General features: G+C 67.7%; 89 protein-coding genes and 1 tRNA gene (1 of these 90 running past the window's edge). 56 read left to right on the top strand and 34 right to left on the bottom strand.

Annotated elements, in window-relative coordinates; genetic code table 11:
• The 9 genes from gltB to MAY35_RS12590 all read left to right on the top strand — a co-directional run.
• Positions 1-3,387, top strand: the 3' portion of a protein-coding gene (gltB, locus tag MAY35_RS12630; RefSeq protein WP_238421637.1) for a glutamate synthase large subunit. The gene continues 1,185 nt to the left of window position 1, outside the view; only the last 3,387 of its 4,572 coding nucleotides appear in the window; the start codon falls outside the window, past its left edge; the stop codon is at positions 3,385-3,387.
• Positions 3,380-4,885, top strand: coding sequence for a glutamate synthase subunit beta (locus MAY35_RS12625; protein ID WP_238421636.1), 1,506 nt, complete (start codon positions 3,380-3,382; stop codon positions 4,883-4,885). Before gltB ends, MAY35_RS12625 begins: the two co-directional genes overlap by 8 nt.
• Positions 4,886-5,044: 159 nt before the next feature.
• Positions 5,045-6,469: a pyruvate kinase gene (pyk, locus tag MAY35_RS12620; protein WP_238421635.1), complete on the top strand. Its 1,425-nt coding sequence runs from the start codon at positions 5,045-5,047 to the stop codon at positions 6,467-6,469.
• 86 nt (positions 6,470-6,555) lie between these two features.
• A complete protein-coding gene (locus MAY35_RS12615; RefSeq protein WP_238421634.1) occupies positions 6,556-7,434 on the top strand; it encodes an acyl-CoA thioesterase II in 879 nt (292 codons plus the stop codon).
• A complete protein-coding gene (locus MAY35_RS12610; RefSeq protein ID WP_238421633.1) occupies positions 7,431-7,913 on the top strand; it encodes a hypothetical protein in 483 nt (160 codons plus the stop codon). The genes MAY35_RS12615 and MAY35_RS12610 overlap by 4 nt, the downstream gene beginning before the upstream one ends.
• Positions 7,914-8,104: 191 nt before the next feature.
• A complete protein-coding gene (locus MAY35_RS12605) occupies positions 8,105-10,090 on the top strand; it encodes an ABC transporter ATP-binding protein/permease (protein WP_238421632.1) in 1,986 nt (661 codons plus the stop codon).
• 106 nt (positions 10,091-10,196) lie between these two features.
• The gene (locus MAY35_RS12600; RefSeq protein ID WP_238421631.1) at positions 10,197-12,038 is read left to right on the top strand and encodes a long-chain fatty acid--CoA ligase; all 1,842 of its coding nucleotides are present in this window, start codon (positions 10,197-10,199) and stop codon (positions 12,036-12,038) included.
• Between the two features lie 53 nt (positions 12,039-12,091).
• A complete protein-coding gene (locus tag MAY35_RS12595; RefSeq protein WP_238421630.1) occupies positions 12,092-12,607 on the top strand; it encodes a DUF6325 family protein in 516 nt (171 codons plus the stop codon).
• A 46-nt stretch (positions 12,608-12,653) separates the two neighbouring features.
• Positions 12,654-12,980, top strand: coding sequence for an SHOCT domain-containing protein (locus MAY35_RS12590; RefSeq protein WP_238421629.1), 327 nt, complete (start codon positions 12,654-12,656; stop codon positions 12,978-12,980).
• A 451-nt stretch (positions 12,981-13,431) separates the two neighbouring features.
• Here the strand turns inward: MAY35_RS12590 and eutC are convergent, their stop codons facing one another.
• The 3 genes from eutC to MAY35_RS12575 all read right to left on the bottom strand — a co-directional run bounded on the left by eutC (position 13,432) and on the right by MAY35_RS12575 (position 16,355).
• Positions 13,432-14,217 (bottom strand): ethanolamine ammonia-lyase subunit EutC, encoded by a 786-nt coding sequence (eutC, locus tag MAY35_RS12585; RefSeq protein WP_238421628.1) that lies wholly within the window; start codon positions 14,215-14,217, stop codon positions 13,432-13,434.
• On the bottom strand, positions 14,214-15,623 hold the full coding sequence (locus MAY35_RS12580) for an ethanolamine ammonia-lyase subunit EutB (RefSeq protein ID WP_238421627.1): 1,410 nt from the start codon (positions 15,621-15,623) through the stop codon (positions 14,214-14,216). The genes eutC and MAY35_RS12580 overlap by 4 nt, the downstream gene beginning before the upstream one ends.
• A gap of 117 nt (positions 15,624-15,740) precedes the next feature.
• On the bottom strand, positions 15,741-16,355 hold the full coding sequence (locus MAY35_RS12575) for a TetR/AcrR family transcriptional regulator (RefSeq protein ID WP_238421626.1): 615 nt from the start codon (positions 16,353-16,355) through the stop codon (positions 15,741-15,743).
• A gap of 83 nt (positions 16,356-16,438) precedes the next feature.
• Here MAY35_RS12575 and MAY35_RS12570 point away from each other — a divergent pair, with 83 nt between their 5' ends.
• Entirely contained in the window at positions 16,439-17,329 is an 891-nt protein-coding gene (locus MAY35_RS12570) for an alpha/beta fold hydrolase (RefSeq protein WP_238421625.1), read from the top strand.
• A 20-nt stretch (positions 17,330-17,349) separates the two neighbouring features.
• Here the strand turns inward: MAY35_RS12570 and MAY35_RS12565 are convergent, their stop codons facing one another.
• Positions 17,350-17,571, bottom strand: a complete 222-nt coding sequence (locus tag MAY35_RS12565) for a dodecin (protein WP_238421688.1) — start codon at positions 17,569-17,571, stop codon at positions 17,350-17,352.
• A 93-nt stretch (positions 17,572-17,664) separates the two neighbouring features.
• On the opposite strand from MAY35_RS12565, the gene MAY35_RS12560 reads away from it, so the two are divergent.
• The gene (locus tag MAY35_RS12560) at positions 17,665-18,072 is read left to right on the top strand and encodes a YchJ family metal-binding protein (RefSeq protein ID WP_238421624.1); all 408 of its coding nucleotides are present in this window, start codon (positions 17,665-17,667) and stop codon (positions 18,070-18,072) included.
• 30 nt (positions 18,073-18,102) lie between these two features.
• On the opposite strand, the gene MAY35_RS12555 is transcribed toward MAY35_RS12560, so the two are convergent.
• From MAY35_RS12555 to MAY35_RS12525, 7 genes are all read right to left on the bottom strand, one after another.
• Complete coding sequence (locus MAY35_RS12555) at positions 18,103-19,035, bottom strand: antibiotic biosynthesis monooxygenase (protein ID WP_238421687.1); 933 nt, start codon at positions 19,033-19,035, stop codon at positions 18,103-18,105.
• Positions 19,036-19,111: 76 nt separating this feature from the next.
• The gene (locus tag MAY35_RS12550) at positions 19,112-20,509 is read right to left on the bottom strand and encodes an amidohydrolase family protein (RefSeq protein ID WP_238421623.1); all 1,398 of its coding nucleotides are present in this window, start codon (positions 20,507-20,509) and stop codon (positions 19,112-19,114) included.
• 22 nt (positions 20,510-20,531) lie between these two features.
• Positions 20,532-21,641, bottom strand: coding sequence for an MFS transporter (locus MAY35_RS12545; protein WP_238421622.1), 1,110 nt, complete (start codon positions 21,639-21,641; stop codon positions 20,532-20,534).
• A 10-nt stretch (positions 21,642-21,651) separates the two neighbouring features.
• Entirely contained in the window at positions 21,652-22,647 is a 996-nt protein-coding gene (locus MAY35_RS12540) for an antibiotic biosynthesis monooxygenase (RefSeq protein ID WP_238421621.1), read from the bottom strand.
• 34 nt (positions 22,648-22,681) lie between these two features.
• Positions 22,682-24,100, bottom strand: coding sequence for an FAD-binding oxidoreductase (locus tag MAY35_RS12535; RefSeq protein WP_238421620.1), 1,419 nt, complete (start codon positions 24,098-24,100; stop codon positions 22,682-22,684).
• Positions 24,101-24,271: 171 nt separating this feature from the next.
• Positions 24,272-24,904, bottom strand: a complete 633-nt coding sequence (locus MAY35_RS12530) for a DUF2461 domain-containing protein (RefSeq protein WP_238421619.1) — start codon at positions 24,902-24,904, stop codon at positions 24,272-24,274.
• The gene (locus MAY35_RS12525; protein WP_238421618.1) at positions 24,901-25,542 is read right to left on the bottom strand and encodes a CHAP domain-containing protein; all 642 of its coding nucleotides are present in this window, start codon (positions 25,540-25,542) and stop codon (positions 24,901-24,903) included. The genes MAY35_RS12530 and MAY35_RS12525 overlap by 4 nt, the downstream gene beginning before the upstream one ends.
• Positions 25,543-25,639: 97 nt before the next feature.
• On the opposite strand from MAY35_RS12525, the gene MAY35_RS12520 reads away from it, so the two are divergent.
• On the top strand, positions 25,640-27,145 hold the full coding sequence (locus MAY35_RS12520) for a phospholipase D-like domain-containing protein (RefSeq protein WP_374237950.1): 1,506 nt from the start codon (positions 25,640-25,642) through the stop codon (positions 27,143-27,145).
• 4 nt (positions 27,146-27,149) lie between these two features.
• Here MAY35_RS12520 and MAY35_RS12515 read toward each other — a convergent pair whose 3' ends face one another.
• The 6 genes from MAY35_RS12515 to MAY35_RS12490 all read right to left on the bottom strand — a co-directional run bounded on the left by MAY35_RS12515 (position 27,150) and on the right by MAY35_RS12490 (position 31,420).
• Positions 27,150-27,752, bottom strand: coding sequence for a TetR family transcriptional regulator (locus tag MAY35_RS12515; protein WP_238421616.1), 603 nt, complete (start codon positions 27,750-27,752; stop codon positions 27,150-27,152).
• Positions 27,749-28,951 (bottom strand): FAD-dependent oxidoreductase, encoded by a 1,203-nt coding sequence (locus tag MAY35_RS12510; RefSeq protein ID WP_238421615.1) that lies wholly within the window; start codon positions 28,949-28,951, stop codon positions 27,749-27,751. Before MAY35_RS12510 ends, MAY35_RS12515 begins: the two co-directional genes overlap by 4 nt.
• Positions 28,948-29,127: a rubredoxin gene (locus tag MAY35_RS12505; protein WP_010842361.1), complete on the bottom strand. Its 180-nt coding sequence runs from the start codon at positions 29,125-29,127 to the stop codon at positions 28,948-28,950. The genes MAY35_RS12510 and MAY35_RS12505 overlap by 4 nt, the downstream gene beginning before the upstream one ends.
• Positions 29,124-29,336 carry a rubredoxin gene (locus tag MAY35_RS12500; protein ID WP_238421614.1) on the bottom strand — a complete coding sequence of 71 codons (213 nt, stop codon included), beginning with the start codon at positions 29,334-29,336 and terminating at the stop codon, positions 29,124-29,126. Before MAY35_RS12500 ends, MAY35_RS12505 begins: the two co-directional genes overlap by 4 nt.
• Entirely contained in the window at positions 29,333-30,568 is a 1,236-nt protein-coding gene (locus MAY35_RS12495) for an alkane 1-monooxygenase (RefSeq protein WP_374237949.1), read from the bottom strand. The genes MAY35_RS12500 and MAY35_RS12495 overlap by 4 nt, the downstream gene beginning before the upstream one ends.
• Positions 30,569-30,820: 252 nt before the next feature.
• Entirely contained in the window at positions 30,821-31,420 is a 600-nt protein-coding gene (locus MAY35_RS12490; RefSeq protein ID WP_238421613.1) for a hypothetical protein, read from the bottom strand.
• A gap of 356 nt (positions 31,421-31,776) precedes the next feature.
• Between MAY35_RS12490 and MAY35_RS12485 the strand changes: the two genes are divergently transcribed.
• The 4 genes from MAY35_RS12485 (at position 31,777) to MAY35_RS12470 (ending at position 36,700) form a co-directional block, all read left to right on the top strand.
• Complete coding sequence (locus MAY35_RS12485; protein WP_238421612.1) at positions 31,777-33,387, top strand: aldehyde dehydrogenase (NADP(+)); 1,611 nt, start codon at positions 31,777-31,779, stop codon at positions 33,385-33,387.
• Positions 33,388-33,413: 26 nt separating this feature from the next.
• Complete coding sequence (locus tag MAY35_RS12480; RefSeq protein ID WP_238421611.1) at positions 33,414-34,346, top strand: 5-dehydro-4-deoxyglucarate dehydratase; 933 nt, start codon at positions 33,414-33,416, stop codon at positions 34,344-34,346.
• Between the two features lie 95 nt (positions 34,347-34,441).
• Entirely contained in the window at positions 34,442-35,719 is a 1,278-nt protein-coding gene (locus MAY35_RS12475) for a glucarate dehydratase family protein (RefSeq protein ID WP_238421685.1), read from the top strand.
• An 87-nt stretch (positions 35,720-35,806) separates the two neighbouring features.
• A complete protein-coding gene (locus tag MAY35_RS12470) occupies positions 35,807-36,700 on the top strand; it encodes a LysR substrate-binding domain-containing protein (protein ID WP_238421610.1) in 894 nt (297 codons plus the stop codon).
• Between the two features lie 171 nt (positions 36,701-36,871).
• Here MAY35_RS12470 and MAY35_RS12465 read toward each other — a convergent pair whose 3' ends face one another.
• Positions 36,872-37,267 (bottom strand): universal stress protein, encoded by a 396-nt coding sequence (locus tag MAY35_RS12465; RefSeq protein ID WP_238421609.1) that lies wholly within the window; start codon positions 37,265-37,267, stop codon positions 36,872-36,874.
• Positions 37,267-38,304, bottom strand: a complete 1,038-nt coding sequence (locus MAY35_RS12460; RefSeq protein ID WP_238421608.1) for a 2-hydroxyacid dehydrogenase — start codon at positions 38,302-38,304, stop codon at positions 37,267-37,269. The genes MAY35_RS12465 and MAY35_RS12460 overlap by 1 nt, the downstream gene beginning before the upstream one ends.
• A 369-nt stretch (positions 38,305-38,673) precedes the next feature.
• Here MAY35_RS12460 and MAY35_RS12455 point away from each other — a divergent pair, with 369 nt between their 5' ends.
• From MAY35_RS12455 to MAY35_RS12420, 8 genes are read left to right on the top strand one after another with little or no spacing between them, the layout of a single operon-like run.
• The gene (locus tag MAY35_RS12455; protein ID WP_238421607.1) at positions 38,674-40,248 is read left to right on the top strand and encodes an ABC transporter substrate-binding protein; all 1,575 of its coding nucleotides are present in this window, start codon (positions 38,674-38,676) and stop codon (positions 40,246-40,248) included.
• Between the two features lie 15 nt (positions 40,249-40,263).
• On the top strand, positions 40,264-41,190 hold the full coding sequence (locus MAY35_RS12450; RefSeq protein ID WP_238421606.1) for an ABC transporter permease: 927 nt from the start codon (positions 40,264-40,266) through the stop codon (positions 41,188-41,190).
• A gap of 25 nt (positions 41,191-41,215) precedes the next feature.
• Positions 41,216-42,214, top strand: coding sequence for an ABC transporter permease (locus MAY35_RS12445; RefSeq protein WP_238421605.1), 999 nt, complete (start codon positions 41,216-41,218; stop codon positions 42,212-42,214).
• Positions 42,211-43,230 (top strand): ABC transporter ATP-binding protein, encoded by a 1,020-nt coding sequence (locus MAY35_RS12440; RefSeq protein WP_238421604.1) that lies wholly within the window; start codon positions 42,211-42,213, stop codon positions 43,228-43,230. Before MAY35_RS12445 ends, MAY35_RS12440 begins: the two co-directional genes overlap by 4 nt.
• A complete protein-coding gene (locus MAY35_RS12435) occupies positions 43,223-44,302 on the top strand; it encodes an ABC transporter ATP-binding protein (RefSeq protein WP_238421603.1) in 1,080 nt (359 codons plus the stop codon). The genes MAY35_RS12440 and MAY35_RS12435 overlap by 8 nt, the downstream gene beginning before the upstream one ends.
• A gap of 7 nt (positions 44,303-44,309) precedes the next feature.
• Positions 44,310-45,029 (top strand): sulfite exporter TauE/SafE family protein, encoded by a 720-nt coding sequence (locus MAY35_RS12430; protein ID WP_374237948.1) that lies wholly within the window; start codon positions 44,310-44,312, stop codon positions 45,027-45,029.
• Between the two features lie 22 nt (positions 45,030-45,051).
• Positions 45,052-46,386 (top strand): enolase C-terminal domain-like protein, encoded by a 1,335-nt coding sequence (locus tag MAY35_RS12425; RefSeq protein ID WP_238421602.1) that lies wholly within the window; start codon positions 45,052-45,054, stop codon positions 46,384-46,386.
• A gap of 4 nt (positions 46,387-46,390) precedes the next feature.
• Entirely contained in the window at positions 46,391-47,392 is a 1,002-nt protein-coding gene (locus MAY35_RS12420) for a 2-hydroxyacid dehydrogenase (RefSeq protein ID WP_238421601.1), read from the top strand.
• 164 nt (positions 47,393-47,556) lie between these two features.
• On the opposite strand, the gene aqpZ is transcribed toward MAY35_RS12420, so the two are convergent.
• The 3 genes from aqpZ to MAY35_RS12405 form a co-directional block, all read right to left on the bottom strand.
• Positions 47,557-48,336 carry an aquaporin Z gene (aqpZ, locus tag MAY35_RS12415; RefSeq protein ID WP_238421600.1) on the bottom strand — a complete coding sequence of 260 codons (780 nt, stop codon included), beginning with the start codon at positions 48,334-48,336 and terminating at the stop codon, positions 47,557-47,559.
• A gap of 160 nt (positions 48,337-48,496) precedes the next feature.
• The gene (locus MAY35_RS12410) at positions 48,497-49,249 is read right to left on the bottom strand and encodes a pirin family protein (protein WP_238421599.1); all 753 of its coding nucleotides are present in this window, start codon (positions 49,247-49,249) and stop codon (positions 48,497-48,499) included.
• A gap of 122 nt (positions 49,250-49,371) precedes the next feature.
• Positions 49,372-50,160: an IclR family transcriptional regulator gene (locus MAY35_RS12405; RefSeq protein WP_238421598.1), complete on the bottom strand. Its 789-nt coding sequence runs from the start codon at positions 50,158-50,160 to the stop codon at positions 49,372-49,374.
• A gap of 263 nt (positions 50,161-50,423) precedes the next feature.
• Here MAY35_RS12405 and MAY35_RS12400 point away from each other — a divergent pair, with 263 nt between their 5' ends.
• The 14 genes from MAY35_RS12400 (at position 50,424) to MAY35_RS12335 (ending at position 65,900) form a co-directional block, all read left to right on the top strand.
• Positions 50,424-50,915 carry a hypothetical protein gene (locus MAY35_RS12400; protein ID WP_238421597.1) on the top strand — a complete coding sequence of 164 codons (492 nt, stop codon included), beginning with the start codon at positions 50,424-50,426 and terminating at the stop codon, positions 50,913-50,915.
• A complete protein-coding gene (locus tag MAY35_RS23375) occupies positions 50,912-52,459 on the top strand; it encodes an FGGY-family carbohydrate kinase (RefSeq protein ID WP_238421596.1) in 1,548 nt (515 codons plus the stop codon). Before MAY35_RS12400 ends, MAY35_RS23375 begins: the two co-directional genes overlap by 4 nt.
• Before the next feature lie 41 nt (positions 52,460-52,500).
• Positions 52,501-53,424: a phosphotriesterase gene (locus MAY35_RS12390; protein WP_238421595.1), complete on the top strand. Its 924-nt coding sequence runs from the start codon at positions 52,501-52,503 to the stop codon at positions 53,422-53,424.
• On the top strand, positions 53,421-54,107 hold the full coding sequence (locus MAY35_RS12385) for an HAD family hydrolase (RefSeq protein WP_238421594.1): 687 nt from the start codon (positions 53,421-53,423) through the stop codon (positions 54,105-54,107). The genes MAY35_RS12390 and MAY35_RS12385 overlap by 4 nt, the downstream gene beginning before the upstream one ends.
• A 140-nt stretch (positions 54,108-54,247) precedes the next feature.
• Positions 54,248-55,684, top strand: coding sequence for an MFS transporter (locus MAY35_RS12380; protein ID WP_238421593.1), 1,437 nt, complete (start codon positions 54,248-54,250; stop codon positions 55,682-55,684).
• Positions 55,681-56,478 carry an SDR family NAD(P)-dependent oxidoreductase gene (locus MAY35_RS12375; protein ID WP_238421592.1) on the top strand — a complete coding sequence of 266 codons (798 nt, stop codon included), beginning with the start codon at positions 55,681-55,683 and terminating at the stop codon, positions 56,476-56,478. The genes MAY35_RS12380 and MAY35_RS12375 overlap by 4 nt, the downstream gene beginning before the upstream one ends.
• Positions 56,479-56,481: 3 nt before the next feature.
• Positions 56,482-57,324 (top strand): transketolase, encoded by an 843-nt coding sequence (locus tag MAY35_RS12370; RefSeq protein WP_238421591.1) that lies wholly within the window; start codon positions 56,482-56,484, stop codon positions 57,322-57,324.
• Positions 57,317-58,306 (top strand): transketolase family protein, encoded by a 990-nt coding sequence (locus MAY35_RS12365; protein WP_238421590.1) that lies wholly within the window; start codon positions 57,317-57,319, stop codon positions 58,304-58,306. Before MAY35_RS12370 ends, MAY35_RS12365 begins: the two co-directional genes overlap by 8 nt.
• Positions 58,303-59,430, top strand: a complete 1,128-nt coding sequence (locus MAY35_RS12360; RefSeq protein WP_238421589.1) for a glycerol dehydrogenase — start codon at positions 58,303-58,305, stop codon at positions 59,428-59,430. The genes MAY35_RS12365 and MAY35_RS12360 overlap by 4 nt, the downstream gene beginning before the upstream one ends.
• A complete protein-coding gene (locus MAY35_RS12355; RefSeq protein WP_238421588.1) occupies positions 59,420-61,021 on the top strand; it encodes an AMP-binding protein in 1,602 nt (533 codons plus the stop codon). Before MAY35_RS12360 ends, MAY35_RS12355 begins: the two co-directional genes overlap by 11 nt.
• Before the next feature lie 113 nt (positions 61,022-61,134).
• Positions 61,135-62,277, top strand: a complete 1,143-nt coding sequence (locus tag MAY35_RS12350) for an acyl-CoA dehydrogenase family protein (RefSeq protein WP_004019893.1) — start codon at positions 61,135-61,137, stop codon at positions 62,275-62,277.
• A gap of 256 nt (positions 62,278-62,533) precedes the next feature.
• Complete coding sequence (locus MAY35_RS12345; protein WP_238421587.1) at positions 62,534-63,505, top strand: WcbI family polysaccharide biosynthesis putative acetyltransferase; 972 nt, start codon at positions 62,534-62,536, stop codon at positions 63,503-63,505.
• Entirely contained in the window at positions 63,502-64,512 is a 1,011-nt protein-coding gene (locus MAY35_RS12340) for a hypothetical protein (RefSeq protein WP_238421586.1), read from the top strand. The genes MAY35_RS12345 and MAY35_RS12340 overlap by 4 nt, the downstream gene beginning before the upstream one ends.
• Positions 64,509-65,900: a glycosyltransferase family 2 protein gene (locus MAY35_RS12335; RefSeq protein WP_238421585.1), complete on the top strand. Its 1,392-nt coding sequence runs from the start codon at positions 64,509-64,511 to the stop codon at positions 65,898-65,900. The genes MAY35_RS12340 and MAY35_RS12335 overlap by 4 nt, the downstream gene beginning before the upstream one ends.
• 53 nt (positions 65,901-65,953) lie before the next feature.
• On the opposite strand, the gene MAY35_RS12330 is transcribed toward MAY35_RS12335, so the two are convergent.
• Positions 65,954-66,030 (bottom strand) — tRNA-Leu (locus MAY35_RS12330).
• Between the two features lie 112 nt (positions 66,031-66,142).
• Between MAY35_RS12330 and MAY35_RS12325 the strand changes: the two genes are divergently transcribed.
• Together MAY35_RS12325 and MAY35_RS12320 are read left to right on the top strand one after the other, a co-directional pair.
• The gene (locus MAY35_RS12325; protein WP_238421584.1) at positions 66,143-66,766 is read left to right on the top strand and encodes an ANTAR domain-containing response regulator; all 624 of its coding nucleotides are present in this window, start codon (positions 66,143-66,145) and stop codon (positions 66,764-66,766) included.
• Positions 66,767-66,926: 160 nt separating this feature from the next.
• Entirely contained in the window at positions 66,927-68,291 is a 1,365-nt protein-coding gene (locus MAY35_RS12320; protein WP_238421583.1) for an ABC transporter substrate-binding protein, read from the top strand.
• Positions 68,292-68,403: 112 nt separating this feature from the next.
• On the opposite strand, the gene MAY35_RS12315 is transcribed toward MAY35_RS12320, so the two are convergent.
• From MAY35_RS12315 to MAY35_RS12300, 4 genes are read right to left on the bottom strand one after another with little or no spacing between them, the layout of a single operon-like run.
• Entirely contained in the window at positions 68,404-69,213 is an 810-nt protein-coding gene (locus tag MAY35_RS12315) for an ABC transporter ATP-binding protein (RefSeq protein WP_238421582.1), read from the bottom strand.
• Positions 69,210-70,316 (bottom strand): ABC transporter ATP-binding protein, encoded by a 1,107-nt coding sequence (locus MAY35_RS12310; RefSeq protein ID WP_238421581.1) that lies wholly within the window; start codon positions 70,314-70,316, stop codon positions 69,210-69,212. Before MAY35_RS12310 ends, MAY35_RS12315 begins: the two co-directional genes overlap by 4 nt.
• The gene (locus MAY35_RS12305; protein ID WP_238421580.1) at positions 70,309-71,298 is read right to left on the bottom strand and encodes a branched-chain amino acid ABC transporter permease; all 990 of its coding nucleotides are present in this window, start codon (positions 71,296-71,298) and stop codon (positions 70,309-70,311) included. The genes MAY35_RS12310 and MAY35_RS12305 overlap by 8 nt, the downstream gene beginning before the upstream one ends.
• A gap of 3 nt (positions 71,299-71,301) precedes the next feature.
• Complete coding sequence (locus tag MAY35_RS12300) at positions 71,302-72,555, bottom strand: branched-chain amino acid ABC transporter permease (protein WP_238421683.1); 1,254 nt, start codon at positions 72,553-72,555, stop codon at positions 71,302-71,304.
• Positions 72,556-72,817: 262 nt separating this feature from the next.
• Between MAY35_RS12300 and MAY35_RS12295 the strand changes: the two genes are divergently transcribed.
• The 6 genes from MAY35_RS12295 to MAY35_RS12270 all read left to right on the top strand — a co-directional run bounded on the left by MAY35_RS12295 (position 72,818) and on the right by MAY35_RS12270 (position 80,009).
• Entirely contained in the window at positions 72,818-73,387 is a 570-nt protein-coding gene (locus MAY35_RS12295; RefSeq protein ID WP_238421579.1) for a GNAT family N-acetyltransferase, read from the top strand.
• A gap of 31 nt (positions 73,388-73,418) precedes the next feature.
• Complete coding sequence (gene polA, locus MAY35_RS12290) at positions 73,419-76,199, top strand: DNA polymerase I (protein ID WP_238421578.1); 2,781 nt, start codon at positions 73,419-73,421, stop codon at positions 76,197-76,199.
• On the top strand, positions 76,199-77,290 hold the full coding sequence (locus MAY35_RS12285) for an isocitrate/isopropylmalate dehydrogenase family protein (protein ID WP_238421577.1): 1,092 nt from the start codon (positions 76,199-76,201) through the stop codon (positions 77,288-77,290). Before polA ends, MAY35_RS12285 begins: the two co-directional genes overlap by 1 nt.
• Before the next feature lie 76 nt (positions 77,291-77,366).
• A complete protein-coding gene (locus tag MAY35_RS12280; RefSeq protein WP_238421576.1) occupies positions 77,367-78,266 on the top strand; it encodes an ABC transporter substrate-binding protein in 900 nt (299 codons plus the stop codon).
• Between the two features lies 1 nt (position 78,267).
• Entirely contained in the window at positions 78,268-79,227 is a 960-nt protein-coding gene (locus tag MAY35_RS12275) for an amino acid ABC transporter permease (RefSeq protein ID WP_238421575.1), read from the top strand.
• A gap of 29 nt (positions 79,228-79,256) precedes the next feature.
• Complete coding sequence (locus tag MAY35_RS12270; RefSeq protein ID WP_238421682.1) at positions 79,257-80,009, top strand: amino acid ABC transporter ATP-binding protein; 753 nt, start codon at positions 79,257-79,259, stop codon at positions 80,007-80,009.
• Positions 80,010-80,018: 9 nt separating this feature from the next.
• Here MAY35_RS12270 and MAY35_RS12265 read toward each other — a convergent pair whose 3' ends face one another.
• The 3 genes from MAY35_RS12265 to MAY35_RS12255 form a co-directional block, all read right to left on the bottom strand.
• Complete coding sequence (locus MAY35_RS12265) at positions 80,019-80,882, bottom strand: class I SAM-dependent methyltransferase (RefSeq protein ID WP_238421574.1); 864 nt, start codon at positions 80,880-80,882, stop codon at positions 80,019-80,021.
• 43 nt (positions 80,883-80,925) lie between these two features.
• Positions 80,926-82,038, bottom strand: coding sequence for a trans-aconitate 2-methyltransferase (locus MAY35_RS12260; protein ID WP_238421573.1), 1,113 nt, complete (start codon positions 82,036-82,038; stop codon positions 80,926-80,928).
• Between the two features lie 141 nt (positions 82,039-82,179).
• A complete protein-coding gene (locus tag MAY35_RS12255; protein WP_238421572.1) occupies positions 82,180-82,725 on the bottom strand; it encodes a 2'-5' RNA ligase family protein in 546 nt (181 codons plus the stop codon).
• Between the two features lie 190 nt (positions 82,726-82,915).
• Between MAY35_RS12255 and rpsA the strand changes: the two genes are divergently transcribed.
• A complete protein-coding gene (gene rpsA / locus MAY35_RS12250) occupies positions 82,916-84,397 on the top strand; it encodes a 30S ribosomal protein S1 (RefSeq protein ID WP_238421571.1) in 1,482 nt (493 codons plus the stop codon).
• A 78-nt stretch (positions 84,398-84,475) separates the two neighbouring features.
• Here the strand turns inward: rpsA and MAY35_RS12245 are convergent, their stop codons facing one another.
• The gene (locus MAY35_RS12245; protein ID WP_238421570.1) at positions 84,476-85,057 is read right to left on the bottom strand and encodes an SWIM zinc finger family protein; all 582 of its coding nucleotides are present in this window, start codon (positions 85,055-85,057) and stop codon (positions 84,476-84,478) included.
• Positions 85,054-86,514: a DEAD/DEAH box helicase gene (locus MAY35_RS12240; RefSeq protein ID WP_238421569.1), complete on the bottom strand. Its 1,461-nt coding sequence runs from the start codon at positions 86,512-86,514 to the stop codon at positions 85,054-85,056. Before MAY35_RS12240 ends, MAY35_RS12245 begins: the two co-directional genes overlap by 4 nt.
• A 57-nt stretch (positions 86,515-86,571) precedes the next feature.
• Here MAY35_RS12240 and MAY35_RS12235 point away from each other — a divergent pair, with 57 nt between their 5' ends.
• The 5 genes from MAY35_RS12235 (at position 86,572) to MAY35_RS12215 (ending at position 90,567) form a co-directional block, all read left to right on the top strand.
• Complete coding sequence (locus MAY35_RS12235) at positions 86,572-86,763, top strand: hypothetical protein (RefSeq protein ID WP_238421568.1); 192 nt, start codon at positions 86,572-86,574, stop codon at positions 86,761-86,763.
• 118 nt (positions 86,764-86,881) lie between these two features.
• Positions 86,882-87,628: a TetR/AcrR family transcriptional regulator gene (locus MAY35_RS12230; RefSeq protein ID WP_238421567.1), complete on the top strand. Its 747-nt coding sequence runs from the start codon at positions 86,882-86,884 to the stop codon at positions 87,626-87,628.
• A 65-nt stretch (positions 87,629-87,693) separates the two neighbouring features.
• Positions 87,694-88,926: a zinc metallochaperone AztD gene (gene aztD, locus MAY35_RS12225; RefSeq protein WP_238421566.1), complete on the top strand. Its 1,233-nt coding sequence runs from the start codon at positions 87,694-87,696 to the stop codon at positions 88,924-88,926.
• 139 nt (positions 88,927-89,065) lie between these two features.
• Positions 89,066-89,962 (top strand): dephospho-CoA kinase, encoded by an 897-nt coding sequence (coaE, locus tag MAY35_RS12220; RefSeq protein ID WP_238421565.1) that lies wholly within the window; start codon positions 89,066-89,068, stop codon positions 89,960-89,962.
• A gap of 257 nt (positions 89,963-90,219) precedes the next feature.
• A complete protein-coding gene (locus tag MAY35_RS12215; RefSeq protein ID WP_238421564.1) occupies positions 90,220-90,567 on the top strand; it encodes a hypothetical protein in 348 nt (115 codons plus the stop codon).
• Positions 90,568-90,575: 8 nt separating this feature from the next.
• On the opposite strand, the gene MAY35_RS12210 is transcribed toward MAY35_RS12215, so the two are convergent.
• Entirely contained in the window at positions 90,576-91,172 is a 597-nt protein-coding gene (locus MAY35_RS12210; protein WP_238421563.1) for a DUF402 domain-containing protein, read from the bottom strand.
• 103 nt (positions 91,173-91,275) lie between these two features.
• Between MAY35_RS12210 and uvrB the strand changes: the two genes are divergently transcribed.
• Together uvrB and MAY35_RS12200 are read left to right on the top strand one after the other, a co-directional pair.
• Positions 91,276-93,432 (top strand): excinuclease ABC subunit UvrB, encoded by a 2,157-nt coding sequence (gene uvrB / locus MAY35_RS12205; RefSeq protein WP_238421562.1) that lies wholly within the window; start codon positions 91,276-91,278, stop codon positions 93,430-93,432.
• A 180-nt stretch (positions 93,433-93,612) separates the two neighbouring features.
• Complete coding sequence (locus MAY35_RS12200) at positions 93,613-94,056, top strand: universal stress protein (RefSeq protein ID WP_238421561.1); 444 nt, start codon at positions 93,613-93,615, stop codon at positions 94,054-94,056.
• 51 nt (positions 94,057-94,107) lie between these two features.
• On the opposite strand, the gene MAY35_RS12195 is transcribed toward MAY35_RS12200, so the two are convergent.
• Positions 94,108-95,010, bottom strand: coding sequence for a hydroxymethylglutaryl-CoA lyase (locus MAY35_RS12195; protein WP_238421560.1), 903 nt, complete (start codon positions 95,008-95,010; stop codon positions 94,108-94,110).
• 404 nt (positions 95,011-95,414) lie between these two features.
• On the opposite strand from MAY35_RS12195, the gene MAY35_RS12190 reads away from it, so the two are divergent.
• Both MAY35_RS12190 and MAY35_RS12185 read left to right on the top strand, forming a co-directional pair.
• The gene (locus tag MAY35_RS12190) at positions 95,415-103,607 is read left to right on the top strand and encodes an amino acid adenylation domain-containing protein (RefSeq protein WP_238421559.1); all 8,193 of its coding nucleotides are present in this window, start codon (positions 95,415-95,417) and stop codon (positions 103,605-103,607) included.
• On the top strand, positions 103,604-115,343 hold an 11,740-nt coding region (locus tag MAY35_RS12185; protein WP_238421558.1), incomplete at its 3' end, for a non-ribosomal peptide synthetase. The genes MAY35_RS12190 and MAY35_RS12185, both read left to right, overlap by 4 nt.

Genomic DNA, 115,343 nt, shown 5'->3' with positions numbered 1-115,343 from the left:
ATCCTCGCCTCGGAGGCGGGCGTCCTCGACGTTCCGGTGGACGAGGTCATCAGCAAGGGCCGGCTCGAACCGGGCCGGATGTTCCTCGTCGACACCGAACAGGGCCGGATCATCCCCGACGAGGAGATCAAGGGCGACCTGATGGGCGCCGAGGCCTACGACGAGTGGCTGCATGCCGGGCTCCTCGACATCGCGACGCTGCCCGACCGGCCGGTGTTCCAACCCAACCACGACACGGTCGTGCGGCGGCAGATCTCCTTCGGCTACACCGAGGAAGATCTCCGCGTCCTGCTCACGCCGATGGCGGCGTCGGGGTACGAACCCCTGGGTTCGATGGGCACCGACACCCCGGTCGCGGTGCTCTCGCAGCGGTCACGTCTGCTGTACGACTACTTCGTCGAACTCTTCGCCCAGGTGACCAACCCGCCGCTGGATGCGATCCGCGAGGAGATCGTGACCTCGATGGCCCGCGTGATGGGCCCGGAACAGAATCTGTTGCGGCCGAGTGCGGCGTCGTGCAGGCAGATCATGGTGCACTGGCCCGTCCTCGACAATGCCGAACTCGCGAAACTCGTGCACATCGACGACGACGGCGACAATCCGGGACTGTCGGCCAAGGTGCTGCGGGCGCTGTACGAGGTGTCGGAGGGTGGAGCGGGCCTTGCGGCAGCGCTCGAGGACCTGCGCAGGCGGGCCAGCCAGGCGATCGCCGAGGGCCACACCACGCTGGTGATCTCCGACCGGCTGACCGACTCCGATCACGCGCCCATCCCGTCGTTGCTCGCGACGTCGGCGGTGCATCACCACCTCGTACGGACCAAGGAGCGCACTCGCGTGGCGCTCGTGGTGGAGTCCGGAGATGCCCGCGAGGTCCATCACATCGCTACCCTCATCGGATTCGGTGCGGCAGCGGTCAATCCCTACCTGGCGCTCGAGACCATCGAAGATCTCATCGCCGAGGGCGAACTCACCGGGGTGACGCGGGCCAAGGCGATCCGCAACTACCTCGAGGCGCTCGGCAAGGGCGTGCTCAAGGTGATGAGCAAGATGGGCATCTCCACGATCAGCTCCTACACCGCGGCACAGGCTTTCGAGGCCGTCGGCCTGTCCTCGGAGGTCGTGCGCGAGTACTTCACACGTACGGTGTCCCGGATCGAGGGCGTCGGACTCGACGAATTGGCCGAAGAGGTGCGCATCCGCCACCACCGCGCCTTCCCGGAGAACCCCACCGAGCAGGTGTACCGCCGGCTCGAGGTGGGCGGGGAGTACCAGTACCGGCGCGAGGGCGAACTGCACCTCTTCACGCCGGAGACCATCTTCCTCCTGCAACACGCCACCAAGACCGGCCGGGCCGAGATCTTCCGGAAGTATTCCGACGAGGTCGACCGCCTGTCCCGCGAGGGTGGGACGCTCCGTGGTCTGTTCGACTTCGATCTGGGTGTGCGCGAACCGATTCCACTCGACGAGGTCGAACCCGCCGAGGAGATCATGAAGCGCTTCAACACCGGGGCGATGAGCTACGGCTCGATCTCGGCGGAGGCCCATGAGACGATCGCGATGGCGATGAACAGGATCGGTGGCCGCTCGAACTCGGGTGAGGGCGGGGAAGACGTCGAGCGTCTCTACGATCCGGAGCGGCGCAGTGCCGTCAAACAGGTCGCCTCGGGACGTTTCGGCGTGACCAGTGACTACCTGATCAACGCGACCGACATCCAGATCAAGATGGCTCAGGGCGCCAAACCCGGTGAGGGCGGCCAACTCCCCGCGTACAAGGTGTACCCGTGGATCGCCAAGACCCGGCATTCGACGCCGGGCGTCGCCCTGATCTCACCGCCCCCGCACCACGACATCTACTCGATCGAGGATCTGGCGCAACTGATCCACGACCTCAAGAACGCGAACTCGCAGGCCCGCATCCACGTCAAGCTCGTCAGCGCCGTCGGCGTGGGCACGGTCGCGACGGGGGTGTCCAAGGCCCATGCGGACGTCGTCCTCATCTCCGGACACGACGGTGGCACGGGGGCATCTCCGCTGACCTCGCTGAAACATGCCGGTACTCCCTGGGAGATCGGGCTGGCCGACGCTCAGCAGACCCTGATGCTCAACGGTTTACGTGACCGCATCACGGTGCAGTGCGACGGCGCGCTGCGCACCGGCCGGGATGTCATCACCGCGGCCCTGCTCGGTGCCGAGGAATACGGTTTCTCGACCGCTCCGCTGATCGTCGCGGGATGCATCATGATGCGGGTCTGCCATCTCGACACGTGCCCGGTCGGCGTCGCGACGCAGAATCCGCAACTGCGATCGCGGTTCACCGGCCAGGTCGACCACCTGGTCAACTTCTTCCGGTTCATCGCCGAGGATGTCCGAGAACATCTGGCGCAGTTGGGCTATCGCACGCTCGACGAGGCCATCGGTCAGTCCGACAGGCTGCACACCGACACAGCTGTGGCGCACTGGAAGTCGCGCGGTCTCGATCTCACTCCGATCTTCCGCAAAGTCGAGGGCAAGGGTCCGAGCCGCCGGGTGCGCGGGCAGGAGCACGGCCTGGAGCGGGCGCTCGACCAGACCATGATCCAGCTCGCCGAAGGCGCGCTCGAAGATGCCCATCCCGTGACCCTGGAACTCCCGGTCCGCAATGTGAACCGCACCGTGGGAACGCTCCTGGGCGCCGAGGTCACGCGGCGCTACGGGGCGGACGGGCTCGCCCCGGACACGATCACGGTGAAACTCACCGGGTCGGCGGGGCAGTCGCTGGGCGCTTTCCTGCCCCCGGGCGTGACGATCCGGCTCTCCGGCGACACCAACGACTACGTCGGCAAGGGACTGTGTGGCGGCACGATCGTGGTGGCACCGGACCCCGACTCGCTGTTCGTCGCCGAGGACCAGGTGATCGCGGGCAACACGATCCTCTACGGCGCGACATCGGGCGAGGTCTACCTGCGTGGCCGTGTCGGCGAGCGCTTCTCCGTGCGCAACTCGGGTGCGACCGCCGTCGTCGAGGGCGTGGGCGATCACGCCTGCGAGTACATGACCGGGGGTCGGGTCGTCGTCCTCGGACCCACCGGACGCAATCTCGCGGCCGGGATGTCGGGGGGCATCGCGTTCATCCACGACCTCGACCGCGAGAAGGTGAACATGGCCATGGTCAAACTGATGCGGCCTGATCCCGAAGACCTTGCCTGGCTCAGGCAGACCATCACCAGGCATACCGAGTTGACCGGTTCGGCGATCGGTGCGTCGATCCTCGCCGATTGGCCACGGCGGTGCCTGGCCTTCACCAAGGTCATGCCCACCGATTACAAGCGTGTCCTCGACGCGGCCCGCATGGCCGAGGCCGAGGGACGCGACGTCGACTCAGCGATCATGGAGGCAGCACGTGGCTGACCCGCGCGGATTCCTGGAAGTCCCGAAGAAGGAAGCGAAGTACCGTCCGGTCGCCGAACGCGTCCAAGACTGGGCCGATGTGTACGAACACTCCGACAATCCGATCAAGGTGCTCGACGAGGTGAGTACGCAGGCCCGTCGATGCATGGACTGCGGAATCCCGTTCTGCCACTCCGGAACCGCGGGTTGCCCCCTTGGCAACCTGATCCCGGAGTGGAACGACCTCGTGCGACGCGGTCGATGGGATGCGGCGAGCAGCCGGCTGCACGCCACCAACAATTTCCCGGAGTTCACCGGCATGGTGTGCCCGGCGCCGTGCGAGGCGGCCTGCGTGCTCTCGATCTCCGAGCAGGCGACCGGCGGCAGCGTGTCCATCAAACGCATCGAGAAGACCATCGCCTACGAATCGTGGGCCGAAGGAGTGATCGGTCCGGAGCCGCCGGAGTCCAAGACCGGCAAATCGGTCGGCGTCGTCGGATCGGGTCCGGCCGGACTCGCTGTGGCGCAACAGCTCACCCGCGCGGGGCACGATGTGACCGTGTACGAACGCGACGACCGACTCGGCGGGTTGCTGAGATACGGCATCCCCGAGTACAAACTGCAGAAATCCGACATCGATCGTCGGGTGGCGCAGATGCGCGCCGAGGGAACGACATTCGTGACCAACTGCGATGTGGGTACGGAACTGTCGGTCGCGGATCTGCAAGCCCGGCACGACGCCGTCGTGCTCGCCGTCGGGGCGATGGAGGCGCGCGACAATCCGGTTCCCGGCCGAGACCTGAACGGCGTCCACCTCGCCATGGAGCACCTCGTGCCCGCCAACCGCGAGTGCGAGGGCGACGGGCCGTCGCCGGTCACCGCGGCCGGCAAGCACGTCGTCATCATCGGCGGCGGAGACACCGGCGCCGACTGTCTGGGCACGGCTCACCGTCAGGGTGCGGCATCGGTCGTCCAGCTGGACTACAACCCGGAACTACCTGGTCAGCGCGATGACGGGCGGTCGCCGTGGCCCACGTGGCCGTTGGTGATGCGCAGCTCGAGTGCGCACGACGAGGGCGGTGAACGCCTGCACCAGGTGGCGGTGCAGCGCTTCGTCGGCGACGACGACGGGAACGTCGCCGCGCTGGTGCTCGCCGAGGTCGAGGTCACGCGCGGGGATGACGGTCGGCGGGAGATCACCCCGGTCGGCGAAGAGTTCGAGATCCCCTGCCAGCTCGCGTTGTTCGCCATCGGGTTCGCCGGCGTGCGCCGCGGCGAACTCCTCGATGATCTCGGGATCGAGCTCACTCCGCGTGGGGTGATCGGGTGCGGCAGTGACTGGCAGACCGACGCGCCCGGCGTGTTCGTGTGCGGTGATGCCCACCGCGGCGCCTCGCTGGTGGTGTGGGCGATCGCCGAGGGCCGGTCGACGGCGCGGGCCGTCGACGAGTTCTTGGTCGGCGAGTCCGATCTGCCCTCTCCCGTTCGCCCGGCAACGCTCCCGCTCACGGTGCGATGACCGGTCGGCGGACCGCCGAAATCTCGCGGCCACAACAAGTTAAGTAAATTTCATACCCGGCGGTAGCCCCCCTCCACCAGCAGTAACGTCGAATGGCCGCCCGGTGACAACTCATCTGCGACATGGAGATGGACGGTCGATGAGGACTAAGGTGTCCTTGTGACACGCCGAACCAAGATCGTCTGCACCCTCGGCCCGGCCACCGCAAGCGATGAGCGTCTGAAAGAGCTCGTCGAATGCGGCATGGACGTGGCCCGAATGAACTTCAGCCACGGCACGCATGAGGACCATGCGGCCGTCTATGCGCGCGTCCGCAAGGCCTCGGACGCCACGGAGAAGGCCGTGGGCGTCCTCGCCGACCTCCAGGGTCCCAAGATCCGACTCGGCCGTTTCGACGGTTGCGACGGCTCGACGGTCTGGGAGACCGGCGAAGAGGTCCGCATCACCGTCGATGACGTCAAGGGTGATCACGACCGCGTTTCCACCACCTACAAGCAACTCGCCGAGGACGCGAGCGCGGGCGACCGCCTGCTCGTCGACGACGGCAAGGTCGGACTCACCGTCTCGGCGGTCGAGGGCAACGACGTCATCTGCACCGTCACCGAGGGCGGGCCCGTGAGCAACAACAAGGGTCTGTCGTTGCCGGGTATGAGTGTCTCCGTGCCTGCGATGTCGGAGAAGGACGTCGCCGACCTGGAGTTCGCGCTGGGACTGGGTGTGGACATGGTCGCGCTGTCGTTCGTGCGCAGCCCGTCCGACATCGAACTCGTCCACGAGGTCATGGACCGTGTCGGGCGCCGGGTCCCGGTGATCGCGAAGCTCGAGAAGCCGGAGGCCATCGACAATCTCGAGGCCATCGTCCTCGCCTTCGACGCGATCATGGTCGCCCGTGGCGACCTCGGCGTCGAGCTGCCGCTCGAGGAGGTGCCGCTGGTGCAGAAGCGGGCGATCCAGATGGCACGCGAGAACGCCAAGCCGGTGATCGTGGCAACGCAGATGCTGGACTCGATGATCGAGAACTCGCGTCCGACGCGCGCGGAGGCCTCCGACGTCGCCAACGCGGTGCTCGACGGCGCGGATGCGGTGATGCTGTCCGGCGAGACCTCGGTCGGCAAGTATCCGCTGGAAACGGTGCGCACCATGGACCGCATCTGCCGCGCGGTCGAGAGCGGCCCGCGTGATGTGCCGCCGCTGTCACACGTGCCGCGCACCAAGCGCGGTGTCATCTCCTACGCGGCCCGTGACATCGGCGAACGCCTCGAGGTCAAGGCGCTGGTGGCCTTCACCCAGTCCGGGGACACCGTCCGACGCCTCGCCCGCCTGCACTCGCGGCTGCCACTGCTGGCGTTCACACCGACGCAGGCCGTGCGCAGCCAGCTGGCGCTGAGCTGGGGTACGGAGACGTTCATCGTCGACCATGTCGACACGACCGACCACATGATCGATCAGGTCGATCACCAGCTGTTGCGTATCGGCCGACTCGCCGAGGGCGACGTCGTGGTGATCGTCGCAGGCGCGCCGCCCGGCACCGTCGGTTCGACCAACCTGATCCACGTGCACCGCATCGGCGAACAGGACCACTGACGTTCGCTCCTCGCCGGGTATCCCCGGCGAGGACGTCGGTCGGGGCGGTGCGTACCGCCGCGCCGACCGGCCATAGGGTGTGGGGCATGACCGTGGACCAGGCCGGAGATCTCGGCAAGCTGCTCGCCCTGCTCGACGTCGAACGCCAGGACGAGAACCTGTTCATCGGGCACCATCCCGAGCAGGTGACCGCGCGCACGTTCGGTGGCCAGCTGCTCGGTCAGGGCGTCGTCGCCGCGGCTCGGACACTGAGTCGCGGCAACCCGCCGATCCACGCGCTGCACGCCCACTTCATCCGCGGCGGCGACGTCACCATCCCGATGGAGTATCACGTCGACCGGTTCCGCGACGGACGGTCGTTCGCCAACCGGCAGGTGACCGCGAAGCAGGGCGGCGAAGAGATCTTCACCATGCTGGTCGCATTCCAGGACAACACTGCGGGTCTCGAGCACGCAGTCGAGATCCCGCAGGTGCCTTACCCCGAGGAATTGCCCACTCTCGGTGAGCATTTCAAGGGTTACGAAGAGCGGATCGCGACGTTCGTCAATGCGCTGCATCCGATCGACATACGTTTCGCGAACGATCCGAGCTGGAAGGCGAAGGAATCGGGGGAGCGGCTCACCGACAACCGGGTCTGGATGAAGGCGGACGGCAGGATGCCCGACGACCCCGTGATGCACGTCGCCGCAATGTGTTACGCCTCCGACACCACTGTCCTCGACTCGATCATCACCACCCACGGACTGTCCTGGGGAATCGACAGGCTGTTCGCCGCGACCGTGAACCACTCGATGTGGTTCCACCGCGAATTCCGTTTCGACGACTGGTTGTTGTACGCCACCCGCTCGCCGGTGGCGACCGGTTCGAGGGGGATGGGTTCGGGGCGTTTCTGGATGCGGGACGGAACGCTCGCGACCTCGGTCGTGCAGGAGGCGTTGATCAAGTACTTCCCGCCCAAGAAGTGAGCGCGACGAACGGGCCCGAGATGTGGCTGGACCCCGGACCCCCGCTGCCGCGGCGGACGTGGCAGCGGCGCACACGGGTGCCGGTCATCGTCGTCACCTCGATCGCGATGGTCGTCTTCGCCGCCATCGTCGGCGCGGCCGTCATCGCCGGGCTCCTGGCGACCCCCACGTTCACCGCGAAGGGCGGCGTGGTCGCGGACTGCACGACGGAGGTCGCCGCGTTACCGGACGGCGGAACGCTTGCCCGTGGCGCTCCGGTCGTCCTCTACGACGCCGCCGGGGGACAGGCGGCCACGACAACGCTGTCGGTGTTCCTACGCGGCGACGACGGATGCCGGCTCACCTTCGAGGTCGACGACGTGGCGTACACCGACGCCGGTTATCTCCTCACCCTCGGAGATCCTGCGGGACCGCGGTTCTCGCAGTCGGTGTCGACAGCGGCCCTCGAACAGGGTGTTGTGTTGCGTCCGCTCGGCTGACCCGCCGGCGCCGGGAGCACGCGCCCGGGTGACATCGTCGCGGTTGTCCGGACACCGGATGAACGCCGGGTTAAACTTCGCCGGATCATCGTGGAGCTCCCGAAGCCGTTGTGCGGACCGGCTCCTCGGTCCGATCGACCCGAGTTTGTCGACCGTGATGTCCGGCCGGATGTCCGAGACGAGGAGTCCGCGTGGAGTACAGCATCGACTGGGGCAACGAGGTGTGGGCCAGTCTGAAGTGGTTGGCGATAGCCTTCGCGATCTCGGCCGTGGCCGTCCTCGTCATCGGTTTCCTGCTCATTCGGTTCAGTCGTTGGGGCAGGCCGATGTGGCGGGTCATCGGCGGGTTCTTCACCGGACGGGAGACGCGGGTAGCGGCATGGGGTCTGGCCATTGCGCTGACTGTGCTCGCCCTCTTCGGTGTCCGGGTTACCGTTCTTGTTTCGTATTGGAGCAACGACCTCTTCACCTCGCTGCAGACTGCCGGTGAGGGGCTGGCGGCAGGCGGGCCTCAAGGGGCTCAGATGTTGCAGATGGGCAAGGATGCCTTCTGGCATTCAATGGTCGTGTTCGGCATTCTCGCGGCCATTCATGTCATCCGCACGATGGTGGAGATCTACGTGGGTGCGGCGTTCGAGATCCGGCTTCGCTACTGGCTGACCGAGGGCGCCACCGCGGACTGGATGGCCGGGCGCGCCTTCTACCGAAACCGTTTTGTCGATCTGAGCAAGGGGTTGCTGCGCCGCAGACGGTTTCGCCGCTCCACACCCGAGACGAATCAGCGTGACGCCGACATTCATCCCGGCGTGGACAACCCGGACCAGCGCATCGAAGCCGACATCACCACGGTCGTGTCTTCTGGGTCTTCGCTGTTCTGGGGCGGGGGCGGGTCGTCGACCAACGGTGTGTTGCCGGCCTGTGCGTCGATTGTGTCGTTTGCGGTCGTGTTGTGGGACCTGTCGGGCCCCCTGACTCTGTTCGGTGTCGAGATCCCCCGGATGATGATGTGGCTGGTGCTGATCTACGTCTTGGTTGCGAGCGTCGTGGCGTTCGCCATCGGCCGCCCGTTGATCCGGTTGAACTTCTGGCGCGAGCGTCTCACCGCCAACTTCCGCTACGCACTCGTTCGTGTGCGCGATGGCGCCGAGAACGTCGCTTTCTACAGTGGTGAACGCGTCGAGCACAAGAACCTCATGACCAGATTCCGTGCAGTGGTTCAGAACTTCTGGCGGATCATCCACGTCCAACTGGCATTCGTCGGGTGGAACTTCAGCGTCACGCAGTTGTCCGTGGTCTTTCCGTACATCGTTCAGGCGCCGCGATTCTTCGACGGTCAGATCAAGCTCGGAGACGTGTCGCAAACCTCATCGGCGTTCGCTGAAATGCACGATGCTCTCTCGTTCTTCCGCAACGCCTACGACGACTTCACCGTCCTCCGTGCCTCCATCATCCGTCTCGACGGCCTCGCCGACGCCGATGCGCGGTCGCGGTCGTTGCCCGAGGTGAAGACCGTCGACCGCGACCGGGCGGTCGCGTTGTCCGATATCGACATCAAGACCCCCGACGGCGATGAGTTGATCCGGGCGCTCAACCTGTCGCTGAGTCCGGGGGCCGCCCTCGTCGTCAAGGGGCGTTCGGGCTCGGGCAAGACCACCCTGCTCCGCGGGCTGGCGGGTCTGTGGCCGTTCATCGACGGGGAATTCGCCCGGCCCCCGGGGGAGCACACGCTGTTCCTGTCGCAGATGCCCTACATCCCGCTGGGCGACCTGCGGACCGCCGTCGCATATCCGGCACTGCCGGACGACATCGGTGACGACGCCATCAAGGCCGCCCTGGAGAAAGTCTTCCTCCCGCACCTCGTCAACCGGCTCCACGACGAGGAGGACTGGGTCAAGGTTCTGTCACCGGGCGAGCAACAACGGGTCGCATTCGCCCGCATCCTGCTGACGCGGCCGCAAGCGGTCTTCATGGACGAGGCCACTTCAGCGGTCGACGAGGGTCTCGAGTTCTCGCTGTACTCCCTGATCCGCTCCGAGTTGCCGGACACCATCCTGGTGTCGGTCAGTCATCGGAGTTCCACCGATCAGCACCACACCGAAGTGCTCCAGCTGACGGGTGGCGGCGCATGGACCCTCGACCCGATCCAGGAGGGTCCTTCGCTGGACAAACAGTCGTGACCAGTTGATTTTGCCGGCCAATTACCTTCTGGGTGATCCGGCCGCGGCCCACCCCCGACGTCGCTATTGTGATGTGCAACACATCTCCCGGCTAGTCGAGGACGCGATGACCGCAACGGAACCGATCACTTTCCCCCATCAGACGGGTGTCGCGGTGGCGACGCTGCCTGCGGCATTCCAGCAGACGGTGACGGTGCGGCCTGATGCGGTCGCCCTCCGTACCGTCGGCGGCATCGAGGAGATCACCTGGGCGCAGTACGCCCGTCGGGTGGAGGCCATCGCGGGCGGACTCGCGGCGCTGGGTGTCTCTCGCGGCGACACCGTGGGGATCATGCTGACGAACCGTCCCGAGTTCCACCTCGTGGACACCGCCGCGCTGCACCTGGGCGCGATTCCCTTCTCGATCTACAACACGAGTTCGCCCGAGCAGGTCGAGTACCTGTTCGGCAATGCAGTCAACGCGGTGGTCGTCACCGAGCAGGTGTTCCTGCCCGTGATCTCCGCGGCCTCGACGGGGGTTGCGACCACGATCGTCGTCGACGGGGTGGCGACGGGGACGATCTCGCTCGCCGACGTCGAGCACATGCCACCACCGGAGGGCTTCGATTTCACCGCGTCGTGGCAGGCGGTCGACTCCCATGACCTCGCCACCCTCATCTACACATCAGGGACGACGGGTCCGCCGAAGGGCGTGGAGATCACCCACCGCAACATCGTCGCGGAGATGACAGCACTCGCCGAGATCGTCGAGGCCGGTTTCGATGATCGTGCGATCTCGTACCTGCCGGCCGCGCACATCGCCGACCGGGTGTCGTCCCATGCGGCGAACATGATGCGCGGTATCCAGATCACCACCGTGCCCGACCCACGTGAGATCGCGGCCGCGCTACCAGATGTGCACCCAACTTTCTTCTTCGGAGTGCCACGGGTCTGGCAGAAGATCCGTGCCGGCATCGAGGCGAAGCTCGCCGAAGAGTCGAGTCCGGTGAAGAAGGCGCTCGCCGGCTGGGCCTTTCGGACCGGGGCGTCGAGGGCACAGGCGCAGCTCGACGCCGCGGGGTCGGGTGGCCCGGGTTCCGGTGGTCTCGCGCACGGCCTCGCCGATCGTCTGGTCTTGCATAAGGTCCGTACGACGTTGGGTCTGGACCAGGTCTCGTTCGCCGGCTCCGGTGCGGCCGCGATCCCGCCCGAGGTGCTGAAGTTCTTCCTAGGCCTGGGGATTCCGGTCCTCGAGGTGTGGGGGATGTCGGAGACGACGGGCGTCTCGACGATGACGACCAATGACAACCTGCGGATCGGCACCGTCGGAAAACCGGTGCGCGGCATGGAAGTCCGGCTGGCCGACGACGGTGAACTCCTCGTCCGGGGCCCGGTCGTCATGCGTGGATACCGCGGCATGCCGGACAAGACCGCCGAGACGATCGACGCCGACGGCTGGCTGTCCACCGGTGACATCGCGACGATCGACGACGACGGCAACGTCACGATCGTCGACCGCAAGAAGGAACTCATGATCAATGAGTCCGGAAAGAACATGTCGCCGACCAACATCGAGAACGCGATGAAGGCGGCGTCGTCGCTGATCGGTCAGGTGGCCGCGATCGGGGACTCCAAACCCTATGTGTCGGCACTGGTGGTCCTCGACCCGGACGCCGCCGCTGCGCGGGCGAAGTCGCTTGACGTGTCGGGGGCGGACCTTGCCGAGTTGTCGTCGCATCCCCAGGTGGTGGAGGAGATCTCCATGGCCATCCGGGCGGGGAACAAGACGCTCTCGCGGGTCGAGCAGGTCAAGCGCTTCACCATCGTGCCCACCGCGTGGGACCCCGGGGGAGACGAGCTCACCCCGACGATGAAGCTGCGGCGCAAGCCGATCGAGACGAAGTACGCCGCCGAGATCGGCGAGCTGTACGAGGCGAGTCCCGGAGAGTCGGTCGTCGACCTGCGGTAGGGCCGAAAGCGCGGGAACGGATCGTTGAGAAACCAGCGACAGAGGAGTGAGCAATGGGAGAACAGGAACTCGCTGCCGACCGAACGGCGGACACGAGCAGCCAGGCGGCACCGCCCACGGATGCGGGAACGGACCGGGAACTCGGACCCATCGACTACATCGTGGTCGAGTGGGCCGGTAGACAGCCCACGGGTGAGGCGCTGCCGCATCTGATCGACCTGATCGACCGCGGAATCGTGCGGCTCATCGACATCGTCTTCATCACCAAGGACGCTGACGGGACGGTCGCCCGCCTCGAGATCGATTCGCTCGGAGTGGACTTCGCGATCTTCGACGGAGCATCGACCTCGTTGCTCGACGACGCCGACCTCGCGGAGGCGGCCGGGGTGATCGATCCGGGATCCAGTGCCGCCGTGCTGATATGGGAGAACACCTGGGCCGCACCGTTCGCCACGGCGGTACGCAACAACGGTGGACGGCTCGTGGCGTCGGGGCGGATACCGGCCGAAGCGCTGCTCGCGCAACTCGATGCGGTCGACGAGGTGACGATTCCCGCATCGACGGCTTAGCACCACGACTGCCGATGACCGAATCCGATACCCGAAAGGACGCACCATGCCAGGACTTCTCCGTGGCGTCGCACGTACCGCCGTCATCTCCGGCACAGCGACGGCGGTGAGCAACCGCGTGTCACGACGCCAGGCGAACCGATGGGCACAGCAAGGCGGCTCGGCGCAGAATCCGCAGCAACAGCAGTACGCCCAGCCGCAATACGCCCAGCCCCAGTACACCGAAGCTCCGCAGCAGGCGCCCCCGCAGCCACCCGCGCCCAGCCCGACGGACACCATCTCGGCGCTGAAGGAACTCGGTGCGCTCTACCAGCAGGGCATTCTCACCGAAGCCGAGTTCGCCGCACAGAAGGCCAAGATCCTCGGGACCTGATCGAGACCCGCGCGGTCGAAGTGCGGAGCGCCGCAAGCCACTCCGAAACCCGCGTCCGCATACGCGCTGGTTGGGAGTTGTTGCGCTGGTTGTAACCAGCGCAGCTGAACCGAACCAGCGCTTTCGTGTGGGCCTCAGAGCTGTTTGCGGTCCACGGTGCAGACGTTGAGGCCGGAGCGGAGCGCCGCCGCCACCCACGCGAATTTCTCATCCACCTCACGACGCGGGAAGGGCATATTGCCCTCGCGCTCCGCTGAGATGGACGAGATTTCGCTGGCGGCCGCCGGTCACTGGTCCCTGCGAGGTGATGACCGCCGCGGTGCCGGTTCGACGTTGCCGACCCTCACGCGGTGCGGCCGTACAGAAGCGCTAGCTGACATCCATCTGCGCTAGTTGCAGCTAGCGCCGCTGACCCAAACCAGCGCTTCTGGCCGACGCACCGTCGAGCAGCTCACGACCCAGGCGACAGCGCCTGCGGATCGTCGCCCGACAGGTCCTTCAGCGCGACCCCGGATCGTCCGAGCCGTCGGGCGCCATCGATGAGTGCGGCGGTGGTCCGCGCGGCGGTCTCGTAGTGCAGGCCGTCGGGCGGGTGGATGTTGGAGATGCAGTTCCGGTCGGAGTCGGCGCGTCCCGGCCGAGGGAGGTGCGTGAGGTAGATGCCCAGACTGTCGGCGACCGAGAGCCCGGGTCGCTCACCGATGATCACGATGAGGGTGGTGACGCCGAGGGCCTCGCCGATGTGATCGCCGAGGGCGACGCGTGCCTCGGTCGCGATGACCGGCGGTGCGATGGAGTAGCGGCCGTCGAACTGACGCAGCAGAGCTGCGACGAGGCCGTGGCCGTGGTCGGCGAGTGCCCGCGGCGACAGTCCGTCGGCCATCACGATCCCGATCTCGGTGTCGGCGCGCGGGACCTGCGAGAGGTCGTCGGGCATCCGGCCCAGATCCGGCCGGCGCAGGTACTCGCTGCGTGTCGTCGCGCGACTGGTGACCACGATCGGCGCGTCGAGATCGAGTTCGCCGATGCCACGGGCGAACCCGTCGACGTCGAGGGGTTCGTGCACGGCATCGCGCGCGATCGCATGGGCGGTCTGGAATTCGAGGACCCGCCGTGACGGAAGGGAATTGCCCGTGCGGCCGAGTCCGATACGGGCCTGGGTGGTCCGGCGCAGGTCGGCCCACGGGTCGGGTTGCCGACCCTCGTCATCGGCAGATGTGGGCCGGTCCGCCGTCATCGTCCGGCCGTCAGCGACATCAGGGGAGACTCGCCGGGATCCACGGGCAGGATTCGACCGTCGCCATCGGTCATGCCGAGTCGGGCGAGCCAGGACTCGAACTCGGGGGCGGGCCGAAGGCCAAGTGCCTCACGGACATAGAGCGCGTCGTGGAACGACAGGCTCTGATAGCCGAGCATCACGTCATCCGCCCCGGGCACGGCGATGACGAACGCAGCCCCGGCGACGCCGAGCAACGTGAGGAGCGTGTCCATGTCGTCCTGATCGGCTTCGGCATGGTTGGTGTAGCAGACGTCGACGCCCATCGGCAGCCCGAGCAGCTTGCCGCAGAAGTGATCTTCGAGTCCGGCGCGGATGATCTCTTTGCCGTCGTAGAGGTATTCGGGACCGATGAACCCGACGACGGTGTTGATCAGCAACGGATTCAGCTCCCGCGCCACCGCGTATGCACGGGTCTCCAGAGTCTGCTGGTCGACCGGTTTGCCGCCGACCCCGAGGTGCGCGCCGGCCGAGAGTGCCGATCCCTGACCGGTTTCCAGGTACATCACGTTGTCGCCCACGGTCCCGCGACGCAGGGACCGGCAGGCCTCGTCGGCGTCGCGCAACATCTCCAGCGTCACCCCGAACCCGTTGTTGGCGCCCTCGGTGCCCGCTATCGACTGGAACACCAGGTCGACGGGCACACCCTGCTCGATGAGCTCGACGGTGGTCGTGACGTGCGACAACACGCACGACTGCATCGGGATCTCGAAACGCTGCCGGATGTCGTCGAGCATGTGGAGCAGGTCCGCGGTCGCCCGCGGTGAGTCCGACGCCGGGTTGATCCCGATGACCGCGTCGCCACATCCCATCAGGAGCCCGTCGAGGGTGGCCGCGGCGATACCCCGGGGATCGTCGGTGGGGTGGTTGGGTTGGAGGCGCGTGGCGATCCGGCCGGGCAGCCCGATGGTGGTGCGGAAGGCCGACGTCACCCTCGCCGCGGCGGCCACCAGGATCAGGTCCTGGTTCCGCATGATCTTCGACGCTGCTGCGACCATCTCCGGCGTCAGTCCGGGGGCGATCCGGGAGAGCCGGTCGGCGGCGTCGGCGCGTGGGGCGATCTCCAACAGCCAGTCCCGGAACCCGCCGACAGTCAGGTGGGCGATCTCGGCGAACGCGCTGCGGTCGTGCGTGTCGACGATCAACCGGGTGACATCGTCGGATTCATAGGGAACCAGCGGCTCCTCGAGAAACCGGGTCAAGGGGACGTCGCCGAGTTGCCAAGCGGCAGCGGCGCGTTCGGCGTCGGAGTGCGCAGCACAACCGGCCAGCTCGTCACCGGACCGACGGGGGGTCGCCTTCGCCATGAGTTCGACGAGGCCGTCGAACTCATGGGTGGTGCCGGCGATCGTCTGGGTGTACCTCACCGGTCGTCCCGGCGGGGAAGGGGAACGGGATGGTCGGGCGTCATGGTCCCCGAAGTCTAGGTTCGGTGCCGAGGAGGCGCACGGCGAACGCGAGCGACGACGCGACGGACCGCGGGGTCAGGCAGGGGCGGCGGTGTCGGAGCGGGTATTCGCCGCCGCCGCGGTCAGTTGGCGGGCGAAGGCGCCCATCGCGCGGCCGCCAGCGAGGATCGGGGCCGTCGACCGCTGCGTGCGCGCGAGAATGAAGGCGCCTTCGAGGGATGCCACGACTGCCAGCATCAGCGCGTGAGCGTCCGCGTCGGGCAGCCCTCGTGCTCGATACAACGCCGAACCCTGCTCCACCCACCCGTCGATGACCTCCGCGGCGATCGTCCGCAGCTCCGGCTCGGTGTCGGCGACCTCCCCCGCGACAGTCCCCACCGGACACATGTTGAGCCACCCGCTGTCGGCGATGGTCTCCGACGCCGAGACGAACGCCGCCTCGATTCCCTCCGCGATGTCGTCGTAGGGGGCGAGCAGCATTCCGACGAGTTCTCCGTACGCCGCACCGGATCGTCGCAGCGCGGCGGCCGCGACGTCGCGCTTGCCCCCGCTGAAGTGGTGGTAGATGGAGCCGATGGGTGCGCCGGCTGCGTCCACCACTTGTTTGATCCCCGTTGCGGCATAGCCCTGTCTGCGCAGCAGTTCGGTCATCGCCACCACGATGCGTTCGTCCGTCTTCACCCTGGCCATTCTAGAGCATCTGTTCTAGAGTGATCGTTCTAGACGGCGTTCATCCTTCCGCCGACTCGCGCGTCCACCAGAGGAGACCGGCCATGACACACGACCACGAGGCCATCAGCGAGACGCGGTCGACGACCATGAAACGGATCGCCACATCCGCGGGAATCATCGAGTACGCCGACGAGGGCGCCGGCCCGCCCGTCGTGTTCCTGCACGGCCTGCTGATGGATCACGAGGTCTGGGATGCGGTGATTCCGTTACTGCCCAGTCGATTCCGATACATCAGACCCGTTCTACCGCTCGGATCCCACCGCATTCCGCTGCACGACGATGCCGACCTGTCCATGGACGGCATGGTGGGCCTCGTCGCCGAGATCCTCGACACGCTCGACCTCGACGACGTGACACTCGTCCATTCGGACTGGGGTGGTGCACTGTTCCTGACCGCGCTCGGGCTCGACCGGCGAGTCGGCCGGATGATCGTGCTCCCGTGTGAGGCCTTCGACAACTTCCCGCCGGGCCTACCGGGCAAGATGGCCACGCTCGCCGTACGCCTGCCCGGCGGGATAGCCCTGGCCGCGCGGCAGCTACGCATCGGTTGGCTGCGCCGACTGCCACTGCTGTGGGGTTGGATGGTCAACGGTCCGGTCGACCCGGCTCAGATGCGGCGCTGGACCGATCCGGTGCTCACGGATTCGCGGATCCGGCGCGACGTGACCAAGTATGTGACGACGGATTTCGATGGCGCCGAACTCATCCGGCGTACCGAGGCGCTGGCCGATTTCGACGGCGATGCGCTCGTGCTGTGGGCACCGGACAATCGCGTGATGCCACCAGCCCACGGTCTCAGGCTGGCCGACCTGTTGCCGCGTGGACGTTACGTCCCCATGCCGGGCGCGGCGGTACTGCCCATGCTCGACGACCCGCAGGCGGTCGCCACCGCGATCGGCGCGTTCCTCACGACCGCGAGAACCGAGTCGTGAGGAACCCGCCGGGGTGATCGCTAGGTGGCGTCGGAACCCTCGAGTTTGAAACCGACCTTCAGCGTGACCTGGAAATGTGCGATCTGGCCGTTCTCGATGTGGCCGCGGGTCTCGGTCACCTCGAACCAGTCGAGGTGGTTGACGGTCTGGGCTGCACGCGCGATCGCATTCCGAATGGCGTCGTCGGTGCCGGAGTCCGAGGACCCGACTACTTCGATGACTCGATACACATTGTCCGACAAGGGGATCGCTCCAATCATGAAACCTGCGGGCGGGGGTGCGGTGGCCGGCACACGCAGCCGACCGCTCCTCCTGTCTACCCCTAAGATCGACAGGTGACCAGTGAATCGGTAAACCGAGATGCCTCCGAGAGATGCCCGTGTCTGTCGGGTCTCGTTCTCGGCGACTGCTGCGGACCCGTCCTCGCCGGTGAGCGTGCCGCGCCCACCGCCGAGGCTTTGATGCGGTCGCGTTTCACCGCTTTCGCGCTCGGCGATCGCAACCATCTGCTCGCGAGCTGGCACCCCGACACCCGCCCTGCCGTGCTGGAACTCGACCCGTCGATGCGCTGGTACCGCCTCGACATCGAGTCGAGCGCCGCCGGTTCCCCCTTCGATGTCGAGGGCGAGGTGACCTTCACGGCGTACTACCGGCGAGGCGCAGAACGCGGATCTCTGCACGAGCGCAGCCGGTTCGCGCGACGTGATCGCCGCTGGGTCTATGTCGACGGGGTGGTCGACTGACTCCGCGGACGGCACAGGCCGGCATACGGCTCACGCGTCGGCGTAGTCCCAGAACTGCAGCCACGTGACATTGGCGAACACCGCCAGGCACAGCAGGTAGAGAAGCAGGACGGTGCCGGCTCCCGCCACGTTGCTGCGCCAGTTGCTTCCGTCGACCGGGTCGAGCCATCGCCGGAACGGCCGCGACGCCCACGGCATCAACCACCACTGCATGAGGGTGACGCTGACGACCTGACTCATCCACAGGGCGAGCCACGGCTGCGCGCCGACGCGGTCGAGTGTCGGACCGAGGAAACGCGAGAGTGTCATCACCGTCGGGTAGAGCACGAGCAGGACCATCATCGCCGACTTCCAGTTCGGCGTCTGCAGAATCCGGCCGCGGTCGGTGCGCACGGTCGTGCCGAACGCCGTGGTGCTCGCCATCGCCTCGAAGTCGTGCGTCAGGCTCGATCGCAATCCGGCGAGCGCCTCGCTGCGTCGACCCGACGACACCCAGGCGGCGAGCTGCCGCTCCGTGCGGAACCGCAACACCGATAACGAGGTAACGCGTTGCTCGTCGACGAACAGCGCGGTGCCCTCGTAACCGCCGAAGCCGCTCGCCGCATCGGTCAGCACGTGCTGCGCGGCAACGAAATCGCCGACCGCGCCCGCCACGATGTCGTGACGGAACGCGCCGACACCCGGCGGTGGCGATCGGCCGTCGACGAGCTCGATCACGGGTGCCGCCGGCAGCCAGCCGTGCGCCCGGCCCGCTTCGAGCGCCGCGGCGTGGCCTGCACTGTCCAGCCACCGGTCCAGCGCTTCCTCGTCGACGAACGTGGCCGCGACCGCCGGGTCGAAATGGCCGTCGGCGACCGCCGAGACCGCGGCTCCCAGACAACCTTCGGAGTCGGTGGCCGACGTCGCCAGGGTCGTCGCCCAACCGGCGAAGTCGCCGTCGGGTCGGGTGTGGAACACCGACACGGCGATGATCGCGGTGTCGGTGGTGTCGTGGGTGGTGACGATCGTGATGTCCTGGGTGTGGGGTGTCCGGCGCCGATCAGACGGTGACCCGACGCCCCTGCACGTAGACCTCTGCGATGGACGATTCACGCAGGCCCATCAGCAGCCCGAACAGGGTCTGGTCGCGGGCGAGATCGGGATCGTCGGAACGCACGGCGTTGTCCAGCGTGGACTTCAGCGCGTCCACGGGTTCGACGACGAGGAAGTCGGCTTCCTTGCCCTGGTCGAAGTTGCCGAAGCGGTTCTCCATGTCAAGGGCGCGCGCCCCGCCGACGGTTCCGATGAACAGCATCTCGGCCGGGTGCATCGACACCCCTGCGTCCCCCGGTTCGGTGATGTGCTGTTTGAACGCGTCGCCGAGGACGCGTGGGATCAACCACTCGTCGCCCCCGCCGAAATCGGTTCCGGCGGAGATGTTCACGCCGGCCGCGACGGTGCGTTTCCACGGCATCGTGCCCGACCCGAGGAACAACTGCGACACCGGACAGTGGGAGATGGAGGTGCCGGTCTCGGCCATGCGTGCGAGCTCAGCGTCCTGACAGTGCACCGAATGCGCGAGGATGGTCCGCCTCCCGAGCAGGCTCTTGCCGCCGACCTGCGAGCCGGGCAGGAACTTGCCGTCGTAGGTGTCGAGGTAGGAGTCGACCTGGTAGACCTCCTTGGTGGTGTCGATCTCGCCGGTGCCGGGACGGTTGTTCTCGTTCAGATGGGTATGAACGTAGACGCCCTGGTCGCGGTACTCGTCGTAGAGCTCGCCGAGGTTCTTCAGCGTCTCGGTGGTCACCGACAACGAGAACCGCGGAACGATCGCGACGTGGAGCAGTGCTGTGCGGTGGTCGCCGGTGTCGGCGGCGTGCCACTTGTCGATCTCGGCGCGGGTGAGACGGATCGCATCTTCTTCTGAGGTCAGCAACGGCTTGGCGGTGTCGCCGCCGACCGTCTGGATACCCCGGCCGGCCACGATGCGCAGCCCCGCCTTCTTGGTCTCGGAGAACAAGGAGTCCTGGGCGTGGGGGAAGGCGGAGCCGAACACCATCATCGCCGTCGTCCCCGCGGCGACTCGACGTCGCGTGAATTCGACGGCCGCGGCCTGGGCGAAGTCGGGGTCGGCGAACTTGGATTCGGACGGGAAGATGCACAGGTTGAGCCACTCGAGCAATTGACCGCCGCCGTAGGAGTCGCCGGCGTAGGTCTGTGGGAAGTGGATGTGGGTGTCGACGAATCCCGGGATGAGGTATCCGCCCGGGTGCTCGTGGACCTCTGCTGAAGCGAACTCGGCCGGGAGATCGGCTTTCTCGCCGGCGAACTTGACAGTGCCGTCCTCGCCGACGACCAGAGCGCCGTCGGGGATGGACACCAGGGCGTCGACCGCCTCCGTGATCGCGGGACTCCCGGCCAGGTGGAAGATGTGCCCATAGTGGACGGTGTCGGTCATCGGTGCTCCTCGGTTGGTGTGCTTACGGTAGGTGTGTGCGCTGGGTCGCTGCGCTCGTGGCGGGAAAGACGTTGTGGGTCAGCCGTTGTCGGAACGCCCGGAGTGGTCGGTTGATCGGTCCGTCGCCGGCCAGATGTCGCCCACGCGAGGAGCACGACTCCGGTGAGCCCACAACCGGCGTAGAGCCAACCCAGCGGGGCCGGTGACGTCTCGGGGAGCACGCCCACCAGGGTGAGGGCCACCGAGACGATGAGATACGACGCCGCGGTGGCGATCCCACCGACCAGGCCGAGATTCCTGGTGAACAGGCCCAAGGCGAGGCCGTACATCTGCGGGCAGAGGACACCGCACCCACACACAGGGCGATCAGACCATACGCGGCAGGCGTGAATCCCAGTGTGGACTGGTAGAGGAACGGGCCCGCGACGCCGAAGGCGAGCTGAGCCGCCGCCATCAACCCGAAGACGACGACGAAGCAGGCGAAGACGGGGTGAGTGACGATCGTCACCGAGGTCCGCGACGTAGCGCGCACATCGACGGGGACACGGTCGGCCGGGGAGAGCGTCTCCGGCAGCGCCATCACGACCACGACGCCCAAGAGGAGGGTCATCGCCGCGATCAGGACGAAGATGAGTCGCCAGGTCAGGAACTGGGTGAGCACGCCGCCGACAGCCGGCGCGATGACCGGGGCGAGACCCCATGCGGCACCCAGCAATCCGGCGACCGAGGTCAGCTTCTTGCCGCGAAAGCAATCGGCGGCAACGGCATAACTCAAGACCATGCACGCGCATGCGCCCAATCCCTGCACGAAGCGGGCACCGAGCAGCATCGGCACCGCGGTCGCGGTCGCACAGCCGAGGCTGGCGACGATGACCACGCCGATGCAGACCGTCAGCACCCGCTTGCGTCCCCAGGTGTCGGCGAGCACGCCGACGGGGATGAAACCCACTGCGAGGCCGAGCATGTAGGCGGTGACGGAGGCCTGCACAGCCGTCGAGGTGGACGAGAGGTCCGTCACCATGTCGGGCATGGCCGGCGTGTAGATGTCCAGAGGGATCTGGCTCAGCGGGACCACGCACAGCAGGATGCCCACGATTCGGCCGGAGCGAGGTCCGTCTGCACCCGCGGTCACGGCGACATACTCACGGGAGAGTCCAGAACTGGACCGTGATCAGATAGAAGACCGCGACCCAGGCCGCATTCAACGCGATGATGAACAACGTGCCCCGGATGTTGGTCCGCGTGTGCGGCGCAGGCGTTCTCGGTTGCAGCCACCATCCGAGGAGACGGTTCACGTAATAGGGCATCGTGAGGTAGCTCATCGCGAAGCTGGACAATAGATTCCCGATCAGCATGCCCAGCCACAGCGGCATGCCGAGAGGCGCGGTCATCAGGGTGAGGAACACGACCGTGGGATAGAGGCCGACCCAGACCGCCACAGACGTCTTGAGGTTGGACGGCGGTGGTGCGTCGTCGTCGCCGTGCGAGAACCAGTTGCCGAAGGAGTGGTCGATCCGGCGCAGCGTGAAGTCGCCGAAGTCCTCGGCCTCGGCCAGGAGCCGGGCACGCTCACCGGATGTCAGCCAGGAGTCGAGGTGCTCGGCGGTGTCGAAACGGTAGGAGATGGTCCACTCCTCCTGGACGCCGGGGATCGGCCGGAACAGTTCGGTCCCCCGGAAGCCGGGGAAGCGGTGTTCGGCGTCGTCGACCTGTCGTTGCCACGCCAGGAAGTCGTCGACTCTGGACTCGTCGACGCGGTGGGTGACCACCACGGTCACCAGGGTCTCCGGCTCGGCGGTGCCCGGCGCGAGCACCTGGGCGGTGGCCGGGCCGTCGAAGAGGTGTGCGCCCTCGTCGACGAGGTCGAGTCGGACGGCGCTGTTGAGCCAGTCCTGCAGGTGGCCGACCGAGTCGAACCCGTAGATGGCGGTCCAGTCCGGCTGGCTGGGATCGGGAGACCGCAGCTTCGATCCGACGAACCCGGGGAATCCGGCCGCGGCGGCCTCGATCTTCCCGAACCACTCGCGGTAGCGATCGTCCATACCCGCGTGGACACGCTGACCGATGATGAGCGTCGCGGCTCCTTCGGGGGCTCCGGCCTGCCGCCCGGAGTCGGGGCGGGAGATCTCGTTGGTCATGGGTCCTCCGGGGTGGGGTGGGGCGGGATGGCGGTCAGAGCGGAGAAACCCCCAGCACCCGTCCCGGGTCGATGCGGTCCCGCAGTCCTCGGAGTCGCGCGAGATTCCCGCCGAACGCCGCTTCGGTCTCCCGTTCGGTCTCGGTGAACCCGGGCCGGAGCTCGACGCTGTAGACCCCGATGGAGTCCGCCGCGAGAATGTCGAGGGTGTCGCGGGCCCAGGCCGCGCACCGATCGGTGTCGGCGGCGTCGGACCAGATGGCGTTCAATGGCACATTCCACTCGGCTCCGCGGCCCCAGAACGACGTGGCCGCGTCGTCGACGTCGGCGAGGGCGCCGCCGGTGTGCTGGAAGTCGATCCGGCACGCGCTTGTCGGTGCGGCAGCGATCGCGCGTCGGAGCCCGTCGGCGACGCCGGCGCCCGGCGTCGAGCCGACGAAGACCGACTTGCCGAAGAAATGTCCTCGCTCCGAGAGGGTTTCGGACCCGGGCGGGGAGATCGCCTGCGGGTCGGCGCCATCGGGCCCGGGGAGCGCGAATTCCGGCAGCCCGCTCAGATAACGTCCCGCGGTTCGTGATCGGAACCGAGGCGGGCGCGCCGAGCCCGCCACCACCGCCTCGGTCGCCTCGCGTGCCTCGGCGAGATCGACCTCCCGGGCGCCCCGGCACGCCGTGTAGACGAGGAGCGCGGGCTCGTCGGTGTCGTCGGTGAATCCCAGCACCGCGCCCATCGTCGAATGTCGGGGGAGCGTCGGGGCGATCGCGAAGTAGTCGTCCAACGCATCGAGTTCCACGACCGCCCGGTCGACGTGCATCGGCCCCTGCGGCACGGTACGCAGGACGGCGGAGGTCACGACCCCGAAACTCGGTGCACATCCGCGCACCGCCCACCACAGGTCGGCGTCGGCACCGGTGCTGTCCTCGTGGAGGCTGACCACCTCACCATCGGGCCGGACCAACTCGACCGCGACGAGATGATCCAGGGTGAGTCCGACGCTGCGGGTGAGGTATCCGACTCCACCCCGGGTGGCCAGCCCGAAACCGGCCAGACCGACGATGCCCACCGGGATCACCCGCCCGGTGTCGGCCAGCGTGTCGAGCACCGCGCCGACGGTGGCGCCGCCCTGCACCCGGACGGTGCCGTCGCGGATGTCGTCGACACCGGTCAGATGCACCGAGAGATCCAGCAGCACGGCGGCATCGTCGACGCAGTTGGAGCTGAGTCCGCCCCCGCGGACGGTGACGCGACCGCCGGCGGATGACACGACGCGCATCGTCGTGGCCACGTCCGACACGGTCCGCGGATGGACCACGCAGGGCGGGTTGCGGCGCGCGGCGTCGGGAAAGAAGATGCGGGACAGCGACTCCCGAAAACCGGCAGATCCGGGTGGATGCACGCGTCCCGGTATGGCTGCGTCGAGCTCCGCGGCGATGCCGTCGGGAGAGGTCGTCATCGGCTGTCCGCCCGGTGCTCGTGATCGTCTGGGATGCGCGGGTTGTCTCTGTGCTAGGCGCCGCCGAGGCGGTCGGCGACCAGTATCACCCCGCTTCGGACACATGCGCGCGCCAAACCGGAGAACTCGTCGTGAATTCGCCTCCCGCGGACTCGCCGCGAAGGTGCGTCGTCAGGCGCCGGTGCGCAGCGCGACCCAGTCGACGAAGGGCACCGCCGCCCGCCAGTCCCGGCGTACGCGCTCCACGAGATCCGGGGAATGGATGATCCCGTCGAATCCGTAGTCACGGCTCACCGACAGCGACCGGTGGCGCAGCAACGCGATGCGCGGGTGGTCGATGGGGTATCCGCGCGGCGCGGTCTTGAGCCGGTCGCCGCCGACCTCGAAGCCGCCGGCGGTGAGCCCGTCGAGGAGACGTTCGAGCTCGGGTCCGTGCATGTCGTGGTCGATGGCCCTGCGCAGTTCGGTGAGACGGGCCGGCGACGCCTCGTAGAACCCGGCGCCGACACGGACCCCGGGCGCGCCGATCTGCACGTAGTACCCGGTCGCCGGTCCGACGGCGACGAACGCGCCCTGATGCGTCTTGTACGGCGTCTTGTCCTTCGAGAAGCGGACGTCGCGGTGGGGCCGGAAGATCTTCGCCGGACCGAACTCGTCCGCGAGCGCGTCGGTGAGTGCGCGCATCGGTTCCGCGACGGCCGTGCGATAGATCTCCTTGTGGTCCTCCCAGAACGACTTCGAGTTGTCGATCTCGAGATCGTCGTAGAAGTCGAGGGCGGCCTCCGGGAACCCCTCGAACGTCATGCTCGCTCGCCCCCTGCGAGTCTGCCGAAACCGACGACACCGCCGTCGGATGCCCACTCGAGTGCGTGTATCCGGATCTTGCCCATCTCGTTCCCGCCGACGGTGATGGCGGTCCTGCCGTCGACCGCGACCACGATGTTGGTGTGCTGGCCGAATCCCGAGGAGCGGTCGTACAGGACGACGTCGCCGACGTGCGGGTCGTGGTGGCCGACGGGCTCGAACCGGTCGTGGGCCTCGTAGAACTCCTGGAGCGTGTACACCCCTGGGATCCGCCAGCTTCCCGAGTGGAGGTTGACCAGCGGGAGGCCGGCCTCCCGCATGATCCAGCTGACGAAGTTCGCGCACCACGCCTCGTCGACGCCTTCGGAATAGAAGGTGCCCGGATGTTGCGCACCGTGCTGCTGTCGTACGAGATCGACGATGCGCAGCTGGTCCGGTGTGAGCGATGCCGGGTCGGCCTGCGGGAACTCCGCGGTGTCCCACGGAAGCCACCGTTCCGGCACGACCTGCCAGGCGACGACGCCCGCGATGAGGACCGCAGCGAGGAATGCTGCGACGATCGCCGGCGCGCGACGTCGACGCCGCGCCGGGACGACCCGCTCGGCGCCGGCCGGGGAATCGGGGACAGGTGCGCTCACCTCGACGAGTGTAGGCATCGACCACGCGCGGCAGGCGGTGCGTGAATCGGTGGCGCCCCGCCTTGGCACAATGGGACGCCGGTCGAGGACAGGCCGGATGCGAGAGGAAGTAATCAGGGTGGACGAGTCAGCTCACGAACCGATACTGCGTGCAGGGGACACGTGCCGGGAGATCGCGACCGCAGGCCGCGTGGCATGCATCGTCGACGCTGCGGACTACTTCCTGCACGCGAAGTCGGCGCTGCTCCAGGCGAGGCGTCGGGTCGTGCTCATCGGATGGGATGTGGACACCCGCATCAGCCTCGATCCGCGGAGTCCGCACGACGAGGTCCCCGACGAACTCGGCAACTTCCTGCGCTGGCTCATCGACAACCGTCCCGAACTGGAGATCCACGTCCTGCGGTGGAGCGTCGGCGCGTTCACCGGCATCCTGCGCGGCGTGGCGCCCCCCTTCGTCCAGGACCTGCTGTCCGGGCGTCGCCTGCACTACCGGATCGACGCTGCGCATCCCGTGTCGGCGGCACATCATCAGAAGATCGCGGTGATCGACGACCAGTTCGCGTTCTGCGGCGGCATCGACATGACGGTCGACCGGTGGGACACCTCGGAGCATCTCTCCCACAACGAATTCCGACGTGACCCCGATGGCCGACCGCACGGGCCCTGGCACGATGTCACGGTCGCGCTCGACGGTGACGCCGCAAGGGTGGTCGCGGGTGTCGCCCACGATCGGTGGGAGGCGGCCACCGGCGAACAGCTGGCGCCGCTGGTCGACACCGATGGGCCCGACATCTGGCCCGAAGACCTGGACGTGACCTTCACCGACTGCGAGGTCGCGGTCGCACGGACGGTCCCGCACTACGACGCCCGGCCGCAGGTGGAGGAGATCCGCCTGCTTTACCGCGCCGCCTTCGCCGCGGCCCGACGGACGATCTACATAGAGAGTCAGTACCTGGCTGCGCGGGAGATCGCCGAGGCACTCGCCGACCGGCTCGCCGAACCGGACGGTCCCGAGATCGTCGTCGTGCTGCCGCGTCACTCGGACAGTCGCGTGGAACGTCTCGCCATGGACGGTGCCCGCCACAAACTCCTGCAGTTGCTCTGGCGGGCGGATGTGCACGGTCGGTTCCGCGCCTTCTACCCCGTCACCTCAGACGGTGATCCCATCTATGTGCACGCGAAGGTCCTGATCGTCGACGACGTCCTGCTGCGCATCGGCTCGTCGAACCTCAACAACCGTTCGCTGGGCTTCGACAGCGAATGCGACGTGGCCATCGAGGCGAACCCTTCGGATGACGGTGACCGCGTCCTGCGCGAGACGATCACCTCGATGCGCACTCGGCTGCTCGCCGAGCACCTCGATGTCACGGCCGAGACCTTCGACGCGGCCGTGACGGAGAAGCGATCGCTCGTCGCGGCCATAGACGCATTGGTGGGCCCCGGCCGGACGCTGGAGAAGTTCGACCGCGAATCCATCGACGACGAGCGGTCGATCATCGCCGAGAACGAACTCGTCGACCCCGAAGACGCGCGGACGGGAACCATGGAACGCGTGTATCGCGCGGTGATCCGACGCGGGACGCGAAGTCTGTTGCGCCGCTGAGCCCTCAGCCTCGGATGCGCGCCGCCTCGATGGCGGGGGCGATGATCTCGGCGAGGTCGGACGCGACATCGCGGTCGCCCTCGGGTGGCATGGCAATGTAGCTCAGGGCCATCCGCGTGATCGCTCGCGAGATCCGCAGGACGTCCGAGTCGGGCATCGAGAGCCACGACGATTCGCGGAATGCGTCGGACAGCCGATCGGCTGCCGTGGTGATGATCGGCGCGGCGTCGGTGGTGATCAGCTTCATCAGATCGGGTTTGGCCTCGCCCGACAGCAGCGAGGCGATGAGCGGGTCCGAGGCGACGCCGGCGAAGAACTCGCTGAACCCCGTCTGAAGGGCGCCCGTCACGTCCTCGACGTGGGCGGCGATCGAATCGGTGATGTGGCCGGCGAATCGTCCCGCCAGACGGACCGCGTATCCCTGGGCGAGTCCGTACCTGGACCCGAACTCGTTGTAGACCGTCTGACGACTCACCCCGGTGGCGGCGGCCACGTCGGACATCCGCACGGCCGCCCAGTCCCGGTCGAGCAACAGATCATGCAATCCGTCGAGCAGTGAATTCCGCAGCAGAGCTTTGCTGTCGAGCGCATAGTTGCGGGTGGTCATGCCCCGATGCCGACCGGTCGGAGCGTGGCCTCGATCTCGTCCCGGATCTGCCGGGCCGGGCCACCGCGCCCCATGCAGACCGCGCCGACGAGCCGGTCTTCGTCGAAACACCGTGCCGTGGTGCATGATCCGTCGGCATCGAGGACCACTCTGGCGCCGGCCGCGGGCCAGCCGACGATCTGGACATTCGTGCCGTACTGCATCGTCCAGGCGAGTGGCACCCGGGGCGCCGGGGTGCCGGACGAGGCCGATCCCAGGTCGGTGGAGATGGTCATGGCGACCAGTCTGCCGTGTTCGGTCGCAGTGAGCCACTGCTCGGCCCGCATGGGGGCACCTGTCAACGGGTGGGGCCGGGCCGCGACGTCGCCCGCGGCATAGATCCCCGACATCGAGGTGCGCAGGGCATCGTCGACCAGAATGCCCGCACGATCCAGCGCCAGGCCCGCGGATTCCGCCAGCGCGACTTCGGGTTCCATCCCGATGGCGCTGATGACCGTGCCGGCCAGTCGCGTGCCGTCGGCGAGGGTGACTCCGCCGGCGTCCGCGGACGCGATCTGCGCGGATGTGTGGATGTGCACTCCGTGCTCGCGATGAAGGGAGATCAGGTCATCGGCGATCACGGCCGGGACGACGCGGGACAGCAACGACGGCGCGGCCTCGACGATGGACACACGCGTGCCGTCGCCGGCGGAGGCGATGGCCGCGGCGATCTCGGTGCCGATGAGGCCGCCGCCCACGATCACGACCGGACCCTCGTCGAGTGCTGCCCGGATCCGGTCGACGTCGGCGCGGGAACGGAGCGACGTCAGCGCCGACGTCGCGCCGGGAAGCCGTCGGGCCCTTCCGCCGGTGGCGAGGACGAGGGCGTCGTAGGCGACGTCGGACTCATCCGCGAGTCGCACGCGGCGCGCTCGGGGATCGACGTCGACGACCCTCGTCGAGGTGACGATGTCGATTCCGCGGTCGGTCCAGTACGCCGGTGGCCGCAAGGTGATCCCGGCGTCGGACAGGTCACCGTCGACGATCCCCTTGCTCAACGCCGTGCGGCGGTAGGGGAGATGGGGCTCCTCGCCGAACACGATGATCGCACCGTCGAAACCGTTGGTGCGCAGGGATTCTGCTGCGGTTATGCCGGCAACTCCGGTCCCGACGATCACCACCGATGCCGCGGCGGGCATCCCCGTCGGCGAAGCGGTCACGGCCGGGCCACCTCGATCATCTCGAAGTCGGCCTTCGCGGCGCCGCAATCGGGACAGCTCCAGTCGTCCGGGATGTCGGCCCAGCGGGTACCGGGTTCGATGCCGTCCTCGGGCCACCCGAGTTCCTCGTCGTACTCGAAACCGCACACCTCGCAACGGAACAGTTTGAAGTTCATCGGACTGCCACTCCTTCGCCGGGATCATTCGGCCCGCTCGCTTCGCTCCCGGCGCCGAGAAAGTCGATCTTTTCGCGAACCCCACAGTCGGGGCAGGGCCAGTCGTCGGGGATGTCGGCCCAGGCGGTGCCGGGCGCAAAGCCCTCACGGGGAGCGCCGGCGGCCTCGTCGTAGACGTAGTCGCACACTGGACAGCGGTAGGTGCTCATCGGGACGAGACCCCGTGCTCGGCGAGGACGCGCTCCCGACGGTGCGGTGCGATGTTGATGCGTTCGACCTCGCCCTCGTAGTGGTCGAGCACCCGCTTGTCCATGACCCGTCGCCAGATCGGCGGGAAGTAGGCGAGCGTGATCATGCTCGCGTACCCGCTCGGGAGGTTCGGCGCACCGTCGAAACTGCGGAGCGTCTGATACCGGCGGGTCGGATTCGCATGGTGATCACTGTGGCGCTGGAGGTGGTACAGGAAGATGTTCGTGCAGATGTGGTCGGAGTTCCAGCTGTGCTCGGGCGTGCAGCGCTCATAGCGTCCGGACTTGGTCTTGCCGCGCAGCAGCCCGTAGTGCTCGAGGTAGTTGACGGTCTCGAGCAGTGAGAACCCGTAGACGGCCTGCACGACCAGGAACGGGAGGACCTCCCAGCCGAAGACGGCCGCGAGCGCGCCCCACAGCACGATCGACATCGCCCAGGCATTGAGGACGTCGTTGCTCGGATGCCAGAACGGCTTCCCGGCCCGATCGAGACGCTTGCGTTCCAGTTCGACCGACGACGTCAGGCTGCCCCAGACGCTGCGCGGCAGGAACCGCCAAAACGACTCACCGAAGCGCGAACTGGCCGGATCCTCCGGGGTCGCGACTCGGACATGATGACCGCGGTTGTGCTCGATGTAGAAGTGGCCGTAAAACGTCTGTGCGAGTGTGATCTTGGACAGCCACCGCTCGAGATCGTCCTTCTTGTGGCCGAGTTCGTGCGCGGTGTTGATGCCGATCCCGCCCATGACGCCGATGGACAGCGCCAGGCCGATCTTCGAGGCGAGTCCGAGTCCGCCGTCGAGGCCGAGCCAGCTGAGATCGTCTGCGGTCCACAGGTAACACGCGGTGACGAGACTGGCGATCTGGAACGGGATGTAGATGTAGGTGCAGTAGCGGTAGTACTTGTCGTTCTCGAGTTGTTCCATCAGTTCCTCGGGTGGGTTCGAACCGTCCGGCCCGAAGAACACGTCGAGGATGGGCAGCAAGACGTACACCAGCATCGGGCCGATCCACCACCACACCGGTGACACCGTGTCGAGGCCGTGCCCGATCGCGTTGAACGTGGCGACCAGACCCATGGCCAGGAAGATCGATGTCGGCGGGATGAGACCGAGAAGCCACAGGTGGCGTTTCTTGTCTTTCCATTCGACCGCCGGCATACCCGCGGCGGATTCGGTCGGTGCGGTACCCAAGGCGCGCTCCTGTCTCGAGATGGCTGTGATGTACAGCACTGGACATTAACCGAGACAATGTCCGTTGTCTAGACATATTACGCAATTTGTAAAGCGGCCTCGTCGGCGTCGGTCGGCGAGCGCTCCCCGTATCTGGTGGCCGCATCCGCTCGTCGACGACGTTCACGCAAAGAATCCCCAACTCCGACAACGGAGTTGGGGATTCGTCGACAGGAGCCGCGCCCCTGATGGAGGCGCCCGGTGACGTCGGGTCTACGGCGTGTTGATCCAGTCGAGGATCGACTGCCCCGCGCGGGGGTCGCCGTTGTTGATGCCGATGACCGCGCCGATGGCAGCGCCGACGCCCGCACCCCAGACGCAACCGACGATGACGATGCACCCGATGATCAGCCCGGCGAGTGCGCCGATGGCGGTGGTGACGTTGCCGCCGCGGTTCCAGCCGTTGGTGATGTGCCAGATCATGCTCTGATATGCGCGATCCTTCTTCGCCGAAGCCGGACGAACGCCGGCCGCGATGGCTGCGCGTGCCGCAGGGGAGAGGACCGGTGTGAACGTCGCCTGGGTGCGGTCGGCAGAGACCTGTGCGCGCAGCGGGACCGCAGCGCCCTGGAATGGCAGCACGAGCCCGATGCGTTCGATGGTCCGGCCCTGTGAGTCGACGACCCGGAGTTCTTGTTCGCCTGCGACGAACGTCGCGTTGCGCAGCTGGGACGTGATGGAGGTCCCGTCGGCGGATGCGCTCGAGTGGTGGGAGGGGACCGCGGGTGCGGGGGCACCGTGGGCGGTGCCGAAGGAGACGGTGAGTGCCGAGATGGCCAGGGCCATGACGGCCAGGAGGCGAATGCGCTTCATCGGTTCTGGATTCCGCTTTCGTCGAGGAGGTGGTGTACCCGGTCCGACGCCTGACGGCCCGCCGTGGCTCGGCGATCGCGAGGTATGTCGGGTTCGGCGCAATGATTGTCGCATCGCCGATACGGGGTCGCGTGGGGTCGGGGTCGGCAATGGTCCGGATAGATGACGTTCGATGTCGCGGCGAGGCAGGCACCATAGCTGCATCGATGCCGACTCTGAATCGACGACGTGACTATTTGACTTGGACATGAATGAATGTCCGGTCTTACCGTCGGAGCATGGCCGAGGTCACAGCGGGAACTCACCGCCGTGGATCTCCCATCGACCCCCAGACATCGACCCACGGACGGAAGACGATGACCATTGCGCAAGAGCCGGCACCGCTGACGACACAGGACCTGACCGGTGAGATGATCATCGCCGGTGTTCGAGTGGCCGGTTCAGGGGATGCCGTACACGCCATCGACCCCAGCACCGGTCAGCGACTGCTCCCCGCATACGCGCACGGTTCGGCTGCCGACGTCGATGCGGCCGCCGCGGCGGCGGCAGAGGCGTTCGGACCCTACCGGGCGACGACGTCGGAGCAGCGAGCACTTTTCCTGTCGGCGGTCGCCGACAAGCTGGACGCGGCCCGCGACGTGCTCGTCGAGCGCGCGGTCGCCGAGACAGGCCTGCCGGCCGCACGGATCACCGGGGAGGTCGGCCGCACATCCGGACAGCTCCGGCTGTTCGCGTCGGTTCTCCGTGAGGGAAGCTGGAACGGAGCGCGCATCGACCCCGCCCGCCCCGAGCGCACCCCGCTTCCGCGCGCGGACATCCGTCAGCGGAAGGTTCCGCTGGGGCCCGTGGCGGTCTTCGGCGCCAGCAACTTTCCCCTCGCGTTCTCGGTCGCCGGTGGCGACACCGCCTCGGCCCTCGCAGCCGGATGCCCGGTGGTCGTCAAGGCGCATGACGCTCACCCCGGGACGTCAGAACTGGTCGGCCGGGCCATCACCGAGGCGATCGCCGAGACCGGCATGCCCGCGGGAACGTTCTCGATGCTGTACGGGCGCGGTCCCGACCTCGGCGTCGCCCTGGTCACCGACCCCCGGATCAAGGCCGTCGGCTTCACCGGTTCGCGGTCGGGCGGAACCGCCCTCGTCCGCGCCGCGGCGGCGCGCCCGGAACCGATCCCGGTCTACGCCGAGATGAGTTCGATCAACCCCGTGTACCCGCTCGCCGGGGCGCTGAGCGCCGATGCGCCGGGACTCGGCCGTGCCTTCGTCGGATCGCTGACCATGGGATCGGGACAGTTCTGCACCAATCCCGGTCTCGTCATCGCGGTCGACGGGCCCGATCTCGATGCGTTCGTCGCAGCCGCGTCCGAAGCGATCGGCGCGAGTGAACCCACCCCCATGCTCACCCCCGGGATCGCGGCCAACTACGCAGCAGCGGTCGACGAGTTCACCGGCACCGCAGAGGTTCTCGCCCGGGCCGACGAGACTCAGGGGCCCCATGCCTGCCGTGCGGCGCTGTTCGGCACCGACGCCGACTCGTTCCTGGCGTCGGAGACCCTGCAGCAGGAGATCTTCGGCTCGTCGAGCCTGATCGTGCGATGCCGCGACCTGGCCCAGGTCGCGGACGTGACCGCGCGGATCGAAGGCCAGCTGACCGCGACGATCCACGCCGTGGACTCCGACCACGACGCCGCCCGCGAACTGCTCGAGATGCTCGAACTCAAAGCAGGACGAATCCTGTTCAACGGCTGGCCGACCGGCGTCGAGGTCGGTCACGCGATGGTGCACGGCGGACCGTATCCGTCGACCTCGGACAGCCGGACCACCAGCGTCGGATCGCTGGCGATCGAACGGTTCCTGCGCCCCGTCGCCTACCAGGACGTTCCCGCCGAGCTGCTGCCCGCGCCGATCGCTCAGGGCAATCCCGACAACATCTGGCGCCGTGTCGACGGCGAACTCACCCGCGACTGAACTCATCCCCACCCCAAGGAGTCCCAATGCTCAACGGCGTTCTGTTCTTTCCCGTCACTCCCTTCGACAGCAACGGTGAGGTCGACTACCGGCGTCTCGCAGAACACATCGACCGCGGTGTCGCGGCCGGCCCCGGCGGAGTGTTCGTCGCCTGCGGCACCGGCGAGTTCCACGCGCTCGGTCTCGAGGAATTCGGCCGCATCGTGCGGTGCGCCGTCGACACCGTGGCCGGCCGCGTCCCGGTGTTCGCCGGTGCAGGCGGCTCGCTGATCCAGGCGCGTGAGTTCGCGGTGAGCGCGAAAGCCAATGGTGCGGACGGTCTCCTGCTCCTGCCGCCGTACCTGGTGACCATGCCGCCCGCCGGCCTGGCCGAGTACACCCGTTCGGTCGCCGCGAGCACCGACCTCCCGCTGATCGTGTACAACCGCGGCAACGCGGTGTTCGACGAGGAGTCGGCGATCCAGGTGTCGCAGCTGCCCACCGTCATCGGATTCAAGGACGGCACCGGCGATCTCGACAACGTGTCACGCATCGTCATCGCGGTGAAAGAGGCGCTGGGCGACAGCAAGGACTTCCTGTTCTTCAACGGTCTGCCCACCGCCGAGATCACCCAGCAGGCCTATCGCGCCCTCGGGGTCACGCTGTACTCGTCGGCGACGTTCGCCTTCGCCCCGGAACTGGCACTGGCGTTCTACAACTCTCTGGAGACCGGTGACACCGAACTCACCGAGGCGTTGCTGCGCGACTTCTTCCATCCGCTGGTCCGCCTCCGCAACACGGTGCCCGGTTACGCGGTGGCACTGGTGAAGCACGGCGTGACGATGGAGGGGATCGACGCCGGTCCGGTCCGGGCACCGCTCGTGCAACCGACGCCGGAGCACCAGGCGGAGCTCGAGCAGATCATCGCGGCGGGCCGCGCCGTGCTCGCCGGCAATCTCGCCGCCCGCGCGGCGGTCTGAGAGTTCACGCCGTGTCCACCCCGACCACTGCCGCACATCCTCCCGTCGGAACCGGCCCGTTCACCGGGCTCCAGATCGTCGGCGAGACCCCGCGGATCGACACGACGATCACCCGGGTGACGGTCACCCCCGTCGCCTTCGTCGACCCGCCCCTGCTCAACACCGTGGGGGTGCACCAGCCGTACGCTCTGCGGGCGATCATCCAGATCGAGACCGCCGGTGGCCTTCGTGGGCTCGGTGAAACATACGCCGACACCGCGCACCTCGCGCGGATGGACGCCGCCGCCGACGCCATCATCGGACTGGACGTGTTCGCGCTCCACCGCATCCGGGGCACGATCGACGAGCGGATCGCGACCCTGTCGGTGACCGGCGGCGACGGTGTGGCCGGCATGATCACCACCGCCAGCACCACCGATCGGGTCTTCTCACCGTTCGAGGTGGCCTGCCTGGACATCCAGGGCAAGACACTGGGGCGTCCGGTGAGCGATCTGCTCGGCGGACGGGTGCGTGACCGGGTTCCCTTCAGCGCGTATCTGTTCTACAAGTGGGCCTCGCACCCCGGTGCGCACGGCGCCAGCGGGATGCCCGACGAATGGGGCGAGGCCATCGATCCCGCCGGCCTCGTCCGGCAGGCCCACCGGATGATCGACCGGTACGGTTTCTCCGCGATCAAACTCAAGGGTGGTGTGTTCCATCCGGACGAGGAGATCGCCGCGATCAAGGCCCTGCGGGCCGAGTTCCCGGATGTACCACTGCGTCTGGACCCCAACGCCGCGTGGACGGTCGACACGTCCAAGCGGGTCGCAGCCGAGCTGGAGGGGATCGTCCAGTATCTGGAGGATCCGACGCCCGGGTTGGACGGGATGGCGGAGGTCGCCGCCTCGGCGAACATGCCGCTGGCGACCAACATGTGCGTTGTCGCCTTCGATCATCTGGAGCCCGCGGTGCGGAAGAACTCCGTGTCGGTCGTCCTGTCCGATCATCACTACTGGGGTGGGCTGCAGCGTTCCCGTCTGCTGGGCGGGATCTGCGAGACCTTCGGCATGGGCCTGTCGATGCATTCCAATTCGCATCTGGGTATCAGCCTGGCCGCGATGGTGCACCTGGCGGCGGCGACACCGAACCTCACCTACGCCTGTGACACGCATTGGCCCTGGAAGCACGAAGATGTCGTGCGGCCCGGCGCCCTCTCCATCGTCGACGGCGCGGTGCCGGTCCCGACCGGACCAGGGCTCGGCGTCGAACTGGACGAGCAGGCGCTCGAGCAGTTGCATCAGCAGTATCTGGACTGCGGTATCCGGGACCGGGACGACACGGGGTACATGCAGTCGATCGATCCGACCTTCGAGAACACCAGCCCCCGGTGGTGAACAGGGTCCTCGACCCGAGTGGGGCAATCGGCTAGCGTCATCCGGACACCCCCGCGGTTCGCGGGCACTGATGCCGAAAGTGGATCGATGTTCTCCCTGTCGCGTCTCACGTGCTTCATCGCGGTCGCCGAGGAACTGCACTTCGGGCGGGCCGCCGAGCGGTTGCACATGACCCAGCCGCCGCTGAGCAGGCAGATCCAGCAACTCGAGCACGAGCTCGGGGTGCAACTGATCGAACGGAGCAGCCGGGCGGTGTCGCTGACCGCGGCCGGAACGGCGTTTCTGCCCGACGCCCGTCGCATCGTCGCGCTCGCCGAGGGTGCGGCGTTGACCGTTCGGCGCGTGCCCGCGGGCGATCTGGGGACCGTCAACATCGGCTTCACCGGCGCCTCCGCGAGGGCGGTGCTGCCTCGGCTCATGCAGACCGCACGCGAACGACTACCCGACGTCCGGCTCGTCCTGCGCGAAATGGTCACCGCCGCGCAGGTCGAGGCCCTGGTCCGCGGCGATCTCGATCTCGGGGTCGTGCGACCGCCGATCTCGCGACCGGGCATCAGTTCCCGGCCGCTGCATCACGAACGTCTCGTCGCCGCGTTGCCCGCGGACCACGAGTACGCCGGGGTCGAACACCTCACGATCGAGGATTTCGACGGTCAGGCCGTCATCATGTACTCGCCGACGGATGCCCGGTACTTCAACGAACTGCTCATCAGTACGTTCACCGCCGTCGGGGCCTCGCCGCGATACGTCCAGTACGTCACACAGGTGCACACCATGCTGGTGCTCGTGCACTCCGGACTCGGCATGGCACTGGTGCCGGAGTCCGCGATGACCATGCACCCCGACGGGGTCGTCTTCAAGCAGGTCACCGCCATTCGCGACCGACCCGTGCAGATGAATGTCGCCTGGCGGGCGGACAACACCAATCCGGCGCTGACGCGGTTTCTGAAAGACGTACTCCCGGAACGGGAGTGGATCTGAGAACTCAGACCGCCACGCTCGCGAGTCGAGGCGGGCACCGCGTTACCTCGACTGTGCGTCGAATCTCGTCGACCGTGCGTCGAATGTCGTCGACTGTGCGTCGAATGTCGTCGACTGTGCGTCGAATCTCGTTGACTGTGCGTGGAATCTCGTTGACTGTGCGTTTGAGAGTCAGACCGCCGCGCGTACCGGTGGCTTGACCGCGACCACCGGACACTGCGCATCGAGCAGCACGCGCTGCACCACGCTCCCGGTGAGCAGCTTTCCGACCGGCGACCGGCGGCGCTGCCCGATCACGAGCAGTTCGGCGGCGTCCTCGTAGGACACATCGATGAGCTGGTCCGCGTGCGACAGGCCCGGGTCGTTCTCGACGACGCGGTAGTCGACGTCCTGGGCCTGCGCGGTGGTTCGCGCCGTCTCGATGTCGACGAGGAACTCCGGTGACGACGCACTGTCCCCGTCGGCCACCACGACGACGTCGGTGCCCCGCATGCGCGCCTCGGCGAAACCGAAGGGGAGGGCGCCGCGGCCCTCCTGGGTGGGCAGATAGCTCAGTACGACCGACATCAGACGTCCTTCCGGGTGCGCGCCGGAGCCGGGGCGACAACGGGTGTCAACAGTTCGCCGGTCCGGAGGTAGGCATCGAGGTTGGCGAGGGTGAGATCCTGCATCGCGGCGCGCGTCTCGACGGTTCCGCTCGCGAGGTGGGGGAGGAGCACCACGTTGTCCATCGCGAGCAGCGCGGCAGGCACCTCGGGCTCGGATGCGAAGACGTCCAGGCCTGCGCCGGCGAGCCGTCGGTGCTGGAGGAGGTCGACCAGCGCGGCTTCGTCCACGACGCTGCCGCGGGCGACATTGATGAGAAAGCCGTTGTCGCCCAGAGCTTCCAGGACGCCGCGATCGACGAGGTCACGGGTGTCGGCGCCACCGGCGGCCGCGACGACGAGGACGTCGACACCTGCCGCGAGTTCCACGGGCGACGCGGCGTACCGATACGGCGACCCGTCGACGACGCGTCGGTTGTGGTAGGAGATGTGGCAGCCGAAGGCGGTCAGCCGATGGGCGATGGCCGCGCCGATCCGGCCCAGCCCGAGGATGCCGACACGGGTTCCGGACACCTTGCGAGTCAGGGGGACGTTGCCCTCGACGGGCCACCGGCCCGCGCGGACATAACGGTCGGCGGCGGAGAGTCCGCGCATCGTGTCGAGCAGGAGGCCGACCGCGGTGTCGGCGACACAATCGGTCAGGACGTCCGGGGTGTTGCTGACCCCGATGCCCAACTCCGTCGCGCGGGCGATGTCGGTGGTGTCGTATCCGACGCCGAAGTGCACGATCGCGCCGAGGTTGGGGAGCGACGACATCAACTCGGCATCGACACCGGTGCGTCCGGAGGTGACGACCGCGGTCACCGCTTCTGCGTGTTCGCGCAGGAAGGCGGCGCGCGCCGGACCGTCCGGTAGGCGCTCGGCGCCGTACGCGGACGTGAGCAACTCCTCGAGGGACGGCTTCAGCGGCCCGACCCGCAGTACGCTTCCGGGTCGGGAAACGCTGTGTCCGGCAACGTGATCGATCGTCGACACGGCGCCGGTGGGGCTGCTGGTCATGGTTCTCCTCGAACTGTGGGGTGGACACGGACCGGTCCAAGCGGATGACTTCACGCTAGAAGCGATGACGAATACCTGTCCAACACGCAAATAACATGGATCGATACCCAAACTGTATGGAAAGGCGGTTGTCGATTCGGAGCGCGGTGCTGCGGACCCGGGAACCGTCAGGTCAGCGTGTGTTTCTTCCGTCACTGCGCTCGCCGGCAGTGCCGTCGAGGCCGCCCGAAAACCCACCGAAAACGCTCTTTCCTGGGGTTTTGCTCTGTTGACGCCGTCAATCGGTCGCTCATAGCGTGTGTCTACCGTCACAAACGCGGTCCAGCCCGCCGCGAGATCACTCGCTCCCTTTCTTCATCGGAGGTCCCCATGCAGATCGCCACGCTGCGATCCCTGAAGCGCCCGGCCACGGGCGCGCTGGCCCTGTCCGCGGTGGCCCTGCTGACCGTCACCGGATGCAGTGTCGCCAACACCACCGCGAGTGAGACCGCTAGCCCGGACACGCTCCGAATCGTCCTCCCGCAGGAACCCCCGACGCTCGAGCCCTGTGACGCGTCGCTCACCGCGACCGGTGTCGTCGTCCGATCGAACATCACCGAGCCCCTCATCGAGCGGGACCCCGGTTCCGGGGCCCTGCAGCCGAGTCTCGCGACCGCGTGGACCCAGGTGGAGCCGAACGTGTGGCGCCTCACCACCGCCGACGGTGTGCGGTTCAGCAACGGCCAGCCGTTCGACGCGGTCGACGCAGCCTTCTCGATCGAACGAACCTTCAACGGCGCGATCGGGTGCGATGTCAACGGTTACGTGTTCGACGACAGCAAGCGTGAGGTCAGCGTCGTCGACCCGAACACCGTCGAGGTCCGCACCGAGACGCCCGACCCGATCCTCCCGCTGCGACTCTCCTTCATCGAAGTGGTTCCGCGGACCACCACCCCCGACGACAAGGTGCGGGTCCCGATCGGAACGGGCCCCTACATGGTCGATTTCTGGGATTCGGGCCAGCGGGTGGCGCTGAAGGCCAATCCGAACTATCACGGCGAGGCCCCGCAGTTCTCCCGTGCGGTGTACCAGTGGCGCGGTGAGGGCAGTGTTCGCGCCGCGATGGTCACCAACGACGAGGCCGACCTCGCGACCTCGCTCGGCCCCGAGGACGGAGCCGGCGATCTGGGGACGGCCTACACCAACAACGAGACGACGGCCCTGCGGATGCAGGCCACCGACGCGCCGCTGAACGACTACCGGGTACGCGAGGCCATCGACCTCTCGATCAACCGCGCCGGCATCGTCGACGCGCTGTTCCAGGGCCTCGGCACGCCCGCGGCCCAACTGGTCGGCAAGGGCATCGTCGGATACAACGACGGGCTCACCCCGACGCCCTACGACCTCGACCGGGCGAGAGAGTTGGTCGACGAGGCCCGCGCGGACGGCGTACCCGTCGACCGCACCATCCGGCTCATCGGCCGCACGGGGCAGTTCCCGAAGATCAACGAGACCATCGAGAACATCCAGTTCACCCTCGACCGTATCGGCCTGGACGTCGACATCGAGATGATGGACACCTCGGGTCAGATACAGTATCAGACAAGGCCTTTCGTGCCGGGGTCGGGACCGGTGCTGCTGATGATCATGCACGGCAACCAGGCCGGTGACACGCAGTTCACCCTGGACCAGTACATGCTCTCCGACGGATACCAGAGCACCTACGGAACCGCTGCGTACGACAAGCAGATCCTGGCCGCCGAGGCACTCACCGGCCAGGCCCGTCAGGACGCGCTGTCCGCGGTTCTCGCGGCCGAGCCGCGCGAGATCCGGCAGTACGCCTACATCGCACATATGCAAGCGGTTCTTGCAAAGGCGAAAAGAATTGCCTACCAGCCCAACTCGGCCACCGGCGATGAGATGCGCCTCGCCGAGATGACCCACGCGCCAGCCCAGAACGACTGAAATCGAGGCGAACCGATGCTCACCTTCCTCCGGCGCCGGATGTTCACCAGCCTGATCCCGCTGATCATCGTCTTGTTCGGCGTGTTCTTCATGGCCCGGCTCACCGGCGACCCCACAAACCTCTACCTGCCCGTCTCCGCGACGCCGGAACAACGTGCCGAATTCGCGGCGGCCAACGGTCTCGACAAGCCGATCTGGCAGCAGATGACCGACTACCTGGGCGGGGTGCTCCACCTCGACTTCGGCGAGTCGCTCAAGACCGGCCAGGAGGCCGCGGGCATGGCTCTGCGCGCGTTCCCGGCCACTCTGCAGCTGGCTTTCGTGACGCTCGTGCTCTCGATTCTCGGGTCGATCATCATCGGCTGCTGGGCGGCCTACCGCCCCAACTCGCTGGCCGACCGCTTCTCCAGCCTGCTGTCCATGACGGCGGCCAGCGTCCCGGACTTCTGGTTCGCCATCACCGGCATCTGGATTTTCGCCGTCGTCCTCGGCGTGCTGCCGACGTCGGGAACCGGCGGCATGCTCGCCTGGGTCCTGCCGATCGCGACACTGATGATCCGGCCACTGGGAGTCCTCACCCAGGTGGTCCGTGGCGCGATGGTCTCGGCGCTGTCCGCCCCGTATGTGAAGGTGGCCCGGAGCAAGGGCGCCGGGGACCTCCGCGTCGTCACCCACCACGCGCTGCGCAATGCGGCCGCACCCGCCCTGACCGTCGCCGGCGACCTCGCCGTCGGGCTGATCAACGGCGCGGTCATCGTCGAGGCCATCTTCGGATGGCCCGGCATCGGCAAGCTGATGATCGATTCGATCCTGCAACGTGACTTCGCCGTCCTGCAGGCCGCGGTGCTCCTCACCGCCATCAGCATCTTCATCCTGAACATCGCGATCGACGCGGGGCTGGCACTTCTGGACCCGCGCGTTCGCGACAAGGCCACGGTCTAGGCGCCGGAACCCCGAGGAGTACACCATGTCCATCGTCACCGAACCCCTCGATCCGACGAGCCCCGTCGCCTCGACCGACCCGGCCGGAGACTCAGTCGCGACGAACAAGGTGCCGCGGTCGCAACTGCCGCTGTGGCGCCTGCTCTTCCGCGACAAGTTCGCGACGGTCGCCGCCGGCATCCTGACCGTCATCCTGCTCACCGCGGTCTTCGGTCCGTGGCTGGTCGGCGACTCGGCCACCGACCAGAACCTCGACGAATCGAATCTGGCACCGTTCAACCTCGACACCGGCTGGATGAACATCCTGGGGACCGATCCGCTCGGTCGAAGCATGCTGGCCCGGTTGATCGTCGCCTGCCAGACCACATTGCTGGTGTCGCTGCCCGCGGTCATCATCTCGTGTGTCATCGGCTCGGCCATCGGCATGTGGGCCGGCTACCACCGCGGCTGGCGGGAGACCACCGCGATGCGTGTCGCCGACGTCATCATGAGCTTCCCCTCCCTGCTGCTGGCGGTCGTGATCCTGTACGTGTTCTCACCGAGCGCGGCCAACATCATCGCGGTCCTCGCGATCACCCGTATCCCCATCTACCTGCGTACCGCCCGCGCCGAGTCTGCCGAGTTGCAGAGCCGCGTATTCGTCGACGCCGCAAGAACATTCGGGGCCAGCAGCGGGTCGATCATCCGCGGTCATGTGCTCCCCATCCTGCTGCCGACCCTCCTCACGGTGGCCACCCTGGACTTCTGCTACGTGATGCTGGCGGAGTCGTCCCTGTCGTTCCTGGGGATCGGGATCCAGCCGCCCGACATCAGCTGGGGCCTGATGGTCTCGCAGGGACGCACCTATCTGCAGACCGCGTGGTGGCTGTCGTTCTTCCCCGGCCTCGCCATCGTCATCACCACGGTGTCGGCGACGATCCTCGCCGCGTGGGCCCGCATCGCCACCGACCCGGGCCAGCGCTGGCGTCTGACCACCCCGAATGCGCGTAAGCGCTTCTTCTCCTCACGAAAGGCGCTGCGATGAGTGCACCCGCCCTCGACCGACCGGAGTCCGGCATCGACGACCGGGTGGCGCTCGACGTCGCCGATCTGACCGTGGAGCTGCGGACCCCGTCCGGCACCGTCCGCGCCGTCGATCACGTGTCGTTTCGCGCCAGGCGCGGTGAAACCCTTGCGCTGCTCGGCGAATCGGGATGCGGCAAGTCGATGACGGCGCAGGCCCTCGTCGGGCTGCTCGACCCGATCGCCGCGATCAAGGAGGGGTCGATCACTCTCGACGAGGTCGATCTCGTCACCGCGAAGGAGTCGACCCGCCGGGAACTGGCCGGTACGCAACTCGCGATCGTCTTCCAGGATGCGCTCACCGCCCTGAATCCCGTCTACACGGTGGGAACCCAACTGGCCGAGCCCTTCCGGATTCATCGCAAGATGTCGAAGAAGGAGGCCAGGCACGAGGCGATCGAGCTGATGCGTCACGTCGGCATCCCGGAACCGGAATCCCGCGTCGACTCTTACCCCCACCAGTTCTCCGGCGGCATGCGCCAACGTCTGCTCATCGCGATGGCGGTGGCGCTGAGTCCCAAGGTGCTCCTCGCCGACGAGCCCACCACCGCGCTGGATGTGACGGTGCAGGCGCAGATCATGGCGCTGCTGCACCGGCTCCGCACCGAGCACGACATGGCCGTCGTGTTGATCACCCACGATCTGGCGCTCGTCGCCGAACAAGCCGACCGGGTGGCGATCATGTACGCCGGCAACGTGGTCGAGACCGGACCGGTCGCCGAAGTGTTCGGCAACCCCCGGCATCCGTACACCAAGGGCCTGCTCGACTCGGTACCCGTCAGCACCGAACGCGGTGCCGACCTCAAGTCCATCGACGGCACCCCGCCCGACCTGCATTCCATCCCCGCCGGCTGCGTGTACCAGGCGCGCTGCCCGCTCGCCCGGGCGCGATGCGTGTCCGAGCGTCCTGTCCTGTCCGGCACCGGGCCGAATCGGCAAGCGGCATGCCATTTCTCGGAGGAGATCGACAATGTCTGAGACAGTCACCGTGGCGAAGAAGGCAGGGGTGAACAACTCCCTCGCGAACACCGCGTCGACGAAGGTCAACTCCCAGGTCCTCGAAGTCCGCGACGTCGGCAAGACGTTCGTGGTGCCGGGCAAGGGTGGGCGGCGGAAGCTGCGCGCGCTCGACGGCATCGATCTCGATCTCCGGCGCGGCGAGACCCTGGGCCTCGTGGGTGAATCGGGCTGCGGCAAATCCACTCTCGCGCGCACGCTGATGATGCTCGAACGCCCGGATGCCGGCACCGTCCGGTGGGACGGCACCGATCCGTATCGGTTGAAGGGCAAGGACCTCCTCGCCCTGCGCCGCAAGGTCCAGATGGTCTTTCAGGATCCCTACGCCTCGCTGAACAACCGGATGACCGCGGCCGAGATCATCGGCGAACCGTGGCGTACGCACAAAGACCTCTACCCCCGCAAACGCGACCGCGCCGCCCGGGTACGCGAACTGCTCCACCTCGTCGGACTCCGGCCGAGCGACGAACACCGGAGCCCCCAGGAGTTCTCGGGCGGTCAGCGCCAACGGCTGGGAATCGCCCGCGCGCTCGCGCTCAACCCCGAGGTCATCATCTGCGACGAGCCGGTGTCGGCACTGGATCTGTCCGTGCAGGCACAGGTCCTCAACCTGCTGAACGAACTGCAGCAGGAACTCGACATCTCCTACATCTTCATCTCCCACGATCTGTCCGTGGTCCGGCACGTCGCCGACCGGGTGGCGGTGATGTACCTGGGCCGTATCGTCGAGACTGGGAGCACCGAGGCCGTGTTCGATCACCCCGCGCACCCGTATACCGAAGCGCTGATGTCCGCGGCGCCCACACTCGACCCTGCCACGCGCCGCAAGCGCATCCTGCTCAGCGGCGAAGTGCCCTCACCGCTCAACCCGCCGTCCGGATGCCGGTTCCGTACCCGTTGTGCCCACGCCACCGACATCTGCGCAACCGCGGTCCCGCCGGTGGCCACCGATCGCCACGAGATCGGTCACATGACCGAGTGCTTCCACCCGCGCGGCCGCGTGACCCTCGGGATGCCCGCGGCCGCCTCGTGACCGCACCGTGAACGCTGTGACCATCGCCGTCATCGTCGTCGCCGTGTTCCTGGCGTCCTGCATGCAGGCGTCGATCGGATTCGGGATGGGGATGCTGGCGGCACCGGTCGTGGCTCTGGTGGCACCCGCGCTGCTTCCCGGTCTACTCATCGCCTCGGCGACCGTCGTGACCCTCATGGTCGTGGTGCGCGAACGAGCGAGCCTGGACCTGCGGGGCACCGGATGGGCGCTCGCCGGTCGGGTCCCGGGGACCGTCGCGGGGGCACTCCTGCTGGTCTGGTTGCCTGCCCGCGGGCTGTCGCTGCTCCTGGCCGCGGTGGTGCTGGGCGGGGTCGCGGTGGCGGCCACGGGCTGGCGACCGGCGCCGTTGCGGCGGAATCTCGCGACCGCGGGCGCGGCCTCCGGCCTGCTCGGTACCGCCACCTCGATCGGCGGCCCGCCGATGGCACTGGTCTACTCCGGGGCGGCGAACGCACACGTACGAAGCAACATGAGTGCCTTCTTCCTAGTCGGAAGCCTCATGTCACTGGGTGCACTCGCGGTCACCGGCAGCCTGTCCGGTGACATCCTGCAGGCTTTCGTCGCGCTGGTCCCGGCCGTGATGCTCGGGTTCGTCGCCTCGCGTTTCATCAACAGGTTCCTCGACCGCAACCGCCTTCGCGCGGTGTCGATCATCGTGTCCGCTCTGGGCGCCACCGCCCTCATCGGGCAGCAGATCTTCTTCTGACCTCACTGAAAGGATTCACCCCATGACGACGACGACACCGGTGGTCACCGAGATGCGTGTGGTCCCGGTCGCCGGCCGGGACAGCATGTTGCTCAACCTGTCCGGCGCCCACGCCCCGTTCTTCACCCGCAACCTGGTCATCCTCACCGATTCGGAGGGCAATCAGGGTGTCGGTGAGGTGCCCGGCGGAGAACCCATCCGCCGTACGCTCGACGATGCCCGCCCGATCGTCGAGGGCCGGGGAATCGGCGAACATCATGCGATCCTGCAGGACATCCGGCGGACCTTCGCCGATCGGGACCGCGGGGGTCGCGGCGATCAGACCTTCGATCAGCGGGTCACCATCCATGCCGTCACCGCTGTCGAATCGGCACTGCTCGACCTGCTCGGCCGACACCTGGGCGTCCCGGTGGCCGCGCTGCTCGGCGAAGGCAAACAGCGAGACCGCGTGCAGGCCCTGGGTTATCTCTTCTTCGTGGGCGACCGATCGAAGACGAGCCTCGACTACGCAGACGGGTCGGGGGAGACCGACGACTGGATGCGCCTGCGTCATCAGGAGGCACTCGACGCAGCGGGTGTCGTCGCGTTGGCCGAGGCGGCCCAGAAGCGTTATGGCTTCGCCGACTTCAAGCTCAAGGGTGGCGTACTCGCGCCGGACGACGAGGCCGATGTCGTCACCGCGCTCGCCGAGCGGTTCCCCACGGCGAGGGTGACCCTCGACCCCAACGGCGGGTGGTTGCTCGACGAGGCGATCCGGATCGGTCGACGGCTGCGCGATGTCGTCGCCTACGCCGAGGACCCGGTCGGTCCCGAGGGTCGGTTCTCGGGTCGCGAGGTGATGGCGGAGTTCAAACGCGCGACGGGACTCCCCACCGCGACCAACATGATCGCCACCGACTGGCGCGAACTCGGGCACACGATCCGGACCGGTGCGGTCGACATCCCGCTGGCCGACCCGCACTTCTGGACGATGGCCGGATCGGTGCGTGTCGCACAGCTCTGCGACGCCTGGGGTCTGACCTGGGGGTCGCACTCCAACAACCACTTCGATGTCTCGCTGGCGATGTTCACCCACGTCGCCGCCGCTGCTCCGGGCGAGATCACCGCGATCGACACGCACTGGATCTGGCAGGACGGCCAGCGCCTCACCACCGAGCCGTACGAGATCGTCGACGGTCACCTCACGGTTCCCGACCGGCCGGGACTCGGCGTCGAACTCGACATGGAGCAGGTGGACGCCGCCCACCAGCTGTACCGGACCGAGGGGCTCGGCGCGCGGGACGACGCGATCGGCATGCAGTTCCTCATCCCGGACTGGACCTTCGACAGCAAGCGACCTGCGCTCGTGCGGAGCTGAGTTCGTGGCGGACTCGAGAAGCAATGGTCTGAAAGTCGTCGTGGGCGAACGGAACTTCGCGCCACACCGCGAGATGTTCGAGCGACTGTTGCCCGTCGGCGTGACCACCTCCTGGCACGCGGGCTTCGACGAGGCAGCGCTCGTGGCCGATCTGGCCGACGCCGATGTCTACGTCGGGGGCCGGGTGACCCCGTCGATGGCTCGCGCGGGATCCGGTCTGCGACTGGTTCTCACCGGCGGGGCCGGCACCGACAAGGTGAGTTTCGACGACCTTCCGGTGCACACCCAGGTGGCCAACACGTTTCACCACGAGGACTCGATCGCCGAGTACATCGCGGCGGCTGCGGTGACGGTGCGTCGAGATCTGCTCGTCCAGGACACCGGTTTGCGACAGGGGGTATGGGCGTCGGCGGTCTACCGAGAGGGTGTGCCGCAACCTCGGACCCTCCGTGGGGCCATGGTCGGCTACGTCGGCTTCGGCCACATCGGTCGACGAACGGCGGATCTGCTCGGTGCATTCGGCGCACGGGCCTGCGCGGTGACGGGGTCGGGTCGGGTCACCGACGAAACCGGACTCGAATGGCATGGTGTCACCGCCGATCTCGGTCGCCTGATGGCGGAGTCCGACGTCGTGGTCGTCTCCGCACCGTTGACCTCGAGCACGACCGGGATGATCGATGCTGAGCACCTGCGGCTACTCGGGCCCTCCGGTGTGCTGGTGAACGTGGGCCGCGGCCCGCTCGTCGTCGAGCAGGATCTGTTCGAGGCGTTGCGCGACGGTGTGATCGGCGGGGCCGCGATCGACGTCTGGTATCGCTACCCGTCCACCGGCGACGAGGCGGACCCGTCGGCCATGCCGTTCGGCGACCTGCCGAATGTCCTGATGACCCCGCACATCTCGGGTGTCACCCGGGACACCTTCGTGGGCCGGGTGCACGACATCACCGACAACATCGCCCGGTTGCACGCGGGGCGGGACATCCTGCGCGTCGTGACGCCGTCCTGACCGAGTGGGCCGTCGGTGACGTGGTGGTGTCGTGACGTGGTTGGTGTCGCATGCGATCTCGATCCGCCGATGCGACTTCGATCGAGGTCGCAGAGACGGATCGAGTTCGCACGCGACTGCAACCGGTGGTTCGACGGTTCGTCGCCGATTCCGCTGAGGTCGGCTCAGGCGTCGGCTGTTCCGACCCGGGCCGGCTCGGCAGGCGTGCGCTTCCGGTGCTCGAACAGCAGCGGGTAGAGGAGTCCGCCGATGAGTCCGCCGATCAACGGGGCCACCCAGAACGCCCACAGTTGGCCGGGCGCACCGTTTCCGTTGAAGAACGCGACCGCCGTCGACCGAGCCGGGTTCACCGAGGTGTTGCTGATCGGGATCGAGATCAGGTGGATCAGCGTCAGACACAATCCGATGGCCAGCGGCCCGAACCCTGACGGGGCGCGTCCGTCGGTCGCTCCGAGCACCACCACCAGGAAGAAGGCGGTGAGCAGCATCTCGGCGATCAGCACGGCTGCGAGCGAGTAGTTGCTCGGCGAGTGTTCGCCGAATCCGTTGGCGGCCATGTTGCCCTCCGCCTCGAATCCGGGCTGGCCCTTCGCGATCAGGAAGAGCATCAGGCCGGCAAGGAGTCCGCCGACCACCTGGGCGATCCAGTAGGTCGGGAGTTCTCGCCACGACAGGCGGCCGCTCACCGCCGCGCCCAGGGTGATCGCCGGATTGAAGTGCGCACCCGAGACGTGCCCCACCGCGTACGCCATCGTGACCACCGTGAGGCCGAAGGCGAGTGACACACCGAGAAAGCCGATCCCGACCTGGAAGGTGTCCTGGCCGTCCTCGGATTGCGCGATCTGTTTGGCGGCGTATATCGCGCTGCCGCAACCGCCGAAGACCAGCCAGAAGGTTCCGAAGAACTCCGCCGCGAGGCGCGCGGCGGGTGACGGAGAAGGCATGACAACCCTTTCGCTCGAGGACCTGACCGTCGGGCACGCCGGTGGCTGCCGGCGCTGTGACCCGTTACCGGGCCGAACGGCTCACAGGGTAGTGCCGCAACACGGCCACGTCAGCGGTATCGAGAATCATCTACACGTCAGCGAATCGGACCGGGCGGGGTCAGTGCACCAATCCGGTGTGCATCTCCCAGAACAGGATCTCGGCTCCGTGTGAACTGGTGAGGCCGACGCTGCCGGTGTCGGTGGTACGCACCGCGTCGCCCTCCGCGAGCGCTACTCCATCGGGCAGCGTAGCCGCCCCGCGGGCGACGTAGAGGTGTCCGAACAATGCCGGAGGGAGGGTGACCGACCCGCCCGGGTGAATCCGCGCCACATGCAACGCGGCGGCGGGATTGCCGATGGAGACGGCGCCTTCGCCGGCGTGTGCCGCCAGGCCGGAGACAACCGTGATGAGTGCTCCCGTCGCCAGCTCAGCGGTGAAATCCTTTTCGGCGTAACCGGGTTCACCACCCCGGTACTCCGGGGCCACCCACATCTGGACGACGCGCAGATCGACGTCCTCGGCCCGTGTGGACGCGTTCGCCTCGGTGTGGGTGATCCCGCGGCCCGCACTCATCCGCTGCACCACACCCGGGGTGATCACACCGGACTTGCCTGACGAATCACGATGGGAGACAGCGCCGTCGAGGACCCACGTGACGATCTCGGCGTCGCGGTGGAAATGTGCGTCGAACCCCTCGCCGGCGTCGACCCGATCGTCGTTGTGCACGAGCAGGACGCCATGGGCATTGGCGGCGAGGTCGAAGTTCCCGGTGGCGGGGAAGGATTGGCGGGAGTCGAGCCACCCACTCCGGAACACGTGCCGGTCCTGCGCCCGGATGATCCGCCGCGTCGGTGTGTCGGCCTCCGTCATCTTGCCACTCCGTTCTCGTACAACCGGGCGTTTCCGGTGCTCTCAACTCGCGCCGGCTCGGGGCTATTCCGACGGCGTCGGGTCGGGAGGGCTCGACGACCGTCAGCGGCGGCGACGGCGCGCTAGCCCGTGAACCCGAGGCGCCGAGACACGGTCAGGGCTCCGTCGATCAGCGCCGCAGCCATCTCGCTCTGGCGTTCGGCGGACATGTCCGACGACAGGCCGCCGATACTCAGTGCCGCGACGGCGTGACCTTTGCGGTCTCGGATGCATGCGCCCAGTGCGGCGACACCGGGTGTCACGTCGCCGACGCTGATGGAGTAGCCGCGCCTGCGTGTTTCGGCGAGCGTCGCCCGCAACTCCTCTTCGGTGATCTCGTCGCCGGCCGGGGTGAGCATCGGTCGCGACTCGAGAACCTGGGGGAGGGCGGTCTCTTCGAGTTCGGCCAACAGGGCCACCGGTGCGCCGCCGAGGTAGAGGGGCAGTGATCGTCCGACCGAGAGGACCATGACACGAATGGGTTGGCTGCTCTCGATCATGTCCAGGCAGACCGCCCGCCCGCCGTCCGGGACCAGCAGATACACGTGCTCGTCGAATCGGGCTGCGAGCTCGGACATCACGTGACTGGCCTCGGTGCGCAGGTCGAAGCTTCCCAGCACGGCGGAAGCGAGCTCGAAGACGCGCAACGTGAGTCGGTAGTCGGCGGAGCGGGTGCGCTCGACCCAGCCGGCGACCTCGAGAGTGTTGAGAATCCGGTACATCGTCGTGCGACTGTGCCCGCATTTCGTCATCAGCGCCGCCAGGGACAGCTCGGCGCGATCGCCTTTGAAGGCTTCGAGGACGTCGATCGCCTTCACGATCGACGCGATGTGGTTCTTCGGGTCGAGCTCTATCGATCGCGCGGGTGTCATGGTCGTCGGTCTCCTTCTGTGATGCGTTGCAAGCCTTTGGAACTCACTCCAGGACGACATGTCCGCCGAACGGTTCGCGTCGACCCCGTTCATGGCTGCGGGTTGCGTGACCGAACACATCAGCTCCGTGGTGTGATGGTTGACACAGGTGGCCGGGCATGCCATTGTTCCGTATGGCGCACACGTTATCCGGATTCCGGACACCGGGTCAAGCCCCAGAGTCTGCGGGCATCGACTCCGCTTCCCCTGTCGCACGGGTGATCATGCCGATCGACGGTCCGGCCCGGGTCCTGTGTGGAGACGGCGGGTCTGAGTCGACCTTCGAGATCCCGGGGTGGGATGTCCTACGGACTTTTGTCGATCGATTCGCCCCTGATGTCTCGGTCGACCTGTCCACCCGCTTCGCCGCGACTGTCGCCGACTGGGAAGCCAACCCCACGAGGGTCACCTACGGCGTCGTCGGGGGCCGAGACGTCTTGGTCGGGCTGTCCTATCAGACCTCGCCGGAAGAAGTGCTCGCCGCTGTCTGGCGCGGATTGTGTGTGTCGCTTGCCCGCGCGCTGCAAGGCAACGGTCTCGACGGCCCGGTCCGGCTCGAGTCGGGTCATCCGGGCGCCGACGCACTGGCCGATCGATTGAGTCGCTTGGGTATCCGTGTCCAGGGCGTCCACACACCCGTCGACGCGGAACACCGGCTGGGTATCGACGCGCTCGTCCGCGCGGTTGCCGATACCGCACAGGAGGTGTCCCGGTGACCCGTTCGGTCGTGATCGGTATCGACAAAGGCACCAGTTCGCTCAAGACGATCGCCGTCGACCTCGCCACCGGAGAGCTCGTCGCCGAATGCGGTGCTCGGACCCCGAGCGTCTACCCGACCGCGGGCCGGCACGAGGAGGACCCCGAACGGACCTGGGCGACAGTCGCAGGCACGATCCGGGCGGTCGTCGACGCGCTCGGCGCGGGGACGTCCATCGCAGGCGTCGGGGTGACAGGTCACATGGGTGGACTGTGGACCGTCGGCCATGACGGCGCGCCCGTCGGCCACGCGATCTGCTGGCCCGACGCCCGCGCGACCGGCGTTCTCGACGCAGTACGCGACCGCGGCCACCTCGACGCCTTGTTCGAGATCAGCGGGAACGCTCTCATTCCGGGAACCCCATATCCCTTGCTGGCGTGGATGAAGCGCGTCGAGCCGGAGCGGTACGCGAGGATCCGGCACTTCTTCATGGCCAAGGACTACGTGAACTACCGGCTCACCGGAGTCGTGGCGACCGAGGAGTCCGACCTGTCGTTCGCACCCTGCGACTTCCGCAATCGCCGCAAGGCGGAAGAGTTCTTCACCGCCTTCGGCATCGAGGAGATGTCTTCGCGACTGCCCGAGGTCGGCGTCAGCACCGACCTCCTGGGGACCGTGACCGCCGCGGCGTCGGCCGAGACCGGGCTCCCGGTGGGGACCCCGGTGTGCGCGGGCACCGGAGATGCCACGGCCAACATGATCGGGATCGGCGCCGCCCACGACGGCCAGGCTGTCACCACCATCGGTACGAGCCTCATGAACGGCACCTCCACGGATCATCCGCTGCTCGAACCCGCCGGAATCGGTTTCGGCTTCCTCATGCCGGAGAACCGGTGGCAACGCCAGATCACCAATTCCGGAGGCGGCACCCTGTGCCTCGACTGGGTGATCAACACCTTCTGCCCGGCAGAGGTGGAGCGCATGGCGCGCGGCGCCACCACGCTCGGCGATGTGGTGCGCGACTTCGCCCGCCAGACCGAGCCGGGAAGTCGTGGGCTCGTGTTCCATCCGTATCTCAACACCGCGGGCGCGACGGCACCGTTCCTCGATGTCAACGCGCGCGGCAGCTTTGTCGACTTCCGCCCGGACACGTCGTCGGCAGAACTCGTCCGGGCGGTCATGGAGGGCACGGCGCTGTCGGTGCGGGACTGTTACGACGCCATGCCCGTACGCATCGACGAGATCCGGCTGACCGGCGGTGGGGCCCGCAGTGTCGAGTGGAGCCAGATCATCGCCGATGTGCTGCAGAAGACCATCGTGGCACCCGATGTCCCTGAGTCGGGTGCGCTTGGGGCGGCCATGATCGCCGCGGTTGCCACCGGGCAGTACGCCGACCTCGACGCCGCAACCACGCAGCTGGTACGGCCGGGGCGCGTCCACGAACCCGACCCCGAGACGGCGAGTACCTACGACGAGGCCTTCGCCATCTACCGAGCCGTCCTCGAACCGCTGCGTGACGTCTGGGCCGCGACGGCCGAGACCGACCGCCTCATCCCGGCCTGACCGGCCGACCCACCGCACGACACACGCGAAACGGAGAACTCGTGCCCGTCATCAGAACCGTGCTCGGCGACATCGCCCCCGAGAACCTGGGAGTGACCCTGTGTCATGAGCACCTCTTCACCAACCCGCCGAAGTGGGCGCAGGACAAGGACCCCGACATGGTGCTCGACCGTGTCGACGCGGCGATCGGTGAGGTGACCGACTTCGACAGCCTGGGCGGGGGCGCACTCGTCGAGATGACCACCGCCGACTACGGACGACGCGGCGACGGCCTGCTGGCCGTCGCCCGGGCCACGCCCGTCCACATCATCAGCGCCAGCGGTTACCAGAAGGGCATCTACTATCCCGAGTCGGTCGCCACCGAGTCGGTGGAGGAGATCGCCGCACGGTTCGCAGCCGACGTGACGGCCGGCATCGACGGCACGTCGGCGCGTGCCGGCGTGATCAAGTTCGGGACCTGTCGCACCGACGAGATCCGCGCGGACGAGCGCAAGGTCCAGAAGGCAGTTGCGCGAGCACATCTCGAGACAGGCGCGCCGATCTCCACCCACTGTCAGGCCGGAACGCTGGGTGACCTGCAGGCGAACGGTTTCGCCGACCTCGGCGTCGATCCCGATCACGTCCTGATCGGTCATCTCGACCGCAACCTCGACTACGACTACCTCCGTAAGGTCGCGAAGACCGGGGTGTGGCTCGGATTCGACCATTGGACCAAACCCAAATACCCGTCCGACGACCTCCGGGTCGACCACATCCGGCGCCTGGCCGACGAGGGCTTCACCAAGATCATGGTGTCCGGTGATCTGGGCCGGCCGTCGTATCAACCCCACCACGGCGGCACACCGGGATTCGCGGGACTGCTCAAGCAGATTCGCGACCGGCTCCCCGCTGACATCGCCGAGCGTGTCTTCGTTCAGAACCCGCGGACGTTCTTCGCGTTCACACCGCGCGAGGGTGTGGCATGACCTCCACCGCACCGGCTCCCGCGGGCGGCGTCGGAGCCCCGGTGACGACACATGGTGTGCTCTTCGACCTGGACGGGACCCTCATCGACTCCCGGTACGCCATCATCGAGGCCTACCGCGCGACATTCGAAAACGAACTCGGGCAACCGATGCCCGACGAACTCGAGGACCCGAGCGCCATCATGGCACCCCGGCCGCCCGAGATCTTCGAGCGTTTCTCCGACCGGGATCCGCTGGAACTCGAACGGGCTTATGGAGCGCACTACACCTCGGGCGCCTTTCGACGCGTGACGCCGTACCCGGGACTGCGCGAGACCCTCGCCACCCTGGCCGAGCGCGGCATCGCCGTGGGGATAGTCACCAACAAGCGAATGAGCCGAGTACAGAAAGACTTTCAGCATCTCGGCATCGAGGAGAAGTCGTTCGCGACCATCGTCACCGCCGACGACACCGCCGAACGCAAACCACACCCCGCCCCGGTCCTGCTCGGACTCGAGCGGGCCGGACTCGACCCGGCGCACGCCTGGTACGTCGGTGACGGCCCCCAGGACATCCGCTCCGGCGCCGCCGCCGGCACCCGAACGATGGGCGCCGCCTACGGCTATTACGGAACCGCCACCCTCGCCGGCCACCGACCCGACCACCTTCTCGACACGCTGAGCGATCTCCTGCACCACATCTAGCCGAACCCGACCACACATACGGTCCCGCACCACACCCGGTGGCGCGGTACCGCTCGCTGCCCCGAACTCCCTCCGGCGCAGAACCTTCCACCGATTCGCCCACCCCCGGAGAGTGGGCACTCTCACGAACGGATGTCGTCATGACCCAACTACTCCCTGCCCGAAATCGGGCGCTGACCACTGTCGCCGAGGTCGATGACCTCGTCGACTCCGAGGACATAAGGACCCGCAGGCACAAGCTCATGCTTGTTCTCGGTCTCGCCGGCATCGCCTTCGAGGCGTACTTCCTGGCGGTCCTGAGTTCGGGCACGGCCCCGATGAGCGAGCAGCTCAACCTCGATGCCAACGGGGTCGGACTGGTCAGCGCATACGGCTACGTCGCCACCCTGATCGCCGCGGCGACCTGCGGACTGCTCGCCGATCGGTACGGCCGCGTGAAGATCATGGTCGTCGCCAAGATCGTGGCGGTGATCGCCGCCCTGATGATGGCCGCCGCACCGAGTTTCGCGATGCTCGTCCTGGCCCGGTGCATCGCGGGCGCGGCGTACGGCGTCGATCTGGGCGTCGCGATGGCCTATCTCTCGGAGAACCTGCCGAAGAAGCGCCAGTACCTGCTCAACTTCTGGCAGGCCCAGTGGTACATCTCCACGGTCGTCGCCCTGGCGATCGTCCTGGGTCTCTACCACCTCGACGTGGGACTGAGCATCTGGCGCTGGGGTCTCGTCACCGCCGCGATCTTCGCCTTCGTCGTCGCCGTCGCACAGTGGGCCCTGATGCCCGACAGCCCGCGCTGGCTCGCCAAGAAGGGCAGACTCGCCGACCTGACGAGCTCACTCAAGAAGATGTACGGGATCGACGCCACGTATCCCACCGGACATCTCGACGCCGCGATCGAGGAGCCGAAGTCCGAACGCCGCTTCACCGAGTTGTTCGCGCCCCGATTCCGTCCGCGGACCATTCTCGCGAACGTCGTCACGATGATGCAGGCCCTGCAGTACTACGCCGTGGCCTATTACCTGCCGGTCATCGCGCTGAGCCTGTTCGGTGAGAACTTCGGCGAGGCGACCTTCGGTTCCATCGTGTTCAACGTCTTCGGCATCGTCGGCGGTGTCGCCTCGATCTGGGTGGCCTCCAAACTCGGTGCGAATGGCGCTGCGAAGTACGGATTCCTGGCGGTCGCCGCGATGATCCTGGTTCTCGGTGTCTTCTTCGACTCGTTGCCGATTCTCCTGGCCTTCATCGTCCCGGCCATGTTCATCTTCTTCCACTCCGCCGGACCCGGCGCATCCGGTCTGACCATGGCGGCGATGGCCTACCCGTCGGATCTGCGCGGCCGCGGTGGCCAGCTCGCCACCATCTCGCAGAGCATCGGCGGCATCGTCGGTCTGTATGCGTTCCCGCGGATGTCGGAGTCGCTCGGGCTGTCCACCACGATCACGATCTTCGTGGCGGTTCCCCTCATCGGTGCGGCCATCTGCATGCTGATCCGCTGGGAACCGTTCGACACCACGCACGACGCCAACGAGATCGCCGCCGCCGAGGGCGACATGGCGGCCCGAGAGGTGTACGGACGATGACCGGGCCACGTGCGGCGATCCCGGGCTCGGTGGCCCTGATCACCGGTGGCGGACAGGGTCTGGGCCTCGCCATGGCACGACGGCTGCGTGCCGACGGACACCAGGTGGTGATCGCCGACATCGACGCCGGCCGTGCTGATCAGGCGGCCGCCGACGTCAGCGGGTCCGCGCTGGTCGTCGACGTCACCGACGACGAGTCCGTCCGCCGCGCGGTCGAGGCCGTGCGACAGCGGTTCGGACGGCTCGACGTGCTGATCAACAATGCGGGAATCATTTCGCGGACCCAGGCCGAGGCAATCGATTCCGGCCGATGGCAGGCCGAACTCGACGTCCACCTCGGCGGCACCATGCGGTGCAGTCGGGAGGCCTTCGTCCTCCTCCGCGAAGCGCCCAACGCGTCGATCATCAATCTCGCCTCGGTGGGTTCGACATTCGGTCTCCCCGGACGACTGGCGTACACCGCAGCGAAGTCCGGGGTCCTGGGTGTCACCCGCACACTCGCGGCCGAGTGGGGACCACATGGAATCCGCGTCAATGCGGTGGCCCCGGGCTACATCGACACCGGGATGATGCGGTCGGGTCTCGACACCGGAACCCTCGACGAGAAGCGCCTCATAGATCGAACACCGTTGCGCCGATTCGGTTCTCCCGACGAGGTGGCCGCAGCCACTTCTTTCCTGGCGTCGACGGACGCTTCCTTCGTCACCGGCACCGTGCTCCGGGTCGACGGCGGGATCACCATCGACGGCACGTTCCACTCGGCAGACGCCGAGATGACCAGAGAGGGCACCTGACACATGCTCGTACACAACGACATCGATCGTCCATCGACCGCGCAGCTGGCCGACACCGCGTTCCGGCTGCGGTCGGCGATGATGCGCATGGCAGCGGACAAGGGCGAGGGATACATCGCGCAGGGGCTCGGGATCGCCGACCTGCTCGCGGTCATCTACTTCCGGCAGTTGCGTTTCGATGCCGCTGACCCGGAGTCGCACTCCCGGGACCGCTTCCTGATGTCCACCGGGCACTACTCGATCGCGCTCTATGCGGTGCTGGCCGAACTGGGCATCCTCACCGAGGAGCAGATCGCGGGCTACGGACTCAACGGCAGCGAACTGCCGATGAGTACTTTCGACGAGACGCCGGGGGTCGAGATCACCGGTGGCTCACTGGGACACGGCCTGGGACAGGGCATCGGGATGGCGCTCGGGCTCCGCCTCGACGGCGGGGATCAGAAGATCATCGTCGAACTCTCCGACGGTGAGCTGCAGGAGGGGTCGACCTGGGAGTCGGCGATGTCGGCTGCCAGCTTCGGTCTCGGCTCCCTCACCGCGGTGGTGGACTGCAACGGAATCCAGGCCGACGGTCCGATCGTGCTCGACATGGAACCGATCGCGGCCAAATGGGCTGCCTTCGGCTGGGCGGTCGAGGAGGTCGACGGCAACGACATCGAGGCCCTCGTCCGGGCGTTCGACGCGCTGGCAGCCGCGCCGGCAGACGTCCCGCGCGTGCTGATCGCCCGGACGACTCCCGGGACCGGCGTTCCCACGCTGGTCGCCCGGGAACGGGCACATTTCGTCCGCGTCCACGACACCGAGTGGACCGGGCTCATCGCCGAACTGGAGGAAAATCGTGGCTGAGCTCAAGAACCGTGCCGGCGGTATGGGTGAGATCGCCGATGTCGAAGGCCCTTACGAGCAGGCGCCATTCGGTACCGAACTCGCCGACCTCGGTGCCCGCGACGAGCGGATCGTCGGACTGAGTGCCGACATGTCGAAGTATTCCGACATCATCCCGTTCCGGGATCGCTTCCCGGAGCGGTACTTCAACGCCGGTATGGCCGAGCAGAACGCGGTGATGATGGCCGCGGGGCTGGCGAAGGTCGGCAAGATCGCGTTCTGCGCGACCTACGCGGCATTCCTCACCCGCAGGGCGCTCGACTTCATCGCGGTGTCCTGTGCCCACAGCAAAGCGAACGTGAAGATCGTTGCGGGGTCGCCGGGACTGGTGAATCCCTATGGGGCTACTCATCAGTCGCTCGAGGATCTCGTCGTCATGCGAGCCGTTCCGGACCTGACCGTCATCGACCCCTGCGATGCCGTCGAACTGCGCCACGTCATCCGCGCGGCCGCTGCGACGCCGGGCACGTTCTACATCCGGAACCTGCGAGGCAAGGTGCCCGTCGTCTTCGACGAGGACGACTTCTCGTTCGAGATCGGCCGCGCGCGGATGCTGCGTCCGGGTCGAGATGTCGCCGTCATCGGGACGGGGTTCATGACGGCCCGCGCGCTGAGGGCGGCGGAGTCCGCTGAGGCGGCGGGGGTGTCAGCGGCGGTGTTGCACGTGCCGACGATCAAGCCACTGGACACCGAGGCCATCGCCGCGGTCGCCGCGGACGTCGGTCGGGTGATCGTGGTGGAGAACGGTTTGCGCTCAGGCGGATTGGGCACCGCGGTCGTGGAGACGCTGGCCGACCGGGGGATCGCGGTTCCGGTGACCAGGATCGGGCTGGGGGATCGATTCCATCCCTGCGGTTCCCAGGGTTACAACGAGGCGCTGTTCGGTCTCGACGAGCCGGCGATCACGCACGCGGTGATCACCGGGGACTGGCCGCACGCATGAGCGCTCTGCTGGATGGGATCGGTGTCGCCCGCGCCGCCCGTCGGTTCGCGGCTCCGCAACAGTATCTGCAGGGCCCGGGGGTTCTCGATGAGCTCGGCGGGGTGGTGGCCGAGATCGGGGGAGCGCCGGTCGTGGTCATCGACGCCGACATCGCGGAACTGTTCGGGGCGCGTATCGAGGCGTCGCTCGCCGGCGCCGAGCTGCGCGCGCGCGTGATCCGGGTGACCGGACCGGTGACCCGCGGGGTCATCGCCGACACCCTGACGCGCGTTTCGGCCGGACAGGGCGACGTGGTGGTCGGCATCGGGGGAGGCAAGGCGCTCGACATCGCCAAGGGTGTGGCCGAGGCCGTCGGACGGCCGATGGTCTCGGTGCCGACGGTCGCGTCCAACGACGGTCCGACCGCCAGCGTGTTCGCGCTCTACGACGAGCACGGGCGCCTCTCGGAACTCGGTCGTCTTCCCGCGAATCCGGCAGCGGTCATCGTCGACACCGAGGTGATCGCAAAGGCGCCGATCCGATTTCTGGTATCGGGCATCGGAGATGCGCTCGCCAAGAAGTACGAGGCCCGCTCGTGCGCGCGGGGGCGTGGTGTCACCACGCAGGGCACCCGCCCGCTGATCATCGGCGAGGTGGTCGCCGACGGATGTTCACGAATCCTGTTGCGCGACGGCGAGGCCGCGGTGCGCGATGCACTCGCGCACCAGGTCACCCCGGAACTCGAGGCGGTCATCGAGGCGGTCATTCTGTTGTCGGGCATCGGTTATGAGAACGGCGGCCTGTCGATCGCGCACTGTATGACGCGGGGTCTTCAGGTCGGGCGTGGGTCGTCGGCGCATCTGCACGGGTACCACGTCGCCTACGGCTTGCTGGTCCATCTGGCGCTCGAGGACGATCCCGAGGTCGACCGCGACGAGATCCGCCGCTTCCTCCGTGCCCTCGGTCTCCCGACTTCGCTGGCCGATCTCGACATGGTCGAACCGTCGGACGCCGAGATCGAGGCTCTGGCCGTCGCGGCGGCGTCGGCGCCGCACGTCGCGAACACCTGGGTCGACGCATCGGTCCCCAGTATCATCGCGGCCATCGAACAGGTGGAGAAAGAGGCGGCGATCGATGGTGACTGAACACGGCCCGGACCCGGACACCGGCAGCGCTCGGAGCCCGGTGCCGCCGCCGGCCGAGTTCACCTTTGCCGCGCTGAGTCCGGCCACGTTCCTGGATCGGGCCGCTGCGGCATTCGCCGGACGGATCGCGGTGATCGACGGGTCACGTCGCTTCACTTACACCGAGTTCCACGATCGGGTCCAGCGATTGACCGCCGTGCTCGAGGAACTCGGTGTCGGCCCCGGTGACCGCGTCGCCGCGTTGTGTGCGAACTCGCACGTGATGCTGGAACTGCACAGTGCTGTTCCCGCCCACGGCTCTGTACTGGTGCCGCTGAACGTCCGGCTCTCCGAGCCGGAGCTGACCTACATCCTGGAACACAGCGGCGCTTCGGTTCTCGTCGCGACGGTCGAGTTCGCCGCCCGCGCACGAGCAGTCGGGGAAGCAGTCGGGGTCCGGGTGGTGATCGGAGGTTCGGCGGACGGCTCGGACGAGTACGAGCGACTGCTCGCGAACGCGGGCGCCCCGGTTCGTCGGGACACCGACGAGCGCGGACTACTCGCGATCAACTACACCTCCGGCACCACCGGACGCCCTAAAGGCGTGATGTACCACCATCGGGGCGCGTATCTGCAGTCGGTGGCGATGGCGTACCACTCCGGCCTCGGGCCGGGCTCGAAGTACCTGTGGACGCTGCCGATGTTCCATTGCGACGGTTGGTGTTTCACATGGGCTGTCGTCGCCGCCGGCGGCACGAGTGTCTGCCTTCGGGGCATCGACACCGCTCAGATCTGGCATCACCTCGTGGCAGACGGTGTCACTCACTTCAGTGCAGCGCCAACGGTGCTCACGATGATCGCCGAGGACCCGGCCGCCACCCGGCTTTCGACGACGGTGCAGGCCGGGACGGGTGGGGCGCCCCCGTCACCGGCATTGCTCGCCCGGATGGCTCGCCTGGGCATCGAGGTGACGCATCTGTACGGCATGACCGAGACATTCGGTCCGATCGTCGTCAACGAATGGCAACCGGAATGGGACGACGCCACCGACACCGAACGTGCCGAACGCAAAGCGCGACAGGGCATCGGGAACATCGCGGCGGTCCTGGTCCGTGTCGTGACGGCCGATGGTGTCGACGTGCCCGCCGACGCGGCGACGGTCGGCGAGCTGGTGGTGCGCGGCAACAACGTCATGCTCGGCTATTACCGCGACCCCGACGCCACCGCCGCGGCGACGATCGGGGGGTGGCTACGGACCGGTGACCTCGCGGTGATGCATCCGGACGGGTATGTCGAGATCCGCGACCGCAGCAAGGACGTCATCATCTCCGGCGGCGAGAACATCGCGTCGGTCGAGGTGGAGCGGGTGCTCGACAGCCACCCCGACGTCGTCGAATCGGCGGTCGTCGGCCGTCCGGACGAACGATGGGGTGAGGTGCCGATCGCCTATGTCACCGTGCGCGCCGGAGCGAGCCTGACCGCCGAGGGTCTCGTCGAGTTCGCACGCGGAGCCCTGGCGCGGTTCAAGGTGCCCAAGACGGTCGTCTTCACCGAACTGCCCAAGACATCGACGGGCAAGATCCAAAAGAACGTGCTCCGCGACCGCGGGTGAGTGCGACGGTCTCCGCCTGAGACAAAGTGCGTCTGTCATGCCAATGAGACGTTGCCAACACGCACTGTTACGCTCGCCGTTGACATTGTTACTCGTGGATAGGTACTCGCACCATGGCCGAACGGTCCTCTTGGGAAAACGACGATCTCAGCGCCCTGCGCGATCTCGCTCGCAGCTTCTGCGAGAAAGAGATCAAGCCGAACGCCGATAAGTTCATCGAGCAGCACCACGTCGACCGCGACCTGTGGAACAAGGCCGGCGAACTGGGTCTTCTCTGCATGTCGATCCCGGAGGAGTACGGGGGCGGGGGCGGCAACTTTGCGCACGAGGCCGTCTTGATCGAGGAGCAGGCGCGCGTCGCCGACAGCTCGTGGGGCGTCAGCCTGCACAACGGCATCGTCGCGCACTACATCCTCGAGTACGGCTCGGAGGAGCAGAAGACCACGTGGCTGCCCAAGATGGCCAGCGGCGAGGCCGTCGGCGCCATCGCGATGACCGAGCCCGGTACGGGATCGGACCTGCAGAGCGTCAAGACCAAGGCCATCAAGCAGGGTGACGAGTACGTCATCGACGGCTCGAAGACGTTCATCACCAACGGAAGTCAGGCCGACATCATCATCGTCGTGGCCAAGACCGACGTGTCCGAGGGCGCCAAGGGCATCTCGCTCATCCTCGTCGAGGCGGACCGCGAGGGCTTCCGTCGTGGCCGGGTGCTCGACAAGGTCGGCCAGCGCGGGCAGGACACCTCCGAGTTGTTCTTCGACGGTGTGCGCGTGCCCACCTCGAATCTGCTCGGCACCGAGGAGGGGCAGGGCTTCATCCAGCTGATGCAGCAGCTCCCGCAGGAACGTCTGATCATCGCCGTGGCGTCGGTGGCGGGAATGGAGAAGGCGGTCTCGGAGACCATCGCTTACACCAAGGACCGCACCGCCTTCGGCCGGCCGATCTTCAGCTTCCAGAACACCAAGTTCAAACTCGCGGAGGCAGCCACCGAGACCCGGATCGGCCGGGTCTTCGTCGACGACTGCATCACCAAGCACATCAAGGGCGAACTCGACATCCCGACCGTCGCGATGGCCAAGTGGTGGACCAGCGACCGCGCCATGGTGGTCGCCGACGAATGCCTCCAGCTGTTCGGCGGCTACGGCTACATGAACGAGTACCCGATCGCCCGTCTCTGGGCCGACAACCGCGTGCAGAAGATCTATGCGGGCACCAACGAGATCATGAAGGAGATCATCGCGCGGACGCTCTGACGCCGAACGACTCCACACAGTCGACGGCCCCGGTGACGCGATCACCGGGGCCGTCGGCGTCGACGTGCCGACCCCGCGGGGGCGTGGAATTCCCATGCACCGGGGATGACCGACGGGGTGTGATCAGCGCGATGATTCTTTAGCGGGCGAAACGGATATACGAGAGGTTCGGGAACCCGGTCCGCCCGTTCGAGAAGGAGTCAGTACTGGTGATGACAGAGAACCGCCCCGGCGCTCACGCCACTTGGGAGCTGGAATGACTCCGGGTGACGACGTGTCGGTGGGTCACGACGTGCCAGTGGATGGGCGGACCCGACACTACGGCGACTTCTACGGCGTACCGGGGTCCGCGGCCGCGTTGGGGACCGACGAGAGGGCGCTGCTCGTGGTCTGGGGGAACTGTCAGGCCGAGGCGCTGCGGATCGTCCTGTCCGATTCCCCCGACCTACCGTTCCGTACCGTCCGCGTGCCGCCGGTCCACGAACTCGAGTCCACCGACATCGTCCACGTCGAGAACCTCGTCCGCCGGGCGGCGGTCATCGTGACGCAACCGGTGCGTGCGGGATACCGCGACCTGCCGATCGGCGGACCGGATCTGGCCGACCTGGCGCCGTCGGCGACGGTCATCGTGTGGCCGGTCATCCGCTACGGCGGGTTGTATCCGTTCCAGGTCATCGCGCGACACCCTTCGCAACCATCGGCGGTACCTGCTGCTGTGCCGTACCACGACCTCCGAACGGTCCTCGCCGCGCGGGACGGCCGTGAGTCTTTCGACGAGTGGGATGTCGACGTCACGGGCGAGCGCTTGCGAGAGGCAGCGCGCTGGAGTGTGGAACAGCTCGCGGCGCGCGAACGTCGCCAGTGCGACATCGCCATCTCCGACATCCTGCTCGACGTCGGGGCTGACGCCGCGCACACGATCAACCATCCCGGCAACCGGGTACTGCTGACCCTCGGTCGCCGAATCCTCGACGCACTCGGGGCGTCGGCGCCGATCCCACCGACGCGGGAGCTGCTCGGCAACATTCGCGCGCCACTGGAACAACGCGTGATCGATGCGCTCGCCATCGACGCATCCGCGCGGATCGCCTGGGACGTCGACGGTTCCGCGTTGACCGAGGAGGCCGTCCACCGAAGCCAGATGCAGTGGTACGCAGATCATCCCGAGTTCATCGATGCCGTGTTGGACCGTTACGTCGAGCTCATCGACATCCTGGGGCTGGCATGACGAGCCCACTGGGACACCTCCTCGTCGGACCCCGGTCGCACGGTGTGGTGCGGTATGCGCAGTCGGTGTACGACGCGGTGACCGCCGAGGGCGGCCATCATCGGTTGGCGCACATGCGCACCCTCTGCGCCGGACTGCCGGCTGGACTGGCCGACTGCGCGCTCGTGCACCTACACGTGACCGATCGCCTGTTCGGGCGCACGCCTCTGCAGGCGCGCGACAATCTGCTCGCGATGATCGCGGGTCTGCGCCGACCGGTCTCGGTGACGCTGCACGACCTGCCCCAGCCCTCGGACGGGCGGTCGATGCAGGCACGCATCGAGTTCTTCCGGTCGGTGGCCCGATCGGCGACCGGCGTGATCGTGTCGAGCCGACACGAGGCGTCGCTGTTCTCCGAATTCGTCGACCCGACGATCGAAGTCGAGGTCGTTCCGCTGATGATCGACTCCCGACCCGTCGACAAGCCCTCGGCGACAGCGGAATCGACGGTGGGCGTGCTCGGCTACCTGTATCCCGGGAAGGGGCATCTCGAGACTCTTCGGGCGATGTCCGGTCTCGATCCGTCGATCGGCTTCGTCGCACTCGGCACCCCGTCACCCGGACACGAGGATCTCGCCGACGACCTGGCAAAGCTGGCGGCGGACATGGGTAGGCGGTGTGAGATCACCGGGTACCTGACCGACGACGAACTCCGGCGGGCATCGGCCGAGGTCACGGTTCCCGTCGCCTATCACCGGCACATGTCGGCATCCGGCTCGATCAACTCCTGGATCTCCGCCGGGCGCAGGCCACTGGTCCCGCGCACCACTTACACCGAGGAACTCGCCGCGCGGTCCCCGGGCGTGCTGACGATGCACGCGAACGACGACGATGCGCTGCAGGCCGCCATCGAGCATGCGATCGCGCACCCTGCGGACACCTGGATCGATCCTTCCGTCGTGCCGTCGCCCACGGCCGTCGATGTCGGGCTGGAGCACGAGCGACTGTTGCGGCGGTGGAGTGCGTGACGGTCATCGGGCTCGGTGATGGTCGGACCGTCGTGCCCGACAACCGGTGGGACCTGATCGACGATGCCGCGCCGACGCCGCTGGTGAGCGTCGTCATCCCGTACTACAACCAACCCCGCCAACTCGCGCTGGTCCTCGAAGCGTTGACGGCCCAGACCTACCCGGCTGATCGCCTGGAGGTGGTGGTGGCCGACGACGGTTCGTCCTGTCCGCCGGACGTCAGCGCGTGGACGTCCCGGTTGACGATCACGGTGGTGTCGCAGGAGGACAGGGGCTTTCGGGCAGCGGCCGCACGCAACCTGGGAGTCGCCGCATCGAACGGCACGATCCTGTGTTTTCTCGACGCGGACACGATTCCGACAGCCGGATACATCCGCCACGCGGTCAGGTTGCCGGCCGCGGCACCCGACGCGCTCGTCGTCGGTCGGCGCAAACATGCCGATCTCAGTGAGGTCACCCCGGAAGGGGTACACGAATGGCTGTGCGCACAGGGGCATCTCGAACGTTCGCATGATTGCGAACCCGGGTGGTTGGTCGACGCGTACGATCGCACGGCCGATCTCCTCACCCCTGGCTGGGACGGTTACAAGTACATGATCAGCGCGGTGATGACCTGTAGCCGTGAGCTGTTCCACGACATCGGCGGTTTCGATCCGTCGTTCGTCCGGTACGGGGGAGAGGACTGGGAGTTCGCGAACCGGGCGTTCATGATGGGCGCGGTGTTCGCGCACGAACCCGGTGCGGTCGCGTGGCACGACGGCCCCGACTGGGCCGAGCGTTCGGTGCCGGAACGGATTTCGGAGAAGAACGCCGAAGCCCTGGCGCTCGCGCCGCTCGTCACCGATCCGGCGGCCCGGACCGCCGGACTCCTGTATTCGATCCCTGACATCGTCGTGGTCGTGTCGGCCGAGGGACGCACCGCGGCATCGCTGATGCGAACGGTCGGCAGCGTGTTGCGTGGGGCGGACGGTCGCAGCGTGGATGCGGCTGTCTGGCTCGTCGGCGAGCGCTCCGCGGCATTGCTCGCCCAACTGGGCGTGCACGATTCGCGGATCCGGACCGGTGCACCCGACGCGTCGACGCTGTCGCGGTGCCGGTTCGTCGTCGAGATCGCCGGGCCCCTGGTCTTCTCGGACTATTCGCTGGCCCTGCTCACCGCACAGGTTGCACCGGGGGAGTGCGGTCAGGTGACGGTGGACTTCGACGGAACACAGTCGGCGTCGCTCACGGTCGCGTCGTCGCGCGCACGGCATCGGGCCCGGCGCTGGTCGGCACACACGGATCTGCACGCCGACGAGCTTCTCGACCGGCTGTTCGGGGTCCGGACCGTGCACGGCGACCGTGTCGGGATCAGCGTCACCGATGGTGAGCCGTCGTTGTCGTGGTGAGCGGGCCGTCCCGGCCGTTGGTGATCCCGTGGTCGCCGTCAGGCAGCTGCTTCTGGTGCCCCCGGTCAGACTCGAACTGACACTGGACGGGTTTTGAATCCGTTGCCTCTGCCAATTGGGCTACGGGGGCCAGTACACGGGTTGCCCCGCGCCGGAGACCAACTCTAGATGATCGGCCGTCGCGCCTGCCAACCGGTACTCTGCGTGCACACGGACGCGCCCCAGCGGACCCGGAGGAGGGGATGGTCACGGTGACCGACAGTGCGACGACAACGGCCGGTGAGACCACGACAACGCATCGGGTGCTGGTCGCGGAGGATGATTCGCTGATCCGGATGGATCTGATCGAGATGCTGCGCGAAGAGGGATATGACGTCGTCGGGGAGGCCCCGAACGGACAGGTCGCCGTCGAACTGACGGAGTCCCTGTCGCCCGATCTGGTGATCATGGACATCAAGATGCCCGTCCGCGACGGTATCGACGCGGCAACCGAGATCGCCCAGAAGCGGCTCGCGCCGGTGGTCATGCTGACCGCATTCAGCCAACGGGACTTCATCGACAAGGCGCGCGACGCCGGCGCCATGGCCTACCTGGTCAAACCGTTCACGAAGGCCGATCTGGTGCCGGCCATAGAGGTGGCGGTGAGTCGCTATCAGGAATTGAAGCAACTCGAGGGCGAGGTCGCGACGATGAACGAGCGGCTCGAGACCCGCAAGCTCGTCGAACGTGCCAAAGGGCTCCTCATGGAGAAGCAGACGCTGTCCGAACCCGAGGCCTTCAAATGGATCCAGCGCGCCGCGATGGACCGGAGGACGACGATGAAAGCCGTTGCGCAGGTTGTCGTGGAGACCCTGGGAAGCGAGTGATCCCGGCGATTTCAGTCCACAAATGGTGCTGCGCGTAGGTCAGTTTCGCTGTCTTTACGCAGCGGCAACAAGATCGCGCTAGCTTTTCTCCAGCGAGGCGCGGTCATCGGTATCTCGGGGTGCCGCCTTCGTGACAACGCCAATCGCAAGGAGAGCATTGATGTCCTTTCGCTTCTTGAAGAGCGGGGCAGTGGTCATGACCGCGGCGGCAGCTCTGGTGGTCACCGGCTGCAGCAGCTCTGACTCGGGTTCCGACGGAGGTTCGGAGGCGTCGTCGAGCGCCGCCGTCGAGTCCACCCCCGCCCCTCCGGGTCTCGGCCTCGCGCAGAAACTGGCGTGTAATCCGCCGAAGCCCGTCGCCGGCCCGGCCAGCACGGCGCCGCTGAAGATCGGCACGCTGCTCCCGGCCACCGGTTCCCTGGCCTTCCTCGGGCCCCCCATGGAGGCCGGGGTGAACCTCGCGGTCAAGGACATCAACGCCGCAGGCGGCGTCCTCGACCAGCCGGTCGAGATCATCTCCGGCGACTCCGGGGACACCACCACAGACACCGCTAACGCCACGGTGGACCGTGAGCTCAGCGCCGGTACGCAGGTGATCATCGGTGCGGCGTCGTCGTCGGTGTCGCTGAAGGTCATCGACAAGGTCGCCAACGCGGGCGCGGTCATGTTCTCGCCCGCGAACACCTCCGACGAGTTCACCTGCTACCAGGACAAGGGTCAGTACTTCCGGACTGCGCCCGCCGATGTGCTGCAGGCGCAGGCACTTTCGCAGACGATGGCCGAAGACGGCGTGCAACGCGTGTCGATCCTCGCGCTCAACGACCCGTACGGAACCGGGTTGGCCGACAACACCGTTCGGGATCTCGAGGCAGCCGGTGTGCCCGCGGATCAGATCCAGAAGATCATCTACGACCCGAACGCCCAGTCGTTCAACGCCGAGGTCGACCAGGTGAAGAACTTCGATCCCGACGGCATCGCGATCCTCGGATTCGAGGAGACCGCGAAGATCATCACCCGCATGCACGAGGTCGGCATCGGCCCGAGCGACGGCAAGCTCGTCTACGGCGTCGACGGCAACATGGGCAACGCTCTCGGTGAAGCGGTCGGACCGGGCCTGGTCAAGGGGATGAAGGGAACCACACCGCTCACCCAGACCAGCAGTGATTTCCAGTCGGCCCTCAAGGAACTCGACAGCGAACTGATCGACTTCAACTACTCCGGCGAGAGCTACGACGCTGCCGTCCTGAGCGCACTCGCGGCGACCGCGGCCAAGTCGACCGACGGTCGCACGATCGCGGCGAACATCATCGGGGTGACCAACGGTGAGGAGAAGTGCGATTCGTACCAGGCCTGCCAGGATGCACTGAACAGCGGCAAGACGGTCGCCTACGTCGGCAAGACCGGCAACCTGGCCTTCAACGCCGCCGGTGAACCCAGCGTGGGCTCCTACGGCATCCTCGAGTTCGACGACAGCAACAAGCTGCTCACCCCGACGCGCAAGTACGTGTCGGTCGCGGCGCAGTAGGACCGCACCCGGGCAGTGCGACACAACGAGACCCCCGGCCGCTCGGCCGGGGGTCTCTCGTTGTCCCAGTGAACTCGTCGAATGACGTGCGGCCCGGGAGTGGGCCTGCGAATCACTTCTTCTCGGAGCTGCCCGCCAAGGTGCCGAGGTAGAGCTCGATGATCTTCGGATCGTTGGCGAGGTTGCGTCCGGTGTCGGTGTAGGCGTTGCGCCCCTGGTCCAGGACGTAACCCCGGTCGCAGATCTGCAGACACCGCCGAGCGTTCTGCTCGACCATGATGATCGAGACACCGGTTGCGTTGATGGCCTTGCAGCGGATGAACACCTCGTCCTGGAACATGGGGGACAGGCCCGCCGACGGTTCGTCGAGCAGGAGTACAGCCGGCTCCATCATCAGTGCGCGTCCCATCGCGACCATCTGCCGCTCGCCGCCGGACAGCGCGCCCGCCTTGACCTTTCGGCGCTCGGACAGGAGTGGGAACAGTTCGGAGACGAACTCGAACCGCTTGGCGAAGGTCTTCGGGCGTAGATAGACGCCCATCTCGAGATTTTCCTCGATCGTCAACGCGGGGAACACATTCTGGGTCTGCGGCACATAACCGACCCCCTTGTCGACCAGGACGTGTGCCTTCGCCGAGGTGATGTCGTCGCCGCGCAGTGTCACGGTGCCCTTGCGAACGGGAATCAGTCCGAACAGGGTCTTGAGCAGTGTCGACTTGCCCGCTCCGTTGGGGCCGATGATGCCGACGATCTCACCGTCGTCGAGGTAGAAGTTGCACTCTTCGAGGATGTTGATCCCGGGGAGGTAGCCGGCGGTGATGTCGTCGGCCCTCATCAGGGCGTTGCCGGCGAGCTTGCGGTGCTCCTCCGGGGTTGCCGCGAGCTGTGCCGGCGTCAGCTGCCCTCCGGGTTCGGTGGTCATCGTGTGCCGTCCTTCTCGTCCGTGGCTCTTCGCGTGTCCGGGAGTTCGGTGACCTCGGACAGGTCTCCGCCCTCTTCGAGCGTCGCCTCGATCGCAGCCTCGACCTTCTCCGCGAGCACCGCGGTGGCGCCGACCGGGCGGCCCCGGTCATCGAACTCGAGTGGCTGATCGTGGTGCCCACCGAGATAGGCGTCGACGACGGCATCGTTGTCGCCCAATCGATCCGGCAGCGACTCGGCGATGATCTGTCCCTGGGCCATGACCACCACCCAGTCACTGATGTCGCGGATGACGTCCATGTCGTGCTCGACGAAGACGACCGTGACGCCCTCGTCGCGCAGCGACTTGATGTGCTCGAGGAGGCTCTGGGTGAGCGCCGGGTTCACGCCGGCCATCGGCTCGTCGAGCATGACGATCTCCGGGTCGGTCATGAGGGCGCGCGCCATCTCCAACAACTTGCGTTGGCCACCCGACAATGACCCGGCGAAGTCGTCGGCTTTGGCGTCGAGTTTGAAGCGCCGCAACAATTCGTGTGCGCGCTCGGTGATCTCGGCCTCCTGCTTGCGCCACGTCCAGGGCGCCAGCGCGGCCAGGAAGTGCTCGCCGCGCTGACCGGTCGCGCCGAGCTTGACGTTGTCGAGGACGGTGAGCTTGGCGAGGGCCTTGGTGAGCTGGAATGTCCGCACCATGCCGCGACGGGCCACCTGGTGGGGGACCATCCGGCCGAGGGAGGCACCGTTGAGTGACCATGTGCCGGAGTCGGGTTTGTCGAAACCGGTGATCAGGTTGAAGAACGTGGTCTTGCCTGCGCCGTTGGGTCCGATGAGTCCGGTGATGGCACCCCGCTGGACCTCCAGATGGTCGACCTGCACCGCCTTGATGCCGCCGAATGTGCGGGAGATGCTGTCCACCACGATGATCGGGTCCGGTTTGGCAGAGCCCGGGTCTGCCGGGACATCGGCGAACAGTCGCGCTCGTTCCGGTGCCGACAGTGCGGTGAGGTCGCGGCGTGTGGCCCGGATCGCCGGGGCAGGGGACGGGGCGTCAGGTGTGGGCTCGGCGGCGGAGTGGCGGCCGGTGGGCGGTGTCGCGTGATCAGGCATCGAGCTGCACCTCCCGTTTGTTGCCCAGCAGTCCCTGCGGTCTGAACACCATCATCAGGATGATCGCGAGGCCGAGGAGCACATACCGGAATGCGCCGACCTGCTGCGCGGACATGTGCAGGAGCGGGTCGTCGCCCGAGGTGGCCTGGCGCAGGAGGGCGTCGGGCACGGCGAGCAGGAACCAGAACAGCATCGCGCCCAGCACCGGACCGAACACGGTGGCCGCGCCACCGAGGATGAGAGCGCCGTAGGCGAAGAACGTCTGCGCCGTCGAGTAGAAGTCGGGGTTGATCGACTGGGTCGCAAGAGCATTGAAGACGCCGGCGAGTCCGCCGATGCAACCGCCGAGCACGAGGGCCTGCATCTTGTAGAAGTAGGCGTTCTTGCCCAGCGAACGTGCGGCGTCCTCGTCCTCGCGGACCGCCTTGAGCACCCGGCCCCACGGGCTGCGGACGAGGAGATAGACCATGAGACACAGCAGACCCACGATGATCCAGCCCACCACCATCGACCAGAGGTCGCCGCCGAGGAACTTGACCCCGAAGAACGAGTACTGCTTGCCGTTGTCGAACGGGCTGATCGAGAAGAAGCTGCCCGCGTACCCGTAGATGCCGTTGGTGGAATGGGTGAAATCGTCCGACGACGTGGAGCGGAACACCAACCGCAGGATCTCCGACGCGGCGATCGTGACGATCGCGAGATAGTCGGCCCGTAGACGCAGGGTCGGGATGCCCAAGACCACCGCGAGCATCCCGGCCGCAGCGATGCCGATGATGCCGCCCAGCCACAGCGGCTGGTCGTAGTTGACCGCCATGATGCCCACGCCGTATCCGCCGAGCAGGGCGAACGCGATCTGGCCGAAGTTGAGCAGTCCGGCGTAGCCGAAGTGCAGGTTGAGACCGATGGCCAGCAGGGCGTAGAAGATCGCCGACGGGCCGATCAGCTGTGCGATCGCTATCTGGAGCGCTGAGACGATGTCCATGGGTCAGCCGATCCTCGCTCGAGATCCGAGAATGCCCTGGGGCCGGATGGTCAGGATGATGATCAGGATCAACAGGCCGCCGATGTACTTCAGGTCGGGACTGAGGAAGTAGGTCGACAACTGGACCAGCAGACCGACGATCACACATCCGAGCAGTGCGCCGTAGGCCGTGCCGAGTCCGCCGAGGGTGATGCCGGCGAACATCAGCAGCAGGAGCTTGAACCCCATCTCCCACTGCACGCGACCACCCAACTCGGACAGCGCGAACATCACCCCGCCGAGCGTTGCCAGGCCGCCGGCCAGGGCCCACACGAAGAGGATGACCCGGTCGACATCGATACCGGACGACTCGGCGAGGTCCTTGTTGTCGGCGACCGCGCGCATCGCCTTGCCGATCCTGGTGCGCTGCAACAACAGTGCGACTCCGAGGAGCACCACGATGCTGATGACGATGCACGCCAGGTTGACCGGGGTGATCGCGAACGGACCCGAACCGATCTGCGTCTGCGCCTGATAGTCGTCGAACGGCTCGGACCGGTCGGAGAAGAAGATCAGGATCAGGTAGCGCAGCACCAGGGACAGGCCGATCGACACGACGAGCATGGCGATCAGCCCCGTTCGTCGTCGTCGCAACGGTCTCCAGAGGCCGAGTTCGTTGAGGATGCCGATGCCGACGCCGACGATCACCGCGAGGACCGTCGCCGGGATGAGCTGCACGCCGAGTTTCACGTTGATGACCCAGGCGATGACCGCACCCAGGGTCACCAGCTCGCCGTGCGCGAAGTTCGTCAGGCCGGTCGTGCCGAAGATCAGGCTGAGTCCCACCCCGGTGATCGCGATGATCAACCCGAACCGGATCCCGTCGATCGCCAGACGGGTCAGTTCCGATGCCGCCGACACCTCGGTACCGGTGCGCACGTCGCCGAAGGAGAAGATGACCGGGCGTGCGGTCCCGCCGCTGACGTCGACAGGCAGTTCGGCCTTCTGGACCTCCACGCCGTCGGGCAGCGACTCGGTGTCGACGACGATCGTGTACTGGCCCGGGGGCACGTTGATCGACCAGGCGCCCGTGGCCGAGGACGTCGCCGTACCGACCACGGCGCCCGACGCGTTCTTCGCCTCGAGTTCGACGCCCTCGACCTTGTCCGGGCCGTTTCGCAGCACTCCGAAGACGCGTACCGAATCGCCGGGGGCGGCGGTGGCGGCACCGGTGCCGAGGACTCCGAAGAGGATCGAGGCGGCGACGAGCAGCAACATCGCGATCGCGGTGGGCCGCTTGGGGAAACCGGGAACAGGCGGATGGCTCTCGATCTCGGAGCGGTCATCGAGAGCGCATCGGGGCGGCGTCTGTGTACAGGTGCCGGCGCGTTGCGATGTCATCCTGCGGGACATTAGCGGCAGCGTCGTCACCACGTGGCGACAACGACGTTTCCCGGAAGTAACTTCTGGCGCGCGCCGCGGCCGCGACGATCGGCGCAATGTGGCGTCGGGGAGCTCATCCGGGTCGTACGCTGGACCGATGGTCCCGGTCACCGTCGAAACCACCACCGATGTCGAACTCGCCAGTGGACTGCTCGCGCAGGCCTTCGCCGACGACCCCGTGACGGTGTGGATGCAACCCGACACCTCGCGGCATCGCGTCATGTTCCGCACGCTGCTGACCTACAGTCACGGCCCGAAGGCGACACTCGACCTCGCGATGCGCGACGGACAACCGGTGGGCGCCGCCGCCTGGGACCCGCCCGGGCACAAGGTGTCGACGACAGCGCAGATCGCGTCCATGTGGGGGTTCTTCCGCGCCATGGGCTCCCGGATGAGTCGCGGCGCCAAACTCGAGGAGGAGTTCGGCAAACGCAGGCCCAAGGAACCGCACTGGTATCTCGGCCAGATCGGTGCCCCCGTTCACGGCGTGGGTGTCGGCACCACCCTCCTGCGCCACCGGCTCGACCAGATCGACGGCCCCGCGTATCTGGAGTGTTCCAACGTTCGCAATGTGCCGCTCTACGAGCGCTTCGGCTTCGCGGTGACCGAGGAATTCCAGTTGCCGCTCGACGGTCCGAAGGTGTGGACCATGTACAGGCCGATGTGAGCTGTCGGGACCGATCACTAGACTCTGCGACGTGAGTCCAGCGCAGAGTTCCCCGGCAACGACCCCCGCCACGGCGACCGCAACAGCAGGCAAGTCGGCGGCCGGCGGCAAGGGCAAGACCAAGCAGCCGGTGTTGATGCTGCTCGACGGGCACTCCCTGGCCTACCGTGCGTTCTTCGCCCTGCCCGCGGAGAACTTCAAGACGCATTCCGGTCAGACCACCAACGCCGTCTACGGCTTCACGTCGATGCTCATCAATCTGTTGCGCGACGAGGAACCGACCCACATCGCGGCCGCCTTCGACGTCTCGCGCAAGACGTTCCGCTCGGAGATGTATCCGGAGTACAAGGCGCAACGGTCCAAGTCGCCCGACGAGTTCAACGGGCAGGTCGACCTCACCAAGGAGGTTCTCGATGCCCTCGGGGTCACCGTGATGGCCATCGAGGGCTACGAGGCCGACGACATCATCGCCACCCTCGCGACGAGGGCGCGGGAAGACGGTTACAAGGTTCTCATCGTCACCGGTGACCGCGATTCCCTGCAGCTCGTCGACGCATCGACCACCGTGCTCTATCCGCGCAAGGGCGTCTCGGACCTGACCCGCTTCACCCCCGAGGAAGTGGAGAAGAAGTACGGACTGACCCCGGCGCAGTACCCCGACTACGCGGCACTCCGGGGCGACCCGAGCGACAACCTGCCGGGCATCCCCGGGGTCGGGGAGAAGACCGCGTCGAAGTGGATCCGTGAGTACGGCTCGCTGGCAGCGCTCGTCGACCACGTCGACGAGGTCAAGGGCAAGGTGGGCGACGCGCTGCGCGCGCACCTCGCCTCGGTGCAGACCAACCGTCAGCTCACCGAGCTGGTCCGGGACATGCAGCTACCGGCGTCCCCGGACGATCTCGCCATGGTCGGCTGGGACCGCGACCGAATCCATCAGCTCTTCGACGACCTCGAATTCCGCGTCCTGCGCGACCGGCTGTTCTCGACGCTCAGCTCCGTCGAGCCCGAGGCCGAAGCAGGTTTCGACCTCGACGGCGCGGTCCTCGGTGCCGGCGAGGTGGCGGGCTGGCTGACCGAACACGCCCGCACCGGACGTACCGGACTCGCCGTCACCGCGCCGCACGTCGTCGTCGGTTCCGACCCGAGCGGAATTGCGATCGCGGCCGCCGACGGTTCCTCGGCCTACGTCGACGTCACCGCGATGAGCCCGGAAGACGAAGCGGCGCTTGCCGAATGGTTCAGTGACGCGTCAGCACTGAAGGCGGTGCACGAGGCCAAGTGGGCCGTTCACGCGTTGCGCTCCCGAGGGTGGAAGCTCGACGGCGTCACCAGCGACACCTCGCTGGCCGCCTACCTGGTCCGGCCGGGACAGCGGTCGTTCAACCTCGACGATCTCGCGCTGCGCTACCTGCGGCGCGAGTTGCGGGCCGACGACGGGCCCGGCAACGGACAGATGTCGCTGCTCGACGACGACACCGACGGTCATGTGGCCGAACAGCACATGCTCGAGGCGCGCGCGGTCCAGGAGCTCGCCGACACGCTCGACACCGAACTCGACCGCATCGACTCCAAACCCCTCCTGACCGAGATGGAGCTGCCGCTGTCGTTCGTCCTCGCCGATGCCGAGGCTGCCGGCATCGCGGTCGACGTCGATCATTTCGGCGCCCTCGAGAGCATGTTCGCCGACCGCATCCGGGCCGCGGCCGAGGCGTCCTACGAGGTGATCGGCGAGCAGATCAATCTCGGTTCGCCCAAACAGCTTCAGACGGTGCTCTTCGACAAGCTGGACATGCCGAAGACCAAGAAAACCAAGACCGGATACACCACCGACGCCGATGCGCTGCAGTCGCTGTACGAGAAGACCGAACACCCGTTCCTGGCGCACCTGCTTGAGCATCGCGACGCCACGCGACTGAAGGTGACCGTCGACGGCCTGCTGAAATCTGTGGCCGACGACGGTCGCATCCACACGACGTTCAACCAGACGATCGCCGCGACCGGTCGCCTGTCGTCGACCGAGCCGAACCTGCAGAACATCCCGGTGCGCACCGAGGCGGGTCGGGAGATCCGCCGAGGCTTCGTCGTCGGCTCCGACACCGAGTCCGGGGCACCCTATGAATGCCTGATGACCGCCGACTACAGCCAGATCGAGATGCGGATCATGGCCCACCTGTCCGAGGACGCCGGCCTCATCGAGGCCTTCAACACCGGTGAGGACCTCCACAACTTCGTCGGATCACGGGCGTTCGGGGTGCCGATCGACGAGGTGACCACCGAGATGCGTCACCGGGTGAAGGCCATGTCGTACGGACTCGCCTACGGCCTCAGCGCTTTCGGGTTGGCGGCGCAGCTCAAGATCAGTCGCGACGAGGCCAAGGAACAGATGGAGGCGTACTTCGCCCGGTTCGGCGGAGTCCGGGACTACCTGCACGATGTCGTCGCCGAAGCCCGCCGTAACGAGTACACCGCAACGCTTTTCGGTCGTCGTCGATACCTGCCCGATCTGAACAGTGACAACTGGCAGCGTCGACAATCCGCCGAGCGGATGGCGTTGAACGCGCCGATCCAGGGGACTGCGGCCGACATCATCAAGGTCGCGATGATCAACGTGCACAAGCGTCTCGCTGCCGAGAAGCTGCTGTCGCGGACGCTGCTGCAGGTGCACGACGAATTGGTCATCGAAGTCGCCAAGGGCGAGCGCGACGCGGTCGAGGCGGTCGTGCGCGAGGAGATGGGCAGCGCCATCACGTTGTCGGTGCCACTGGAGGTGTCGGTCGGATTCGGTCGGTCCTGGGACGACGCGGCACATTGATGGCCCCGGACGCTCGGCGGGTCGGTGTTCTGGTCGGGGACGGGATCGGACGCGAGATCGTCCCGGCGGCGATGGCCGTCGCCGATGCCGCCGCCCGCGTCGAGGGTGTCGAGATCGAGTGGCGAGAGCTGCCTTTCGGGTCGGACGCCATCGCCTCGCACGCCGACCCGGTGCCGACGGACACCCTGTCCGCCCTCGACGAACTCCCGCTGTGGATGGTCGGCCCGCACGACTCCGCGTCGTATCCGCCCGAACACAGCGGTCGCACGCCGGGAGCGGTGTTGCGCACCCGCTACGACCTGTTCGCGAACCTCCGGCCGGCAGTCGCATTTCCCGGCGTCCCCGCGGTGAAGCCGGACATGGACGTCCTGATCGTCCGAGAGAACTCCGAAGGCCTCTACGCCGATCGCAACATGGCCGTCGGCAGCGGCGAATTCATGCCGACACCGGACGTCGCACTGTCGGTGGGGCTCGTCACGCGAGGTGCGAGCGAGCGCATCGCTCGTGTCGCCTTCGAAGCCGCGCTCGATCGCGCGGGTCCTCACCGGCCGGCGCGGGTGACGATCGTGCACAAGGCCAACGTCCTGCGTCTGACGACGGGCCTGTTCCGCGACGTGTGCCGCGAGGTGGCCGCCGACTTCCCCGACGTCGACGTCGACGAGCAGCACGTCGATGCGATGGCCGCCCTGCTCGTCCGTCGTCCCGGCGACTTCGACGTCCTCGTCACCGAGAATCTGTTCGGGGACATCCTGTCGGACCTGGCGGGTGAGTTGGCGGGTTCCCTGGGGATCGCCGGCTCGGTGAACTGCTCGGCGAGCCGAGTCATGGCTCAGGCCACCCACGGTGCCGCACCCGACATCGCGGGCCGCGGGATCGCGAACCCGGTGGCGATGATCGTGTCGGTGGCGATGGCGTTCCGCCGGTACGGACAGATGGTCGACGATGCCGCGCTCGTCGCCGCGGGAGTACGCATGGACGCCGCCGTCGCCGCCACCCTCGCGTCGACCGCCACGTCCGATCTCGGCGGCAGCGCGTCGACCTCCGAGTTCGCGGACGCGGTCGTGGCGGCTGTCCGGGATGACCGGGCATGAACGGCGGGTGGCGAGCCGGGGCGGTGCGGGCGAATTACAGTGTGTGGGTGCGCTCGGCCGGACGAAGGGAAGTGGAGTGACGCGTGTGGCTCGCTGGCTCGGCGTCCTCCTCGCACTCACCGTTGTGGTGAGCGGCTGCGTGAACAACGAGGAACGCGAACGCGCCAACCAGGTGATCCCCATCGACGTCGATGTCGCGATGGTGCCCGAGATCGCCGCGCTCGTGCCCCCCGAGATCACTCGCACCGGACGGCTCGTGGTCGGGGTCAACATCCCGTACCAGCCGAACGAGTACAAGGACGCGACCGGGAAGATCGTGGGCTACGACGTCGATCTGATGAACGCGGTCGGCAAGGTGCTCGGACTGGCTCCGGACTACAAGGAGTCCCAGTTCGACACGATCATCCCGTCCGTCCAGGCCGGCACCTATCAGGTGGGCATGTCGTCGTTCACCGACACGCTGGAACGCGAGAAGCAGGTCGACTTCGTCACCTACTACAGCGCGGGGGTGCAGTGGGCGCAGGCGTCTGACAACGACGACGTCATCGACCCCGACAACGCGTGCGGACTGCGGGTCGCGGTACAGACCACGACCTACGAGGACACCGACGAGGTGCCCGCCAAGAGCGCGGCCTGCGTCGCCGCGGGCAAACCCGCGATCGACAAGGTCAAGTTCGACAGCCAGGACGAGGCGGTCAACGCATTGATCCTCGGCCGCGTCGACGCGATGTCTGCCGACTCGCCGGTCACGGCCTACGCCATCAAGCGCACCGAGGACCGTCTGAAGCCCGCGGGTGGGGTGTTCGACTCCGCCCCGTACGGGTGGCCCGTGCGCAAGGGGTCGCCCCTCGCGCTCGCACTGCAGCGCGCCGCGCAGTATCTGATGGACAACGGACAGTACCGAGAGATCGCGGCCAACTGGGGCCTCGAGGAGGGCATGATCGATGTCTCCGAAATCAACGGCGCGGTGAGCTGACATGAGCTCACCGCAGCCCACCCCAACGGCGACAAGCGAACCCGAACCGATCAAGGCCATCCCGCTGCGGCGGCCCGGTCAGTGGATCGCCGCCGTCGTCATCATCGTGCTCGCCGGCCTGTTCATCTACGGTGCGGCGACCAACGAGGCCTACGGCTGGGGCACCTACGGCAACTACCTGTTCGATTCGCGCATCCTGTCGGGCGTCGGGTACACACTCGCGCTGACGCTCCTGTCGATGACGATCGCGATCGTCCTCGGCGTGCTGCTCGCGATCATGCGGTTGAGTCCCAATCCCGTATTGCGGGGTACGTCGTGGGTGTATCTGTGGATCTTCCGCGGCACACCGGTGTACGTGCAGCTGGTGTTCTGGGGTCTGTTCCCGGCGATCTACAAGCAGATCGATCTCGGCATCCCGTTCGTCCACCAGTTCGTCACGCTCGACATCCAGACCCTCAACGCGGCGTTCCTGTTCGCGGTCATCGGGCTGGGTCTCAACGAGGCGGCCTATATGGCCGAGATCGTCCGCGCCGGGGTGTCGTCGGTGGGCGAGGGACAGACCGAGGCGTCGGTGGCGCTGGGCATGTCGTGGTCGCAGACCATGCGACGCACCGTGCTCCCGCAGGCGATGCGCGTGATCATCCCGCCGACGGGCAACGAGCTCATCAGCATGCTCAAGACTACGAGCCTGGTTGCCGCGGTGCCGCTGACGCTCGACCTCTACGGGCGCCAGCGCGACATCTCCGGCGTGATCTTCGAACCGATCCCGCTGCTGCTCGTGGCCTCCACCTGGTACCTCGCGATCACCAGCATCCTGATGGTGGGGCAGTACTACGTGGAGCGCTACTACGCCAAGGGAGCGACCCGTCACCTGACCGCCCGGCAACTCAAGACCATGGCCGATGGTGCCGCGACGGCGCCCGGTGGTGCCGCCGGGCCCGCAGGGGGAGAAAAAGCGTGAGCGTGGACGGGATGCCGGCGAGCACGCCGATGGTCCGGGCCGACCGGGTCTGCAAGAGTTTCGGCTCGGTGGAGGTCCTCAAGGGGATCTCGCTCGAAGTCGCGCGCGGTGAGGTCTTGTGCCTGATCGGTCCGTCCGGTTCGGGCAAATCGACGTTCCTGCGCTGCGTGAACCACCTCGAGCGGGTCAACGCGGGACGTCTCTACGTCGACGGCGACCTCATCGGGTACCGCGAGCGAGGCGACAAGCTCTATGAGATGAGCGCCAGGGACGCGGCGACCCAACGTCGCGACATCGGCATGGTCTTCCAGCACTTCAACCTGTTCCCGCATCGGACCGCGCTCGAGAACATCATCGAGGCGCCGATGCAGGTGAAGAAGCAGTCCCGCGCCGAAGCGGAAGAGAAAGCTCGCTACCTGCTCGACCGGGTCGGGCTGTCGTCGAGGTCGGATGCCTATCCCGCGCAGCTGTCGGGCGGACAGCAGCAGCGGGTCGCGATCGCCCGAGCGCTGGCGATGGATCCGAAGCTCATGCTCTTCGACGAGCCGACCTCGGCGCTCGACCCCGAGCTCGTCGGCGACGTGCTGAAGGTGATGCGCGAACTCGCCGCGGATGGCATGACCATGATGGTGGTGACCCACGAGATGGGCTTCGCACGCGAGGTCGCCGATCAGTTGGTCTTCATGGACGCCGGCGTCGTGGTGGAGAAGGGCGATCCGCGGGAGCTGCTCGCCAATCCACGGGAACCGCGGACGCGTGAGTTCCTGTCGAAACTCCTCTGAGGCCGGTCCTCACCCGGTCTTGTGGCTGCAGAAGATCGCTGTACCCGGAAAGTAGCTGCCGCGCAACGGACTCCACTGTCCCCATTCGCGGTCGAAGCCGTCCGGCCACTCGGGTTCGATGATGTCGTCGAGGACGAAACCGGCCGATCGGAGTTCGCGCACCCGGTCGCCGATCGTCCGGTGGTGTTCGACGTAGGTCAGGGCACCGTTCGCGTCCGTCTCGGTGTAGGGGGTGCGGTTGAAGTAGGGGATGCGCACGGTCAGTCCCTCGGGGCCGGGATCGTCGAGGAACATCCACCGCATGGGGTGGTTGACCGCGAACACCCAGCGGCCACCCGGTTTCAGCACCCGCGCCACTTCGGCCATCACCCCGGCCGAGTCCGCGACGAACGGGACGGCACCGAACGCCGAGCACGCGGCGTCGAAGGACTCTGCCGCGAACGGCAACGTCTCGGCGGTCGCCTGCACGAGCGGAACGCGGACACCTTCGGCGGCCATCGCGTCGAGCCCGATGCCCAGCATCCGACGTGACAGGTCGACGCCGACGGCGCGCGCACCGTGCGCGGCGAGCCAGCGGGCGCAGGGAGCAGAGCCACAGCCGATCTCGAGGATGTCGCGGCCGACGATGTCGCCGAGGAGGTGCGCGTCGGACTCGCGCACACCTTCGGGGCACCAGACGAAGTCGCCGCCCGTGCTGTATGTGCCCAGAAACTCACCGTGTTCGACGTGGTAGTTGTCCGCGTCGTGATCCCACCACCACCGGCTGGCGCGGTCGCTCGTCACGGAATCGACCTCGCCGAGGATGCGTGGTGCACGCACCGCGGGGTCGGGGCTCGACGTGGAGTGCGCGGAATCCGCCTCATCGGAGGGCATCCTGCGATCTTAGAACTTCGGGCAGGGCCGTCCGGTGACCTGCTCAGGTGGTCAGTTCGTAGAAGCGGAAGAAGCTGAAGTCCTCGATCGGCAACACCACGACGTCTCGATAGCCCGCGTCGCGGGCATACGTTCGTAGCGTCGAGGTCCGGAAGACGGTTCCGGTGGCGGCCGACGGGGGAGAGCTCATCGAATCCGGAAGGCACACCAGCAGCGAGAACCCGTACATGATTTTGTCGAGATCGTCTGCCGGGCCGGTGAATTCGTCGGAAACAGCCTCGTCCATCACGATCATCGAGGCACCGGGGGACAGTGCGGCGCGGACGGCGGCGAGTACTTCGACGGGCCGAGGCATGTCGTGCAGACACTCGAAGGCGAACGCGGCGTCGAACGGGCCGTGTGCGGTGGCCTCGTCACCGTCGGCGACGAGGAATCGCACCCGGTCCGTCATCCCCGCGGCAGTGGCGTTGTCCTGTGCCATCCGCACCGACGCCTCGTCGACGTCGAGCCCGACGAACTCGGCTTCCGGGTACGCCCGCGCCAGTGCGATCGTGGAGTACCCGGCACCGAACCCGATGTCGGCGATGCGGGCACCCGGCCGCGAGAGCGTCGCGTGCAGGTGGTCGATGCCGGCCAGCGCAGGCGCCAAGCGGGAGTCGAACCAGGGGCGGTTCAAGGCCGCTTGGCACTCGCGGGCGTCGGCGCCGAGCGCTTCCCAGCTGACGCCCCCGCCGGTGCGGTAGGCGTCGAGCAGTTCCGGCAGATGTCGGGCCGCGGCGGCGAACATACGAGGCAGTGCGCCGAGATAGGACAGGCTCGCGGTGTCGGTGAGCACCTCCGCGACGCCCGCGGAGATGCCGAACACCGGGGGATCGGTCGACAGGTCGACGTCGAGGATGCGGTAGGCGCTCTGCATCTCCAACCATTCCCGGGCGTATCGGGCGTCGGTGTTCGTGCGCGAGGCCAGCGCCTCGGCGGAGAGCGGCCCGTGGTCGGCCAGGCAGCGGTACCACCCGAGTCGTTCGCCGAGGTACACGCTCAAGGTCTCGACGGTCGCGAGTGTGGAGGCGAACAGCCGCTCGGCGAACACCTCCGCGCTGACGGCGTCGTCGGCGCCGGCCGCGTGGCTGTCGCTGTGGGTCGGTGCTTCGGTCATGACTCGATAATCACCTGTTGTGACGCGCATCACCAATGTTTGCCGACAACAGGCGTCGAACGAATGAACGCGCCGGTTCGGGACGCGGACGACCGTGATCTGTCCGGCGGGGGTGTGCGAGGGCGCTCTGACCGTCGTCGGTCAGCAGGCCCGCCCCGGGAGAATGTGGTCGACGCCGGCGTCGGGGTCCCAACGACGAAGTGCGACAAAAGAACCCGCGATCTCGGCACGGAGGTCCAGGATGCCGAGCGCATGCGCGAGCTGGTCCGGGTCGAGGCGACGGGCGAGCGTGACGTGAGGCGTCCATCGGCCCGGCTGGGTGTGGGCGAACGCCGGCGACGAGTCCCGGCCGAGGAACTCCGCGGCCAGCCGATCGACCTGGGTGTGGATCGACAGCAGTTCGGTCGTGGGCACCACGAGCCGGGCGAGGGTGGACCGCCGGCCGTTGCCGAACACGAGTGGGGCGCCGAGCATCATATCCACGGGGAGGCGCATGGCCGCCGGTGTCAGCGCGGCGTCTGCCCCTGGATCGATCGTCGACGCCGCGATCAGAGTGACGTGCGGACGGTTCGTCGTCGAGGCGACGCGGCCCTGGTGGGGCAGTCCGGCCTCGGCGAGTACGGCCCATTCGTCGCGAACCTGCTGGTCGGACGGGTCGTCGAGAATCAGTTCGAGCGAGTGAGCCACGTGTTCATGGTCTCATTCTCGAGCCATTTGCCCAGCACAACGCCGCTGGAGTAGGCTTCTCCACGCGCGTGAGCCCGATGACGCGCGGTTCGCACTTGCCCGACCGGCGACAGGCCGGTCCAGGTGGTGGCGATCAACACAGCTTTGAAGAATCGTACCTACTACACACTTGTCCGGAGCAACTCAACATATGTCGTCCCCCACGATCACCTCGCCGCAAGTAGCCGTCAATGACATCGGCACTGCCGAGGACTTTCTCGCCGCCATCGACTCAACGATCAAGTACTTCAACGATGGCGACATCGTGGAAGGCACCATCGTCAAGGTCGATCGGGACGAGGTTCTGCTCGACATCGGTTACAAGACCGAAGGCGTCATCCCTTCTCGCGAACTGTCGATCAAGCACGATGTGGACCCCAATGAGGTCGTCAACGTCGGTGACGAGGTCGAGGCCCTGGTCCTCACCAAGGAGGACAAAGAAGGTCGTCTGATCCTCTCCAAGAAGCGCGCGCAGTACGAGCGGGCGTGGGGCACCATCGAGGAGCTCAAGGAGAAGGACGAGGCCGTCAAGGGCACCGTCATCGAGGTCGTCAAGGGCGGCCTGATCCTGGACATCGGCCTGCGTGGCTTCCTCCCGGCATCGCTGGTGGAGATGCGTCGCGTCCGCGATCTGCAGCCGTACATCGGCAAGGAGATCGAAGCCAAGATCATCGAACTCGACAAGAACCGCAACAACGTGGTCCTGTCGCGTCGCGCATGGCTCGAGCAGACCCAGTCCGAGGTCCGCAGCGAGTTCCTGCACCAGCTGCAGAAGGGCCAGGTCCGCAAGGGCGTCGTGTCCTCGATCGTCAACTTCGGTGCGTTCGTCGATCTCGGCGGCGTCGACGGTCTGGTGCACGTCTCCGAGCTGTCCTGGAAGCACATCGACCACCCGTCCGAGGTCGTCGCCGTGGGCGACGAGGTCACCGTCGAGGTCCTCGACGTCGATCTGGATCGCGAGCGCGTGTCGTTGTCGCTCAAGGCCACCCAGGAAGATCCGTGGCGTCAGTTCGCCCGCACCCATGCCATCGGCCAGATCGTGCCCGGCAAGGTCACCAAGCTGGTGCCGTTCGGTGCGTTCGTCCGCGTCGACGAGGGCATCGAGGGTCTGGTCCACATCTCCGAGCTGGCCGAGCGCCATGTCGAGGTGCCGGATCAGGTCGTCGCCGTCGGTGACGACGCGATGGTCAAGGTCATCGACATCGACCTCGAGCGTCGTCGTATCTCGCTGAGCCTCAAGCAGGCCAACGAGGACTACACCGAGGAGTTCGACCCCTCGAAGTACGGCATGGCCGACAGCTACGACGAGCAGGGCAACTACATCTTCCCCGAGGGCTTCGACGCCGAGACCAACGAATGGCTCGAAGGCTTCGAGAAGCAGCGTGAGGCATGGGAGGCCCGGTACGCCGAGGCCGAGCGTCGCCACAAGATGCACACCGCCCAGATGGAGAAGTTCGCCGCTGCTGCCGCAGAGGCCGCCAACGCCCCGACCGACTACTCGTCGGCCTCGGAGAGCCACGGAGGCTCCGCCTCGTCGAGCAGCAGCTCGACCGGCGGTTCGTCGGCCGGTGGTTCGCTGGCCAGCGACGAGCAGCTCGCCGCACTGCGCGAGAAGCTGTCGGGCAACGCCTGACATCGTCGCTCTCTGAGCACCGCAGAGAAGCCCTCCCGGATTCCGGGAGGGCTTCTCTCGTCTGTGCTCGCCTGACCGTCAGTCGCGCGGGCCGGCGTCCCAGTAGTTCCGGACATCGAAGGCGGTCAGTGTCGTCCAGCGCGGGTGCCTGTGGTCCGGCGGTGGATCGGAGGCGGCGTCGCCGGTTGCGTCGAGCGAGATGTCGAAGTCGCGCAGGCGCAAGGCGAGTGCCGGCTCTCGATCGATGGCCGCGGCCGTTGCGTACAGGACGGCGAGGATGTGAACGCATCGGTCCCCGCGCCCTCGACAGGAGCAGTCCGCCACATCCAGGGCAGCTTGCGACCACGCCCCGGATTCGACGACCCGCCGGTACGTCTCGTCCCCGGGCTCGTTGGCCGCGCCCAGGGCTATCCGCAGGATCGAGGCGGCAGCAGTCGTCATCGGTGCGAACTCGAGTTGGGCGACCGAGGCCTGTCCGCCCCGCTGAACCACTCCGCGGACGGACCGGCCGTCGACGACCAGATCGACCCCGCCGTTGCGGGCGATGCTGCGAGCGCGTGGCGCCCGCGGTTCCGGTGATCGGGCGGACAACGGCTCCGCAAGTCGAACGACCTCGGCGCCCCAGCGCGTGTAGCCGAATTCGGCTGTCGCATTGCTCATTCGGACTCCCTGCCGCGGCGCAGCATGTCGATCAGCCGCTCGTCGCCGAGACGGGTCAGCTCGGTGAGGGCCGAGGTGTCACCGGCGTGGGTCCCGAAGGCGGATTTGCGTCGATGGAGGTTGTCGATGTGCTCCTCCACGGTGGTTGCCGTCGTCAGCGTCGTGACGGTGACCGGACGCTGCTGGCCGATCCGGTGGACCCGGTCCGATGCCTGCGCCTCGACGGCCGGATTCCACCAGCGGTCGAAGTGGACGACGTCGCACGCACGTGTGAGGGTGAGACCGACGCCGCCGGCCTTCAGACTCATCACCATCAGGTCGGCGCCGCGGCCGGACTGGAAATCCGAGACGAGTTCACTCCGGCGGGTTGCCGGGAGACCGCCGTGGAAGAACTGTGCGTCGACGCCGAGTTGTTCGGCGACGTGGCGGACGAGGAGCTCGCCGGTTTCCCGATACTGGGTGAAGACGAGCGTGGGCGCGCCGGTCCGAAGGTTCTCGTCGAGGATCTCGGTGCACAGGTCCAGCTTGCCGGACCGACCCGCGAGAGCTTCGTCGTCACCGGTGACCAGGGAGGGGTGATTGCAGATCTGTTTGAGCCGGGTGAGTGTGGCCAAGATCCTTCCGTGCCTCTCGATCCCGGAACCGAATCCGTTTCCTTCGATGTCGGCGAGGTGGTCGTCGTAGAGTCGGGCCTGCTCCTCGGTGAGGTCGACGAGAAGCGGATTGAGGATCTTCGGCGGCAGGGCGGTGGCCACGCGGGACTTGGTGCGTGCCAGCAAGACCGGAGCCACCGCCACGCGAAGCCGTTGCAGCGCTCCGGCGTCGCCGTCGTTCACCGCCCGGGTGAACCGCCGCCGGAAGACCGCCTTGTGGGGGAACAGGGCAGGTGCGACGACCCGCAAGATGGCCCACAGGTCGTCGAGGCTGTTCTCGATCGGTGTGCCCGTCAGCGCGATGCGCGCGTGGGCGTCGACGTCGCGGGCCGCCCTCGCGACCTGGGTGCGGGGATTCTTCAGTGCCTGCGCCTCGTCGTATATCACTGTCGCCCAACGCCGCTCGCGCAGGTGATCGGACCCCAGGCGCAGGCGGGCGTAGGAGATCACGGTGACCGACCCCGTGGTGGTCGGCGCGTTCTCGAGCAAGCCGGCGGACACTGTCAGCGACGGTGCGAAACGGCCGATCTCGTGCGCCCAATTCGTCACCAGGCTCGTCGGGCACACCACGAGCTGTGGCCCCTCCGACGCACGGAGACACAGCAGTCCGATCGCCTGCAGCGTCTTTCCGAGCCCCATCTCATCGGCGAGAACGGCTCCCGTGGACGCCTCGGCCGTCTGCGCCAGCCACGAGATCCCTCGGATCTGGTACGGCCGCAGCGTGGCATGTACCGAGTCGCGGAGTCGACCTTCGACGGAAAGGCAGTCGCGCAGTACGTCGCGCGCGAAGCCGGCGGTGGTCACCGCTGTGCCGGTGGGATCCACCTCGGCGTGTGCGGCGAGCGGGAGCGGTGTGTCGGGGTGGCCGGCGAGGACGCGCTGCCAGGCCTGCGCCGACGGTGCGAGCCGCGCCGCGTGGTCCGACTCCTGCGCGGCGAGCTCGCCGGCGTCTACGAGGTCGCACGCGATGTCCCGGACGACGAGGTCGTTCCCGTCCGGGACTGCGAGGCGACATGTGTCTTCACGGCCGCTGCTGTCCTGATCGTGCGATGACCAGAGCGCGAACTGGTGGAGGTCGGGAAGGTAGGTGGCCTGGACGGGCAGCGGAGCACCTCACTTGGTACGGTGTACGGAGTAATGACTCGGTACACCGTACGGGAAAGGTGGCAGCGTGTCGACCGTCGACGATGTCCGTGCACTCGTTCGTCTGCTGTGGCGAGCCGAGATCGGGGCCCAGGCGCCGCGTCGCGGTCCACGCCAACGGATCTCCGTCGACGACATCGTGGACACGGCCATCCGTCTCGCGGACGACCGCGGACTGGATGCGCTGTCGATGCGTGTGCTCGCGGGCGAGCTCGGGATCGGGCCGATGACGCTGTACACCTACATACCGACACGTGACGTCTTGGTCGCCCTCATGATCGATCAGGTGACCGCGATGTCCCCGATGCCCGTGCGGTCGTCCTCTGTGCTCGATTCGCTTGCGGCCGTGGCGCATGTGTTGCGCGCCGAGTATCTGGCACACCCGTGGTTGCTGCATGCCTCGCCGTGGCGGCAGGTCCTCGGTCCCCATCGGTTGGCTCGCTACGAGCGGCAACTCGAGTTGCTGGAAGACGTGGGGATCTCGGACCTGGAGCGGGACAACGTCATCGTCCTGGTCGGTGCCTTCGTGACGGGTAACGCCCGCGAGGCGCTCGGGGCGCGAGCCGCGGCGGCAGAGACGGGGATGACGGACGTGCAGTGGTGGGAGGCGGTTGCGCCGGAGTTGGATGCGGTGATCCCCGAAGGTGCGTTCCCGTTGGCGGACCGTGTCGGTACCGCTGTCGGAGAGCATCATCAGGCTCCCGGTGCTCCCGACGAGGCGTTCGTGTTCGGCCTCGCTCGGGTCCTCGACGGATTGCGGCCGCTGGTGGGTTGACGTCACTCCGCACTGGAAACCATGCGTTGTTGACAATGATTTTCGTTTGACTGTTGACTGTCCGGGTGTTTGCACAACGGACAAATCTGACCCGATCCCTCGCGCTCTTCGCCGCCGCGTCCTTCGCTCTCGTCGCTTGTGGAAGCGAGGATTCAAGCGAATCCGCGCCCGCGTCGAGTTCCGCCAAGGCCGTCGAACAGCAGAGCGCCACACCGCGTCTCGCACTGAGCTACGACGGCGGAATCCTCGTCCTCGACGCGGAATCCCTGGAGCAGGTCGCCGACCTTCCCGTCGACGGGTTCATCCGGCTCAACAGCGCCGACAACGGCCGCAACGTGTTCGTGTCGGAGTCGGACGGATTCCGTGTCCTCGACATGGGCACGTGGACCCGTCAGCACGGCGACCACGGTCACCACTACACCACCACGCCGACTCTCACCGACATGACCTTCGGTGGCGAGGAGCCGGGCCACGTCGTACCCCACGACTCCCGGATCACGCTGTTCACCGACGGAACCGGAGAGGTCGACATCGTCGAACCGGCCGAGCTCCTCCGCGGCAACCCTGCGTCGACGACCTTCACCGTTCCCGAGCCCCACCACGGCGTCGCGGTGTTCCGTGAGGACGGGACCGTCGTGACCACCGTCGGCAACGAGGACTCGCGCAGTGGTATCGCGATCCTCGACGGTGAGCGCAAGGAGATCGTGCGCAACGACCAGTGCCCCGGTGTCCACGGTGAGGCGGCCGGCGCGGACGGGGTCCTCGCCTTCGGGTGCGAGGACGGGATCCTGATCGTCAACGGGAACGAGATCCGCAAGGTCGACAGCCCGGATCCGTACGGTCGCATCGGTAACCAGGCCGGTAGCGAGGAGTCCCCGATCATCCTGGGCGACTACAAGTCCGACCCGGACGCCGAACTCGAACGCCCGACCCGCTTCTCGCTCACCGACACCCGCACCGGTCAGCTCCGGCTCGTCGATCTCGGCACGTCGTACAGCTTCCGGTCCATCGAGCGTGGCCCGGGCGGATCCGCCGTGATCCTGGGTACCGATGGCGCCCTGCATGTCTTCGATGTCAACACTGCGCAGGAGATCGCCGAGATCCCGGCGGTCGGCGCGTGGACCGAGCCGGACGAATGGCAGTCCCCGATGCCGAACGTGGTGGTCCAGGAGAACATCGCCTACGTCAGCGATCCCGCAGCCAAGAAGATCGTCGCCATCGATCTGACCAAGAACGAGAAGGTCGGCGAGGCTGATCTGCCGCACCAGACCATCGAACTCGCCGCGGTCACCGGCTAGCGACGACCTCTCTTCTCGGCCCCGGTTCCCCGGGGAGACCTCGACAGCAGTCATCTTCGAGGGTCTCCCGGGGAACCGGGGCCGACCGGCTTTCCGCCCGTGTGGCCGTTTCATCGGAGGGTTTGTCAGACTGGTGGGCGTGATCAGGCTTGGGCTGACCGGCGGCATCGGCGCCGGCAAATCGACCGTGGCAAAGACCTTCGTCGAACGGGGCGCGTACATCATCGACGCCGACAAGATCGCCCGGGAGGTGGTCGAACCCGGTTCGGAGGGCCTGGCCGCGCTCGTCGAGGCCTTCGGCGACGACATCCTCGCCGCGGACGGGGCGCTCGACCGCCCCGCGCTGGCGGCCAAGGCATTCGTCGACGACGACTCCCGCCAGAAGCTCAACGGCATCACCCACCCGCTGATCGGTGCGCGCACCCAGGCGCTGCTCGACGCGGCACCCACGGATGCGATTGTCGTGCAGGACATCCCTCTCCTGGTCGAGAACCACACGGCGCCCTTCTTCCATCTGGTGGTCATCGTGTACGCGGACGCGGAGGTGCGCCTACACCGGCTGACGACGATGCGCGGCGTCGGCGAGGCGGACGCGCGAGCGCGTATCGCTGCGCAGGCGACCGACGACCAGCGTCGTGCGGTGGCCGATGTCTGGCTCGACAACTCGGGTGCGCCGGAGGACCTCGCGGCAGCTGCTGCCCGGATCTGGGATGAGCGCCTGCTGCCCCTGGAAGCCAACGTCCGGGCGCGACGTGTAGCCACGCCGGTCCCCGAACTGGTTGCCGCGGAGCCGAACCCGGAGGGTCCCTCGGCCCGCTTGGTGAACAGGCTGTGGGCGCTGGCCGGCGAACTCGCGACAGCGGTCGACGTCGTCGATGCGAAGTCGGTCACCTTGCAGATCACCGCGCGTGATGCCGAAGCCGCCGCCGGGCTGGGCGACCGTCTGGCCGACGGCGGTTTCGCCGACGCCGGCCCGGACGCCTACGGATCGTGCGATCCGGGCCGCCCCGCGACGGTGCGGGTGACCGTCGGGTAGGACACGCCGCAAAAAGTGACTACAAACGTTTCCCAAAGTGGTCCGCGTGGCGTCACACGCTGCTAGCTTGTGAGTCGCGTACTCCCGACACCCGGGGGTGCAAGGCGCATCGAAGCTGAGGAGCGGAGCAGAACATGGTCGGTCGGGGTAGTAGGAATCGGTCTCGAATCATCGGGGGCGCAATCGCATTCGGCGTCCTGTCGTGCGCGGGCACAGCGTTCGCCGGTCCAGCCGACGCGGCTCTGCAGGGCATCGCGGTGGACACGCTCGCCGGCTACGGCTCGTCGGCCAACGGTTCGGCCAACTACGGGACCTATGGCGCAGGCTGCGACTACGAGCTGTCGGTCCTCGTCGGGGATCCTCGATCGTCGAAGTCCAATCTGAAGGTCACCTCCACCGGGAACGGTCGCACGGCGACGATCTACGACCAGAAGCCGACCAGCGTCGAGATCACACCGGTCTGGCGCCCGCCGGCACCGGGACGATATGTCCTGACCGCCACCCTCGACGGAGTCACGAAGACCCGGTCGGTCACCGTGGGCACCGGTGTGCCGTTCCCCGAGTTCATCCGCGGGGGAGCCTGTTTCGTCCTACCCACCTACTGACTACCCACCTACTGAGCGTCGTGCCGGCTGTCATAACGGTGGTCGCGGAAGAAGACCACGCCACCCGCGGTCGCGTCCAGCCACGCCTGCACATCGTGGCCGTGCTCGGCTGAGCCGACGAGAGCCCGCATCGCGATCTCCATGGCCTCGACACACCGGACGGTCTCGAGCAGACCGCTCCGGTGTGCCTCGAGCAGTTCATCGGCGTCGAGCAGCACCGGCGGTGTTCCGGGAACGTCGACCAGATCGAGGTACCAGTCCTCGGCGTGCCAGTGCCCGTGCTCGTCGGGGCCGTGGAAGTGGCCGATGTCGAGATAGAGTCGCTGCCCTTCGCGGTAGCCGCCCTGGTAGTGGAAGATGTTGGCGCGCAGTCCCAGGGCGGGCAGAAGCCACGACTCGAGGTGGTCGAACCTCGGGTGGCCGGGTGCCCTGCGCGACATGTACAGCCCGTACTCGGTGACGCGATACTCGTCGACCTCCCGGACGAACCCCTTGTTGTCGGTGTTCGTCATCGCCGGAACGTCGAAGACCTCGCGCTTGGGCGGGTGCAACGGTGGTGGCGCGGGTGCCGGTGCGCCGGCAGCCGGTCCACGATCGGTCATCATGCTCTGAATCTAGACAGGGGAGCGGGCGGGCGGGGCCGACCCGGTGGTCTGTCCGCACGGTCCGGGGAACACATGTGTCATAGGGCGCGTTTACCCTGGCACTATGGCTTTTGCAGCAGAACGCCCCGTCATCGCGCACTCGGAGTTCCGGCCGGTCGGCGAGATCGAGCGGACCGAAGGCCACTTCACTGTCGTCAGCGAGTACGAGCCGGCGGGTGATCAGCCCGCCGCCATCAAGGATCTGACCCAGCGGGTGACCGCGGGCGAGAGGGACATCGTGTTGCTCGGTGCCACCGGCACGGGCAAATCGGCGACGACGGCCTGGCTGATCGAGCAGGTGCAGCGACCGACCCTGGTGATGGCCCCGAACAAGACCCTGGCCGCCCAGCTCGCGAACGAACTGCGGGAGATGCTCCCGAACAATGCGGTCGAGTACTTCGTCTCGTACTACGACTACTACCAACCCGAGGCCTACATCGCCCAGACCGACACCTACATCGAGAAGGACTCGTCGATCAACGACGATGTCGAGCGACTCCGTCACTCGGCGACGTCGAGTCTGCTGTCGCGACGGGATGTCGTCGTGGTCGCCTCGGTGTCCTGCATCTACGGTCTCGGCACCCCGCAGTCCTACCTCGACCGCTCCGTCGTGGTCGAGGTAGGACAGGAGATCGACCGGGACGCGCTGCTGAGATTGCTGGTCGACGTCCAATACACCCGCAACGACACCGCATTCACCCGCGGCAGCTTCCGCGTCCGCGGTGACACCGTCGAGATCATCCCGTCCTACGAGGAACTGGCGGTGCGCATCGAGTTCTTCGGCGACGAGGTGGAGGCGTTGTACTACCTGCATCCGCTGACCGGCGACGTCGTCCGGCAGGTCGATTCGCTGCGCATCTTCCCGGCCACGCACTATGTCGCCGGTCCCGAGCGCATGGAGCGGGCGATGGCGAGCATCGAGCGCGAGCTCGAGGACAGACTCGCCGAGCTGGAGGGCAAGGGCAAGCTGCTGGAGGCCCAGCGGTTGCGGATGCGCACCACCTACGACCTGGAGATGATGCGGCAGGTCGGGTTCTGCTCGGGTATCGAGAACTACTCGCGCCACATCGACGGCCGCGCCTCCGGCACCGCACCCGCGACGCTGATCGACTACTTCCCGGACGACTTCCTGCTGGTCATCGACGAGTCGCATGTGACCGTCCCCCAGATCGGTGGCATGTACGAGGGCGACATGTCCCGCAAGCGCAACCTCGTCGAGTACGGGTTCCGGCTGCCGTCGGCGGTGGACAACCGGCCCCTGACGTGGGACGAGTTCGTGGACCGCATCGGGCAGACGGTCTACCTGTCGGCCACCCCGGGGCCCTACGAACTCGGACAGTCCAACGGTGAGTTCGTCGAGCAGGTGATCCGGCCGACCGGTCTCGTCGATCCGCAGGTCGTCGTCAAGCCGACCAAGGGGCAGATCGACGACCTGGTCCACGAGATACGGGTCCGTACCGACCGCGACGAGCGTGTCCTGGTGACCACGCTGACCAAGAAGATGGCCGAGGACCTCACCGACTACCTGCTGGAACTCGGTATCCGCGTCCGGTACCTGCACTCGGAGGTGGACACCCTGCGCCGGGTCGAGTTGCTGCGGCAGCTGCGGTCGGGCGACTACGACGTCCTGGTCGGCATCAACCTGTTGCGCGAGGGCCTCGACCTTCCGGAGGTGTCGTTGGTCGCCATCCTCGACGCCGACAAGGAGGGGTTCCTGCGCAGCACCACGTCGCTGATCCAGACGATCGGCCGCGCCGCGCGCAACGTGTCCGGCGAGGTTCACATGTACGCCGACAAGATCACCGACTCGATGCGCAATGCGATCGACGAGACCGAGCGTCGCCGGGAGAAGCAGGTCGCCTACAACAAAGAGCATGGCATCGACCCGAAGCCGTTGCGCAAGAAGATCGCCGACATCCTGGACCAGGTGTATCGCGAGGCCGAGGACGAGGCGGTCGCGGTGGGAGGTTCGGGCCGCAACTCGAGCCGCGGTCGTCGTGCGCAGGGCGAGGTGTCGAAGGCGGGCAGCTCGGGCGTCATCGAGAAACGCGACGTCTCGGCGATGCCGCGGGCCGAGCTCGCCGATCTCGTCAAACAGCTGACCGATCAGATGATGAATGCCGCTCGGGACCTGCAGTTCGAGCTGGCCGGACGGTTGCGCGACGAGATCGCCGACCTCAAGAAGGAAATGCGCGGGATGGACGCCGCGGGCATCAAGTAGGCAGATGACCTGCGATGTCCGGTTGATCGTCGCACGGTGTCAGTGTGCCGATCACCACGATCGGGGGACAGACGCACCCGTGGCAAACTAGTGTCCCGAAGCAAGACCCCTGTTTCTATGGGGATTCGCGGTGACGCCTCGCTGATGGGCAGCGAGGCGATTTCATGTCGGGAGGTTGGGATGAGCTCTTACGAAACCGTCGTCGTCGGGACCGACGGCTCCGAGTCGTCGATGAAGGCCGTGGAGCGTGCCGGTGCGCTCGCCGGGGATGCGCAGCTGGTGATCGCCTGCGCGTATTTTCCGAATGAGCGCGGCGCCGGCGACGCCGCCGACATCCTCAAGGACGAGGCCTACCAGGTCACGGGATCGACCCCCACCGAGGAGATCCTGCGTACCGCCAAGGAGCGTGCGGGCAAGGCCGGCGCCACGAACATCGTCCAACGTCCGGTCAAGGGTGCGCCGGTCGACGCGTTGCTGCAGCTGGTGAGTGATGTCAAGGCCGACCTGCTCGTCGTGGGCAACCGAGGATTGAACTCGATCGCGGGGCGGCTCCTCGGCTCGGTGCCGGCCGACGTCGCGCGCAAGTCCGCATGCGACGTGCTGATCGTGCACACCACCGGATAGAAACCGGCGGTACCACCGCCGCCACTGCTCGTGCTCGACGATGTCCCCGCCTCAGCGGGCTGCCGGGAAACCCCCGGCACGCCCGAGGAGTGCGGGGACGTCTTTGTCGAGGGCCCGGCCCAACCAGTGCGCGGCATCGATCAAAGCCGACATGTCGATCCCGGTGTCGACACCCGAGCGGTCGAGCGCGTAGATCAGGTCCTCCGAGGCGATGTTCCCGGTCGCTGCCGGCGCGAACGGACACCCGCCGAAGCCGCCGATGCTGGCGTCGAGCGCGCCGGCGCCGGAGTCCAGGGCGGTCAGGGCGTTGGCATACCCAGTGTTGCGGGTGTTGTGAAAATGCCAACGCTGTGGAATCCCCGGCGCCCGCGCCGCCGCGAGCTCGGCGAGCCGGCGCACCTGCGCGGGCACACCGACCCCGATGGTGTCGGCCAGTGCGATCTCGTGGGGCGCGGCGCCATCGGTCAGACGCGCGACGATGTCAGCGACCCGTTCCGGGGCGACGTCCCCGGCAAAAGGACATCCGAACGACACCGCCACCGTCACGGTCGTCGCCAGACCTGCGGCACGGGCGTCGCGGACGACATCGATCGCGGCCGCAACGGCCTCGTCGACACCGCAGCCCTGATTGCGATGGCTGAACTCGTCGGTGGCGGCAACCACCGCGTTCACCTCGTCGACCGCGGCGCCGAGTGCCCGGTCGAGTCCGCGCCGATTGAGGACGAGCCCGATGTAGGAGACTCCCGGCGCGCGCGGGACCCCGCGCATGACCTCCTCGGCGCCGGCCATCTGGGGCACACGCGCGGGATTGACGAAGCTGACCGCCTCGATGCGGCGGACGCCGGCGTCCACGCTTCGGACGATCAACTCGACCTTCTCGTCGACGGACAGCAAGGTTTTCTCGTTCTGCAGACCGTCGCGCGGGCCCGCCTCGATCATCTGCACCGGAGTCATGGCCCGATCTTGCCCGCTGCGAGGCGTGCCGTCACCGGCCGGGGCCACCGGCGTCGTCTCGCGGCGTGATTCGGTGTCGGTCGAACGGACTAATCTCGTCGTCGTGTGGCCGGTCACGGCGGTACGAGAGTGACCGGTGTGACTGGGAAGCACGCACGTGATCCCATCTGTCACAGGGTGATTCGATTGTGGCAAGGATTGCCTCAGCGCCGGAGGGATGGGATGTATCACTTTCGAAAGGCGTAGCGATGTACCGCGTATGATTCGTTGCTGTTCGACGATCGCATCGGGGGGACGCGGGGGCGTCGTCGTCGAGCGACCCATTCGCCGCGATCCGAGTCGGACGACGCATGCATGACAACGTGTCCCACCGAGATGGGACTGGGGGAGACGGACACCGCGCGATGAACGGTGGGCACGGCGCGGCGGACCTCATCGAGCTCACCGCCGCCCAGCGCGCCATGTGGTTCGCCGAGAATCTCGACGACGACCACTCGGTGACGGTGGCGCACTACCTCGACATCGTCGACGACGGCCGGGAGTTCGACCGAGAACTGTTCCGGCGGGGCGTGATCGAGGCGGCCCGGGAACTCCAGACCGCATACACGCGCGTCACCGAGATCGACGGCATCCCGATGCAGTTCGTCGATCACTCCGTTCCGTTCGATGTCGTCGACGTCGACCTGCGCGGTGCCGCGGACCCGGTCGCCGCCGCCGATGAGTGGATGCGTGCCGATCACCAGCGTTCCGTCGATCTGCTCGCGGAACCGGTCGCCGTCGCGGCCTTCATCCGTGTCGCCGACGACCGCACCTTCTGGTACATGCGCGGACACCACATCGCCTTCGACGGGTACGGGGCGCTGGTGTCTCTGCACGAGGCCGTCGCACGCTACAACGCGGACGTGTCGGGAACCGGCCCGCATGTGCCGCCGCGCCGGGCCGGGCTCGCCGAGGTCGTGGCCGACGATGCCGCCTACCGGCAGAGCACTCGTCACGACCGGGACCATGCCTTCTGGTCCGAGCGCGCCGCCGGACTACCCGAACGCGTGAGTCTCGCGACGCACCCGGCCAGGCCCGGCATCCACAACGAGACGGTCGTCGCGGCGGGCATGCTCGGGCAGTCGCTCGACACCGCGCTGCGGCGCTGCGCCAAAGGTCTCGACGCGTCGGTGGCGGCTGTCCTGACCGCGGCGTTTGCCGCCTACCTGGCGAAGATGTCGGGCGGCGACGACATCGTGCTGAGTCTGCCGGTCACCGCGCGCACGACGGCGCGCATCAGGCACTCGGCCGGCATGGTCTCCAACATGCTGCCGCTGCGCATCGACGGGGTCGGAGGCGCGACATGCGCCGAGGTCGTCGCTGCGGTGACCGCCGAGATCACCGCGGGCCTCCGGCATCAGCGGTACCGCTCCGAGGACATAAGAGCGGCGGCGGGGTTCGGCGACGCTGCGGGCACGTCCTTCGGGCCCCTCGTCAACCTGTTGCTCTTTGACAAGCCGATCGTCATCGACGGCGCTCGGGTGGGTTATCACATGCTGTCGGCCGGGATGGTCGAAGACCTGGTGATGAACGTCTTCGCCGCTGGGCCCGACGCACCGCTGGAGGTGGGGTTGCACGCGAATCCCGCCCTCTACGAGCCGGATGAACTCGACGCGCATCGTCTCCGGCTGCTCCACATCCTGGGTCAGTTCGTCGACGAGCCGCATCGGCCCGTCGGAGACCTCGATCTGCTGATGCCCGGGGAACCGTCGGTTCTCGAGCGTCTCGGGAACGGGGGGCCGGTGACCGGCGCGACCCAGCGCCACATCCTGGCCGCGTTCGACCGTCAGGTCGCCGCCACACCCGAGGCACCCGCCGTCAGATTCGGCTCGACCACCCTCGACTACGCCCGGTTCGCCCGGGCCTGCGCACTGCTCGAGGACCACTTCGCCGCTGCCGGAGTGGGTCCCGGTGACCGGGTGATCGTCGAATTGGACCGCTCGATCGAACAGGTCTGTTCGGTCTACGCCGCGCTCGGACTGGGTGCGGCCTATGTCCCGGTCGACCCCGCCGAACCGGAGGAACGACGCCGTGCCGTCATCGCGGCCGTCGACCCGGTGCTGCGGGTGGACGCGAGTTTCTTCACCGACCGGGAGCTGCGGCTGACCGAGGACCCGGGGCCGGTGAGTGCACCCCCGACCCGGCCGCGTCTCGCCTCACCGGCGCAGGCCGCCTACGTCATCTTCACGTCGGGCTCCACCGGCGTCCCCAAAGGTGTCGAGGTCGGGCATGCCGCCGTCGAGCAACGGTTGACGTGGATGCAGGACGACCACCCGATCTCGGTCGGCGACGTCGTGCTCTACAAGACCCCCGCGACGTTCGACGTGTCGGTCTGGGAGCTGTTGTGGCCGTTGCGAACGGGCGCGCAGATGGTCATCGCGCGCCCGGAAGGGCACCGGGACCCGTCATATCTGCGCGCCCTCATCGACGACGCGCGCGTCACGGTCGCCCACTTCGTGCCGTCGATGCTCGACGCGTATCTCGACGTGGTCCTCGATTCGGCCCGCCCGGACACCGCGAGCGCCGCGCTCGGGGGCGGAGACGCTCCCGGCGGCGTGTCGTTCCCCGATCACCTGCGGTGGCTGTTCACCTCGGGGGAGGCGTTGTCGGTCCAGCTGGCACGGCGGGTCCGCGAGACCTCGACCGTCGGTGTGGTCAACCTCTACGGCCCGACCGAGGCCGCCATCGACGTGACCGCTCATCGTGTCACCGGGGCGGGGTCGGTCGTTCCGATCGGTCGCCCCGTCCCGGGCACCGAGGTCCGCGTCCTCGACCGTCGCCTGCGCCCGGTGCCGGTCGGGGTGACGGGTGAGCTGTTCCTCGTCGGAACACAACTCGCGACCTGCTACCTCGGCGCGGCTGGGCAGACGTCGTCGCGGTTCGTGGCCGATCCGGCCGGTCGAACCGGCGCGCGGATGTACCGCACCGGCGACCTCGTCCGGTGGACCTCCGACGGCGAACTGGAGTATCTCGGCCGTACCGATCACCAGGTGAAGATCCGCGGTCAACGAGTGGAGCTCGGTGAGGTGGAGTCGGTCATCGCCTCGATGCCGAGCGTGGACGCGGTGGTCGTGGTCGCCCGCCGGGATCTCGCTCCCGGACCCGTTCTCGTCGCCTATCTCCGGACGCGTCCCGGGCAGCCGGACTCCCGCAGCGGAAAAGATGAACCCGACGCCGATGCGGTGCGGGCATACTGCCGGCGCCGCCTCCCCGGACACATGGTGCCGCTCGGCGTCGTGTTCCTCGACACCTTCCCGACGACCCGGTCCGGAAAGCTCGATCAGCGGGCCCTGCCGGCACCCGATCTCCATTCGGGCGCAGCGCCGTTCCGTGAGCCGCGAACGCCGGCGGAGATGGCCGTCGTGGCATTGGTGGCGCAAGCGCTCGGACGGGAGAACGTCAGCGTCTCGGACAACCTGTTCGCGCTCGGCGCCGACTCGCTGACCGCCGCACGGATGGTGTCCCGCGCGCGCCTCGACCACGGGTTGACGATTGCGTTGACCGATGTCTTCGACGCCGATGACCTCGCTGATCTCGCCGGCCGCGCAGTCGCCGCCCCGGCGGTCCCGGACACCGCCACCCCCGTCTCGGCGCGCCCGCGGCCTGCCCGGATTCCGTTGTCGCAGGCTCAGACCCGGTTGTGGTTCATCAACCGGATGGCTCCGGCGGAGTCCACCTACAACATGTCGGGGGCACTACGACTGTCCCACGGGGTCGACCCGGGCATCCTTCGTCGGGCGGTCCGCGACGTCCTCGACCGTCACGAGATCCTGCGGACCGTCTTCCCCATGGTCGACGGCGAGCCCGAACAGCGCATCCTCGACATCGACGCGGCCGACGACGCGCTGGGTGCCGACACGGTGACGGTCGGGCACGTGGCCGCCTCCTCGGACGGAGGGGTCGACGCGGCCATCGCCGCGGTCGCGGGTGTGGGTTTCGACCTCGCCGTCCAGATCCCGTTCCGGTACCGGCTGATCGCAGGTCATCCGGACGGCGACGTGGTGGTCCTCGTTCTGCACCACATCGCCGCGGACGGGCACTCGCTGCGACCGCTGCTGCGGGACCTGATGACCGCATATGACAGCCGGCGCGCCGGGGACGAACCCGTCTTCACCCCTTTGCCCGTGCAGTACGCGGACGTGGCCATCGAGCGCGCGGCCACTCTCGGCACCCCGGAATCGCCGTCGCAGATCCTGATCGAGGGTCTCGACTTCTGGCGGTCGGAACTACGCGGGGCCCCGGACCTGCTCGAATTGCCCACCGACCGGCCGCGCCCGCGGGTGATGTCGAGCGCGGGTGCCCACATCGACACCGTGCTCGACGCGAGCGTGACAGCCGGCATCCGGGCGCTGGCGAAGTCGTTGTCGGCCACACCGTTCGCGGTGTTCCAGTCGGCATTGGCCGTCACGTTGGGTCGCCTCGCCGCCACCGACGACGTGAGTATCGGCACCGCGGTCGCCGGACGCGACGACCCGGCGGTCGGTGACCTCGTCGGGATGTTCGTCAACACCGTCGTGTTGCGGACCGCGCTGCGCCCCGGCGACACGGTAGCCGACCTCGTCACCGCGGCGCACCGGCGCAGCGCCCGTGCGATGAGCCACGCCGACGTCCCGTTCGAACGGGTCGTCGACGCGGTGGCACCGCACCGCTCACCGTCGCATTCACCGCTCTTCCAGGTCGCCTTGACGGTGCAACCCGATCAACTCGAGGCGCTCACACATTGGGCGGGCTCGGCCGAGATCCTCGATGCGCGTGTGCCCGCCGCGAAATACGACGTGACCGTCTCCGTCACCGACCGCCCGGATGCGTACGCCATCGAGTTCTCCTATGCCACCGATCTTTTCGACGCCAGCACGATCGAACTCCTGGCGGGGTGCCTGCGCGAGGTCCTCGCCCGGATGGTTCTCGACCCGGCCCGGGCGATCGGAACCATCGACGTGCTCGGACCCGACATGGTGCGAGCGCTGACCGCATCCCCTCGCGGGCGACGCACCGAGGCCACCCTGGCCGACGTACTCGCGACCGGCATGGCCGGGGCCGACCCCGCGGGCCCGGCCCTGACCGGTTCGGGCACCCTGCGGTGGGCCGAGGTCAGCACCGCGACCAACCAGATCGCACGAGTGCTCATCGACCGGGGGATCGGACCGGGCGACGTCGTGGCGATCAGCATCCCGCGGTCACATCGGTCGGTGCTCGCGCTGATCGGCGTCGCCCTCAGCGGTGCCGCGTTCGTCATGGTCGACCCGCGTCTGCCCGATGCGCGTCGCGCCGCGATGCTCGCCGACTGCGGTGCGATCCTGGTGATCACCGTCTCCGACGGCGGCGATGATCCGATCCGCGACGCCCCGGGCGGCGAGCTGCCCCGACACGTGGTCGAGCACTGGCACCTCGACGATCTGGAAGTCGAACTGAGTATCGCGGGCCGGCCTGCGCACCCGGTCCGCGAGGCCGAACGCATTCGGCCCGTCTCCGTCGACGACGTGGCCTATCTGCAGTTCACGTCGGGTTCCACCGGTCGGCCGAAGGCGGCGACGCTGACGCACGCGGGGCTCGCCGAACTGACGGCCGAGCAGCGGCGCCGGCTCGGCGCCGGCGCCGATTCCCGCATCCTCCACGTCGCCGCACCCGGTTTCGACGTCGCGCTGTGGGAGATCGTGTTCGCGGTCAGCACGGGTGCGCAACTGGTGATCAGCCCACCCGACGTGTTCGCAGGGCCCGACCTCGAAGCGCTCATGTCCCAGCACCGGGTCACGCACGCGATCATGACGCCGACGGCTCTCGCCACGCTCGACCCCCGCGCCGTCCCCGACGTCGAGGTGATCATGGCGGCGGGGGAGGCGTGCCCGCCGGAACTCGTCGCCCGATGGGATGTCGCCGGACGGCCGCTGCTGAATCTGTACGGGCCCGCCGAGGCCACCATCTGGGCCACGGCCTCCGGCCCGCTGCGATCCACCGACCGCGTGACGATCGGTGGTCCCATCTCGGGTGTCGGCCTGCTGGTCCTCGACGCCGGCCTACGACCGGTTCCGTACGGCATCGTCGGCGAGCTCTATCTGTCCGGTCGCGCACTGGGACTCGGTTACCACGGCCGTGCCGCCCTGTCCGCGTCCCGCTTCGTCGCCAACCCCTTCGGCGCGGGCACGCGGATGTACCGCACCGGCGACCTCGTGACCATGACACCCTCGGGTGAGTTGGTCTATCACGGCCGCAACGACTTCCAGATCAAGATCCGCGGGATGCGGGTCGAGCCGGGCGAGGTCGACGGCGTGCTCCTCACCCACCCCGACATCGAGGGAGCCGTGAGCGTCGGGACCCCGACGCCGTCCGGTGACACCGTGCTGGTGTCCTATGTGACCCCGGCGCCCGGGCGCATCCCCGCGCCCGAACAGGTCCTCGACCACGTCGTCGGGCTGCTCCCCGCACACCTCGTGCCGCACACCGTCGTCGTCCTCGACGAACTCCCGCTCACGCGAACCGGAAAGGTCGACCGCAGAGCGCTTCCGGCGGTGGACATCTCACCCGCCCGCGCCTACGTCGCGCCGCGCAGCCGGCTCGAGGTCGTCGTCGCCGGGATCTTCGCCGACGTTCTCGGCGTACACGAGGTGAGCGTGCACGACGGATTCTTCGAACTCGGGGGCAGCTCGCTCTCCGCGACGAAGGTGACCTATCTCGTCGAGCAACACCTCGGCCGCCGGGTGCCGCTGGCCCTGCTCTTCGAGAACCCCACGGTCGCCGACTTCGTGGCAGCCGTGACCACCGGCGATCCCACGACGCCGAGCCGTATGCTGACGCCGCGCGAACGCACGCACATGGTCGCCCTCACCGGCGTCCAGCGCGCACTGTGGTCCATCAACCAGGTCGATCCCACGTCGTCGGCATACAACATCGGGTTGACGCTCGAACTCGACGGACGTCTCGACATCCCGGCGCTCACCGGGGCCGTCGGCGACCTCATCGCCCGACACGAATCGCTCCGCACCCGCTACCCCCTTCACGGCGACAGTCCCATGCAGGTCATCGTCCCGGCCGCAGATGCTCTGCACGACTTCCGGATTCCGCTCGTCGACGTCGCCGAACACCAGGTCGACGACGAGATCGCGGGGATCGTCGAGCCGGGATTCGACCTCACGGCAGCCTTCGCGATGCGCGCGGCGATCCTCCGGATACGCGCCGACCGGCACGTCCTCGTCGTCGTCATCCACCACATCAACGCCGACGGCCACTCACTGGGACCGCTGGCCCGCGACCTCACCGAGGCATACGCCGCGCGGATCGCCGGGCACTCCGGAACAGCGGCATCGATTCCGGCGGCATCGATCCCGCCCGGCGGGGGCACTTCTCGTGCCACCCGTGTGCAATTCGCCGACTATGCGATCTGGCACGCCGAACGTCAACAGACACCGGGCCCGGACGGGGTCACCGAACATCGACGCCACCTCGATTACTGGGGTGCGCGTCTCGCCCGTCCCGGCGAACCCGCGACGATCCCGGCCGACCGGCCGCGACCTGTGGAACCGCGCCACATCGGCGGCTCGGTCGACCTGACGATCCCGTCGACCACCGCAACGCTGCTCCAGCAGCTGGCACGGGTCCACAACACGACACAATTCGTCGTGATGCACGCGGCTCTCGCGGTGCTCGTCGGACGACTGTCGGGACTCGACGACATCGTCATCGGCACCCCGTTTGCCGGCCGCGACGACCCCGCGCTCGCGGACATGGTGGGCATGTTGGCCACCACGGTGCCGCTCCGCACGCGCCTGCGACTCGACGAACCGTTCGACGAGCTGTTGCGTCGCGTCCAGACCGACGACTTCGCCGACCTCGGCCACGCGGACGTGTCCTTCGACGAGATCGTCGATCACCTCGCGCGCGGCGAGGGCGGACTGCAGCGTCGAGGACGCCGCAATCCGCTCTTCTCGGTGATGCTGGCCTATCAGAACCTCCAGCTACCCGAGATGGACCTCGAGGGGTTGCGAGTGCGTCCTCGCCCACCGGCGTCCTTCCCCGCGAAGGTCGACCTCGAACTGATGCTGTACCCCGGCGACCTCGACGGGGTCGACCGAGCCGGTGCCCTCGGTGGCCAGATCGCCTACGACACCGACCTCTTCGACCACAGCACGGTCGAACTGTTCGCCGAGCGATATCGGAACGTCCTCGCCGACATCGTGTCCCGACCCCAGACCCCGGTGGGTGACCTTGCTGTCTGGGAGGACTCCGGGTCGTCGTCGGCCCTGGACTCCGACGCAGGGCGACCGCTACCCGAACTGGTCTCCCACGTCGCGGCCGTCGCCCCCGGCACCCTCATCGGTGTGCCGGGCGCCCCGGAAATGACCTTCGCCGACCTGGAGGCGACCGCGGTGGCGATGTCGCTCTCGCTGCCCGGCGAGGACGCCGACGAAGCTCTCACGATCGCCGTCACGACCCTGCTCGCCGACGCCGACCGCTCGATCGACGACGTCTTCGAGTCTGTCCGGGCCTCCGCCATGTCGGTGCTGCGGAACGGCGTCGCAGGTGGGTCGGGTCCGATCCCGCGGAACCGCGTGGAACCCGCGTGACGTCGGAAACCTCGACTCCCCGTACCCGGTCGGGGCCGACACCGGTGTCGGCGGGCCAGTCGCCTGTGCTGCGGTCGCTGGCGTTCGCGGCCACCCACGCGGGCGACGCCGAGGCGATGCCGGGGACCGCAGGCCCCATCTCGTTCCGCACGCTGTGGCGCCGCGTGTCGGCCTCCGCGGTCACGCTGGCCGAACGGGGTGTCGATCCCGGCGCCGCAGTCCGCGCAACCGTCACCGCACTCATGCCCCGCACCGGGCTCACCGCGGTCGAACTGGCCTCCGCAGCGAGCGCGATCCTGCACGAACTCGACAAGCGCATCGACGACGTCCTCGGCACGGGGGATCGCGAGTCGCTGCCCGGATTGGTACGGATCGCCGCGCGCCGACGCGGCGATGCGCCGGCCCTGTCCGATCTCGACGGCGCCGCGATCACCTACCGGGAACTCGATGCAGAGACCGACCGCCTGGCACGCGCGTTGGCGGCACGCGGCGCGGGCCCGGACACCCTGGTGGGGGTGGCACTCCCGCGCTCGGTAGAGCTCATCGTGACCCTGCTGGCCGTTCTCAAGACCGGAGCGGCATATCTGCCGCTGGACCGCACGCACCCACGTGCACGGCTGCACACGATCGTCGACGACGCCGCACCGGTACTGATCGTCGCCGACGCCGACACGGTGCGCGCGTGGGACGGCATGCCCGCGCCGCTGACCACCCGGGAGGACCTGCTCGCCGTCCGCGCGCCGGCCGAACCCGGCCTGCCGACCCGTGTCGCCGCGCACGCCGCCGCCTACGTGATGTACACCTCCGGGTCGACGGGGACGCCGAAAGGTGTTGTCGTCACCCATGACAACGTCGTCTCCCTGCTGGTGGCGCTCGACCTGCTGGTGGAGAGTTCGCCGGAGGACGTGTGGTCGATGTTCCACTCCTACGCCTTCGACGTCTCGGTGGGCGAGATCTGGGCCGCACTCGTCGCGGGTGGGCGTCTCGTGGTCCTCGACCACGCGACCACACGGGCGCCCGACGACGTCGTGGAGGCGTTCGAGCGTGAGGGCGTCACGATCGTCAACTTCACGCCGTCGTCGTTCTACCAGTTCGGCGCGGCCGTCCGACCGCCACACGGACGCCGGATTCCCGATTCGGTTCGGCGACTGCACTTCTCCGGCGAGCTGTTGGACTACGAACACGTCCGTACCTGGCAGGCGGACCGAGACGCCGACGGGTCGGTGACCCGGCCGGGTGCCGACGTCGCCGGTCCGCAGTTGAACAACATGTACGGCCCCACCGAGACCACCGTCTACATGACGCGGCGGGAGTTGACGCGCGCGTTCGTCGACGCGGCCACCGCCTCCGACATCGGGACGCCACTGCTCGGTTCGCGCGTCCACGTCCTCGACGGTCGGCTCGCGCCGTTGCCCGACGGGGTGCCCGGCGAACTCTACGTCTCGGGTGTGCAGGTCACCCGCGGATTCCTCCGCCGGCACGGGCAGACCGCGACCCGGTACGTGGCGAATCCCTTTGGGCCGCCGGGGACGCGCATGTATCGCACCGGCGATGTCGGCGTGGCCCGGAACGGGTCGATCGAGTTCGTGGGTCGACGCGACGGACAGGTGAAACTGCGGGGGTTCCGCATCGAGCTCGGCGAAGTCGAGGCGGCACTGTCCGCGCTGGACGGCGTGGACGCCGCGGGTGCGGTCATCCGGACTCTCGGCGACACCGAGCACCTCGTCGGATACCTGGTCGCGAATCACTCGGAACCGCTGTCCGAGAACGAGCTCCGCGCTCGATTGAGCGCGGCGGTGCCCGACTACATGATCCCCACGCGATACGTGTGGCTCGACAAACTGCCGCTGACGGTCAACGGCAAACTCGATCGGGACGCGCTGCCCGAACCCGGGGCGGCCGCCGGAGGGGTGACCGCCGAACCCCCGGCCACGGCCACCGAAGTGGATCTCGCCGCGCTCATCGCCGAGATCCTCGGCGTGAACGACGTGGGGGTCACCGACTCCCTGTTCGATCTCGGCGGCAACTCACTCACCGCCACCAGGGTGGCCGCCCGTGCCGCCGACTTCTTCGACACGACGGTGACCGCGCGCGATGTCTTCGCCGCACCGACGGTGCGTGGTCTCGCCGCAGTCGTCGACGAGCGACTGGCCCGGGATGCCGACGCGCCTGCGAGTGTCGCCGCGGGGGGCGACGTCACGGCCCGCATCCGTCTTCGGCCGGTGGATCGGGACGGCGTCCTCCCGTTGTCGCCTGCGCAACAACGCATCTGGTTCTTGGAGAGCCTCGACCCCGGTGGCGCCGGTTATCTCATACCCGCTGTTCTCCGGCTCGGTGGTGCCCCGGCCGATGACGCGCACGACGAGGTGCGGAGGCTGCAGCCTGCGGTCGTGGCAGCCGCACTCGACGACCTCCTCGCCCGGCACGAGGTCCTGCGTACGCGATTCGTCGCACCCGACGGCGTTCCCGAACAACGCATCGCCGCCCCCGGGGACACCCGTCACGACGTCCGGGCCGACCCACCGATCGACCTACGCGGTGCGGGTGAGACGGAGATCGCCGACACCATCGCGGAGATCACCACCCGCGGTTTCGATCTCGAACTCGCCGCGCCGGTGCGGGCGCGTCTGATCCGGATCGCCGAAGACGACTGGATCCTGGTGCTCGTGGTGCACCACATCATCAGCGACGGCGGTTCGGTCGCCCCGATGGTCACCGACTTCGTCGACGCCTACCGCGCTCGTCTGGACGGGAAGTCACCCGGGTGGGCGCCGCTGCCGGTGCAGTACGTCGACTACGCGGTCTGGCAACGCGCCAGGCTCGGCGACCCCGCGGACCCGGGGTCACTCGCGGCTCGGCAACTCGCTTACTGGCGGACACGGCTGTCAGGGGCGCCAGAACTCGTCGACCTGCCGTTGGACCGTCCTCGTGCAGCGCTCCGGGACGACGCCGGAGCGGAGATGTCCACCGTCGTCGACGCAACCACCTGGGCCGGCCTGACCGCACTGGCCGATCGGCACGGTGCGACGCCGTTCATGGTGGTCCACGCCCTGCTGGCGGTGACCCTCATGCGGTCGGGGAGCAGCGAGGACGTGGTGATCGGCACGCCGGTGGCCGGTCGCGGCGAACGAGCACTCGACGGCCTCATCGGAATGTTCGTCAACACCTTGGCATTACGCACCTCGGTGCGTCGCGATGCCGGCTTCGACGCCCTGCTCGCCGAGGTCCGCGACACCGACATCGCCGGACTCGACCACGCCGACCTGCCGTTCGAGAGTGTGGTCGACGAGGTGGTCACGGCCCGCAGCACGGCACACCCGCCGGTCTTCCAGGTCGCGCTGGCCTTCCAGAACGCCGATCGACCGACGGTCGAACTGCCGGGACTGACCGTCGCCGAGATCGAACCCCCGGTCACCACGGCGAAGGTGGATCTGCAGCTCACGGTCCTCGACACACCCGGCAGGCCGGCCTACGAGGACACCCGGATCCTCATCACCTACGCCACCGCGCTGTTCGATGCGCACACCGTGGAGTCCTTCGCGCGCCGCTTCCTCGCGCTCGCCCGAGCCGTCGTCGAGTCGCCGGGCACACCGGTCGGCGATCTCCCCGCCGGCGACGACACCATGCAGGCGGTGGTCCGCACACCGGAAGCAGCGTCGTCGCCGCTGACGATGAGCGAGCTGCTGGCGGCAGCCGTACGCGAGAACCCCGATGGTGTGGCCGTCGTCGAGGGCGGGCGGTCACTCACCTACGACGCACTCGATCGGTGGACCACTCGTGTCGCCCACGTCCTACGGCGTCGAGGGGCCGTGCCGGGTGCGGTGGTGGCCCTGGCGACACCGCGCTCGCTCGCCGGCACGGTGGGCTTCTGGGCCGTGGCGCGCACCGGCGCCGCCGTCGCGCCCATCGACCCCGGGCTGCCCGGCGACCGGATCCGGTACATGCTCGACACGGTCGACGCCCGCCTCGGGTTGGTCACGCCGGAGAAGCTCGCCGCCCTCGAGACGTCGTCCGCGACCACCGAATGGCTCCTCGTGGACGACCGGCCGGATGATCCGGATGGTCCCGCCGAACCGGCCCCCCGGCCCGACCTCCCGAGCGACGGGCCGACCATCCGGGTCGACGACACCGCGTACGTCATCTTCACCTCGGGTTCCACGGGCCGGCCCAAGGGCGTCGCCGTCACCCATCGCGGAGTGGCCGACCTCGTGACCGACGCGCGGCGCCGACTCGAGCTGACTTCGTCTTCGCGTGTACTGCGTTTCGCCGCACCGGGATTCGACGCGACGGTGTTCGAGACCCTGATCGCGGTCGCCGCGGCCTCCACGATGGTCGTCGCCCCCGAAGGCGTGTCCGGGGGTGCCGAACTCGCCGCGGTCATCTCCGGGCAATCGGTCACGCACGCGGCCATCACCCCGACCGCGCTCGCCACGGTCTCCGATGCGTTGGCGGAGAACAGCTTCCCGTCCCTGGCGGTCGTCTGTGTCGCGGGTGACGTCTGCTCGCCCGAGCTGGTGCGGGCGTGGTCCCCGGCGCGCACGATGTTGAATCTGTACGGGCCCACCGAGACCACGATCTGGGCGACGTCGTCGGCTCCACTGCGTCCGGACCAACCGATCACCGTCGGCGGTCCGATCGCCGGGATGGAGGCCATGGTCCTGGACCCGCGCCTGCATCCGGTACCGCCCGGTGTCTCCGGTGAGCTCTACCTCGCCGGGCCCGCGCTCGCGACGGGATACCTGCGCCAGACCGGGCTGACGGCGGAGCGATTCGTGGCCGCGCCGTTCGGCGAACCCGGACAACGGATGTATCGGACCGGTGACATCGTGCGGTGGCGCCGGCGTGGCGAGGAATGGGCACTGGACTTCCTCGGTCGCAGCGACTTCCAGGTGAAGATCCGGGGCTTCCGGATCGAGCTGGGGGAGATCGACGCGGTCCTCGGAGAACTCGACTCCGTGGATTTCGTGACCAGCGCGGGGGTCGAACATCCGTCGTCGGGTGAGACGGTGCTGGTGTCCTGGGTTCGCGGTCGCAACGGCATCCGGCCCGACACCGGCCTGGTGACCGCCCACGCGGCGCGCAGGCTGCCCGCCCACATGGTTCCCGACGCGGTCGTCGTTCTCGACGAGATCCCACTGGCCGCAACGGGAAAGCTCGATCGCGCCGCACTGCCGCCGGCACGGTTCGACGGGGGTGTGTACACCGAGCCCGAGTCCGACACCGAACGCGCGGTCGCGGCGGTGTACGCGGCCGTGCTCGGTCTCGCCGACGTGGGCGGGGTGTCGGCGACGGCGTCGTTCTTCGATCTCGGCGGCACCTCGCTGTCGGCCACCCGCGTCGCCGCGCGTCTCGGCGCGGTGGTGGGCGCGGTCATCCCCGTGCGCACACTGTTCGAGTCGCCGACGGTGCGCGACCTCGCAGCGGTGATCGATGTCGGTCTCGTCGGTACCACGAACCCGGGTCCCGTCCCGGGTCCCGTCCCGGGGGCCGTCCGACGACCCGACCCGGTCCCGGTGTCGTACGCCCAGCGGCGGATGTGGTTCCTCAACCGCTTCGAACCGGACTCGAGCGCCTACGTGATCCCGGTCGTCATCCGGCTGCGCGGCCGCCTCGATGTGTCCGCCATGCGTGCCGCGCTGCACGACGTCGTCGAACGTCACGAGGTCCTGCGGACGGTCTATCCGACGACCGACGACGACAACGGGACGGAACCCGTCCAGGTGATCTGTGACGACTGGTCCGGGCGGCTGATCATCGGGCACACCTCGGCGGATGTGCGGACCGGGGGAACGGACGCGGCTGACGTCGAGCGTGCGATCCGCGACGTGATCGAGACCCCATTCGACGTCACGGTCGACCTGCCGTTCCGCGCGCGGATCATCACGGTCGCGCCGAACGAGCACGTGCTCGTCATCGCCCTCCACCACATCGCCGCGGACGGCGAATCCGCTCCCGTGTTGTCGGCAGACATCGCCCGTGCATATGGGGCCCGGGGCGCGGGATCCGCGCCGGACTGGCCGACCCTGGATGTCCAGTACGCGGATTACGCACTCTGGCAACGAGACCGGCTCGGAGATCCGGCCGACTCGACCTCGTTGATGGCGCGGCAGCTGCGGTACTGGAGCGAACATCTCGACGGGGTGCCCGACGTGCTGCCGCTGCCGACCGATCGTCCGCGGTCGCGAACACCGGACCGACGCGCCCAGACCGTCCGGTGGTCGCTGCCGGCGGCGGTTGTCACCGGGCTCCGACACCGTGCCACCGAACACCGGGCCACGCTCTTCATGGTCGTGCACACCGCGCTCGCGGCGGTGCTGAGGCGTCTCACCGCGACCTCCGAGATCGCGGTGGCCACTCCGGTCGCGGGGCGGGGACACGAGCAGATCGACCGTCTCGTCGGCATGTTCGTCAACACGGTCATCCTGCGCGTCGACGTCGATCCGCATCTCACGCTCGCCGCGCTGCTCGACCGGGTGAGGCGTACCGACCTCACCGCATTCGACAACGCGGACGTGCCGTTCGAGCGGGTGGTCGACACGGTCCGGCCGGCGCGCATCGAGAATGCCGAGCCATTGGCGCAGGTGATGCTCGTCCACTCCGCCCAACACCCGGCGGCCTTGACCGCGTCCCTCGGCGAACTCAGCGCCGAGTTCGTCGAGACCGAGGAGACGGCCGCCAAGTTCGACCTGACGATCGGTGTGCGCGAATCGGAGGACGGTGGTCTGGCCGGGGGGATCACCTATGCCACGGCACTGTTCGACGCCGCGACCGCGGAGATGATCGCATCGGCGATGGTGGAGACCCTGTCCGAGTTCGCGACCGATGCGGACGTCCCGGTCGCGGACATCGCTCTGCTGACGACGGCCGAAGAACAAGCACAGCAACGATTGTCGACCGGGGAGTCCGTCACGCTGCCGGCCGACACGCTCGCCGACGCCGTTCTGTCCGGTCCGTTCCGTACCGCGGACTCGGTCGCCCTTCGATGCGGCGACCGAACTGTCGCCCATCGTGAGTTCACCGCGCGCGTGGCCACGCTGGCGCGCGAACTGCTGGCCATCGGTGTGGGCCCCGAGGACGCCGTCGTGGTGTGTCTGCCGCGGTCGGTGGAACTCGTCGTCGCGGTCCATGCCGTCGTCGCGGCCGGCGGTCAGTATGTTCCCGTCGCTCCTGACGCACCTCCCGAACGTGTGCGATACATGGTCGAGACCGCCAGGGCCAGAACAGCACTCGTCGCAGACCAGCACAACCCCCTGCGAGGTCTCGTCGGTCGCACGATCGTGGTCGACTCCACCGTTCCCGTCGACCTCGGGGTATCGGCGGTCACCGACGCCGAACGTCGCCTCCCGCTGCGGCCCGACCACGCCGCGTACACGCTGTTCACGTCGGGTTCCACCGGACGTCCGAAGGGCGTGACGGTGAGTCACCGGGCCGTACTGAACCGCTTGCGATGGGGTCTGACGGAATTCGGACTCGGGCCCGACGACGCGGTTCTGCTGAAGACGCCGTTCACGTTCGATGTCTCGGTACCGGAGCTCTTCATCCCGCTGATGGCAGGTGCGCGGTTGATCGTCGCGCCCGACGACGCGCACCTGGACCCCCACGCCATCGCCGGACTCATCGACTCCGAACGCGTCACGACGGTCCACTTCGTGCCGTCGCTGCTCGGTGTGTTCCTCGACGCAGTCGACCGCACTACTGCTGACGCAGTCGACCGCACTACTGCTGACGCAGTCGACCGCACAAGTGTCGACCTAGTGGGTCGGGGAGTTCCGCTACCGTCCCTGCGGCACCTCTACTGCTCCGGTGAGGCCCTGCCGCCTGCGACCCTGCACGAGGTCGGCGCCGTGCTCCCGCATGTCCGTGTGCACAACCTGTTCGGGCCGACCGAGGCGGCCGTCGAGGTCACGTCGGCAACCCTGGACACGAACGCGGACACGGTCCCCATGGGCCGGCCGGTGTGGAACACCCGCACGTATGTGCTCGATGCCCGGCTGCGGCCGCTGCCGACCGGCGTGGCGGGCGAGCTGTACCTCGGCGGGGTCCAGCTCGCACGCGGGTATGCGTCGCGCCCCGATCTGACCGCAGATCGCTTCGTCGCCGATCCCGCCGGGGACGGGGCGCGCCTGTACCGCACGGGCGATCTCGTCCGCCGCACGCGTGCCGGCGAACTGGAATACCTGGGGCGCACCGACTTTCAGGTGAAACTCCGCGGCCTGCGCATCGAACTCGGCGAGATCGAGTCGGTGCTCGCGGCCGTCGACGGTGTCCGTCAGGCGGTGGTCACCGTCGCCGCGACGGCTGCCGGCGCCGAACAGCTGATCGGGTATCTGATCGGGCCGGACGCGGACGCGCTGATCGGGCCTGCCCAGGAGGCAGTCGCGCGGTCGCTCCCGGCCTACATGCGTCCCACGCTGTGGGTGACGCTGCCGGAGGCCCCCTTGAGCAGCGCGGGCAAGCTCGACCGGAAATCCCTCCCGGCGCCACGATTCGACCCTCTCCCGCCGTTCGACGATGCCGAGGCACCGGCGAATGACGCCGAGCGAACGGTGGCCTCGGTCGTCGGGGCGGTCCTCGGAGTGCGCGACGTGCCGGTGACCCGGTCGTTCTTCGAACTCGGCGGTGACTCGATCGCCTCGATCCGGCTGACCTCGATGCTGCGTGCGGCCGGTTTCGTCCTCACGCCCCGCGACGTGTTCGCCGCATCGACGGTGCGCGAGCTCGCGGCACTGGCCCGGATGCAGCAAGCGGCGACGCTCGACGAATTGCCGGGCGGGGGGATCGGTCCGGTGGCGATGGCCCCGGGCGCGGCGTGGATGTTGGATCTGGCCGACGATCCGGCCGACATCGCGGATTTCTCGCAGAGCACGGTGCTGACGCTTCCGGCGGGCGCGGACGAGGTGGGTCTGCGCGCAGTCGTGCGTGCGGTCGTCGCGGCGCACCCGATGCTGACCGCCTCGCTGCGGGTCGACGAGAGTGGCCGGGCGACGATGACCGCGGGTGACGGGAACCCCGACGATGTCGTCGTCGAGATCATCGACGACCCCGCGGCCCGATCGCCGGCCACGGTCGCCGACGCCGTTCGGGTGGCGCACGCGCGTGCTCTGCGCACCTTGTCACCGTCGGACGGCCGACTCGTCGCGGCGTCGGGCGTCCGCCTGCCGGACGGCACGGGCAGAGTCGTCATCGCCGTGCACCACCTGGGTGTGGATGCGGTGTCGTGGACGACGATCGTGTCGGGTCTCGCCCGGGCGTGGTGGCAGTATCGCAACGGAGAGCCGCCGAAGCTCGACGCCACGGGTACGTCTTTCCGCCGCTGGTCGCGCGTCCTCACCGAACTCGCCGAGCGTACCGACGAACTGGACTGGTGGTCGAGGCAACTGCCGCCACCGCACACGTCGAGCCGTCTCGACCGCTCCCGCGACCGCCTGCGCAGCACGGTTGCCATCGATGTCGCGGTGCACGCCGACCTCGCCGGGCAGGTACTGGGGACGGTGACCGAGGCCTTCGGTGCCCGCCCCGACACCGTCCTCGCCGCCGCGGTCGCCCTCGCCGTCGGGACCGAGGGGGCCGGACCGGTCTCGATGATGTTGGAGAACCACGGGCGCGAGGAGCAGATCGCGCCGGGCGCCGATCTGAGCGAGACCGTCGGCTGGTTCACCTCGTTCGTGCCGGTTGCGGTTGACATTCCCCCGGCCGGCCCGGCGACGACGGGCAGGATCACCGGGCCTCGGGTCGCCGCTGTGGTGAAGTCCCTGAAGGACATCCAGGCACGCATGCCGGACAACGGCATCGCGTTCGGCCCGCTGCGATGGTTGCGGACGGGATCGCCGCTGCGCGAGCGGGATCTCCCGCTGATCACCGTCAACTACCTCGGCAGCCTGGGGGAGAGCGACGCCGGCGGCGAGGACACCGACGCGGTCGCGACCGAGTTCATGCCCGTCGCCGACGCGCCGACCCTCCCGCCCTCGATCCGGGGCGACATGATGGCCACCGCGGGACTGACGGTGACCGTCGGCTCGGTGATGACCGGCATCGGCCGTGAGTTGCGTGTGAATTTCACTGCAGCCGAATCGTTCTGGGACCGCGCCGACCTGGAGCGCTTCGCGAGACGCTGGGAGTCGGCACTGGCCGCGCTGGTCGGGCATGTCGACTCCGTGGGTCACCCGGGGCCGAGCGAATCCGATGTCATCGGCGGTGGAGTCCCCCAGCCGGAGATCGACGTGGTGCTGGCGCGACTCGCCGCCGGTTCCTCCCGCGCCGCGTCCACGGTGTGGCCGCCGACACCGTTGCAGCAGGGGCTGTTCTACGAGCACGAGCGTCTGCTCGGCGCCGATCCCTATGTCACCCAGTCGATCATCGAGTTCGACGGCGATCATCACGCGACCACGCTGCTCCCCGCGGTTCGGCAACTCCTCGCGCGGCAGCGCGTCCTTCGATCCGCCTTCGTGCGCACGACGTCCGGGCGACTCGTGGTCGTCGTACCGCCCGCCGATCATCCAACGGTCACCGATCCGGACTTCCGGGCCGTCGACCTGACCGACCTCGACCACGCCGCGGCGCACGCCCGGATCCTGCAGATCGCCGGCGAGGATCGCGACCGGCGGTTTCTGCTCGACTCGGCGTCACCGATCAGGTTCTCCGCCGTCTCGCACGACACCTCCCACGGGCGCGCACACACCCTGGTGATCACCGCCCATCACATCGTGCTCGACGGATGGTCGGGGCCGATCCTCGTCGCCGACCTCCTCGCCGCACAACTCGGGCGACCGGCGGTGACTCCCGCCGGCGACTTCGAGGCGTATCTCCGCTGGCTCGACGGTCGCGATCATCTAGCCGCGGTCGCGGTGTGGCGGGAGCAACTCGCGGACGCCACACCCACTCTCGTCGCACCGAACCGCGCGGCGTCGGAGACGGGCGAGCCGCGTCGGCACGAGGTCGTGGTGGGGCTGTCGGCCGACACCCGGTCGGCGCTGGAACGCAGGGTGCGCGAGCTGGGTACCACCACCAGCACGGTGCTCCACGCCGCCTGGTCGGTCCTGCTGTCGCGACTGACCGGTGAGCAGCGAGTGGTGTTCGGTGAGACCGTGTCCGGACGTCCGGCCGACCTCGACGGCGTCGACGCCATGATCGGGCTGTTCATCAACACCGTTCCGGTGGTCGCCGATGTCGATCCGCGGCGATCGCTCGCCGCCCTCATCGGAGATCTGCACGACTCCCGGACCCGGGTGCTGGACCACCAGTTCGTCGGCCTCGGTGAGATCGCCGCCGCCACCGGTCATCCGGGCCTGTTCGACACGCTGGTCGTCGTCGAGTCGTATCCGGTCGACGCCGACATGGTCGTCGAAGGTTCCCGCAGCTCCGGCCTCCCGATCCGCAACGTGACCACGTCCGATGCCACGCACTACCCGCTCGCGCTGATCGTCGCCGACGACGGTGACGGTCTTCGCCTGACGGTGCGTGCCGATCTCGCCGCTGTCGGTGACGGCGTCGCCGAGGTCGTCGCCGCGACGGTGACGGACGTCCTCGACGCGGTGATCGACGACCCCGCGGTGCCCGTGATGGAGCTCGACCCGATGCCGGCGGACATGCGCGAGACGATCGTGGGCTGGTCGGGTTCGGATTGTGTGGGGGTGGAGTGGTCGGGTCGTTCGGTGGGGTCGGTGGTTGCTGAGCGGGTGGGGTTGTCGTGGGGTTCGGTGGCGGTGCGGTGTGGTGATCGGGTGGTGTCGTATGGGG

This window comes from Gordonia sp. 'Campus' (assembly GCF_022206305.1).
Lineage (GTDB): Bacteria > Actinomycetota > Actinomycetes > Mycobacteriales > Mycobacteriaceae > Gordonia.
The sequence above is the reverse complement of the archived record's forward strand: the minus strand, read 5'-3'. Positions and strand labels throughout refer to the sequence as shown.

Excerpts from the sequence above, each read along its gene's own strand:
- MAY35_RS12615 (WP_238421634.1), top strand. The coding sequence starts at position 6,556 with ATGACCGTGGACCAGGCCGGAGATCTCGGCAAGCTGCTCGCCCTGCTC.
- MAY35_RS12600 (WP_238421631.1), top strand. The coding sequence starts at position 10,197 with ATGACCGCAACGGAACCGATCACTTTCCCCCATCAGACGGGTGTCGCG.
- MAY35_RS12595 (WP_238421630.1), top strand. The coding sequence starts at position 12,092 with ATGGGAGAACAGGAACTCGCTGCCGACCGAACGGCGGACACGAGCAGC.
- MAY35_RS12590 (WP_238421629.1), top strand. The coding sequence starts at position 12,654 with ATGCCAGGACTTCTCCGTGGCGTCGCACGTACCGCCGTCATCTCCGGC.
- eutC (WP_238421628.1), bottom strand. The coding sequence starts at position 14,217 with ATGACGGCGGACCGGCCCACATCTGCCGATGACGAGGGTCGGCAACCC.
- MAY35_RS12575 (WP_238421626.1), bottom strand. The coding sequence starts at position 16,355 with ATGGCCAGGGTGAAGACGGACGAACGCATCGTGGTGGCGATGACCGAA.
- MAY35_RS12570 (WP_238421625.1), top strand. The coding sequence starts at position 16,439 with ATGACACACGACCACGAGGCCATCAGCGAGACGCGGTCGACGACCATG.
- MAY35_RS12550 (WP_238421623.1), bottom strand. The coding sequence starts at position 20,509 with ATGACCGACACCGTCCACTATGGGCACATCTTCCACCTGGCCGGGAGT.
- MAY35_RS12540 (WP_238421621.1), bottom strand. The coding sequence starts at position 22,647 with ATGACCAACGAGATCTCCCGCCCCGACTCCGGGCGGCAGGCCGGAGCC.
- MAY35_RS12535 (WP_238421620.1), bottom strand. The coding sequence starts at position 24,100 with ATGACGACCTCTCCCGACGGCATCGCCGCGGAGCTCGACGCAGCCATA.
- MAY35_RS12530 (WP_238421619.1), bottom strand. The coding sequence starts at position 24,904 with ATGACGTTCGAGGGGTTCCCGGAGGCCGCCCTCGACTTCTACGACGAT.
- MAY35_RS12520 (WP_374237950.1), top strand. The coding sequence starts at position 25,640 with ATGCGAGAGGAAGTAATCAGGGTGGACGAGTCAGCTCACGAACCGATA.
- MAY35_RS12515 (WP_238421616.1), bottom strand. The coding sequence starts at position 27,752 with ATGACCACCCGCAACTATGCGCTCGACAGCAAAGCTCTGCTGCGGAAT.
- MAY35_RS12505 (WP_010842361.1), bottom strand. The coding sequence starts at position 29,127 with ATGAACTTCAAACTGTTCCGTTGCGAGGTGTGCGGTTTCGAGTACGAC.
- MAY35_RS12500 (WP_238421614.1), bottom strand. The coding sequence starts at position 29,336 with ATGAGCACCTACCGCTGTCCAGTGTGCGACTACGTCTACGACGAGGCC.
- MAY35_RS12490 (WP_238421613.1), bottom strand. The coding sequence starts at position 31,420 with ATGAAGCGCATTCGCCTCCTGGCCGTCATGGCCCTGGCCATCTCGGCA.
- MAY35_RS12485 (WP_238421612.1), top strand. The coding sequence starts at position 31,777 with ATGACCATTGCGCAAGAGCCGGCACCGCTGACGACACAGGACCTGACC.
- MAY35_RS12480 (WP_238421611.1), top strand. The coding sequence starts at position 33,414 with ATGCTCAACGGCGTTCTGTTCTTTCCCGTCACTCCCTTCGACAGCAAC.
- MAY35_RS12470 (WP_238421610.1), top strand. The coding sequence starts at position 35,807 with ATGTTCTCCCTGTCGCGTCTCACGTGCTTCATCGCGGTCGCCGAGGAA.
- MAY35_RS12465 (WP_238421609.1), bottom strand. The coding sequence starts at position 37,267 with ATGTCGGTCGTACTGAGCTATCTGCCCACCCAGGAGGGCCGCGGCGCC.
- MAY35_RS12460 (WP_238421608.1), bottom strand. The coding sequence starts at position 38,304 with ATGACCAGCAGCCCCACCGGCGCCGTGTCGACGATCGATCACGTTGCC.
- MAY35_RS12455 (WP_238421607.1), top strand. The coding sequence starts at position 38,674 with ATGCAGATCGCCACGCTGCGATCCCTGAAGCGCCCGGCCACGGGCGCG.
- MAY35_RS12450 (WP_238421606.1), top strand. The coding sequence starts at position 40,264 with ATGCTCACCTTCCTCCGGCGCCGGATGTTCACCAGCCTGATCCCGCTG.
- MAY35_RS12445 (WP_238421605.1), top strand. The coding sequence starts at position 41,216 with ATGTCCATCGTCACCGAACCCCTCGATCCGACGAGCCCCGTCGCCTCG.
- MAY35_RS12440 (WP_238421604.1), top strand. The coding sequence starts at position 42,211 with ATGAGTGCACCCGCCCTCGACCGACCGGAGTCCGGCATCGACGACCGG.
- MAY35_RS12435 (WP_238421603.1), top strand. The coding sequence starts at position 43,223 with ATGTCTGAGACAGTCACCGTGGCGAAGAAGGCAGGGGTGAACAACTCC.
- MAY35_RS12425 (WP_238421602.1), top strand. The coding sequence starts at position 45,052 with ATGACGACGACGACACCGGTGGTCACCGAGATGCGTGTGGTCCCGGTC.
- aqpZ (WP_238421600.1), bottom strand. The coding sequence starts at position 48,336 with ATGCCTTCTCCGTCACCCGCCGCGCGCCTCGCGGCGGAGTTCTTCGGA.
- MAY35_RS12410 (WP_238421599.1), bottom strand. The coding sequence starts at position 49,249 with ATGACGGAGGCCGACACACCGACGCGGCGGATCATCCGGGCGCAGGAC.
- MAY35_RS12405 (WP_238421598.1), bottom strand. The coding sequence starts at position 50,160 with ATGACACCCGCGCGATCGATAGAGCTCGACCCGAAGAACCACATCGCG.
- MAY35_RS12400 (WP_238421597.1), top strand. The coding sequence starts at position 50,424 with ATGCCGATCGACGGTCCGGCCCGGGTCCTGTGTGGAGACGGCGGGTCT.
- MAY35_RS12385 (WP_238421594.1), top strand. The coding sequence starts at position 53,421 with ATGACCTCCACCGCACCGGCTCCCGCGGGCGGCGTCGGAGCCCCGGTG.
- MAY35_RS12380 (WP_238421593.1), top strand. The coding sequence starts at position 54,248 with ATGACCCAACTACTCCCTGCCCGAAATCGGGCGCTGACCACTGTCGCC.
- MAY35_RS12375 (WP_238421592.1), top strand. The coding sequence starts at position 55,681 with ATGACCGGGCCACGTGCGGCGATCCCGGGCTCGGTGGCCCTGATCACC.
- MAY35_RS12370 (WP_238421591.1), top strand. The coding sequence starts at position 56,482 with ATGCTCGTACACAACGACATCGATCGTCCATCGACCGCGCAGCTGGCC.
- MAY35_RS12360 (WP_238421589.1), top strand. The coding sequence starts at position 58,303 with ATGAGCGCTCTGCTGGATGGGATCGGTGTCGCCCGCGCCGCCCGTCGG.
- MAY35_RS12355 (WP_238421588.1), top strand. The coding sequence starts at position 59,420 with ATGGTGACTGAACACGGCCCGGACCCGGACACCGGCAGCGCTCGGAGC.
- MAY35_RS12350 (WP_004019893.1), top strand. The coding sequence starts at position 61,135 with ATGGCCGAACGGTCCTCTTGGGAAAACGACGATCTCAGCGCCCTGCGC.
- MAY35_RS12345 (WP_238421587.1), top strand. The coding sequence starts at position 62,534 with ATGACTCCGGGTGACGACGTGTCGGTGGGTCACGACGTGCCAGTGGAT.
- MAY35_RS12340 (WP_238421586.1), top strand. The coding sequence starts at position 63,502 with ATGACGAGCCCACTGGGACACCTCCTCGTCGGACCCCGGTCGCACGGT.
- MAY35_RS12325 (WP_238421584.1), top strand. The coding sequence starts at position 66,143 with ATGGTCACGGTGACCGACAGTGCGACGACAACGGCCGGTGAGACCACG.
- MAY35_RS12320 (WP_238421583.1), top strand. The coding sequence starts at position 66,927 with ATGTCCTTTCGCTTCTTGAAGAGCGGGGCAGTGGTCATGACCGCGGCG.
- MAY35_RS12315 (WP_238421582.1), bottom strand. The coding sequence starts at position 69,213 with ATGACCACCGAACCCGGAGGGCAGCTGACGCCGGCACAGCTCGCGGCA.
- MAY35_RS12310 (WP_238421581.1), bottom strand. The coding sequence starts at position 70,316 with ATGCCTGATCACGCGACACCGCCCACCGGCCGCCACTCCGCCGCCGAG.
- MAY35_RS12305 (WP_238421580.1), bottom strand. The coding sequence starts at position 71,298 with ATGGACATCGTCTCAGCGCTCCAGATAGCGATCGCACAGCTGATCGGC.
- MAY35_RS12300 (WP_238421683.1), bottom strand. The coding sequence starts at position 72,555 with ATGTTGCTGCTCGTCGCCGCCTCGATCCTCTTCGGAGTCCTCGGCACC.
- MAY35_RS12295 (WP_238421579.1), top strand. The coding sequence starts at position 72,818 with ATGGTCCCGGTCACCGTCGAAACCACCACCGATGTCGAACTCGCCAGT.
- MAY35_RS12285 (WP_238421577.1), top strand. The coding sequence starts at position 76,199 with ATGGCCCCGGACGCTCGGCGGGTCGGTGTTCTGGTCGGGGACGGGATC.
- MAY35_RS12275 (WP_238421575.1), top strand. The coding sequence starts at position 78,268 with ATGAGCTCACCGCAGCCCACCCCAACGGCGACAAGCGAACCCGAACCG.
- MAY35_RS12270 (WP_238421682.1), top strand. The coding sequence starts at position 79,257 with ATGGTCCGGGCCGACCGGGTCTGCAAGAGTTTCGGCTCGGTGGAGGTC.
- MAY35_RS12265 (WP_238421574.1), bottom strand. The coding sequence starts at position 80,882 with ATGCCCTCCGATGAGGCGGATTCCGCGCACTCCACGTCGAGCCCCGAC.
- MAY35_RS12260 (WP_238421573.1), bottom strand. The coding sequence starts at position 82,038 with ATGACCGAAGCACCGACCCACAGCGACAGCCACGCGGCCGGCGCCGAC.
- rpsA (WP_238421571.1), top strand. The coding sequence starts at position 82,916 with ATGTCGTCCCCCACGATCACCTCGCCGCAAGTAGCCGTCAATGACATC.
- MAY35_RS12245 (WP_238421570.1), bottom strand. The coding sequence starts at position 85,057 with ATGAGCAATGCGACAGCCGAATTCGGCTACACGCGCTGGGGCGCCGAG.
- MAY35_RS12210 (WP_238421563.1), bottom strand. The coding sequence starts at position 91,172 with ATGATGACCGATCGTGGACCGGCTGCCGGCGCACCGGCACCCGCGCCA.
- uvrB (WP_238421562.1), top strand. The coding sequence starts at position 91,276 with ATGGCTTTTGCAGCAGAACGCCCCGTCATCGCGCACTCGGAGTTCCGG.
- MAY35_RS12200 (WP_238421561.1), top strand. The coding sequence starts at position 93,613 with ATGAGCTCTTACGAAACCGTCGTCGTCGGGACCGACGGCTCCGAGTCG.
- MAY35_RS12195 (WP_238421560.1), bottom strand. The coding sequence starts at position 95,010 with ATGACTCCGGTGCAGATGATCGAGGCGGGCCCGCGCGACGGTCTGCAG.
- MAY35_RS12190 (WP_238421559.1), top strand. The coding sequence starts at position 95,415 with ATGAACGGTGGGCACGGCGCGGCGGACCTCATCGAGCTCACCGCCGCC.